The organism is Halobacteriovorax vibrionivorans (genome assembly GCF_003346865.1).
Taxonomy (GTDB): Bacteria; Bdellovibrionota; Bacteriovoracia; order Bacteriovoracales; family Bacteriovoracaceae; genus Halobacteriovorax_A; species Halobacteriovorax_A vibrionivorans.
Genome location: NZ_QDKL01000001.1, coordinates 115,343 through 230,685 on the forward strand (window position 1 = coordinate 115,343; position 115,343 = coordinate 230,685).

A 115,343-nucleotide genomic window follows, 5' to 3' on the forward strand; every position below is an offset into this window, starting at 1 on the left:
ATGATAGATTAGAATATTTCCGTTTTGACTTGTCTTCACATCCCAAGTTAGCGAGTTTGAAATAAGTCTTGGAAGAGCAAGAAATACATCTCGATACATATCAACAAAAACAGGAAATATATCTTCCTCACTATTGAAAGTTAATTTGATATCAAAAGTTGTTCTACCTTTTTTAATAAGCTCAATACTAACAGCATTAGTATAAAATGTTTTAAAGGAATATTTTAAAATGAAATCGCCAACAAAACGAAAGCTAATCATACGTGAGAGAATATCAAGTACATGCTTAACAAACTTATTTGTTAAACCATGCCGAGTCATCCCTTCGTAGAATTTGTCATATTTATCATTGAGTGATTCTGTAATTACTTTGTAGTCATCCCAACTCATATATTTCTTTTCATCACTCATGACTGAGTAGTCATAGCCTAAGTTCTCAAAGAATGACTTTGGATCATCGTTATTTTCAATAATGTAGTTTATATATGCATGGACTGCTTTATTACTAACGTTCAAATTCCCCTCACTCAGTAATTATAGAGACATATGGCATCCTTTTGCAAAAAAGATCAATTTATAATCTTTCTTAACCTCATTTTAATAGAAATATCTCAGTAAAAATTGTAGAAAATGATGATTAAGGAGAACATAATGAATAGCATCATAAAAATAGTCTTAGTAATGACTCTGGGTCTTGCCTCTTCAGCAAGTACAAAAATTGAAAAAATGGAAGAGCTAGTTGGTAAATATGCTCACTATGATGTTGTATCCTATATAGGTGAATTATTCGGCCCAATTAAATTAAAGAATCGTATTATTAGTTTTGGAATCACAGAGTATTATCTTGAAGATGGAAAACTTATGTCTAAAGATCAATTCTGTTTTTCAGAATATAAAGCAAACCTCCCATTCCAAGCAAAGACTTCAGATGAATTCACAAGAGCAATAGAGCCAAAAGTTGTAGAGATGGAAATCATGCAAACAAATGGAGAACTGCTTATTCATCGCCCTGAAACTCCAACCCTTTTAGGAGTTGACCTAAATGATTATCGAGAAGACTTTCCATCCGACCCTAATGATTCTCGCTTTACAGATGATGATGAAGACGGGAAGCCTGGAGTTACAGTCAACTTAACATTTAAACCATTTGTCGATGAAGAGTTATATATCGCTAGAAAAGAGATCTTTTCATACGATATGAAGAAAATGAAAAATGGGATTTTAGCAGGATTTGTAAGAGACCGTTCTCAGCAATATATTATCGGTGCTTCTAAGGATGATCTTGTTATAGAGAGCAACCCTATTCAAAATCCAGACCTTTCAAAAAGTCCAATATACTTAATTCCTTTAAAAGAAGACCTCGACTGTGATCAACTTAAAGAAAAAAGAGATCAGTATTTCCCAAAGAGAGACCGATCTCATAAGGGCTTCTATCGTTGGTATGAGAACTAGTAAATTGATTGCTCAGAATATGTTGTAAAGAGCTCTAAGGCCTTAATACCGGCAAGAGAGTTGCCTGTTTTATCAAGACATGGAGACCATGTTGAAATGGACATCTCATTTGGAATTACACCAACAATTCCACCACCGACTCCCGACTTAGCAGGTATACCAACTCGGTAAGCGAAATCACCGACTGAATTATAAAGGCCACAAGTCATCATTATGGCATTCATGCGCTTATTCTGGCTCTTTGTTAAGATTCTCTTTCCATTCCACGGATTCTCTCCATTTGAGCTAAAAAGTCTAAATGATCTTGCAAGATCAACACATGACATTTCAATTGAGCATATAGAAGTATAGGCTTCGATTACTGTAGAGACATCATTACGAATATTACCAAAGCTTTTCATAAAATAAGTAAGAGCATAATTTCGATTAGCACATTCGAGCTCAGAGTCTCTAACTTTTTCATTAATAAAAATATCTTCATTTCCGCTTAATTCACGCACAAATTTTAAGACTTCATTTATAGGATCTTCGTAGAGATCAAGAAGAATATCTACCACAACAATTGCACCAGCATTGATAAATGGATTACGAGGAATACCTTCTTCATTTTCCAATAACACTAGAGAATCAAATCTAGTTCCAGAAGGCTCTCGGCCAACACGTTCCCACAACTTTCTATCAAGCTTTGAGTAGGCCAAGACTAGAGTAAATACTTTTGAAATAGATTGAATTGAAAAAGACTTTTGAGAATTTCCAATTATATACTCATGTCCACTATTGGTACAAACAGACATTCCAAATTGGTTAGGATCAACTTTACCAAGTTCAGGTATATAGTCGGCAACCTTACCTCTTGTGATTAGTGGAGATATTTCTGAATAAATTCTTTCAAGGATTTGTGTGTATTTTTCTTCCATAGCGCATTCAAATTGAAATGGCCTGCTTAGTCAATTCCAGGGTAAAAACTATATACTATTAAGTAAAAATTAAGCTTAAATTAAAATTATGAATTTGTTTTGGTGCTAAGATATCTTTAGTGCAAGTTCTTGTTGGAGAATGATCACTCTGCGTACAGTACTCCGTTGCGTGTGCGGCTTAACAAAAAGGCCCTCTCTTTTATGACAGGGCCTTTTTTAATTTCTAAGTATTTCTAAATCTCTACGATAATTGGTTTATTCTGATAGATGTATTTCTCATCGAGGCTACAAGCATTGATAAACTTAATCCCATCTTGCTCCAAGACTCCATACTCTTCATGAATGTGCCCAAAGGCATGAATCTTTGGTTTAATTTCTAAGATCTTCTCTAAGAGAATATGACAGCCATCACGCTCACCATTGTAGCAAAGGTCCATAATATTGGCCGGTGGGCCATGAGTTAGAATGATATCCACATCATTTGGAATGAGCTCCCAATGTTTTTGTATTTCTTCTCCACGCTCTCTCATAAAGGCCCAATTATGATACATAGGAGTTATGGGAGAGCCCCATATTTTTAGGCCATCAAGTTCCACTAAAGAATCATTTAAATAAATAATACCATGCTCTTTTAGAATATTTTCTGCTTCTATTTTTCTATCATCTTCAAAAGAAAAATCGTGATTACCAGCAATGACAACTTTATATTTGAAGTCTTGCATTCCAACAAAACGAGCAAAACTTTTAACATCATCAAGACTTCCCTTTCTTGTGAAATCTCCACAATGAAAAAGAATATCCCCACTTTCTAATGGAACTTTGTCATGCTGATTATGAGTATCTGAAAAAAATACGAGTTTCATAAGGTTGAAGTTTCAACTATTGTGAAAGAGCTTTCCCCGTTTTTGGATCAACCTGAACCTCATCGACAACGTGGCCTTTTTCGTAAAAATAGCGAAGAACACCAGTCTCTTTTGTAGAAGGTCGAAAAACACGCCCATCACCTGTTGTACATGCAGATTGTGTTGCATTTGGCTCACAGAATACTTCGTGTTTGATTGAAGCGGTCATATTACCAAATTCACTTTGAACTTCCCTACACTTATCATCTTTTGCTGGAACAAGACTTCCATCTTCATATCGAAAGTTACACTTATTTGAAAAGTCGACTCCATTAATTGATTGTGTGACGCTATTTACTTTTCCTTCGTTATTATAAGTAAAACGAGTTTTAATCTTGCCAACATTCTGCTCTAGAAGATAGTCACCACTTCTCCAGTTAGCAATTCGAAATTTATAATCAGGATGTACCTTGCCAGAGTCAGCAACACAGCTAAACGTGGTTGTCTTATTTGTACTATTTATTTCAGTCAATTTATAGAGGTAGCCACTAGGACATTTTTGTGAATTCTTATGATGATCCACTTCGTTTCTGGCCATGGCCGTCGTTGCACTTATTAGAAGGATAAATATACTGATTCTTTTCATAAGCAGCTTATCGGCTAAATTAACAAAATACCTTAGTAAAAAACTCACACTTTTAAATTGTTGTTATTACGAGGTTTATGAGGTTTAAAAGAGTACTTATTTCAATAATTGTCATCTACTGGCTTTCAGAGCGAAAGGAATCTCTTCCAATTTCTCTTCTTGTAATTCCTGAGTCCTTTATACTTTTTCCCACATGTCTTGAAATATCTGCCAAATCACTATCAACACGTTGATATTCAAAACCGTGACAATTTACATTACGTACACCAACTGCAAACTCAGAACACTCGGTATTGGAAGACTGAGCTTCTCGACTCTTCTTCTGTTCATCTAAATAGAATTTCGCAAATTTTGCACATTCATCTGGAGAAGTATCGTCCATATTTAGACAACGATCGTAAGCTTTCATTCCATCTTCACCTAACTCTTCATGAACTTGGGCCTTAAGTGCAAACTTATGAGAAATATCCTTGCAATACTTATTATTATTTGAAGACTTCAAGCAACGATCCATTCTGAAGTCAAATGCTTCACAAGCATAGTCCGTTGAGTAAGAACACTTACCTTTTCTTGGAAGTGGCCTAGGCTTGCTTAAGACTTCGTTATTAGAAGTAGAAGAAGGAATTTCTGCTCCACACTTTATTTCACCTTCAACGATACTTCCCTCAACTCGTCCATCATTATTTCGTCCACATTTTGATTCAACTAAGTTAACTCGATACTCTAATTGACACCTACTACGATCAATAGAATTGGTCTTAGACTGGCAAGCATGTTGAATCTCTCTGGCCATTTTTATTTGTGCATCAGAGATAGCTTGAACATTTAGCGATTGAAATAGAAAGAAGGCTATGCAAATTAAAAATCGTTTCATAATGTCCCCAATTAAACGCCATTATATAAAGGCTCATCATCATGCATTTTCACCACAATTTTTATTCTAACACTCTCTATCGGTTTTTTATTTAGAAAACATTAAGTATTTAAAATGACTGAGATTCAATAAGACAATAAGACTTATCATACGGGACTATAAATATTTATATGCCAAGTTTTTGGTGGTCTCTATTTGTTTCTAAAGGATACTGTTGTAACATTTTGAATTTATTAAATTGTGGAAAAAACATGGAAGTGCAGCTAGATATACTGCACTCCTTAAGAAATTTATTTTATTAGACTTATAGCTTGAACCAATTGTCTTTACATTCAAGTAGATTTTCATCCTTCAGAATACACTGAGTTGGACGCTCTTCTCCGTAGGCTCCTACGTAGAAATCAACAATAGTATATGATCCAAGTTTTGAGACCTTCGCGATTTCAACATATCCATCAAAGCGTAATGCTGACTCAAGGATCTCAACTAGTTTCACTTCAGATGTTGCTAAAGACATACTTGAAGTAAGTAAACAAATCGCCATAATAATTTTTTTCATAATCTTCTCTCAATCTAATGTTTTGATTTATATAGACCTATAGATAACAGGATCTCAAGACGAAGTACTTAAACATTATGAGTTGTGTAGAATTTATAAGGTTTTGTTATCTTGAAAAGATAAAATGGAAGAATTGAGTAAATTAAATATTAAAATGTGTAATTCCAAAAAAAGCTTCCACGAGTATATGACTTCTTTTCGACAGTAGGTGAATTATAGATTTCATCATCGAAGAGTCTGTAGGAAAAATTTAAGACAAGTGAGTTGTGCTTATCAAGGATATAGGTATTTACAAGTGTTATTGTTTGAATGATGGCCTCCTCAACTTTATAAGCAGAGAAATAACCTACTTCACTATCTCTTACTCCATAGTAGTAATTTGTATAATCTGAGCTAAAGACACCGTAAGTATATGAAGGAACGATAAAGTAATTCTTTGTAATCGGAAAACGCCAAGAAAATTTGAAATTATAATGTGTCCCTTTATAGGTATTAGAGATATCAGCGGCATAACTTGCGCTAAGAAAGAATAAGCGCACCATTGCTCCCACATCGACAGCAGACTTACGAAGTTCTACTTCATGGGCCTTATAACGATCCCCGATCATATTCACTTTTAGTCGCATTTCTGCCAGATGATTTCCTAAGACACGTGCACTAACACTTGGGCCAGCAACTCTTAACCTTGGACTAAAGTAGCCAATCATCGGTACAATATTGAGCCCAAATGGCATAGGACTGACTTCATTTTCAACACGATACTCGCCAGGTTGAAAATATCCAATTCCAGTCACCCATTTTGCGTGAACAGATTGAGATATGAATAGAATTAAGAATATTAAATACTTCAATACCTTACCTTGATACACCTATAATACGAAGTATTCTGGTCAGGTACAAGAGGGCAATATCTTTGTTAAAATAAGTATTGAAATTACATAAAGAGCTGTTTCAAAGTTTTCTTTAGAATGTCCTGGCTCCATGCTTTAAAGTCTGGCCATTGCGGTTGCCAATTTAATGTCTTACGAGTCCATTCATTATTACACATCTTACTATTAGAGTTCTGACTAGAATATTCAACACCCTTTGCCTGTTCACCTAAAACGATTTTTGCAAATTCACTCTTCGTCATAGGACTTCCGTCACATCCTAGGTATCTTGTACCTTTCGATCCACTTTCAAGTGCCTTTACTGATAGCTCAGCGGCATCTTGGGTGTGGATTAAGTTAAGTAGAGAGTCTTTTGATGAGCTAAGTTTCATCTTACTTTTTAAATACAGATGAGGGCCTCTGTGTTTGTCATAGAGTCCGGCCAATCTTAAAACACAGCCACCTTTATCAATAACCATCTCTTCAACTGAAAATAAGCGATGCTCAGGATTTGCCTTTGAGTTTTCATTTACAACTCCTCCATTACTTTCCAAATAAACAGAAGTCGAAGAAATAAATAGAAAATTACCAGACTCATCCCAACACTTAAAAGCTTCCTTTACGAGTTCAGAGTAGTTATCTTTTGGAGGTATTGAAAATAAAATATTTGAAACTTTCGGAAGCTTTTCGCCATAACAAAGAGGAGTGATTTCTTTTGAGCTAAGCTGCGAATGATTTCTAGTTGTATTAGTGACACCAAATACTTCTTCGCTAGGAAATCTGTCTTTCCAAAGAGTTGCAACTTTCTCTCCGAGATTGCCAGCGCCAAATACCAATAAATTATTTTTCATAGAGTCACCTAAGTAAATGAAACAAAATTCTCTGCTTCATTATGCCTTTTCCTTGAGCTTGCGTAAAGAAAAGCACCTAGTCCCCTAATTCTTCTATACCAAAGGCATAAATTTAGTGTAGAAAATGAACTATGAGTTTTAATGATCACCTGGTTCTCGCCCCGATTCGTGGTGTAACCAACTACGTTTATCGCAATGCCTTGGAGCAGACATTTTCTGGCGCTGATAGTGCCATCGCTCCCTATATTGTGACAAAACATACAAATGAACTCAATAAGCGCCAACTTCACGATGTTCTTCCAGAGAAGAACCTTCTTCCGACCACGGCCCAAATTCTCACAAAAGAAGTTGATCAATTCTTATATGTGGCAAATATCTATAAAGACTTTGGTGTTAAGAAGGTTAATTTAAATATGGGCTGCCCTTATCCAATGGTGGCCAATAGGACCAAAGGATCAGGCCTTCTTCTTCATCCAGATAAAGTGGAAAAGCTTTTAACAGGAATCAAAGAAAAGTGTCCCATCGAGTTTTCAGTTAAGATTCGCCTTGGACGTGAGGATGTCTCCGAGATCAAAGAGATCATTCCCATGATCAACAAATTAGAAATCAATGACTTCACAATTCATGCTCGCTACGGAAAACAAATTTATGTTGGTGGCGTGGATCTTGATGCCTTTGAAGAGTGCTTGCCTCTATTAAATACAACTCCCTGCTATAACGGAGATATCAATACAGTAGAAGATTTCAAGGCCTACAAAGCAAGATTTCCACAGATTAATCGCTGGATGGTAGGACGCGCAGGCCTTTCAAACCCGGCCCTTATGGCCCAGATCAAGGGGTCAAAATTTAATGAACAAACCTATCTGGCAAAGTTCATTGAAATGCATAAGCTTATGAGCGAAGAATACCTCTCAATGGACAATGCCAAATCAGACTACCTACAAAAAATGCGAGGTCATTGGCTCTACTTCAAAGATATCTTTGAGAATGAGCACAAGGTTTATAAGAAAGTTAAGAAGGCAAAATCCATCGAGCATTATAATGACGTTGTTGAATGGATCTTTGAGCAGGATTTGAATCCCGACTTCTTAAATTAAAATAGAGTATCCCCAATATAAGTTTCTAAAATCTTTACGTTATAGTAATTCTTATGCTTTCACACTTGCTCAATCTCAACTTGCCCATTAACATAATAAGTAGGTTATTATTCTCGCCTCCCCCCTTCAAAGGGAAAGCACTAGAGTGCAGAATGAATCAAATTTCTACATCTAACCTTTAATAAGGCTAGGACATAAGAAGGGATTGTTTTTACGGCCAAGTTGGAGGTTTCAGATGAAATTATCATCACCTATTTTCGTTTTAAAAAGTCATGCAAAAAAGTTAAAGAAAAACCAAGGCATCACCATGTCCGAGGCCTTAGATCTTGTCGCACGAGCTGAAGGCTTCTCTTCTTGGTCACTGCTAAAGTCCAAATCCCAAGAAGTTTTGCCACAAGAATACAGCGACATCTTAGGCTACTTAAATGACGGCGACCTCGTCCTCATTGGTTCAAGACCAGGTATGGGAAAGACAAGCTTTGCCCTTGGCTTATTCGTTCAGGCCATCAATGCCAATCACGCAAAGAGTTTCTGCTTCACACTAGCGCACACTCACAAGGAGTACGCTGCCCGCATTGGAACTTACGATCAAACTATTGGTCATAATAACGAGCGCTTTGAACTTAACTATTCTGATGATATCAGTGCCGACTACATTATCAAGGCAACAAAGAACGAGGTAGCTCCTGGCTCACTTATCATAGTGGACTACTTACAGCTTCTCGATGAAAAACGCATCAATCCACCACTGCAAACTCAGGTAGAAAAACTCAAAACCTTCGCCAAAGAATCAGGCTGTATTATCATCTTCATCTCCCAAATCGTTCGCGATGTGGAAGACCGCATCGACAAACACCCGACAGTAGATGACATCCGTCTTCCTAATCCGCTGGACTTAAATCTAATGAATAAGATTATTCTGCTCTACCGAGAAAAGCGCGATTCTAAAATTGTGGATGTGACTTTTGCTGGAAAGACTGATCATCGATTTCAAGTTGGTTGGGATGGATCCGAGGTTCGTTTTTTTGATCTGTAATTGAAGTGAAGCCAGGTGTTTTTAATTTGCGTTGTGCTAAGAAAAGACACCTGGAACCTTCTTTTTTGACTTAGCACTATTAATTTTTCTCCTTGCTTTAATCCAATCCTCAGGACTATCGACAGTTCCATAACCAGTTTTAGTATTTTTAAAACTTTGCAAAGATTCATTTAGTAAGTCATAACCATCATAGACTTCAGTTATTGCTTTTAATAATTGCTTATGTGAAGAAAGATATTCTTTAGTCTTTTCTCTTACTTCTAAAGCAGACTGTGTATCACCGAATGAATATTGAGCATTGGTCACAATTAGAAAATTAAATAGCACAAGACGTAATAGTAGATTCATATTATCCCTCTTAAGATATAAATGATTAATAGATAGCTACACTTCGCCACTTCTTAACCTAAACTTAATATATTCACCGAAGACAACCTCTATAATTTCAAACACATACCAACACTGTAACAATGAAGTGAATAACAAAATGAACACCTTACAACGCGAACCTCCACCCACTCTCAAGAGAAAAAAATTCAAAATAGTTTAAAAAACGTTTTGTGCGAATTCGTAATTGCGAACTTCAATGAGGCCATGTAAAATGGCACGCAATTGCAGGCGGAGATGGTCTCCGCCCATGCATCGCAGACGTACAAAGACTTTGACTTGAAGTCTTTTCCCGTCGCGATTGCACAACGGTAAAGCGACCGTCAAAATGCTCACGCATTTTGGACCTGAGCTTTACTCAGGACGTGTCGCATGCCAGAACTACCCGAAGTCGAAACCATCAAATCACAACTCTCTCACGTTCTCCCAATGGAGATCGAGGAAGTCGCATACTCTGATGTGAGTGATTCCATTGTTAAGGATAAGGACTTCAATCCTAAGGGCATGACTCTTGAGCGTGTGGAGCGCCAGGGAAAGGTTCTGCGTTTTTTCTTTGAGGATCAAGATGGGAATGAGTGGCGAGCGATTTCAGGGTTGGGGATGTCGGGCTCGTGGCGAATTGCAACGGAAGAGATTACTGAAAAGCATACTCATGTAAAACTCATTGGGACAAATGCAAAAGGGCCAATTCATCTAGGCTACATTGACCCTCGCCGCTTTGGTGTCTTTCACCTCTACTCTCCACCAAATGAGGCCACATGGCTTACACGCTTAGGCCCTGATGTATCAAAAGAAGAATTCACTCTTGATTATCTTTTGATGCTTAAAAAAGAGCGTCCCAATAAAGTGTTAAAACCATTTCTCTTAGAGCAAAACTTCTTTGCCGGTGTTGGTAATTATATGGCCAGCGAAATTTGCGCAAGAGCAGGAGTTCGTCCAACGCGAAGAATGAAGACCCTAACGAAGCTTGAGCTTGAAAAAGTTTATATGGCCGTAAAGATTGTTCTCGATGATTCCATTAGCACAGGTGGTACAACTTTTTCTGGTGGCTATCAAGATGCCTTTGGTGAAAAGGGTGAAGGTGTAAAAAACCTTGTTGTCTTTTATCAAAAGATCTGTGGCCTATGTAAAGAGACAGAAGTTAAGAAAATCACACTTGCTCAGCGAGGAACTTACTACTGTCCAAAGTGTCAGAAGTAATCAACCTTCTTGTTGCCTCTTTTTATCTAATTCCTCTTTTAATGGACAACGAAAAATCTGTTTAACAATATCACTGTAAGGCTTACTAAAGAAAGCTAAGTAGATTTCTAAAACGACCAAAACGATTGCAATAGGAAGTCCAGATGGATCCAGCACAATATGCACAAGCAATATATTGAGAATAATTGGTGCAAGAACAACAAGGGCCAATGGAACGAAGACTCCAATCATAAGAAGAGCACCACAAGTTATTTCTGTTATTTTTAAAAGCGGAAAGAAATACTTGGCAGCAACAAGACCTCCCATAAAAGTTTGAAGATCCTTAGGCATATTATCTGGCGGTGGAAGGAGATTAAAAAGTCCCGCTATTCCAAAAAATACAAATAAAAAACCAAGAATTAATCGCGCTATAGTTGGTAACTTCGTCTTCATCGGAATCTCCTTATTATAGTTATTAAGGAATTATTTCGGCGAAGGAAGAAAAGTTGTACTTAATTTACTTAAAGATTTACGACTAATGTACTTACTCTTTTATTAGATAAGTAAGTCTTCAGGTATCTCATAACCATTTAATTGGTTTACAAGATAGAAGCGTCTAGATTTTGTAATAATACGAAAGAAGTCATTTCCAATTTCAGGATCACGTAGCTTTTTACGTAAACGACTTAAATTCACATCAATTGTATTTTCACTAGAAGAACCAAAGAGACTTTTTGATATTATTTCTCTTTCTCCATTACCGGCACGATTAATGGCCCTAAAGAGATCCATGTCAGTGCGTCCGATGATAGAGAATAATTTATAGATTTCTAAAGTAACGAGACGATTAAAAAGAACTTCTATAAAGTCTGTGTCATTTAAACTTTTAAAAGTAAAGAGCTCTCCACCCATATGAATAATACGCTTGTTTCGATCCCCAAAGAAGTCCCCTACTAAGTAGACAAAGTTTGCATCAATATATTGAATGTCATCAATTAATTTATCTTTAAACTCTATCGACTCATCATCTAGATCGAGAATAAGTAACTCACCAACGCCATTATACTTAGGAAATTTTTTAATATACTCAATTTTAAGGCCGCTCTTTTCTTCAATCTTATCCTCTAGATATAGTTTGTTTTCATTTGCAGTGTAGGCCATTAATCTCATTGTCATCTCAAATTATTTTTTAGTTTCATTCTTTAATAAGTGTCCTGGAATCTCATAATTAGTCAGACAACTCACAATGTAAAGTCGTCCATTTTTAGTAATGATTCTAAAGAAGTCATTTCCAACATTTGGGTCCCTTAATTTTTTTCTTAAACGACTTAAGTTGACATCAATAGTACTCTCACTTGTGGAGCCAAAAATTAATTCACTTAACTTTGACTTTTCTCCATTACCCGCTCGGTGAATAAATCTAAATAATTCAACATCAGTTGGACTCACCAAGTGTAGTAATTTAAACATTTCCTTTTGATGAATTCGTCTTATGATTTCTGAAATAAAATCTTCTTCACTTAAGCTTTTCATAATAGGGCAATTGCCCCCTAGCGAAATAAATCGGCCGATATTATCCCCCTGCAGCGTGTCAGTTAAGAATAAGAACTTAACTTTTGTGTATTGAACCTCATGCAGAAGCTCATCTGTAACTTCATCGAGCTCAACAAATAGGATTTCACCAGGCCCCAGATCATAAGGAAGCTGATCTAAATACACAAAATTGGCACTACAAATGGATTCTATTGCCGATTCTCTAAAGATTTTCTTTTGGTTTGGCGTGTAAGCCATTAATTTTATTAACATGATAAACCTTACGTATTTGTAAGTAAATAATATTGCCTAAACATAATATCATTATTGAGTACCAAATAACAATTCTTGGTAATCGATAAAACTGGAGGTTAATACAATGAAAGAGAAAAGAGTTTTTGAGAACATTGCAAAATTGATTAAACAAAGAAGACGCAGCTTGTCACCTAAGGTATCTCAACAAGGTTTATCTTATCGACTAGGTTACAAGAACGGTCAATTTATCAGCAATATTGAAAGAGGACTTTGTTCTGTTCCATTAAGATCACTAAATTCTATTTGTGATGTCTTAAAAGTATCAAAAGAAGAACTAAGGGAAACTCTGCTAAAAGATTATGCAGAGACGATTGATAATTACTTCGCAGAAGCTGAGGGCGAGCAGGAAGAAAGTTCTCAGAGAGTTTCTAGCGACAATGGCAAGGAAATTAAAAGAAATTTCGAATTTGCTAGTAATTACGTAGTCTAGGGTCTAGCTAGACTACGCATTTCACCCTCGTCAATCTCTCAAGCACAACGATTCTATACTAATGAGATTGGCGGGGAACTTTTCAAGTATATAAGTTTCAGGCATAATTCGTCCAGTACAGATTTTATGACTAGGAACATATATAATGAATTCACAATCCTCACCTTTACGTAAATTAATTAATCATTTTAACAATAAAAAAGGCCAAATTTATACGGCCTCAACTTTTTCTATTCTCAATAAAATTTTCGATATTGCTCCACCACTATTAATAGGTCTTGCTGTCGATACCGTTGTTAAACAAGAGGAATCTTTTTTAGCAGAGATGGGAATTAGTGATAAGATCCATCAGATCTATATCTTGGCCATTTTAACTTTTATTATTTGGGCACTAGAATCACTCTTTGAATACCTCTTAAAAGTATGGTGGCGAGGTCTGGCGCAAGAAGTTCAACACGACCTTCGAATGGAAGCCTATGATCACCTTCAAAATCTTCATATTTCTTTTTATCAAGAACAGAATTCAGGGAATTTAACGACTGTTTTAAATGATGACATTAATCAGCTAGAGAGATTTCTTGATATTGGTGCAAATGATATTATTCAAACACTAACAACAGTTGTCTCTATTGGTGCAATCTTCTTTTACTTATCACCACAAATTGCCCTACTCTCTCTTACGCCGGTACCTTTCATTTTATGGGGAAGCTTCTACTTCCAAAGAAAAGTTCAGCCACGTTATCAAAATGTAAGAAGTGAAGCGGGCCTTCTAGCAAGTATGTTAGTAAATAATATTGCAGGTATGATGACTATTAAGTCATATGTGGCCCAAAAGTTTGAATACAATCGTCTCGAAAAACAATCAAATCGCTACGCTAGAGCAAATAAAGAGGCCATTAGAGTATCCTCTTCATTTAGCCCTATAATTCGTATGGCCGTTTTATGTGGTTTTCTTTTCACTTTAACAATAGGTGCATCTCAAGTCTTTGATGGATCATTAGAAGTGGGCTCATATTCAGTGTTAATCTTTTTAGTCCAAAGGCTTCTGTGGCCTCTAACTCGCCTGGGTGAAACTTTTGATCTCTACCAACGTTCAATGGCATCCACTTCTCGTGTCATGGACCTACTTGAAACAGAGATTAAAGTCATTGATGGAAAAGAAGAATTGGAAAGCTTTGATGGTGAAGTAAGTTTTGAAAATATCAATTTCAAATATGATGAAGAAGACAACACTGGACTTAAAGATATCACTCTTAAAATTCAAGCAGGACAAACTGTTGCTCTTGTTGGTCCAACAGGCTCGGGAAAAAGTACAATGCTAAAACTTCTTCAGCGCTTCTATGATCCTCAATCAGGCCATGTTAACTTTGATGGTAGAAACCTAAAAGAACTAAAGCAAAACTCTCTTCGCTCTCATATTGGTTTTGTTTCACAAGACACTTACCTCTTTCACGGAACTGTTCTAGACAATATTATTTACGGTTCAAATGAAGCAACGGAAGTCGACGCCATGAAGGCTGCAAAATTAGCGGAGGCCCATGACTTTATCGAACTCCTTCCGCAAGGCTATCAAACAATAGTAGGAGAAAGAGGACAAAAGCTCTCAGGAGGCCAGAGGCAGCGTATTGCAATTGCGAGGGCCATCCTAAAGGATCCAAAGCTCTTTATCTTTGATGAGGCCACAAGCGCTATTGATAACGAGACAGAGGCCGCCATTCAAAGATCACTTAAGACCATCACTCAAGGTCGCACAACAGTTATGGTTGCCCATCGTCTTTCGACAATTATTCATGCAGATCAGATCTGTGTATTAAATGAAGGAAGAATTGAACAACGCGGAACTCATGAGGAGCTCATTAAACAAGATGGACTCTATCGTGCGCTATGGAATGTTCAAACTGGAAATGTTTAAGAATTAAAAAGCAAAACGAAGTGATGAATAGATGGTGTCGTTAGCTCGATAAGCTGACCAATAAGAGTTCTTCTTTGGCGACTTAATAAGCTCGGCACCTAGATTCACACTTGCACTTCCTGCCCAGAAGGCATAAGTTGCTTCGGCCTTTAAAATGATATCTTCTCTTTCAAAGTCATATTTAAGATCACCCATTACATTAATGAAGTCAGTAAAGTAGTAACGTCCTCTCATCCCAAGAGCACTTGCCCACTTTGCTGTATCAGAGAAGAAGTCATCTGAACCGCGCTGATTATTAGTCAGAAGATTAATATAGTTTAAAGAAAACATATAATAACCTTGATTCACATTAAATGAGATTGAGGCATAACTTTCTTTTTCATAGTTTGGCTCAATAACAAAATAGTCAGACTCAAATGTCTTATCTTCTTCACGACTAAAGTCTACAACTTTAAAGTCATTTCCAAATGTTGCCGTAGGATCATTCATATCAATTGAAGCAACCATCTGAACATCGCCTAGTTGTTGCTTATATTGAATTCCATAAAATAAATGGTGGTTTACAAGTGGAGATGCATCAACAGCAACACGATCATTATCTTGATCAAAGCGTGCCTCAGCATTCATCTGAAGACTATTTTGTGGCTTATAGATAAAGAAGGCCGAGATCTCAGCGTTTCTTTCCTCATTTGAACCAGATAACCTAAATCCAAGAGACTTATTTTTAACAACATCATTATAGATATTAGGCATATTAATATTGTAATAAATAGGAAGAAGATTTCCTTCTAGAACTGTATACTTTGGAGGAAGTCTTACCCACTCACTTCGACTCGTAATATTTCCATCTTCAACTTCAAGACTAGGATTTAATCCAGGAACAAAGAAGTAAGAGAAAAATACCGAGAAGTTAATATTCTTATTAAACTTGTGGTCGTATTGTATCCCAACTAGTCCTTCTTTCTTTTCTGATAAGAGATAGAAGCCTTGATTTGGATTTAAGGTATTTAATAACCAATAGTCTTCGTTTTCATTCCATCTTAATAATTGGCGGCCTACACTGATACGATTCTCATCATCTTTAAACTCAACATAAGCTTCAGGAGCAGAGAAATTAAAAGCTGCCTCTTTACTTACATAGGCCCTAGCTGCAAATTCACCATATACTTTTGCATTCCACATCTTTGATTCATAATTCCCTTCAATTTGGGCCCAATCGTCATATTCAGACTTCTTGGCAGGATCATTTAAGCGTTGGAACTTCTCATACGTGATGCTTCCGTCTAGCTGCGCTAGCGTAGACAGGCTTGAAATTGACAAGCAAAGTAATGTAAATCTTTTGATGAAATTATTCATTAAAGATTATTAAATCAGAAAAGGTTCACAAATAGAAGAACTTAAAGCCAACCTAGTAGCCATTACCCTAGGTGTTAACAGTTTGGACACTTATCCGTCAGATTATGTGTACAAACTTAACGCACATTGCAAAAACATTACAAATTATACGGTTATTCCTTTTCATTTAACTAGAAATTTTCTAGAATTTTATCGTGAACAACATGAACAAGTACATTAACACATTGAAATTACGTAATTTCTTTGCTTTTCTAGCAATTTCTTTACTCATTTCCTCATGTGGATTTATTAATGATGACCCAGTCGACGGAGCAGATATCGCTGAGTACGACGGGATTTCAGCTAGTTGTAAAATCGACACCGATAGAATTAAGAAAATATTTGAAGTTAATATTGAAAAAGAGCTTAATTGTGTCCAAGACACCCTAAATAAGTTCAAATATGTTGAAAGTCGTGACAAGCGCTTCTTCTTTAGAGAAGACATCGTACGCTTTGCTAGAAAGTATATGAACAACCCTCCTGGCTCTGCTGACGATATTATCGAAGGGCTTGATCTACTCTTTAAATTAAACTCTCTACTTCAAAGAGATATCCCAGGACAAATGTCTCGTTCAAAAATTGATTCATTCTTTGCTATCTTAAAAGAGATTAATCGCTCTGGTGTAAAGATTGTTGATACAGTTAAAGAGATGCAAAAAGTTGAGACTTTAAAAGAGTACGAAAAACTTTCTGCTCAAATGAGACAACAATCAAATGTTCTTGCAGATAATATCAATGTAATTCTAAGAGATATCCCAGGTCCTGCACAGGCCATCGATATTCAGGATCTAATTTTAGATATCACGAAAGACCTAAAAGACTTTAAACTTGGTAAAGAAGTTATCAACTCTCTTCTATTCGCTAAGAAGCTATTTCTTGGTGGATCGAGAATCTATATTGACTCTGATGAATTCGCCCAATTATTTACTTTTCTTCCAGTGTTCTTAGAAAATATTGCAGATATCTTCTTCCTAAAGAAAGAATACTATAAAGATGGTTCAGCTTACTTTAATGAGCTTGCAAATAATATCGAAGAATTAAAACTCTATGTTTACGAGCACCAAAAAGAAGAGAATATCATCACTATTGATGATATCAATAATATCATCGACGAGTTCTTTACTTCAGATGATATCATCTCAAAAATTCTGGGAACAAATGAAGAGACAAATAGAAAACTAAAAGCGTTACTTCGTTACGCGAAACGAGATCTAATCAGAGGTAATCCAGAAGTATTCTCATATTCTGATGTAGAACTTGCCCTTAGCTTAATTAATGTAGGGATTCGCTCATTTGAGTCGGTAAATATATTAACTGACTTAGTTAAAGAAATCGAAGATAAAGACTTTGACCGCAAGGTTGTAATCAAAAAAGAATTTCGTGCAGAAATTGGAAAGCTTAGTACTAATGCTAAGAAACTTTTAAATGAAGACATTACAATTCCTCGTGATCACCAAATGAATATTCTGCAATTTGCAGATGATATTATTGAGTTATACGAATTAGATATTAGAGATGATTTTACAAACTCTCTTCTTGCTCTAAAAGTACTAACAACAGGTGGAACAAGAGAAGTTTTACAACTACCAGAGCTTTTAACGATTCTAAGTAAGACAGATCCACTCGCTGCCCTATTCTTTGATCTGATGTATCTTTCTAAGGACTATATTGAAAAAACATCTTTAGAAAAGAATAACTTCTTCTTAGCTCAAGTTCGCTCAGTTCAGGATCTTCTGCTTGATGAACTAGATAGCGACAATGTTATTACAGTAACTGATATTAATAATATTATTGAACAATTCTTTAAAAAGCCTGAAGACTTAGAAAAAGGAATCGCTCTTAAAAACCTTGTTGGAAACTACAAAGATAATATCTTACGTCTTCCACCAAGTGTTGAGCACCTTTCTTTTAAAGAGCTTAAATCGACAGTAAATGTTGTGGCCATTGTCTATCGCTACTTAGCATTCCTAGATTTTCATATTGAGAATGTTGAAATCTTTAAAAAGATGAAAGATGGAGAGGAGACGACAAGAAGTCTTGTTTCGAAAAAAGACTATGTAAATCGATTCCTTTCAATTAAGGCAGAGCTATCAAATTACCTACTTAATAAAGACTTTGTTAATCAAGATGGTTTAATCAAGTCACTTATTTTACGCCTAGACGAATCTCAGGCCCTATTTAAGAAAGAATTCAATACAGCACTCTACTCTCAAGCAATGTCTTTAAAAGGGCTTGTACTTGGTGGTAATAACTTAATCATCAATAGAGACGACTTATACCACTTAACTGAAATGTCAGAAGGCCTAGCGGAAGTATTATATGATGCTTTCTTTACAGACTTCTCTATTGAGTCCGATTCAGTTCAAAATACGGCAACTGCTCTAAAGTTAATCCGTAAGGTGAAGTCAATCCTTCACCCTGTAACTGAAAAGAGAGACTTCTTCTCAGCAAAGGATATTCTAAGTTTTGCAAATGAAGTCCTACTAGAAATTAATCGTCGAAAAGATAAGCCTAAAGATGAGGCCGATCTTATCAATATGAATAACTTTAAGAGAACTCTAATTGAGTTCACTCAAAGAGTTTTTGATCCAGTTCCTCGATCAGAGTTAATGTATCCAATTCCATGTAAACCAAACCCTGCATATGATCCAGATAAGCAAGGTAGTTCAAAATGGATTTGTTCTGAACTTGATCCTCCGGGAAGTGAAAACTTTGATCTCATGATCTCAAGTGATGCTATAGATCGTATTTTTGAAATCATCGATGGAGCAATTGAAGCACAACTATTCTCTGATGCGACGTTTAGATTCTTCAGTGATCGTATGCAATCTCCTGACCCAGTTTATATTGATCAGAGAGAGTTCCCAACGGAATTAGAAGTACCTGAGTACAAATTAATTACGAAAAAGTCATACGTTATCCTGACAGAGGAATTTGCAAAGGTAGCAAGGGACTTCCGTTACTTTAGAAATAAAGATGGCTTCCCTACTTATCAAGCGCAAATCGTAAGAAATAAGACAGGTTTTAACTCAATCATGCTCTTTAGGAATGTCCTTCCTTACGTACTTGAAGGGTACGCTGTTGAAGGAGACACGACTAACCCAAGAGTATCGAAAGGCCTAAGAGATAACCAACTCAATAACGCTCTAGTTGGTTTAAAGGCAGCTCTTGAAGAAATGGGACTTTGGACTGATGACTTTAAGACATTTGGTGAAAATATTCTACTTCTATCAGATCTCTTCCAGGCAACTTCTGGTGGTGACCTTTATATCAACCTTGATGAAGTAAGTGAGTTTATTGAACTAATCTTTACAGCAGCAAAGATGACTTCTCTACTTGAGGATAATCTCTACGCTGAAAATGAGTGTTCACATCGTATTGATGAGAACGGGTTCAAAGTTATGGAGTCAAAGTGTATTCGTACGAAATTCTTTGATAAACTATTTGGAGAGAATGAAGAGAACCTTTCAAAATATTTCCCACGTCTAAAGGAATACGTGGATGCAAATAGTAGAGAGCACATCGTTCAATTTATTGAAGGTGTCGAAGTATTCTCAAGAAGTGTAGAAGATATCGATAAGGTATGGTGGAGAACAAAGGACTTCACACTAGTTATCGGTGCAATGTTAAATATCGAATCAACTTATATTAGATTTGATAAAAATGCTGATAATAAGCTCGACCAAGGAGATCTTGATCGTGGTTATGAACAAGCATACAAGAATGCAATTATTAGTATTGCGAAACTTAAAGGAAAATTAAAAACCTTTGGACGTACAGCATTCTTTTATCTACTAAAATACCATAAAGACCCAGGTGCTATTAATGTTGCTTGGACTCATATTTGGTTTAAGAAGTATTTCAAAAAATTCAAGGCCAAAAGGCTTGATATTAGTGAGCTACTGAAATTCCTTGTAGATAAGAGAAAACCTGAAGATCCTTCAATTATGTTTAAAGAAGAGCTAGCAGCTTGTGCGCTCGGAAGAACAGATGTTGATGAGGACGAACTCAATGAGATCTTTAAAGGGATGTCGACTGATATGCTCGTAGAGCAAATCAGACAATGCCATGCTGACTATGTCCAATCAGACGAAAGCGAAGCATTTTATGGAAATTTTTATTAATCAAACTGTTGCTATCTTAATCGACGGTAACAATATTGAAAGAAGCATTCACAGTGTCACAAATAACCAAAATACAATGGTTAACTTCGACACTCTTATCCCAAAGTTACTAGATAACCGCGGTCTTAATCGCCTAATCTATTTTAGAGAAGGTAAGAATATCTCATCAAAGCTGACAGAGAGACTACATAACCACTACTACGGTTCAGTTATTCCTTGTCACAAAAGTGCAGATATCCCACTTACAATTAAAGCAACTCAACTTGCCTCAAAAGTCGATACAATCATCATATTATCTGGTGACTCTGACTATATAGAGCTAGTTCGCCACCTTAGATCTGAAGGTGTGCGTGTTGAGATTGCCTCAATTCCTGAAACAACTTCTGGCCTTCTTGTTGAAGAGGCCGATTACTATCATGAAATCGATGAAAGTGATTGGTTTGAGCTACCTGGACAAAGTCGTCCAAATAGAAATAACAAGAGAAAGCATAAGAAATAGAACTATTTTAAGAGGTACCTGCTAATACATAGCTCACTTAGTGAGTGATCCATGTTTTTAAGGACCTCTTTTAGCTCTGAGACAGGTTTAATCACTAATTCAATATCTTCATCAGGGTCAAAGTTTTGCTCTCCATCAGGGCGGCAATTCTTGGCCAAGAAGAAATGAGCACTATTTGTCATAAAAGCAGGGTTGACGCTAACACGGCCAAGACTCTCCCACTCGTCACTAATATAGCCAGTTTCTTCCTCAAGCTCCCTTTTAGCTGCAACAAGAGGATCTTCCCCTCGATTGATAGCGCCGGCCGGAGTCTCAATAGTGATCTCATCCATGCCAAAGCGATATTGCTCAACAAGAATGATCTTATTATCTTCAGTGATGGCCACTACATTCACCCAGTCAGCAAGGCGAATAATATCATATGGGCCACAAGCGATGGGCTTTGTCGGATGGTGAGCATCAATTGTCTCGTAAAGAAAAATATTTCCACGATGCTCTTGCTTACGTGATTTTATAATCCATTTTTCCAAACTAGAACTCCATAAGAAGAGCAGCATCGTCTTGTTTTGTGCTCTCTAGTATTTTTTCGTTAGTACGATCTCTCAGTTCAAGGTATTTAATAAAAGCTTCTTTACCGATTTTTCTCAAAAGAAGCTCGTCATATTTCTTTTGGATTTCACGATCAAAGGCCATCTCTTCTTCTGTAGGGTTATAAGTATAGTTTTCTCCATACTTCGCCTCAAGCTGATCATGCATATCTTCAAAAGCAGCAATCTTGTCGCTAAAAAGTCCTTCTCTCATATTTAGATAATCTTTGTATTCACGTTCCGTTAACTGAAGCTCATTTAAGAAAAGATCCTTCACGTCACTTAGCCATTGCTCTTCAAGACGATCAAATTCCTCTTCTTTTTCTTCCAGTCTTTTATCAAGCTCTTCATCCGATTGGATCAGAAGGCCCTCTCGAGAGGAACTCACTTCATCTTCCACATCCTCAACTTTTACCGGATCAGAATCTTCATTATCTAATTTTGGTGCGGCACGGTCCTCAAACTCAACGACCATGACTTCACTTTCCTTTACACCAGCAGTGTCACTTCCTGTATTAAATTTTTGAAATAATAGATAGGCCGTAGCGATAATAGCGACGACAATAATAAATGATGCGAACTTCTTCATAAACGACTCAATTAAGGTTTAATATTCTCAAATATTATATTAGCACCTAATCGCTTTGCTGTCCGCATTTGTTCTTTTGTTCTGACAGTCCAAAAGACCAGATGGTTGAAAGTGAAACGTTTGATAATTTGCAGCTGAATTTTTGAATAAGTATCAATATCTAGACCGATGTAATTTGGCCTAATAACTGGAATAAAAGTCATATTGGCCAAGATTCTTTGTTTTAGACGACTAAGCTTTGTATCACTAAAATCTCTTGTAACTAAAAGCCCCAGCGTTAAACTTGGGTAATGCTTGCGAAGCCATTTTAATGTCATTGGATTAAATGACTGAATTGCATAGTCTCCATCATAGTTATGAAGCAACTTCATAACCTCAGCTTCTAAGACACCATCGTGGTCGATGACTTTAATTTCGATAACAAGAGGAACCTTTCCTTGAACAAGATCGAGGACTTCTTTTAAAGTTGGTATTTCCTCATCTCCCTTTGCCAAGCGAAGTTCTTTTAAGCTCTTTAGGGTATATTGAGATACCTTTCCGTTGCTGCCAGTCATTCGCGTAAGGGTCTCGTCATGAAAGACCATAACATGCCCATCACTTGATAAGTGAACATCAAGCTCAATAGCATAGCCGTGGTTAACTGCTTCTTGAAAAGCGGCCAGAGAGTTCTCTGGGCATTCCGGGCATTCGTGGCAGTGAAGCCCTCTGTGAGCAATATAAGTATCGAGATAAAATTCCATTATAATGTCTTTAAAAATACTCTTAAATCGGCCTTCTGCTCTTGAGTTAATAATTCATTCCCATCGCGATCAGTGAAGATACGATAGTAATGTCCAGAGTTAGAAAGACCAGGTCTAGAAGTATCAAAGAAAGCTTCTGGAATACGTCTTTCATCAGGGATATCCATTCCAACAGGAAAACCATTACACTCAAAATTGAAGTCTAAGATAGGATCATCAGATGGTATCTGATAAAACGTTTTCACTCTTTGATCTGGAGGAGTCATTAACTCACATAGATTTGGAATCGAATTATTGTGTAAATATGGATAACGTGACCAAATCCCATCAAGCGGTGGTGGTACATATCCAACTTGTGGTTCAACGACTGTTTTCATCCACTTAGAAATTTTTAATTCATTTAAGTCATCAGCAAAATACTTCATCCCTTCGTAACGAAGAGGATCTGTTCCAACATCCTTTACAGGAGTTTCTTCATGATAAATAACCTTGCGAGTTTTGATCTGCTCACTCTTAGACATTAGACCTGAAAATGGTAGAGACCAATTTTTCTGATATTCACCGTGGCACTTTTGACAACGATCCTTATAGACGTCCTCACCTCTTTTTGCCGCTTTAATATCGATGCGAGAAATATCGAAGAAGTCATCAATACGTGGTGGCTTTGTTGCAAAAGCAGCTGCCGTTAATTCACGAATAATATCAGGATTATCCTGCATCCATTTCTCTAATTCTCTTAAGTCAGTTCCGCGACCTAATTCATTCCACAAGAAATTAGTAAAGATTGGATTTCCAGAAACGATAGAACCATCAGATAACCAACGAGTCTTATATTTTAGGTTCCACCAAACAGCAGGCTTTGAATCAGCAACTGTTGTCTCTAGTGGATTAAAACGTGGAAAGATTTGAGTTAGCTTTGATTTTGTCGCATACTCATCTGTCTTACGACGAGCAAGAGATAAGGCAACTTGAGGAAGTGAAGTATCAAGCCCTAATACCATTGGAGAAGTTGCACCAACAGCACCAATATTCTTACGAGAGCGACGAAGCATTTCAACTTCACCATCAGTTGCATGAGTTACTTTTTGAAACATTTTTGATGGAATTAAAGGAAGAAGCTTTCTTGCCTTAACAAATAACTCGTTGGCCTTAACGGCCTTATTTGTTAGCCCCATTACACTTGTTCCAAATAGGCTTGCAGAGTGGCAAGTAGCACAACTAAAAGTAAGTCCTTTCCCCCACTTTGTATCCACAATACTTGCACCCATATAGTAATCAGGTCTTTCTCCATCTGGATATGGGATACGATAAATGCCAGTTGCATTCTCATCGTTATATGGGTTTAGTCCTAACCATTGAAAAAATGATTCAACACTATCTACTCCAAATTTCTTTTCACCAAGAGTAGTTAGAACAAAGTTTACAAACTTCTCATCTTTTAATTCAAAGAAATTCTCAAAAGCATCATATGGAATATAAAGACCTGTAACATCAACAGGCCATTTAAGAGCATGCTTAATACCGTGCTCTTTTATTTCTTCTAATTCTTCATTTGAAAGTTTATATAGGTTTTCTCTATTTTCGCCTTTTTCTAATCGAACATCTCTTCCCCAGTCTGGAGCGTATGCAAAACTACTGAAACATAATACGAATAATAAAAGTGCTTTCATTCTTTCCCCTAAAATAAGATTAGTTTTTTACGAGTGTAATCTTCCATTGCATAAGCAATTCCCTCGCGACCAAGACCAGAGTCTTTAATTCCACCATATGGCATTGCATCCATACGAAATCCTGGAATATTATTGAAGATTAATCCTCCAACTTTAATTTTTCGACTTGCCTCTTTCATATTTACTAAGCTGTTTGTGAAAACACCAGCTTGTAGGCCATATTTTGAATCATTTACAAGTTCAATTGCCTCAGAAAATGAGTCATAAGGCTCTAGAATCACGACCGGACCAAAGATTTCCTCGCTTACTACCTTCATATCAGGATCAGTATTCGTTAAAACCGTAGGTGCATAGATATTATGCTCTTCATCGATAACATGGCCACCACATAGTAGATCGGCCCCTTTATTGATAGCTTCTTGTACCCAGCTATGGATGCGCTCAAGTGCTGCTGCATTGATAACAGGCCCATTTGTGATGAGCTTATCACTAGGGTCTCCTGAAGCAACCATCTCAACTTCTTCCAAGAATGCTGAAACAAAGTCCTCGTAAATCTCACTTGCAATATAAACTCTTTGAGTAGAGATACAAATTTGGCCAGCATATAAGAATGCACCATTAACAATTTTGGGAATAACTTCATCAAGTTCATCCACATCATTAACGATTACGGCCGCATTGCCACCAAGTTCAAGAAGACACTTCTTCTTTCCACAATTTGCTTTTAATTCCCAACCAACTTTCGCACTTCCTGTAAAAGAGAAAACATTGATTCGATCATCTTCTAAGAATAATTGTGCTACTTCATTTTCACAGACAACGACATTTAAAATACCTTTTGGAAAACCAACTGTTGAAAGGAGCTTGGCAAAAGCTAAAAGAGTAATTGGTGTTGACGGTGAAGGTTTAACGATAACACTGCAACCAACAGCTAGTGCTGGGGCAATTTTATGAAGAGCTAAATTTAGTGGAAAATTAAATGGTGAAACACCAAAGACAATTCCTTCTGGCTCATGTTGAATCATGGCCATCTTATCAGCACCCGGTCCATAACTTAGATCAGGTGTCTCACTAGAATGATGACGTGCTTTTTCAGCAGCTAGTTTTATTGTTTCTAAGCAGCGGCTTATTTCAGCTTGTGCATATTTAATTGGCTTACCTGCTTCTCTACAAATTAAATCAGCAAAGTAATCTGCTTCATCCTCTAGAGCATCTCTTAATTTAAAAAGAAGATTACTTCTTTGTGCACTATCGAATTCTTGATAATTTTTAAAAGCTTTCTTAGACGAATTAACGACATGATCAAATTGCTCTTGAGATAATAAGCCGATCTCCCCTAACGTTTCTTGAGTGTACTTATCTTTAACATGAAGAGAGTCATCTGCGGACAAGAACTCGTTTGCCACAAATGAAGAATGAAATTGTGAGTATTCGCGCATAAAAAAACCACCTTGTCTAAGGTGGTATTCTATCTAGATAAAATTTGATGGGTCAAATAATAAAATCTAAAAATCAAATTCACTTCCAGCATGCTGGTTGCTTAATTCGACATTAAATGAGGGGTTTTCGCGTAAGAATGATTTCTCACCACCAATAAAAAGTTTGATGGAACATAAGTAACATAATTTAACCTTTATCTCTCTTCCGTTAAATGCAGAAAAGATTTTGGCCTTAACTAGCTTACTACGCTGCGGTCCGTTTGCGAGAGACCAATTTCTTCCAGCGGCTGAACATGCATCACACATCTCTTGAATCCTCTTCTCTTAAAGTTAATTTCCATATTAATTATTGATATCTGTCTCCATATATTTTATCGTCATTTCAGAATAAAACTTAAAAAATTTATGTTAGTTATAATTCCAAATACTTAGCGCTGACACTCTGGGCCAATTGTGCCAAAGAAAACTGTCAAAAGCCTTTGACACTGGCCGTCCTAAATAATGACTGGCCAGAAAAATTTCTCTCATGATACCTTTTATAAGTTATTGAAAATCAATGAATTCGGAGACATTAATGACGACTAAGATCAGGCCATTAAACGTTAAAAACAAATTAGCAACAGCACCAACAAAACAACCAATCTATGCAACAACAATCAAAGACCAAAACGGAAAAGAGATTACATTAGCTGATCCAAGAGCAACTCGTGCCCTTGTAGCATTAATGAATCAACATGCTGTTATTGGCGGAGCCGCTTGTCACTGGGGTGGACCAGCAGCATTTGCAGAAATGATGAGTGCCCTTCACTCAATCATGTTCTCAAGTGGAACAAATTGGTTTGAAAATTATAATTTCGTAAACGATGCAGGACATGCTGAAAACGGAATCTATGCTTTAAGAGCAAATCTAGGATTTGATGGATTAAACTTTGAGAGTCTAAGAGGATTTCGTTCAATAAACTCTAAACTAACTGGACACGGTGAAGCTCACCTAAACCCAGAAGGTGTTTTCATTTCTAATGGGCCACTTGGTTCAGGACTTCCTCAAGCACAAGGGCTTGCTCTTGCAGATAAGGCCATTGGTAATGACCGTGCAACAATCTGTGTAATTTCAGATGGTGGATGCATGGAAGGAGAGGCCCGTGAAGCAATGGCAGCAATTCCAGGCCTTGCACAGAAAGGTAAAATGAATCCATTCCTAATGATTATTAGTGATAATGATACAAAGCTTGGTGGAAGAATTACAGAAGATAGCTACGATATGAAAGGTAGCTTCCTTTCACTTCAAGAACAGGGCTGGGATCTAGTACGTGTTGAAGAAGGACACGATCTAGAAAGAGTTTATCAAGCAATTGAAGAAAATATTGCAAAAGCTAAATCAAATGATGCCAAGCCTGTTGCCCTCGTTATTAAAACAATTAAAGGTTACGGTGTTAAATCTACACAAGAAGCAAAGTCAGGTGGTCACGGCTACCCTCTTGGCGCATACGATGAAAAGCTTCCTGCTTTCCTAGAAGAGATTTATAGCGGAGATAAGTGTCCTGAAGAATTTATGAATTGGGCCAATGAAATCTTATCTTCTAAGCCAGAAGCGAAGTCTTCTTCTAATTCAACACCTGTTGATAAAGTTCAACCAGGTCTAGCTAATGCAATGATTAAAGCGACAAAAGAAGGACTACCAGTCTTTTCAGTAACAGCTGACCTTGCAGGCTCTACTGGAGTTGCAGCATTTCAAAAAGAATTTCCAGCAAACTACGTTGATGTAGGTATTGCTGAATCAAATATGGTTTCAACAGCAGTTGGAATGGCAAAACAAGGATTTATTCCTGTTGTTGATACATTTGCACAATTTGGTGTAACAAAAGGAAACCTTCCTTTAATTATGTCTCAACTTTCTCAAGGTGCAGTAATCTGTCTCTTCTCACACACAGGTTTCCAAGATGCTGCTGATGGAGCTTCTCACCAAGCAACAACTTATTTCTCAGCTGTAGCAGGTATTCCAAATACAAGCGTTGTTGCCCTTTCATCAAAAGATGAAGCTGAAAGCCTAATGTATCAAGCGATTAAAAACTATGAAAGTGCCGTTGAAAAAGGTGAAACCCCTGAAACAACAGTATTCTTCTTTGGACGTGAAAAGCATCCAGTTTCATACACTGAAGGTTTAGACTACACTTGGGGTAAAGCTCAAGTTCTTCGCCAAGGTAAAGATGGAATTATTGTTACACACGGCCCTCTTGTTCAAGGTGCCCTCGATGCAGCAGAAGAATTATCAGCTAAAGGAAAAGATGTAACAGTTATCAATAACCCATTCATTAATAAAATTGATCTAGAAACATTCAAGGATCAACTAGCTAAGAATGGTAATAAAATGGTAACAGTAGAAGATCATCAACTGACAGCGGGAGCAGGAGCAATGTTATGCCACGCTCTTAAGCAAGAAGGACTTGAGTTTGAAATCAAGTCTCTTGGTAATGATGGCCACTTTGGTCAGTCTTCTTATACGGCCAAAGAGCTTTATGCAAAGTTTGGTTTTGATAAGGAAGCAATTATCAATCAATTCTCATAATCATCTACATTTGAAGGCTTCAGTAATGAAGCCTTCTCTTTTTCTTTACCTTATTTAACCTTCCTTCTTATCATAAAACGATTCTTCCCAACCGATTATTCTCCTATGAAAAGTTAAAGGAGAATCTATGCAAAAAAGAATTTCAATTCCAACCTTACTTCTTACACTCGTAATAATAGGTTGCTCAAGAGGTGGATCTTACACATTTAATAAAGAATCCAAGTCAGCATCAAATTATACGAAAGAAGCTAATCAAAGACTTTATTCAGAGCTAGACTTTAGTGACAAATCAGACTTTGATAGTGCTAATAAAGGCTTTATAGCAACTATTGAAACCCCCATTATGTCTAAAGATGGAACAAAGGTAGTGTATGAGCCTAAAAAATTCTCCCATCTAACAAAAGGCGACGCCCCTGAAACAGTGAACCCAAGCCTTTGGAGACAATCACAACTTAATTCAATCAATGGCCTATTTAAAGTTAATGAATACATTTACCAAGTTCGAGGAATTGATCTTGCAAACGTATCTTTTGTTAAAGGAAGAAAGGGCTGGATTGTCATTGACCCTCTTACTGCAACAGAGACATCAAGAGCAGCACTTGAGCTCATTAATAAACACGTTGAAAGAAGACCTGTTACGGCCGTTATATTCACACATTCTCATCTTGATCACTTTGGAGGAGTCTATGGTGTGGCCAATAAGAAAGACCTTAACAGTGGAAAAGTAAAAGTATATGCGCCTGTTGGCTTTACTCATGAGTCTGTTAGCGAAAATGTTATTGCTGGAGCGGCCATGAGTAGAAGAGCTGAATACATGTATGCCAGAACACTAGATTTCAATATTCAAGGACCCATAGGAACAGGTCTAGGAAATTTTGTTGCAAACGGTGAATACGCAATAGCTAAACCGACAAAGGTAATTGATAAAGATATGAGATTAGTTGTGGATGGAGTTCCTATTGAATTTATCTACACTCCAGGAGCAGAAGCACCAACAGAGATGATGGCCTACTTCCCAAGAAGTAATGCGCTTTGTGGTGCAGAAATCATCACTCATACAATGCATAATATTCAAACATTAAGAGGCGCACAAGTACGTGATAGTTTAGCGTGGTCAAAACATATTCAACATGCGCTTGAAAAATATGGAAATGCTGACGTTCTCTTTAGCTCACATCATTGGCCAACATTTGGTAATGAGAATGTCGTCTCTTTTATGTCAACTCAAAGAGATTTATATAAATTTATTCACGATCAAACTGTAAATCGACTTAATCAAGGAATGACTGGAACAGAGCTTGCCGATAGTATTAAATTAAATCCTAATATCGCAAAAGAGTTTGGAAATCGTGGCTACTACGGAAGCTTAAGCCATAATACAAGAGCTGTTTATGATAAGTACTTAGGTTTCTTTAATGGTAACCCGGCTGAATTAAATCCCCTTCCACAAGTTGAGTCAGCAAAGAAAACAATTGCCTATATGGGTGGGGATGCCAAAGTACTAGACTTAGCGGTACGAGACTTTAAAAAAGGTGAATATCGATATGTAGCAGAAGTACTAAATAAACTTGTGTATGCACAGCCTGAGAATGTTAAAGCAAAACAACTCTTAGCAGATACATATGAGCAGCTTGCCTATCAGGCGGAGAATGCCACGTGGAGAAACTTTTATGCACAAGGAGCATATGAATTAAGAAATGGCGTTGGAGCTCCTGCTTCGGCCACTGCCTCACCTGCTATTTTAGCTGAAATGGATACGGAATTACTTCTTGATTACTTGGCCGTTCGAGTAAATAGCGAGAAAGCTAAGAATAAAGATATTTCAATCGAATTAAATGTAACAGACAAGAAACAGCGATACTATATTTCCCTTAGAAATAGTGTCTTAACATATTCAAGCAAAGCACCTAGTAAAAAACAGAGAGAGCTTGCTTCTAGTAGTGATAATAAGATTGAAATTAAACATGCTCAACTTGTTGAACTAGCAATGGGTGCAGCTACATTTAAGCAATTAAATAAGAGAGATGACGTATCTTTTAATGGAGATCAAAACGCTTTAAATGAATTAAGTAGTAGTTTAGATATATCCCCTAAAACATTTAATATCGTTACACCATAAAAATAAAAAAAGCCTCTGTTATGATGACAGAGGCTTTACATATTCACTTACCATTTTATCTTCTAAGTCTTTATAGCAGAACTCATCAGGGCCAATTGGCGAAAGAACAATTACTCTCACCTTTCGGCGTTTAAGTAAATTCCATCTGATTCCTTTAAAAACACCTTTACCAGAAAAAGAATAAAAGCTTCCCCATAGACCTTTTATAACAATTGGAACAACCGTAGCATTAGTTTGTTCAACAACTTTCTTAATACCTGGCTGATAACGACGAGGTTTACCATCGCGAGTAATCCATCCCTCAGGAAAGAAGCCAACACAGCGCTCTTCTTGAAGAGTCTTATCGAGCTTAGAATACGCCTTATCTAATAGCTCAGGGTTTTCTTTACGTGTTGCAATTGGAATAAGATGACCCTGCATAAAGAATTGCTTTAGTCCCGGTATGAAATAATATCTGTGATCAATTACCCAACGTATAGGCCTTGGAGAAAGACTCATAACCACTCCCCAATCCACGAATGATGTATGGTTTGCAGCAATGACGACTTTACCATCTTTAGGGATATTTTCTTCACCCTCAACTTCGATGTCATATAAAACATTTGTTAGCATATGAAAGAAGAAGCGCCACATCTCTTCATGAAAGAAGTAATATGTGATAGCCGCATAGATGAGATTAACACCGCCAAGGATAGCAAGATTATCAAGAGCTGTTGCTCCTGATTTCTTCAGTAAAATGATTGATACAGCTGCTACAACCATAAAGATAGCATTCCATATATTATTGGCCGCAATCGTTCTTGCTAAGCGCTCAAGAGGAGCACTATGTTGCATGAATGTTAGTTGAGAAATATAGAAGTTTCCGCCAAAGATCGTAATTAAAAGCAAATCAATTATTGCTCTAATGGCCATTGGCTGCGTAAAGAATTCAGCTGGCGGCATTAATGCGCCAGTAACTGACATTGGCCACTGAGTAGAAATATAATAAAGGTCAAATACAGCTAGTGACATACCAAAGGCTGCGATTGGAACCATTCCAACCTCGATTCTCTTACCAGATAACTTCGAGCATATCCATGAGCCAAGTCCCATCCCGACTGTAAAAGTTGCCATAAAAATAGAAGCAACCATCTCACTACCAAAGAAAACATTTTTAATGATAGCTGGCATTACTGATAGAACGAATGAACCTAAGAACCAAAACCATGAAACTCCCATCATTGCACGAAAAGAGTTCTTATCTTTCATCGAGTCGGCCAGGAGCTTAAAAGTTGGCTTAATAAACGTATAATCGATTTTTACATCTTCATTAATATCATTAATTTTATTTTGAAATCTTGCTGTAATAATCCCCAAGATTGCAAATCCTAGGATTGCTAAAGAAGCGACATTTGTAGCATCAGGAGCGGCAGCTGCAAGTCCCCCAATAATTGTACCGATAAGAATCGCAATAAATGTCCCACCACCAATAAGGGCAGTTCCAGTTGTTAATTCATCGTCTTTTAATATTGTTCTTAACGATGAAAATTTAACGGGAGAAAAGAATGATGATTGAGCACCCATTAAAAAGAGAGTCAACATCAATAGGCCATAACTTTCTGTTATAAAACCAATTGATCCCACAACCATAAACGCTAATTCAGTAAACTTAGTTACTTTAATAACTTGTGCTTTATCGTAATGGTCAGAAATCTGACCTGATGTTGCAGAAAATAAAACATATGGAAGAATAAATGCACCACCAGCAAAAGCAACTAATGACTCGGCACCTAAACCAAATAACGAAACATTCTTATATGTAATTAAAATAATTAACGCATTCTTAAATACATTATCGTTTGCGGCCCCCAGGAACATCGTCCAGAACAAGGGCCAAAACTTTCTCTCTTTATATAGCATTGCTAATGACATGGATTTTTCCTTAAATAATTCTTAACAATATTGTACTATTATTTACTGATACGGCATGACGCAAATACCCGAAAGGAATAAATATGAAATTATATCATTACATCCATTGTCCATTCTGTGTAAGAGTACGTATGGCACTCGGATTCTTCGATCTAGACTATGAGTCGGTGGTTTTAGACTACAATGATGAAGAGACACCACTTAAGCTTACAAATAAAAAGATGCTACCAATAATGGAAATTGATGGCGAAATAATGAACGAATCCTTAGACATAATTAAGGCTTTAGCGCAAAAAAGTGAAAAAGATCTTCATTTAGACAAATTGGATACTGAAAGTTATGAGCAACTTGAGCAATATCTCGATGCGCTTGGAAAAGATGTTCACAACCTCTGCATGCCATATTGGGCGTGGTCAAAAGAGTTCATTCCAGAAGCTCGCGAGTACTTTATAAATAAGAAATCAGCTAAGCGTGGACCTTTTAATACACTTGCTCAAAACAAGCAGCTCTTTCTAAAAGGTTTAGAATTAAATCTCGGACAACTTCCAAGTAAGTTATTACCATTTTATGAAAGTGATAAATTTACTATTCTAGATATCCTACTGGCTTCGCATATATGGGGAATGTATATCTTTCCAGAATATCAATTTCCTCCGCAGATCCATATTTATCTACAAAAGGTAAAGGAGCTAACAAACTTCAACTATCACGAAGACTTTTGGAAATAGACCTAAGATTTATCACCAAGAAATACCCAAATAGGTCCAATAAGAAGGAATTGAAGATCTTCAAAGAATGAAGGCTTCTTTCCTTCAATCTTATGACCGATAAATTGCCCTATCCATGCCACAACAAAAATTAAAACCCAAGTTATTAAGAAGTAGCTTCCTAAGAAACTCTCCAAGTAGAAATGATTTAAGAACATAAAAGGAAGGACAAGACCTAAGGCAACACTAATTGCTTTAAAGCTTTTTAAAGTTAAATAAAAGAAACTTGCCAATATGACAAAGAGCCAGGACCAGTTGAAAGCACCAAAACTTTCAGGAGTAGGAATGGCCCACAACAATCCCAGTAATGACCAAGTGATCAAAGGTACACAGACTTCATGAATTCGTTGGTTAGTACGATTTTGATGGGATTGGCCATATAGTGATAACCAGGTTTCTAAACTCCTCATAACAAAGCTCTCCAATACAAAAAAGGGAGACCTAACGGTCTCCCTATATAATAACATAAGATGATTAAGTTATTTTATGAAGCTGCTTCTTCTTTTTCAGGAGCTTCTTCAGCTGCTGCTTCTGCATCAGCGTGAGTTTCAACAACCATTTCAGTTTCTTCAACTTCTGGCTCAACTTCAACTCTTGGCATTGAACAAGTAACAACTGTATCTGTTACATCGTGTACCCAAGTAAGACCTTTTGGTAGTGTGAAGTGTTCAAGAGTCCAGTTTTCATCAAGCTCAAGTCCTGATAGGTCAAACTCAAGGTACTCTGGCATATCTTTTGGAAGACCTTCAACCTCAACTTCGTGGAAGTTAATGTTAACAAGACCACCCTGCTTGATACCAGCAGCTTCACCAATGAAGTGAATTGGAAGAGAAAGTGAAACTTTATCTTTTGCAGATACTTTATGGAATGAGCAATGAACAAAATCTGTTCCTAGATGCCCTCTTTGTACATGACTAAGAGTTACAAGGTGTTTCTTCCCTGCAAATTCTACTTCAAAAACTTTCCCTGAATTATGAAGAAATTTCGCTAGGTCAACTTTAGGTACTTTAAAGTTAGCACCATCAAAATCTTTTCCAAAGATTACGCCTGGAATATATCCTTCTTTTCTCATTTGAGCTGTTGAAGCTCCTACATCTCTTTTTTCAACTTTTAGAATATCAGTTGTTGACACATTTTCCTCCTGTGTTCCGTGGATTCAGTAGATACTATTCTATCGACCGTTCATAAAAAAAAATTAGAATAAACTTGAATAAAAACGAACAATCTCCTATTTTTTCCCTATGAAAACACTAAAACACACCCCAATACTTGACTCTTTCTATATACCTTCAAGCGATATTGCTCCAACCAGTGCACAAAAAGTAATGATCCTCATGCATGGCCTTGGCGACTCACTTGAGTCTTATAAAATATTTGCTAAAGAAGTGAATGTGACTGGGCTAAGCTATCTTCTATTGAATGCTCCTAAGAAATACTATTTTGGCTACAGTTGGTATGACATTCCACCCAAGGATCCAATCCCTGGAATCGAAAATAGTGTCTCTATTATAAAAAGCCTAATCCATGACTTGGTTAAACAAAATGAACAACTTGATTATGAAGACATTTTCCTTGCTGGTTTTTCACAGGGAGGTTGCGTAAGCCTTGAAACCGCTTACCAGCTTGAGCACAAATTAGGTGGAATAGTTCTTATGTCCCCAAGGATTTATCCCGAAAGACTTCCCCAGGGCCTCAGCAAATGCCTAAGAGAAACTGATATTTTCTGTGCTCATGGTACTAATGATCCAGTCATAGATATCAATCAAACGAAGGCCGGAATTGATCATATCAACAAGCTTGGTGCAAGTTCAGAGTTTTATCAATATGAAATGGAGCATGATATCGACATCGATGAAATCATGCAATTGAGACTCTGGCTCAACGAACGTCTTTAATATTAGCTACTTACCATTGGCCATTTTCAAAGCCACTATTATTAGGTAAGATAGAGAAAATTATAAAAAAAGGAATCTTGTATGAGCGATAACCCATTTAATATCTTAGGAAAAGAATCGACACCAATTAATCAAGGTGAGGCCGTTTCAAATGTAGATAAGAACTCAGAGCTTAATGAGCAAATTAAATCATTAATTAATTCTGCAGATCTATTTCTTTTTATGAAAGGTACTCCTGACATGCCAATGTGTGGTTTCTCTGCAAATACTATTGCAATGCTAAACTCAGTTGGTAAGCCTTATAAGACTTTTAATATTCTAGAAGATATGGATATTAGAGAAGGATTAAAGGCCTATTCAAATTGGCCAACATACCCACAATTATACTACAAGGGTGAATTAGTTGGTGGTAATGACATCATTACAGAAATGTTTCAATCTGGACAACTTCAAGAAGTTTTAAAATAAGAAATTACTCACTAGGCTTAGTTATATCTAAGCCTAGTGTTATTGAAAATGTTGTATAATTAAAGTCTTTTTCAAAATCTAAAATCATTCCATTTTCCAAAGCAAGCTTCTTTGAAATACTCAGGCCAAGCCCTGTTCCACTTCCGACATCTTTAGTGGTAAAAAATGGTGTAAAGATATCTTTTACAACTTCATTCTTTATTCCATTACCACCATCTTGAATATAAATGACATATTGATTTAAAATTGTTTTTTCTATCCAAATTTTTATCCAACAATTTTCTAAAGAGTTGAACTTTTGAACTGCCTGATAAGAGTTCATCAATAAGTTTAAAATAACTTGGTAAAACTCATTCTTCTTACACTCAATTTCAAGTTCTTTATAATTATTTTTATAGTCAATATAGATTTCGCGACCAGTTTGAGCTTGAAAGAGGCCTAGTGTATCGTTAATTAAATCATCAAGATAATGAGTCTGTTTAGAAATAGAATTTGATGAACGAGAATAAATCTTTAAACTATTTGCGATATTTTCGATTCGATCAACTTGCTTAATAATACTATCTAGCTTTTTTAAATGAGAAGGATCGATATCATTTCTTTGACTACCAAGACGATCTAATAATTGTTCAGCTTGAATTCTAATAATACAAAGTGGATTATTTATTTCATGGGCAATCCCAGCAGACATCTGTCCAAGAGAGCGCCATCTTTCAAACTCTTCAAATTGCTTTTCTTGAATCTTGAGTGCTAATCGATTTGAGTGTTCTTGATGAACATCTCGAATCTGTAGCATATAGCGCCCAACGCCCTGAATAATCATATACGTTACACTAATACGACAATAGCGTTTTTGATTTCTATTACTTTTTCGTATTGGATGAGTGACTTTAAGGGCCACTCCATTTAGTCGTTTGGCCTGTTCAAAAGTATTTAGAAAGAAGAGATAATCATCATCTCTTTCCATAATTTCAGAAAAGCTTTTACCGATATCACCATTCTTTGATGATTTATTTATATCTAAAATATATAATTCATCATTTAAGATATAAAGGTCATCATCTGTTGCTGTATAAAAATTCTTGAATAGTGATGAAATAAAGTTTTCTGTTCCTGCATTCAAGTTACGACTAAAAACCTCTATATACTCTATCGAATTACCATCTGCTGAATATGATGGTTGTAGCCACATCTCCCACTTATCAATTTCTTCTAATCGATTTCGCGTTTCAGTGAAAAAGTGCACGATTTCACCTTTGCGTGCTTCGGCTATTTGTTTTTCGAAGAATTTTCGCTTTGCTGGAATGATTGTCTCAAGAATTGAGTCTCCAACAACAATTCCATAGCCCATATAGACTTCACTTAAATGTATATAAGTTCCATCAAAGTCGATGTGGCTGTAGAAAACATCTGAATGGAATAACTCTTTTGATAAGTTATTACTAATCTCTTTCACTTGGCGTCTCGTAAGCTTAAATACTAAATCAACAACTTCAAAAAAACAGGAATTCCCCTATAGTTAAATATAGGAGAATTCACTATTATTATTTATTTTCTGTATTACATAGATGATACAGATGATTGCTCATCACCTGAAGAACTTGCACTATGACTGTCGTCATTACTTGATGCAGATTTTTCATATGTATCAGGTATTAATGACCACTTTCCTCCACCTTCAGAGCGGATAATATAACCATAGTCGTGTAGTTTACGTCTTAAGTTATATAAGTGAACATCAACTGTTTTAGGGTGAACCGTTGTATCTCCCCATACATTATCTAAAATGTCATCACGGCTTACGATGCGATGTGGAGAATTAATAAATAGACCCAGTAGTTGTTTTTGCTTACTTGTTAAATGCTCAACTTCTTTTCCATCAAGAAGCATCGATTTATGTGCAATTGGTTGAACCATGCGACGTGGACTACCGTTAAAGACATTTTCAATCTTCACGATTAGTTCATTCTTTTTAAATGGTTTTGTTAAGTAATCTAGTGCGCCTTCCATAAAGCAGAATCTTAGAGCATCGATATCATCAATACTAGAAACGATGATAAATGGTATTACCATTAAACGTCGATCTTTAGAATGGTTTAAGTAAGTCATAAAGTTCCCATCATCTAACATTAAATCAGCAATGATTAATGCTGGGTTCTTTTCCGTTTCACTTAAAGCCTTTTGAAAATCTTCAATAGAAGTAAAAAACTTTAAGTTGTTGTAGCGATGAACTAAAGTTTGTTCATATACAAAACGACATCCCTCATCATCCTCTAAAATCCAAATTTCCTTGTCTGTTGCCATTGTCATAATTTTAACCTCACCGATAAATTGTTTTCCCCATCGAGCACATCGTATTCCCAACCCTTGGCCACAAAGTTTTCGACACCGATGTATCTTCTCAATGTTTTTTCGTTTTCGTCACCTAAGTTTAAGATGGAATCGAGGTCCTGTCTTAAGTATTTGTTTAAATCTGACTTAAGAAATATTAATTTTCTTAACCCGTCTTTAATTTCTAAGGTGATATGAATCGAATCTCTTCCCTCTTTTTTTGCTAATGTAGAAAATAGGTGGGCAAAAGCGAACAGTCCTTCACTTAAAGTGTTAGCATTCTTTGCTTCAATACTGCCATCACCAACAATAGACCAAGTTAAATCCGCAAAATGCTTCTTTAAATAAATTCGGCCTTGGCCAAATGCACGTGAAGCAATTTTACTTATTTGAACTTCTTCTTCTAAAAAATATGGAGTCGATTGCTTAAGCAAATCGAGATCTGTTTGAAATCTTTCAAGACCTTGATTAAGTCTTTTAACGAATGGATTTTCTGGATCTTGCTTTTGTAAAATCTCATCGATACAAAATCTAATGAGATGCATATGTCCAGAGTAGTCATGGGCCAAAACTCTTAGCGTTTCATTAAAGGCTTCACCTTTACTAATTTCTTTTGTCATAATACCTGCGTTGTTACTGTCTTTAATATATTTTGTTTACATACCAATAAAAATTACTTATTCAAAGTAAAATTTCACGCGGCACAATAACTATATGAAATTACAGTAGATTAGTAGGTATATTTTATAGATAAATTGGACAATGGCCGAAAGTTATTCTAATTTCGGCCCATGACAAACAAATTTATGAACAATGGCGAAGATAAGGTCTTTGCCAATAAAATTGAGAAGATCTCTGATTTTGAATTTAACCAAAATGTTGCATCAGTATTTGATGACATGGTGTCTCGTAGTATTCCAAATTACCATGAAATTCATAAGATCATTATTGATCTGACTCGTCGTTTCTATAAGAGTGGAAAAGTCTTTGACCTAGGATGCTCAACAGGAACAACAATGCTTTTAATGGCAGACCACTTTAGACAAAATGATCGTCCCCTTCCAGAGTTTATCGGGGTTGATACATCTAAGCCAATGCTAGAGAAAGCTTCACAAAAGCTTAATGCCCACGGACTTCAAAATAATGTCGAACTAAAAGAAGAATCTATTACAGAGACAAAGATTGAAGATGCAGGCATGGTTATCATGAATTACACTCTTCAATTTCTTCCAATGGAAGAAAGACTTGAGGTCATAAAAAATATCTATAATGGACTAAATGAGAATGGATGCTTCATTCTGGCAGAGAAAATTATTTGCCAAGATGAGCAGATCGATAATTTACTCATTGACCTCTACTATGACTTCAAAAGAAGAAATGGATATAGTGAAATGGAGATTTCTCAAAAACGAGAGGCCCTTGAAAATGTTTTAAAGCCTTTAACTCCACAACAACAGATGAAGATGTTAAATGATGCTGGCTTTGAGAAGTCTGAGATGATTTTTAGATGGTATAACTTTTCTTGTTATCTTTGTATCAAGTAGAATTAAGTAGAGAAAATGGACAATTTAGAATATTTAGAAAAATTTGGTAATCGTGTTGATATAGAGTCTTTAAGAGAGCTAAAGAAAGCAAAACTTCATGAGTTTCGTACAAAGTACCAAAAAGAATACAAAGCAATTTTTGATCGAATTCCTTCACTCAAGCTTAACTCTACTGAGACAATTGAAACGGCCAAAGAGCTAATTCCTTGGCGCAAAGGACCATTTCAAATTGGTGAATTAGATATTGATGCTGAATGGAGATCTGATAAGAAATGGGAGCGTCTTAAGGAATCTCTTCCTGATTTAAAAGACAAGGTTGTACTCGATGTTGGCTGTAACAATGGCTACTATATGTTTGAGATGGCCAAACAAGATCCAAAACTTGTAATTGGAATCGATCCCGTTATGCATAACCAGGCCCAATTTGATTTTATTAATCACTTTAAAGGGCATGATAATTTAAAATTTGAGTTATTTGGTATTGAAGACCTTCCTAACTTTCGATCTTTCTACGATGTGATCTTTTCCATGGGTGTTCTTTATCATCACCGTCATCCTCTTGAGCAATTAATCTCAATAAGAGAGGCCCTCGTACCTGGTGGCGAAATGATTATGGAGACAATTGGTATACCTGGTGAAGACTCGACTTGCCTCTTTCCTGAAGATCGTTATTCAAAAATGAGAAATGTATGGTTCCTACCAACCCTAACTTGTTTAAAGAATTGGATTAATCGAACAGGCTTTATAGATATTGAAGTCGTATCAGTGTCTACAACTAATTTTGAAGAGCAAAGGAAGACTCCTTGGTGTCCTCCGCCACATCAATCACTTGAAGATTTTTTAGATGATAATGATAAGAGTAAAACAGTAGAAGGATATCCAGCACCAGTGAGGTTCTGTATCAAGGCCAAGAAGAAGCCTACTTCACCTATTAAAACATTTTAATAAAAAGATATGATCAATCAAAGCAAGAGAATTATCTATTTAAGTTTTGGAATTGCATTCGTAGCCTTAGCTATAATTGGAGTCTTTTTACCTTTAATTCCAACAACACCATTCTTGCTACTTAGTGCCTACTGCTTTTCTCGAAGCAGTGAAAAGTACTACCAATGGTTACTTAATCATAAAATATTTGGTGAGATTATTACTGATTGGAATAAGTATGGCGTCGTATCAATTAAGAGTAAGATTATTGCAATCTCAATGATTATTGCACTCTTTAGTTATTCACTTATATATGTTGATGTGGCCCCAACAATAAAAGTCATTATTTCACTTATTGGGCTATCTATCATTACCTTCCTACTTACTAGACCGAGTCATCGTAAATAATCTATAACTTATATTTTTGACCATTTTCAAAGATGTAACATTCTCCGTGAACATATATTTCTTCATCTGTTACAACAAGACCGCTGCCATCTGGACAAGCATATATAGGAAATCGAGATAAAATTGAGTGTCTCTTCAATTCAATATCATATCGTTTAGATTTTCTATAGTGAGGAAAGAACTCGAAGTCCACTAAATTCATGGCCTTAAAGTTTCGTACATTATCTTCATTATCATCACGATCCCACGGAGGAAAGGATGCCGTCATTATATTTGGAGTTGTCATGATTGCACCGGCAGAAAGACCTGTTAGGATACCACCATTATTTGCATATTCAATTAAACGATTAAAAATACCACTTCGTCTAAGATGCTTGATAAAGTAAAAGGTATTACCTCCTCCAAGATGAATGACATCACTTGAAAGAGCTTCTTGCATTAGTGTTGAATCAAATTCGTGGTCAACAGGAAAGTGAATAAACCTTTTAAAACCGATTTTCTTATATGCTTTAATTAAGTCGACGAAATCTAGTTCCGACTCATATGAACCGGCGGGGATAAAAGTAATACTTGGCTCTTCGCTTTCACACATTTCAAAAATATGCTCGTCGATTTCCTCATTATCACAGAAGTCCCCTCCACCATATAAACCAATTTTCATTTCTTAGATGCCTTCTCTATAATCTCTTACAATTTGTAGGAATTCAGTAACGATAGGTTTTAATTCTTTTTTGGTATTAGAGTTACGCTCTTGTTTTGGAACAATATTATCAGGATCAAATGTTTGATGTTCCCTAAAATCAACCATAGCTGAAAACATCGTATTAGGATCAAACTTTTTTTGCTTTTGTACAATTGATTCTACAATACGGGCAATACTATCACCTGTAACTCGATCGAACTTATTAATGATTGAAGAACGCATTAGGACTTCAAGAAGGATATCTTTTTCATCCTTATTCTCTTTTCTCGCAATTGTTTTTATAAGAGACATATAATTCTTTTGGAAGCTATCAATTTTAGCTCCCCTGTATGAATTGATTGCAAGATCTTCTTGAGTCGCATATGTAGATTTGGCAATATCAACAAACTCTTGTCTTCCAATAGTCTCTCCGCGACTTAAAATAATTTGAGGTAACTCCCTTAGAATATCACGCATACAAAAAATTGCATCCCAACAAACGCCATCACTTACTTCATATAGTCCATAAGTTGATTTAGTCCTTTCAAAGTATGAAAAGTCCTTTGAAAAGCTTTCTATTATGTAATTATATTTCTTTATTAAGAAATCATGATACTTAGGAGCAATACCTACTTTGGATAAGAGATTAATCTTTTTTTGTTCGTCAAATAAATTGTCAAAGTTACGAAGAAAAGTTGATTGATAGAAATCACTTATTGGACGTTTTTCTTTATTCTCTAAGTAGTCAACAATTTGAATAAATGTTTGTACGATATACTTTGCTTTATCTTTTTGTTCTTTTATTGTTGTTGAAAACCTCTGAACATCATCAAAGCGATACTCGTGATGAAATAGGCCAAATTGTCTAATTGATCCATAGTCAATAATTCCACCATTCATTAGAATATTGTCACCGTCCCAATCAAGCCAACAGAATATATAATCATCCTCAAAGTTTGCTGCTAGTCTTGCAAAAACTTCAGTCTGTTTTTTTAAAAAGTATTTATATCGCCTACTCTCTGTTTTAGGGACGTTTTTCCAAGTACCATTTGTTTCTTGGCGATCAATATAGTAATTAACAATATCCTTAAGGGCATCATAATTACTTTGTTTTAAGTGATTAAACATATGAGAAGGTCGAATCAAGTTTTGATTTGCCCTTACATTTATTGAAATATTATCTTCAAACTTAATAATGGCCAAGCATCTTTCTGTTTCATAGTTATTCTTATTCATAACTTCTGAAAACATTAAAGTTGCAAGCCCTTCATCAAACTCAGAATATCCACAACCATATGATATTGTTGGATCCCCTGTTTGAAAGAATTTGTTTTGTATATGAGTAGCAGGAGAAAGGCTCGTTGCTCCTGTTCCTTGACTTGAAATATCCCAAACCTTTCCCTTATTTTTTACAACACCATTCCAAACAGACCTTCCATCACCTGATGTTTTCCCCTGTTTATTAGGATGTTGTAATTGTAGGTAGCGTGTTGCCATGTATTTATTTGGCAAAATATCCTCTTCAGGGAACTCTATCTCATTTTCAATATCGTATTCATTAATAATAACGATTGAAAATGTCTCTAAAATCTTCTCTTCTAACTCAGGTGTTACCTCTTCAGGATGAGACATTGGAATTAGGCCCATTTCCTTAGCAAGGTCAAAATTAAAGAAAGCTAGCTTACCGCCGTGTCTGCGTCTTGCTTGATATGTAATAAAAGCGTCCTTACAAGATTTCTGTAAAGGATGCTTCCCATTAATTTGGTTAAATTTAGAATAATTTAATTTTGGTTTACTTTTAAAGTTTAACGAACCCATGGATAAATTATATCTCAGAAAATGAAGCGAATTCTTCAAAACGAAGAATTTGCTATTGCTGAACGTATAATACCCGAGCCCTAAGCTATGAAATAAAGCTTAAGGGAGGACGTAAGCCTTCTTAATCACGATATTTGTGTTTGGTAAATTCTGAAATGGTCCATTCTTTCCAGTTTTTGTCTTCTTGATTCGATTAACCACGGCCATTCCACTTATGACCTTACCAAATACTGCGTATCCATATTGAGAAGGTGATTTTCCTGTATGATCAAGGAAAGTATTGTCTTTAACATTGATAAAGAATTGAGAAGTCGCCGAATTAATTACCGATGTACGTGCCATTGCAATTGTTCCAAGTACATTACTTAGGCCATTAGTCGCTTCATTTTCAATTGGCTTATTTGTTTTCTTCTTTTTAAGATTTGTATCATATCCCCCACCTTGAATCATAAAACCATCAATCACTCGATGAAAGATCGTTTCATTATAGAAGTCAGAGTTTACGTATTCGAGAAAGTTTTTTACAGTTTTTGGAGCTTTCTTATCGTAAAGTTTTAAAGTGATATCTCCAAAATTAGTCTTTAAGATTACTTTTGTATTTGCAAATACAAATGAGCTTAAAAGAAGAATTGTAAATAACTTAATTATGTCTTTCATTTTTCATCCTTAAAAAATTCTTTGAACTTTAAAAATTCTTTGTGTTGATTATAGTCTAAAAATTCTTTTTTTGCGAGGGACTCGAAATTGTGATCACCCCAATAAAAATCATCGTTAACCTCAAATGTAGGAACACCAAAAATTTTTCTTTCATACGCAGAGTTTATTAATTTCTTAAGTTCTTTTTTTAACTCTTTAGAATTTTCTAATTCTTCGTACTCAGCTTCTAGTAAGCAATCTTTAGTTATATATGCTTTAAACCCATCGTAGTCTTCATAATCAAGTCCATCTCTCCAACCATATTGAAAAGTCTTAACTATAAATTCTCTTTGTTTAACTTTATCTTCTTTTAAACCTAATGCCATCCTCAAGTATGGAAGAGAATTAAATGGCAAGGTTCTCGGAGAAGTCAACTCTACTCCTTGTCTATCTGCAGACCTTAAGGCTTCTTTGAAAAGATAAAGTGCTTTATTTTTCACTTGAGCTGGAGCTGATAATTCATTCAAAGCAAATAAACGTCCCACCATAACAGGCATAAACTCGATATCATAACGATCATCTAATTGGCCGTTATCTATTTTCATCATACTCAGGTATGAATATGGTGACGTAAAATCAAAATAAAAATTCAACTTCTTCATAAGTTACTCTCTAAAGCATAAATATATTCAAATTGTACATTTTCAAATTGATTCTATCAAAGAAAGATTAGCTGATTTTTTACAGATAGAACTTAAACAAATTCTTTTCAATAAGTCTTATTAAGCCCTATAATATCTATATGTTTTTTCGCTATCAAAAATTGATTATTCTCTTTAGTTTTCTAATGATAGTTCATTCTATTTGCGCAGCGAATGATTCAATCTATGAAATTACAAATAATACAGCTGACCTTTTAAAAAATGATAAGGTTAATATTACAAAAGCAATCTCAATAAGACGTAGTTCTAATAAAGAATTCCAAAATACTGACTTCCATACTAATAAAGCAAACTCATTTAACATTGAATACACCAAAGACTATATCTGGTTTAAGATAACCCTTAAAAATGACAGTAGTAGTCTATTTAAAGGGGCCGTCCACTTTACATCTAGCTTTATTGATACGAGTAATCTTTTTCTTCTAAATGATGGAGTTTTAACAAAAACTCAAACATGGGAAGAATCCACATTTCGCTTATTCAATTCTTTCTACGTAAATATTCCTAGTGGAGAACAAAAGTCTTACGTTGTTAAACTAAAATCTATTCATCGATTAGACTCTGAAGTAAACCTATACAGTTTAAATAATTTCTTTAAAACAGAATATGCCCATATCATATTAAATACACTCTACTTTGGGATAATCCTATCCTTACTAATTTATAACTTTGTACTATTTTTTCTTGTACGCGAAACGGCCTATTTCATATACTCAAGTTTCTTATTCTTTGTATGCTTAACAGTAATGACACTTACGGGATATCTTCAAAATATTCTAGGTTTATATCTTCTAAAAAGTATTCTCGGTGTATTTAGTACATCTGCCGCATTTTTTACTTTCACCTTCGCTTATAAGCTTTTAGATTTTGAAAAAATAAATCAAAAACTTTTTCGATGCTTAAAGATCATCTCTACAATAATATGGATTATATGCTGCACACTCATTAGCCTTAATGAAGTATGGATAGGAACGATTCCAGTTGGAACAGTCATTGACTTATACATTCTGTATGTCTGTATAACTGTTCTTGGAACAACAATTTTTATTAACTTTAAAAATCCAAGCTCAGAGTCAAAGGTTTATTTACTTTCATGGCTTATTTTATATGCAAGTGCATTTGCTTATTTTGCATCCTCATATGGACTCATTGAATATAACTTCTATACACAACACTCTATTCTTTTTGGAAATGTTATCGAGACCTTTGTGCTATCTATTGCACTAGGGTTAAAAATTAATCGAATCAAAAAAGAAAATGAAATTAATAAGATCAAAAATCTTGATCAACAAAAGTATATTCGACTGCTCAGAGTACTTTCTCATGATATTGCCAACTCACTATTTGTGATCTCTGGTTATGCTAGTCGATACTTAAGAAGAGGCCATGTCGATGATAAAAAAGCTTGGCCAAAGATCTATTCAGCGACAAACCATATAAAAGATATTCTCGATAATGTTAAGTCAGAACAAGCCTTAATAAATAACAAACCAGAGATGAAGGCTTTTGCGCTCAAAGACTTAATAAATAATATTGAGACAATATTTCGACCTCAATGTGATAGAAAAAATATAAAGCTTAAAATTAACCAAGATAATATAAATCAGGTTATCGTTTCTAATCTTCCAATTCTCACTCATCAAATTATTGGAAACGTCATCTCTAATGCAATTAAGTTCACACCAGAAGGTGGTTTCATAAAAATAGATTCAAAACTTAAGAACGATCACTTAGTCATTGATATTATTGACAATGGTATTGGTATCAAAAAAGAAAAAATTCAAAAAATAAAAAACCATCATGATACAGGTATAAGTATTGGTACACTTGGAGAGAAAGGATCAGGGTTTGGATACTTTATTATTCGCTCTTATTCTGAACTCTTAAACATAACCTTCATCATTGAAAACCAAAATCCTGGAACTCTTGTCTCTTTTAAAATTCCTATTAAAGAAGAATAATTCTCCTCTATTATTGTAATAAACACGTTTTAGAAATACACTAATAGTATAGATATAATTTAATGAGAAGAGATGAAGTTTATACCATTACAAATTACAACTATTAGTCCATCCAAGACGATCACTTTTGATCTCTATATTTATTTTAAAGAGACTTACTTAAAGTATCAGGAAGCCGGAACTCTGATTCCAACAGATAAATTAGAAAAGTTAACGAAACAGAAAGTGGCTAAATTCTATATCGATGATAAAGATATCCATATGTATCAAACATATATTCAAGAACTCATGAATGAAAAACTTGAAGATCAAGACCTTGATTTAGAGCAAAAAGTTGCTGTGGTTGAAGGAGCATGTCTAACCGCCGTAGAGCAATCATTTCAAAACCCAGATAGTGAAAAAAGTTATGAAATGACTGAAGTGGCAGCACAAAAACTTAAGAAAGTTTTAGAAACTGGTCCAGATGCTTTAAAAGAATTTTTTGAGAAGAAAACAATTGATACAGATCTTGTAATCGCACACTCTATGAATGTTGCAAGCTTGGCAACGAGATTAGCAATTCGAGTGGGATGTAGTGACAAAGAAATTTCTAATATCTCGACTGCCGCTCTTTTACACGATGTAGGTTTAACAAGACTAAACAAACAAGATCAAGAGTTGTTCAAAAAACATAAAGAAGATATGAATGATGATGAGCAAAGAATATATGGCCTACATGTAAAGGACGCCATTAGTGCTTTAAAAGATCGACCTTGGATTAAAAAAGGTGTTCTTGAGCTAATCGTCAATCACGAAGAAGTATTAACAGGGAAAGGGCCAAATAAGCTTAAGAATTTAACTTTACCGATTATGATTCTATCCCTAGTTAATACATATGATAAGCATGTAACAATATCTGGAATGAATCCAAGAGATGCACTCATGGAAATAACAGTGAAACATATTGATGATTTCGAACATGATATTATTAATAAATTTAAGGACATTCTCATTGATGAAGGCGTTATTTAATATTTTTTTTCTTCTTAGCTTTACTGCCCTATTCTTTTCATGTGATGGAAAGAAAGTAAGCGAAGAAAGTTGCGATATCGAATCGATGAAGTGCTATCGAGGCTACCCTCAGTCTTGTAAGTTTATTGAAAAGTGTAGCGAAGTTGATCATAAGTTTACAAAGAAACTATGTTCCAAGGCCTTCAATGAATTCTTTAAAGGTGGAAATCAAAAAGTACTTTTAAAGAAATATTCAAATAAAATTCTCCATTGCTTTAATGATCGAGAATTTGAGAATTTTAAAATTGATAAGAGTCTAAGACCTAAAGAGTGAATCTCTTAATCTTTTTAGAAAAGATCGATGTGTATGGATTCTCTTTCTTGATTTATTTAGATCACGTGAATTATCCATATTAAGAAATTCTTTTTCACGATTTTCAATATACATTTCAAGCTCTAGCTCTTTTTGAGCACTAGTAAAGCTCTTTCTAAGTTCACGGGCCATAGCTTCATTTTTCATAGCAACTTCACTTGCCTTTTTAACAGCAAGAGATGCTACCGTACTCTTTTGGGCCTGAGACTTTGCCTCCCATGGCCTTAATTGATTCTGACGATTATTTTTTTCAGTGGCTTCATTATGATTCTTCAGAAGATCATTATTAATAGGAGAAGTCTTTCTTACCTCTCCTACTTTTTGAGTTGCTACTTTATTTTTAGCGGCTAAATCGCCTAGGCCAATTGCCATAATTTAAACCCCATGTCCAAGTGACGCCCCAAGGTTGCCAAGATTGCTATTTGCAATCCCACCCATTACACGCGCTTGATGCTTCAATGATTCAGACTGATTTGATCGACGTGAATGCGACTCTTCAATTGCTTTATGAATTTGCTTAAATAACTCAATCGTATCTTTTGCAATCGGTTTTCCACTTGCGTGTTCTGCAATTGAAAGGTTTAAGGCCATTGCTTCTTCTGCGCTAACTGATTCCTTGATTCCAATTGTCGTACAGCCTTCAACATTGGCGTAGTACCAATTAAGAATATCGTTACTTAATTTTTTATTAGAAGAATATTTTGTTGGAACAAAAATAGATTCAAAATCTAATCTCATTTCATCTTTAAATTCTTTTAAGAAGTGTGAGAAAACTCTAAAGTTTCTAAAGTTATTAATCTTACACTCCAGAGGAGAAATTAGCGCATCACATGCTACAAGAGCATTTGTAGTTAACTTATTCCAATTTGGAGAACAGTCCATAATCACAAGGTCAAAGTGTTCCTTTAAAGGATCAATAACACGTTCTTTTAACCAAAACTCACGTCGGTTAATATTATTTAAAGAATCATTTAAAGCAACTAACTCAGGTGTTTCTGGAATGATAAAGAGATTTGGTAGACCAACCTGAACAATCACATCTTCTAAAGTGGCTTCACCACTAAAGTAATCACAAAGTCCCTTTGTTTGGTCTAAACGCTGAATCAGTTCACCAAGGTCTTCACCATCATCAACTTCAGAGTCATAACCTAGAGACGTTGTGACATCTCCCTGAATATCAAGACCGACAACACAAACTCTTTGTCCGTGTAATGCAGCTGTACGAGCAAGGTTTAAAGCAAGAGTTGATTTTAAAACTCCACCCTTTGTCGTAAAAACGCAAACTGAAGTCGACTTTTCAAACTTTTTGAAATATCCAACCTCTTCACCTATTTGTGGAAGTAAACCAGTCGGCCAACCTTTTCTAAAGATTGCGCCACTACGGTACTTGCGGGAGCTTGGAATTTTGTTTTGCGATTCTAAGTCTTGAATCGTAAATTTTAAATTTGGGTCACCATATATATCGGCCACTTTTTTAAGTGGGTAGAAATTATCCATTATTAAGTCTCCTCCATAAGTACTTTACTATTAATTTTACGCATTTACGGTATCTCATGTCAAAATATTCCGCTTTATAAGTACTAGCTCTATACTTGAAAAGAGAAGCTGTGCTATGATTTCAATGTGGAAGCAGTATCGTTAGAACATATTTACGATTTTAAAGGACACAAGGCCCTAATTCGTGAAGTTTCGGCTTCTGACAAGAAACTCATCCTTGAAGGCATCAAGGAAATGCAACCTAAATCTATTTACCATCGCTTTTTTGCTGCTAAGAAAGGCTTAACAGGCAAAGAACTTATAAGCCTAACTGAATATGATAAGAGGTTTCACTACGCAATTGGTGCAATCACAGCAACATCACCTATTCATCCTATGGGAATCGCTCGCTTTGATATTTTCCGAGAAAATCACGAAGAAGCTGAATTCGCTATAACTATTATTGATAAATTTCAAGGAATGGGAGTTGGAAAAGAACTTCTTTCTCTACTTATAGTTGAAGCTAAAAAACGTGGCGTTAAGATTCTTAAGGGCGAGATGTTAACGACAAATAGTAATATGATTGGGCTTGCTCAATCCATGACAAAGTCTCATGGTTGTGAACTAAAACTTTCAAGTGCACATCAAGGGATTCAAACGCTAAGCCTTATCCTCCCTTAATATCTATTATTTATTACTTCTACCTTTTAGGAACTCTTTCCCACCCATATACATACGAAGTTTTTCTGGAATATAAACAGATCCATCTTCTTGTTGGTGGTTTTCAATAAATGGTACCAAGATTCTTGGAGTCGCAACCATTGTATTATTTAGAGTATAAACATGCTTTACGTTTCCATCAGCATCTCTATAACGAGTATTTGTTCTTCTTGATTGCCAGTCGTGAAGTGCAGAACATGAGTGAGTCTCACGATACTTCTCTTCACTTGGTACCCAGCATTCAATATCGAACATACGATACTTCCCTGCTCCCATATCTCCAGTACAAACTTCGAGAATTTGGTAAGGTAGCTCTAGATGTTTACAAAATTCTTCAGCTGTTTCAAGAAGGGCGTTGTGCCATTTTTCAGACTCAGCCTCTTCTCCTTTACAGATAATAAATTGTTCTGTTTTTTGGAATTGGTGAACACGGATTAGACCTTTTACATCCTTTCCATAACTTCCGGCCTCACCTCTAAAGCATGGCGAGAATCCAGCATAGAGAATTGGTAGGTCTGCTTCGCTTAGGATTTCTCCACCGTGAAGACTATTTAGTTGAACTTCAGCAGTTCCCGATAAGTAAATATCATGATCTGGAATATAGTAAGCGTCTTCTCTTCCTGTTGGAAAGTGACCTGTTCCATAGAGAGCATCTTCCCTTGCCATTGAAGGTGAAGACACAAGAGTGAATCCCTTCTCAATTAGCATATCAAGAGCCATACGGTGCATGGCCATCTCTAGAAGAACCATATCATTTCTTAAAGAGTAAGAGCGAGACCCGCAAACTTTTGCGATATTTTTAAACTCTGCCCATTCGTTCATCTCTAAAATATCAACGTGGTGTCTTGGTGTGAATGAGAAGTTTGGCTTCTCTCCTTCAACTCGAGAAATAACATTTTCAGTATCGTCTTTTCCAATTGGCGCATCTTTAGATGGAGGCATTGGAGTTAAGTACATTAACGTCTTAAATTTTTCTTCAAGTTCACTTATTTCAGGATTCATTTCCTTAAGCTGAGCGGCGATTTCTTTACCTTCAGCAATAAGTTTTGGTCTGTCTTCATTGGATGCTTTAGGAATTAGCTTTGAGTGAGCATTTCTCTTCTCTTGCAATTCTTGTTGTTTAGTTTTTAGTTCAGAGAGTTTTCCATCAATTGTTAATAATTCATCAAGATCAAGGCCAACACCTTTATTAGCAATAACCTCTTTTACTAGATCAACGTTTTCTCTGATAAATTTTATATCTAACACTATGCACTCCGGATGTTTTTTATGGTTGTTAGAATAACCCAAAAAGACTAAAATTAACACTCTAAATTGCTTTATAATCAGGGAGTTACTCATGGCATCATGTCGTTATTGTGGAAAAGAAATTACATGGATGAAAGATGGACGTAAAAACGTTCCAGTTGAGGGGGACGGTGCCGTTCACAGGTGTGATAATATGATTAATGCTCGTAAGAGTTTTAGAAAAATTACACCAACAGAAGTTGACCCTGAACTTCTAAAGCAATATGAAAATGCTATTAACGAGAAGGCAAAGAAATAATTCCTATTCCAATTAGGATCATCACTGCACAATAGAATTGCCCTACTGAGAATAAATCGAAGAAGAGACCAATTTGAGGGTCCGGTGTTCGAAAGAACTCAACGATAAAACGAGAAATTCCATAGATAATCAGAAATAGGCCAGAGTTTAGTCCTGGCCTTTTTAAATTCTTCTTACAAACAAAGAGAATAATAAATAGGACAAGACCTTCTAGGAGAGCTTCATAAAGTTGTGAAGGATGGCGTGGACTCATATCATAGAGCTTTGGAAATATCACCGCCCAAGAAACATCAGTAACTCTCCCGGCCAGTTCTCCATTAATGAAATTTGCAATACGGCCAAGCATAATTCCAATACCGACACCAGTTACTACAATGTCTGTTAACTCTAGAAACTTTAAGCCGTGTTTCTTAGCGTAATAGAAAGTCCATAGAGCAGCACCTATCAAGGCTCCATGAAAGCTCATTCCTCCCTGCCAAAAATAAAAAACTCTTTTTAAGTCAGCTGCATAATAGGAGAAATTATAAAAGAGAATATAGAATATCTTCCCTCCGGCCAGCATGACGAAGAAGCCTACAAAGAGATAGTTTAAGTAATGAGTAAAACTAATATTGAGTTTTTCTTTTGTGATTAAATATTTTCCAAAATAGAGTGTCCAGAAGTAGCCAAGGAAATAGGCCAGCCAATACCATGCAATTTTTATTCCTAGAAAATCAATAGCGATTGGATTCAGATTGTGGACGTAATATTGCATTAATTGGCCGATAAATTAGTTATTAACTTTTCACATTCAATAACTAAATTATCCATATGTTTGTCTTCAATGGCAAATCGCTGTTTATCTTGGTTGAAACGCTCTTGTTTTGAAAGGTCTTTTCTTGCTTGATGAGTATCAAAGTGTTTGATCTCTTCATACATTGAAAAGATAACTGGAAAGTCTGTGTTTTCAACGAAGTCAACGCGATCAATTAGCATTCTAATTCTGATACAAGCCTCACTGGCCTCACACTGCTTTTGCACAAAGGCACGTGCAATTGTAATAAGGCTATCGCGAACAAAAGCCTGACGTTCTTTTTCTCTTGCTTCCATCTTATCGTGTTCAGCAATTCTCTTTCGAGTTTCCTCTTTTAATTTTATATAAAAGAAGCCCACTCCAATCGAAAGTATAAAGATCAGAACAGATAGAATAATAAAAGCGATAGTGAATTGGTCTTGAGTCATTTCAAACATGAGCTTTTTATACTGCGAATTCCTACATATGTGAAGGTTTTGGTGGATAAGTTCCCACAGGAGCTTCATCGTACCACTGCTTAACTTGTTGAATTATCGTTGCCTGGTCTTGTGGCAGGCTTCCTCCAATAGGATACATATTAGAAACATGGTTAATTCGAAGTAAAATCTCACGACTTGCCTGAATTCCACTTAAAATATCGTGCATTTCACCGAGAATTTCTTTTGTCGTAAGCATCTCAAAGCCTCGTGTCACCATTCGATGATATGGCGTTCCTTCAACGGCCATAGTTGTGAGAAACGAGAGATAATCAGGAGAAATTTTAGACAGAACCTTAGCCGTCTCTACCACATGCGTTTGGGTATGCTTCTTTCCACCAAGCCCTAGCATGGCAATAACTGATAACTTCATACCAGCGGCCATTAATTTCAATGAGCCATCAATCATATCTTGGGCCGTATTGCCTTTTACGGTCATATGAAGAACTTTATCGCACCCACTCTCCATTCCGAGGTAGCAGATCCCAAGTCCAGCTTCCTTAAGAAAACGTAGCTCCTCATCTGTTTTATCCAGCATATTTTGAGCTGTGGCATAAACGCCCACTCGTATATCCCCAAATTCTTCCCTAATTGCCAGTAAACTCTTATAGATATCCTCTGTAGGAGCACCAAGAGCGTCGCCATCACATAAAAATACTTTAGATGGACGCATTTCAAAGCGGCGATAATAGGCACCGGCCTTGCGAATATCCTCCACGACCTCGGACGGGTTTCGCTCTTTATAGGTTTTTGAACGGTACATATTGCAATAAGTACATTTATTATTGGAGCAGCCAATGGTTTGTTGTATAAGAAGGGAGCGACCTTCAGAAGGTGGCCTAAAAACAGGTTCATCATATTGAATTGGAAAGTCGTAGTACATAAGATTAAATTACAATATTTGGCCATCAATTGGAAGCTAATGAAAGAATATATCATCGACTCCTATAGTGAAAAATTCATCGTGACTCTAAATGAAGAGAGTTCAGCGCAGTTTAATATCCTTTGTGATACGCGCTCAATTGCTCATCACCTTGCCCTTTCACTAAATCTTGGAACAATGCAAACTCCCCTCGAAAATCCAGACCTCTTTACTTTCATCGGTATGGTAAGAGGACTAAAAACCTATAGTCTTTCACTCGTCTCACCTAATTTGAGAGTCGATGAAGATGCGGATATTAACGATTGTTGCCAAAGTGGATGCAGCGGCTGCCCTTTTTATAATGGATAAGAAATAGATATGACTAATAAATTTACCGTAACGGCCAAGGCCCATACAGATATGAGTGCAGTTGATCTTCTCGCATCAAAATGTGAAAAATCAAATATTGAATTATCAAAGATAAAAATTAAAAATCTTATGAAACAAGGTGCTTGTTGGACAAAGTCAGCAAAGCCAGAGCGTATTCGCAAGGCCAAGTATGAAGTAAAGCGTGGTCAAACCATCAAACTCTTTGTTGATCTCAATATTCAAGAACAAGATATGAGTGAGCTTAAATGCCTTCACGAAACTCATCACTATGGTGTTTACTACAAACCTGTTGGCGTTTTATGCCAAGGGACGAAGTATGGTGATAGCTACACAATTTTAAGAGAGCTTCATAAGCGTATGGGACGCGAGCCTTTTCTCATTCACCGCCTCGATAAAGAAACTTCAGGTGTCATGATTATTGCTTACACAAAGAAAGGAGCAAGAGCATTTTCTCAACAAATTAAAGATCATAAGATTGAAAAGACTTATCAAGCTGAAGTAAAAGGCCATCCTCCAGAGTCAAAGAGACTTGAAAGTGTTATCGATGGAAAAGAGGCCATCTTAGAATATACTGTTAAAAAGAAGCTAGAGAAAACTTCCATTGTTGAAGTTAAACTTATTACGGGACGCAAGCACCAGATTCGTATTCAATTTACAGAACTTGGTTTTCCAGTCATGGGAGATCCACGCTACGGAAAAGGAAACGGAAACGATATCGGACTGCAATTAGTTGCTAGTAAGTTAAGTTTTGATGATCCGTGGAGAAGTGGAAACTTTGTGACAGTTGAAATACCTAAGGAGAAGCAATTATTTTAGCTTCTTGTCACCTTTTTCAATCATTGACTTAGAGCTAATATGCTTCACCTTGAGATTTAATTCATTCTCAATTGATTTTTCAACTAACTCTTTCTTATAGTCAGCAATAGGATTCTTACTTCTTCTCGTAATGGGAATTAAGTAGTGATCCTTTTCAAAAAATGCATATTTTATAGTTCCAGCCTTCATATGAGGCTAAACTAACATAGATCCCAGACCCATGCACACTTTTATTACGATAACTGCGTCAAGTTTATGTAAAGTCGTTATTGAACCTTAAACTCTAAATCAACCTTATCGTGAATGACCTTGTCACCTAACGTGCCGAGTAAAGTTGAACGGTACATAATTCCAAACTTTGTTCGATCAAAGCTGAAACTTCCACTGGCAAGCTTACCATTATAGGTCATATCAAAAGTTATAGGCTGAATCTTATTCTTGATTTTGAAATTTCCCTTCACACGATATTTATTATCTCCAATCTTTTTTATATTTGAAGTCTCCATTGTCGCTGTTGGATATTTTGAAATCTCAAAGAAGTCGCCTGTTCTTAAGTGATTTTCTAATTTTTCTTTCCACTCACCCTCTAAATCACGTACATCGATTGTACTCATATCAACAGTAAAGGAAGCTTTTATCGGCTCTCCTTTATCATTCGTTTGGATATTACCATCCTTAAATTTGATATGGCCCCAATGCTCTCCACCGACTTTAGTAGCGTGCCACTTAATGAAGCTCTTTTTAGTATTAATATCCCCTGCAAATGCAAGTATCGAGAGAATAATACAAAAGCCTATAATTAAGAATTTCATGATCCGCTCCCAAGAGAAATATATTCACAATATTTTATGGGAGCTTTTAATTGCAGCGAAGACAAGATTTGGTTAAGTTTTTCCTAAACTGGTAAAAGGAAAGAATTGGCCACATCAATTGATAGGGATAGTTGCTGTCCTACTTGGAAGCTACTTGCATCATCAACTTGTACACGTAGAATTTTAGAATTTGTCGATGCCACTTCTAAAATATCAATTTCACCGAAACGGCGAATGACTTTAATACGTCCCTTTATGTCACCATCATGAGTTACTTTCAAATGTTTAGGACGAAAAGCAAGGTAAGCAAATTGATTAGAAATACCAATATCATCAATGACCTCAAATTGACCGAAGTCATTTTTAAGAGTTAAACTCTTATCCGCTCGCCCAGTAACAGGCCCAGCAACGAGATTGACGAGCCCGCCAAAACGAGCAGCATCGATAGTAAGAGGTCTTCGGTAAAAATCGTAAGGATTATTATATACTTGAAGTTTAGCTCCACTTAAGTACATCAAACGATCACTTAAAGAGTAAGCTTCTTTCAAATTATGGGTAATGAAGATTAAGGAAATCTCATTTTCTTTAAATATTTCAAATATTTCATGACATAAAGTCGCTTTTAAAAACTCATCAATATTTGAAAATGGCTCATCTAAGAGAAGTACATCTGGCGAGATAACCATTGAACGAGCAAATAAAAGCCTTTGTAGTTGTCCCGCAGATAATTCATCTAAACGTTTATGGTCCTTATATTCAAGGCCAAAAATCTCAATCATATCTCTAACTCGATTAGAGTCCGCTTCAGGATTATCTAATAAGAGATGATCTTCAATATTTTCGAATACTGTCTTATCCCAATTAAGGCCATCAACACCAGAAACAATCTCAATTTTTAGGTCATGATTTTTTTTTACCTCTCCAGAAAGCGGAGTTAGCCTATCGCAGAGGATATTAAATAAAGTAGTCTTTCCTGTCCCCGAAGGACCTAAAAGAGTTAAAACCTCTCCTTTATGTAAATCAAAAGAGATTTTATCAAATTGGCAGATCGACTTACGATCAAAATTATATGTTAAATCATTAACTTCTAGTATTTTCATGATGTCCTATGCTTAGCTTAGATTCTCGTATCTCATACAATCTGTAAATAATAGACTCAACTCAATCTTAAGAAAAATTAAATCATGATCATTTACTAGAGATACGATGCGCTAGCTAGATAGTAACAACAAATGGGAATTGAAAATGGTCATAAATTATCGATTTGACACACAAGCAATTAAAGAGTCCTTTTATCGTATCGAGCCTAACCTAACGAATTTCTGGCGTACATTCTTTGATAATGTCTTCATTATCGAGCCAGATATGCAAAAGCTTTTTCGTCATGTTGATTTTGAAAACCTCAATGCCCTTGCATCTCGTGCCATGACTATTGCGGTGAAAAATCTGAACCAGCCTAGTTATTTGAAATACTATCTGCGAGGTCTTGGAGAATACCAATTTAAAGTTGATATTTCAGAAGTCTATTTTCCTGTTTTTGAGCAAGCTTTTCTCGAAGCTCTAGAGACATATCATTTAAATAATTGGAATCAAGAATTAGAAAATAACTGGAGAGAGTTCTTTCACTTTGCCTTTGACTTAATTTCAGACGGAATGACTGATGCAACTCTACGCAGAGAATTTGAAGAATTTATGGAGGCCCAAGAAAAACTCGATAATTATAAAAAAGCAGCTTAACTTACTTAATCTTTTTATAGTTTCGAAACTCACCTATCATATGGCCGGTATATTCTTCTACCATTAAACGAATCCAATTCTTAAAATTAGCAAAGATACGTGGATCATTTAATTGTTCAAATGTTACATCATTATGATTTTTTTCAATCCAAGACTTGAGCAATGCAGGGTGTGTTCCTTCAAATTTTCTAAGCCCAAAGATTCGATCATATGTATACTCTTCAGATTCATGATCTTTTCCAAAATAAAGCTTTTCAAATGCACGCTTTTTATCAGACATCGCATTCTCTCTTCTGGCCCATCCATAGTGGAAAATACGAGCACCAGTCTCTATAGCACTCGGCTTTCTGCCATCTGAAAAACGAAACCCTTGAGCATCAAGATAGCTCTCAAGCCCTATTCCAAGCCTAACAGTTCTCACTTCTTTACGATATGAATGAGGATCAAATTTATAAAGATCAGTATTTCCAAAAAAATGAGTATAATTGTAAAGAAGTCCTTCGATTTCTTTACGATCAACCATTTTTTTAATTCCTTCTTCAATTAAAGGAAGGTCATCTTCATGAATGGCCTCATCACCTTGGATATATTGGCCGATTGAGCCCTTACAAGCTTCCATTGCAATATTAGTTTGTTGAGAAAGAATAAGTCCACGACTCATTATTGATGGGTCCCACCATGACTTAATAAACTTATATCGCTCTCCTGTAAGATTATCTCTAAGGTATTCATAAGTTCCGTCATCTTTGTCACACTCAGGAGTTTCAAAACCAACATTAATAACCACCTCATCACAGAGTGGATCTATACTTTGAACACTTTCTAAAATTGGATATTCAAGAGTGAGCCCGTGCTTGATAAAGCTAAAGCCAGAAACCATATTATTTTTAATCACAAAACCTTCTTATTTAATTAATTCTAAAGATGAATTGATTACGAGAAAATCATCACCATCTTGCCATCTTTCCTCTACTTTAATTGTTTGATTATCAATTTTTGTAAAAAGTAATTGAAAGCCATCTTCTATTGAAAATATTTCTATCTCATTATCACTAATGCGACCAGAGATTTCACCTTTATAAATTAGGTCGCTTCCTTGAATCGTAAAGACAGAATATGGATACTCAGCACTTAATCCACTACAGTTATATCCACCATCTTGAATTTTAAATTTTTCTTGAGAAAGAGAAAGTCGAAAATACACATTTTCACATGGGCTTGAAGCAGAGGCTGTCTTTGCAAAGCCTTCACCACTCCAACGGCCGTTAAAGTCGGCGTAAGATGTTGTTATCAATAAAGTACAAATAATTATCTTTTGAATCATTTCCATTCCTTAATTATGGGCCGACTAACTTCTATAGTCAAAGCGGGAAATATTAAATACAATTTATCCATGGCAAAATACTTTCAATTATTTCTATTCACCACCCTTCTTGGTTGCTCAAGCCCAGGACTCTATCTAGGAAAAGAAGAAGGGAGTATTTATAAAACTAGTGAACTTCGTCGATCACCAAGTGACAAAAAAAATGTTCGTATTCAAGGTACAATATTTAAATCTCTAAAAAATGACTTCTATTTAATACAAGATAGCTTCGGATTATTACTAGTAAAAATGAACCCAAGCTTACTTGGGGAAGATACTAGCTATAATCGCGACACAATCTTTTTAATAAGTGGTGAAACAGAGACAGAAACATCCCACTTTCATATAAAAGTTGAAGAAATAAAAAGAGTTAAATAACGGTACTATTTCTTATTATTGTTCTGAACGGCAGATATCATCGCCATATCTCATACAATCACCACTTGTATCACGTCTTTCACAACGCTTAATACAAGTCGCATCATAACCACAATAATCCTGTCCGTAACGCATGCAATCCCCATCAAAGCTTCTTCTAGTACAATGAGGGACACATCTCCATTCACGATCTTGTGGTGGCCTTCCATCTACAGAGCAAAAGTATCTCTGGCCATCAATAGTTACAGTTACTTCTGCAAAGACGAAGCCTGCAGAAAGAATAAAAAATAGAGCTAGTATTAGTTTTTTCATATCTCTATTTGAGCGCATTAGAAACAATATGTTTAGACGGGCCGCATATAAAGTTATGAATGACACTTTAACTCAGTCATTTTATATTGAGCAAAAAGGAGATCAAAATGGTTTCAGATATTTTTGACGCAAGTGCTTGGAAAGAAGTTGAAGGTTTCGACTTCAAAGATATTACTTATCATCGTGCTGTCGACCAAGGGACAGTGAGAATTGCTTTCAATCGCCCAGAATGCCGCAACGCATTTAGACCACAAACAGTGGATGAGCTCTATCGAGCTCTTGATCACGCAAGAATGTGGAGTGATGTAGGTGTTGTACTGATTACTGGAAACGGACCTTCACCAAAAGATGGTGGATGGGCGTTCTGCTCAGGTGGAGACCAGAGAATCAGAGGTAAAGATGGTTATAAATATGTTGATGGTGATGGAACTCCTGATCCGGCCAAATTAGGTAGACTTCACATCCTTGAAGTACAAAGACTCATCCGTTTTATGCCTAAGGTTGTAGTGGCCGTAGTCCCTGGCTGGGCAGTAGGTGGTGGACACTCACTTCATGTTGTTTGTGATATGACAATTGCTTCTAAAGAGCATGCAATCTTTAAACAAACTGATCCAGATGTTGCTTCTTTTGATTCAGGTTATGGATCTGCTTATCTTGCACGTCAGTGTGGACAAAAGCGTGCACGAGAAATTTTCTTCTGTGGATTTAACTACAGTGCTGAAGAAGCATTCCAAATGGGAATGGTAAATAAAGTTGTTCCACATGCTGAACTTGAAAAAGTTTCACTTGAGTGGGCAAAAGAAATGAATTCGAAATCTCCAACAGCAATGCGTATGCTTAAATTTGGATTCAATCTTCTTGATGATGGTTTAGTTGGTCAGCAACTCTTTGCCGGTGAGGCAACAAGACTTGCCTACGGAACAGAAGAGGCAAAAGAAGGCCGCGATGCTTTCGTTGAAAAACGTGATCAGGATTTCTCTCAATTTCCTTGGCATTATTAAGTTATATAAAACGAGGGCCTCCGTGCCCTCTTATTTCTCTAATTCCATGAGAACATAATTGAACGATATTCTTTAGAACGATTTAGGCCCATATCAACAGCGACAATCCCAATTTGATAAACACCTTTTAAATCAAAAACTCTTTGTGCTTTATTAATATCGGATAATTCAAACAGAAACATTTCATCAATTAAATCAATATTACTTTTAATAAGATCAATTTTATAAAGTCTTACTTCATACCATTGAATGCCTTTTAACCAATCATTTTTAATATAATCACTACAATTGTCATCGACTTCAGAAATTTTAAATTCCGGTAACATTTTTTTAAATAAAGGTGAATAGTCGACATCTAAAACCTCAATCGGTTGCGGTGGGGTAAAGTCAAAATAAAATCCTTTCGACTCAACAATGACAGCACGATCTTTATTACGATTTTGCACTTTTAAAAATAACTGGACTTGACTACACTCTTCATAACCTAGCTTAACTAAATCGCGTCCTCTTATAACAATATTTCTCGTTCCCCTTGGAATTGCTTTCCACTGAGCTTGTATATAACTATCTCTAGAATAAATACCATAATCAGTCTCACCACCGACATCACCAGGCTCATAATTCCAATATAAAATTACGTCATGATAAAGAGAACCCCATAGAGGAGATGGTGCTTCAATATATAATCGAGAAGGATAATTTGGGAAAATATTATAATTGATCGTAAAGAGTTGTTTCTCACTCTTTAAGTCTTCAAAAACATCTTCTTCGTATACTTCAAATACATCCTTCCCCCATAAGCGACTAGATTCAAAAATAAATTGGACCTCTCCTCCAACACAGTCACTCTTCATGGTCTTACCATCTCTTGTATTGGTAATAACGACTCGTCCTTTTCTCAAACAATTACCAGTAAGTGAGATCGTAGGAGTCTCAAAGAATAAGTCTTTTTTAAATCGATTAATATCTGAAGTATCCACAAAGTTAAAATCAGTATAGAAATTATTAGTCTTGTATTTTATATAAAAGTCTCTGCATTCAGCATATATCCTCTCCTCTCCTTTTAAACTGAACTCATTACTTTTAACATAAAAACTCCCATCAAAATTCAATGGAATTGTTTCACCACTGTTTAATATATTTGGATTTTTCGCTGTATAAAGCCTAACACTTCCTTTGAAATAGGTTTTCCCACAAGTCCCACTTACAACCAGTTTTTTACGTTCACGTATATCGTAAGTTCCCGTGGGAGAATAAAATCTCGGATTAGTTTCAAATAATTGATTATAGACAATGGCAATTTTTGCATTTGAGCGGGCCCCGTTAGTTTTAAGTCCCTCAACGACAACTATTCTAAACGACCTATTCTTCCCCTGCCCTACCAAGTACTTATCAAAGACGTATTTAAATCTTTTATTATCACAAGCAACTTGCTCTCCTTCGATACTTATAAAATCAAATTCACCACAGCTACCACTTATCGATGCTTCTTCATCACTAAGTGGTATCATTTGTTCATCTAAAGTAATCGAATTCATAATATTTTGGTATTCAACATTTATTCTTATTGGCGAGGAACTATTTCCGTAAGGATCCACTTGATACAGAGAGAAAATGATCTGACTTTCATCTGCAATACTATCTTTTAAATACACTGAAGAAATAAACACACCATTAGCACAACCAACAGTTCGAAGAACACTATCAAGATAAGAGCTTCTTATAAAAACTTTTGCACCTGGCTCGCATCGACCTGAAAAGAAGATACTATTTCCATAACGATAGCCAGGAACAGGAGATGTTAAAATGACACGACTTGGATTTTTTGTATCAACAAAAGGGACAAGTACATCAATACTTTGATTTAAATGCCTAACCTGAACCCACATCCGTCCTTCAATATCATCCTGAAAGAAGAGCTTCTTCTCATAAAGCCCATCTTCACAATCTACTGTTTTTGAATCTCCTCTTACTAAGAACTCTGAAGAGAAAGAGACTTTTGCACCGTTTTCACACCCTCCTGAAATAGTGATTCGCTTACCATTATTTCTAAGAGTTGTGATCTTTGCACTAAAGGTATGCGCTTCTCCAAGAAAGAGCTCATCAATTGAGCTTATATCTCGACGAACATCACGACAGGAGTGAATTAATAGGCTTACAAATAATAATATGAATAGCGTCAAAGACAGTTTCACAATAACTGTTTCGACGCTCTATCTAAATATTATAAGTTAAAATTGGTTAAACAATGCAGTAAGGATAAGAAGGAGGATTAAGTTGCCAAAGAATATTGCGTCTCTAAAACTCATCGTCATATTTAATGCTTTAACGATTTCACTTTTTGAAGGAGATTTTTTAAACTTTGATTGGAGCTGTTTAAATAGGCCTCCTTCAACGCGCTTTTTAAAATAATCATCTTTAAAGAATGCAATCCTTAACCCGATAATTAAGCAAATAAAATAAAGCCATAAATTTGAAATACCTAGCTCATCAGCAAAGTAATAAACGATAAGCATCGGTATTTGAACAACAATTAAATAGACAAGTATTGTCGTTAAGTTATTTTTTAAAGCGATAGCAACCATCAGATAAGCCTCTTAATTACTTCTAGGAAAAGTACCCAAGTTTTTTCAACTGAAGAAATTGAAACTTGCTCATCAGGTGAATGTGCACCTGTAATATTAGGTCCAAAACTAATCATATCCACATCAGGCATTGCTTTTGATAAAATACCACATTCTAGCCCAGCATGGATTGAAGAGATTTTTGGCTCACTTCCTCTTAAATCTTTATATACTTCATTTGTAATGGTTAGAATTTTTGAGTCTGGATTAGGTTTCCAACCAGGATAAGCTCCTTCAAGCTTTGCTTTTGCTTGAAGATCTTTTTGTGCATCAATCATTTCTTGAGCAAATGCATCTCTTGCACTTTCATTAGAGCTTCTAATTAGATTTGCCATCGCAAAGTTTCCATCTTCTAGCGTAATCACCCCAAGATTTGTTGATGTTTCAACAACACCCTTAAAGTTTTGATCCCAGGCCTTCACGCCATGGAAACAATTCTTTATTGCTGCGACAATTTTATTTGAATCTTCTATCGATAGGCCTTTTTTACTTTCAGCTTCAATTTTATTAACTTCAAAATTTATATTTGCTTCAATGCTAGAGTGTTTAAGATATAACTCTTCAAGTTTACCTCTTAACTTAGCGACTTCTTCTTCAGTGGCACTAAACTCAATAAATGCCTCACGAGCAATTGCATTTCGAAGTGTTCCACCTTTTATTGAAATAAGATTTAACTCAACGCCTTCCAAGGCCTGAGGAATTAATTTATTGGCACTTAATCTTTCAGTATGAATATCAATTCCAGAGTGTCCACCTTTAAGACCTTTTATAACCAATTGGTAAAGCTCAGTCTTTACTTCTTGTGTAGAGAATTCTTTTTCAAAGATAAGATCAACTCCACCAGCACAACCGATGATTAGCTCATCTTCTTCCTCAGTATCAAGGTTTAGCATCACTTTACCTTCAAAGTGGTGCCCTTTTAGTCCGATCGCTCCGTGCATTCCTGCTTCTTCACAAGCCGTAAAGACACATTCTAAAGGAGGGTGTGGAAGATCTTTACTCTCAAGTAATCCCATAGCAAAAGCACAACCAATACCATTGTCAGCACCTAAAGTTGTTCCATTTGCATGTATCCAATCTCCATCGATAATTGTTGTAATTGGATCATTTTTAAAATCATGTGGGTTCCCCTCATTTTTTTGAGCAACCATATCAAGATGTCCCTGAAGAATAACAGGAGCTGATTTCTCTCCTCCATGTTGTCCAGGTTTTTTGATAATTACATTATTTACATCGTCGCGGTATGTTTCTAGCCCAAGGCTTTTTCCAAAGAGCATAAGAAGAGTTTGAACAGCTTCTTCATGATAACTTGGTCTTGGAGTATCTAATAATTTTTGAAAATTTGACCAAACTAATTTTGGCTCAATATGATCGACACGTGATTGATTCATAAACCTTCCTCATTCAAGTTTTGTTCAATCTACTATGAAGTTCAATTTTAGAAAAGTAGAATCTAGCTTAAGCGGCCTCTTCCCCATCTCCACTTTCTTGATCTTGCCTAATATCCTCTCCAAGTTGAGGGAAACGAGGATGTTTTTGTGCTTCTTCTAATAGATAGACATCAATAATATGAGGTTTCCAACTTAGATAAATACCATCTAAGGGATCTAGGCCCATGTTGTCATTGAATAATGGACTTCCTTTCACATCTAAATGAAAGATATCCAATGAGCCCTCTTTTTCAAAGTAATCACTGAGATTTGAGCCACGGGATAAATAAATCTTTCGAACTGTTGCATCTTTTCCCGTACCTTCTGTATTTAGGATCATATTATAATGATGGTATTCAATGGCCAAGCTTATCAAGTTGTATTTGAGATCGGGCTTGTCTTCAAAAGACTTTGTATTACCAGTACTTAAATTATGGATTAATTTAACATTCTCAAGGATCGTACCACCATATTCTTGGGCGGCCCGCGATCGAGATTTGGAAATTGTAATAGAAGATCTCTTCTTATAACGAAGAAAATCAAATTCAATACCGGCCAAAAAGCCAGTGCTCATAACATCATTAAGAAGTAAGCTATAGCCAGAGTCTGAAGACATATTGACCATATTAGATAATTTAGATGCACTAATCGTTAGGTACCTCTTGTGTCCAAAAACGTTCTTTATTTCAATTAAGGCCTTTGTTCCCGCATAGATTTCAATCCAATTGATATTCTTTAGAGTATGCATATGGAGGCTTCCAAAAATTCCCGTATCAGGACCCCCTCTTATGACTTCACAATCTAAAGACTGCCTTAATGCCTTTGCAAATTGTAAGATGTAAGAGTTGTGAACATTTATAAACTCTAATAATTTTTCGTTAAAGAAGATTTGTTCACACAACTTTTCAATTTCTAATTCAAACTCTTGTTTTTTCATAATGAAATTATCGACCATGAAAAGATATGCAATGAGTTAAAAAAACTTAATTTACGCAACACACCGTAACCTTCTGAAGCCACTAGCAATATGCCCATAAAAGTGATAAAAAACATTAATAATTCATATAATGTTTAAGAAAGAATTTAACTCTAAATTAAAAAAGTCGAGGATCTATGTCTAATTTTCTAGAAGAGTATCACGCACATGTTGAGGAAAGGGCCAAAGAAGGTATTCCTCCATTAGCACTTACTAAAGAACAAGCAACAGAAGTTGTAAAACTTCTTGAAACTGAGCCAACACAAGAGCTTTTAGATCTATTAAAAGATCGTATCAACCCAGGTGTTGATCCAGCAGCTCAAGTAAAAGCAAGTTTCCTTATTGGAATTACAAAGGGTGCACATACATGTTCACTTATTTCAAAAGAATATGCTGTTGAATTACTAGGAACGATGGTTGGTGGCTTCAACCTTCAAGGTCTAGTTGATATTGTTGCAGGCAGTGACGAAGCGCTTGCAAAACTTGCAGCAAAAGAACTTAAAAACCTTCCACTTGCTGTAAACGTATTTGAAGATGTTAAGAAATTAGCAGATGGTGGCAATGCAATTGCTAAAGAAGTTATTGAATCTTGGGCAAATGCTGAGTGGTTCACTAATAAGCCACAAATTGAAGAATCAATTAAAACTGTCGTTTATAAAGTAGATGGTGAAATTAATACAGATGACTTCTCACCTGCTCCATTTGCATTCACTAGAGCGGATATCCCTCTTCACGCAAATGTTATGGGTGGCTCTCTTTTCCCTGAAGGGCCAAAGCAAATTGCAGACCTTAAAGAAAAGTTTAAGCTTCCTGTTACTTTCGTAGGTGACGTTGTTGGAACTGGTTCTTCAAGAAAATCTGCTTGTAACTCACTTATCTGGTGTATTGGTGAAGATATTCCATACGTTCCAAATAAGAGACGTGGTGGTGTAATTATCGGTTCAACAATTGCTCCAATCTTCTTTAACACTGCTGAAGATTCAGGTGCTCTTCCAATTCAAGGAATTGATGTATCGGCACTTACTACAGGAACAATTATTGAAGTTCGCCCACTAGAAGGAAGAATTCTAGATGAAAAAGGTGAAGAGCTAGCAAAATACGATATCAGCCCTGAGACAATTCTTGATGAATATAGAGCTGGTGGACGTGTTCCATTAATCATCGGTAAAATGCTAACTGATCAAGCAAGAGCGGCCCTAGGTCAAAATACTGCTAATGAATCAGGAATTTTTGCAAAACCGCATACAACTGAAGCTAAAGATGGACAAGGCTATACTCTTGCTCAAAAAATGGTTGGTAAAGCATGTGGAGTTGAAGGAATCCTTCCAGGAACTTCATGTCTTCCAAAAATGACAACTGTTGGTTCACAAGATACAACAGGGCCAATGACAAGAGATGAGATGACTGAACTTGCATGTCTTAAATTCAATGCAGACCTAGTTATGCAATCTTTCTGTCACACAGCTGCTTACCCAAAACCAAGTGATGTTATTACTCATGCTACTCTTCCGACTTATATTCAAGACAGAGAAGGTGTTGCACTTAGACCGGGTGATGGAATTATTCACTCTTGGCTAAACCGTCTTCTTATCCCAGACACAGTTGGTACTGGTGGTGACTCACATACAAGATTCCCTCTTGGGATTTCGTTCCCTGCTGGTTCAGGGCTTGTAGCATTTGCTGCTGCTCTTGGTGTTATGCCACTTGATATGCCAGAGTCTGTTTTAGTTAAATTCAAAGGAAAGTTGCAACCAGGTATCACTCTACGTGACGTTGTAAATATGATTCCTTATCAAGCAATTCAAGATGGTCTACTTACAGTAGAAAAGAAGAATAAGAAAAATATCTTTGCTGGACGTATCCTTGAAATGGAAGGTCTTCCAGATCTAAAACTTGAGCAAGCATTCGAGCTTACAGATGCAACTGCAGAAAGAAGTGCTGCTGGTTCAACGATCAAGCTAGGTCGTGAAACAGTTGTTGAATACCTAAGATCAAACGTTGCTCTTATGGAATCAATGATTGCAAATGGTTTTGGACACAAAGGTACAATCGAGAGAAGAATCAAAGAAGTTAATGATTGGATTGAAAATGGTGAGCTAATGGAAGCGGATGCAAACGCTGAATACGCTGCTGTTATTGAAATCGATCTTGATGAAATGAAAGAGCCAATCGTTGCTTGTCCAAATGACCCAGATGACGTTAAGAAAATGAGTGACGTTGCAGGTGATAAAATTGATGAAGTTTTCATCGGTTCTTGTATGACAAATATTGGACACTTTAGAGCTGCTGCAACAGTTCTTGATGGCCAAGGTCAAGCTGATGCAAGACTATGGGTGTGTCCACCAACGAAAATGGATAAAGACCAACTTACTAAAGAAGGTTACTACTCAAAATTTGCTGCTGCTGGTGCAAGACTTGAAATGCCAGGTTGTTCACTATGTATGGGTAACCAAGCACGAGTTAAAGATGGTGTAACAGTATTCTCTACTTCAACACGTAACTTTAACAACAGACTTGGTAAAGGTGCTCAGGTTTATCTAGGTTCAGCAGAACTTGCTGCAATCTGTGCAAAACTTGGATACATTCCAAAGCAAGATGAGTATCTCTCAATGATGGAACCACTTCAAGGTAAGGACGATTCAATTTATCGTTACCTAAACTTTGATCAAATGGAAGGTTTCTCAATTGATGCTGACGCTTAATCTCATATTAAATTAGAGATATAAAAGGAAGGGAGCTTTTTAGCTCCCTTTTTTTATTTCGTATTTTCTTTTAGACAGATTTTTGCTTTTGGATTCATTTCACAAAGAGCTTCTCTTAACATCCGATTTTCTTCTTCAAGCTTCTTTGTGCGCGCTTCAATTGAAGCAATATCTCTTTTATTTGTATCAGTAATACCAACTAACTCTTTTACTGCTTCAATAAGTGGTGCAACTAATTTAGCGTAAGCAACACTTAAGAAACCATTCTCATCTTCAGTCACGGCTTCTGGAAATACTTTTCTAATATCTTGAGCAATGACACCAATATCACGACCTTCTTTAAAATTCTTTTCTGGATATTCTTTCTGTCTCCAATCAAAGTAGACACCTTCGATTAAAGAAAACTTATCCAAGATAGAAACTTCACTTGAGATATTCTTTATATTTTTTTTGTATCTTCTATCTGAAGATGTATCGACAGTAGTTGTTGTTCGTATCTGTCCATTAACATCAAGAGCAAAAGCAGCACCTGGAGATGTTGTTAAGATACCAACATTTGTATTTGTTGCATTGACATGCATAATATCAGTAAAGACAGCATCACCTACTGAAAAATTAATATTTCCAGCAAATGGGTGAAATCTCATACCATTAGAACTTGATGGCCCCGTATAAAAGAGGAACATATCTGACCAAGATGAATCAGGAAATCCCTCACCGGACCAATCATAATTAGTATTTAATAGAGACATTCCCGCTTCTCCACCATCTACAAAAAAGTTAAATTGAGCTTCCGATGAAATACCAACATTTGAATCTCTTACCTTAACTTCAACATTTGCTTCATAAATATCTAAGTCTGACTGAGGTAAATTTGTACCAATCCCCACATTCCCACCAAGATTAACAAAGAGGCCTTCATCTAAACCTGAATACGAAATATAGTTATTTCCCATTGCTAAATTACTTGTTGCTGTATGGTCACCAAGATTATCTCCAGCAGCAGTTACATCACTTGGGATCCATTGTGAACTGATTGAATCCCACAAAAGAGCCTGACCGTCAGTAGGAGCTGCAGCATTTACATTTCTTCCCTGTATTGTCGTATCATCAGTTGGAATATTGAATAAGTTTGCAGCACTTAATGCAGGAAGAGACCCATCGGCTTCAAGTCTTACTAGCTCATTAGCTCCATTTGCAGTATTAATATCGACGCTGTAAGAAGTTGAATTATCAACAACCGCAAAGTCACTTGTAAAGTTAAGACCTTTAAGCTGAAGATCAACTCCATTTTTTTGATAAAATAATGAATAAGTACCACCAGCTGAACTTAACGTATTTGCTTCACCAGTACCGGTGATTCCTGTTAACTGAGAACCATCAATAGCAGGTAAACGTCCAAGTCCATCAAGTCTTACTAAGTCATTTGCAGAGTTTGAAGTATTAACGCCAATTTGCACATCATTTGCATTACTCGTTAAGCTAATATCAGCGCTTCCGGTTAAACCTTTAAACTCTAGATCACTTCCGGTCTTTTGTTTAAAAATTGCTGTTCCACCGACACTTGATGCTGTATTTGTTTCACCTGAGCCACCAGCAGAAACTGTTTGAGGCTCCCATTGTGTCGCTGTATTATTCCAAGTTAGAACTTGCCCATCAGTTGGTGCCGTCGAGGCAACATTGCGAGATTGCAGGGTTGTATCAGAAGTTGTGATTCCTGTTAATTGTGATCCATCGATTGCAGGAAGTCTTCCAAAGCCATCAAGGCGTAAAATTTCATTGGCCCCATTTGCCGTTGTTAAACCAATTTGAACATCGTTTGTATTTCCTGTTAGTGAAATATCACCCGTACTTGTTAATCCTTTAAAAACTAAATTCGATGATACCTTTGACTGAAATAAAGATTCACCACCAGCACTTGAAGCTGTATTGGCCTCTCCGCCTCCTCCGCCGGTTACAATAGTTGTTGGCTCCCAACGAGAATTAGAGTCATTCCAAAGTAAGGCCTGACCATTTGCTGGAGTGGCACTTGAAACAGAAAAGGATTGGATAGTTGTTGCATTACCACTTCCACCAGGAAGATTTGTCAGCAGTGAACCATCTAAAGCAGGTAGTCTTCCCGAAGCATCAAGACGTAAGAGTTGGTTAGCTCCATTTGACGTATTAATAGATAGGTCCACAGTATTTGTACTTGAAGTAATATTGAAATCACTTGAACCAAGTAACCCTTTTAGAACAAGATCAATTCCTGATTTCTGTTTAAAGATTGATGCTCCACCAGCACTTGAAACAGTATTTGCCTCTCCTGAACCGCCACCGACAAGTGGAGTTTGAGGCTCCCATCGCGTGGTCGAATTATTCCAAGTAAGAACCTGGCCATCAGTAGGAGCTGTCGTAGCAATATCTCGAGACTGTAAGGTTAAAGCATCGCCAGATCCACCAGAAACACCAACTAGTTGAGATCCATCAATTGCAGGTAATCTTCCAAAAGCATCTAGTCTTAGTAATTGACCTGCACCATTTGAAGTATTTACACCTATCTCAATATCATTTGCATTTGAAGTTAATTGGATATCTGTTGTATTTGTTAGACCTTTAAAGATTAGATCAGTACCAATTTTATTTTGAAAGATCGATTCACCACCGGCACTCGTCGCTGTATTGACTTCACCACCTGCACCGCCTGAGGTAATCGTTGTTGGCTCCCATTGTGAACTTACTGAGTTCCATAAAAGGGCTTGCCCATTTGAAGGTGCCGTAGCTGAAACATTTCGTGACTGTATCGTATTGTCACTTCCACCTGATGCGACAATTCCAGTAAGTTGAGAACCATCAATAGCAGGAAGACGACCTGACGAATCAAGTCTTAATAATTGGTTTGCACCATTGCTAGTATTTATTTGAAAGTCTACAGTATTAGTACTGCCGTTAATTGCAAAATCAGATGATCCTTGCAACCCTTTAAGTTCTAAGTTTTCACCAGACTTCTGTTTAAAAATTGAGACTCCACCTGCACTTGAAATAGTATTTGTTTCACCACTTCCACCGCTAGCGATTCCAGTAAGCTGGGAACCATCGATGGCCGGTAGTCTTCCAAATGAATCTAATCTTAAAAGCTGATTAGCACCATTGGCCGTACTTATTTGTAAATCAAGACTATTAGTTTGATTATCGACAACAATATCATTTGAGCCATTTAAACCTTTAAATTGTAGCTGGCTTCCTACTTTTTGCTTAAAGATCGAAGTACCACCTGTAGAATAAACAGTATTGGACTCTCCAGAACCTCCAGAGCCACCTGATACAGTAGTTGGGACCCATGAAGAATTAGCAGAACTCCAAACGAGGGCCTGACCATCTGTTGGAGTGATATCTAAAATTGTGCGATTATGAATTGAAGTTGCATTAGCTGATGAGCCACCATTATCTGTACCGACGACCCAATTGACACCATTGAACTTTAGAACGGAACCTGTCACGGCACCACTTGTATCGGTATCACTTAGATTATCAATACCTAATGATACAGCTCCTAATTTACCATTAACAGAAGTAACACTTGAGGTCGGCTGATTAGCAGGAACCCACTGACCTGTAATTGCATTATACTGAAGAGTTTGACCATGAGATGCACCCATATCAGGAAGAGAAGCACTTATACTGTAAGTACTTGCACCATGAGCTCCTTCTAAAGTCATGGTCAAAATTTGATTTAATGGAATGAGTGTATTTGATAATGCTTCTGCTATTAACTCTTTATTAGACTTTACACCAATTTCAAAGCTTGAAACATTTCCATCTTTATCTGTAATACGAACGTGACTAACATCGTCTAAGTTCTGGCCATCAATTCTCAATTGAGAACCGTTTATTTGAATATTTTGTACGAAGAGATTATCACGATTATTATCGCGACTTTGAATCTTTGGTACACACGATACCAAAGTAAATGTGACAATGAGTCCAAGAATGTGAAATTGCTTAAGTAAGTTCATCATTTCAGTTCTTTATCGAATGGTTCACTTAATAATCTTAATTGATTTTCACGAGAGGCAGATTATTCCTGTCACTTATTTAATAAGCTATTGAATACACAAGCGTACTAGTCAGAATTCTCAATAGTTAAGAGACTCAAATGCCAATAAAAGAAGGCTTTTGGTAACTACTTATCAAATGATTGACGAAAGTATGAACGTGGGAACTTGAGTAGTTCTAATTTAGGGATATTAAAGTCGCCTATTTTAGTGTCGGAAAGAGTTACGGCGTAGAATTCATTCTTTCCTTCTTTGCCAATTACAAATACATCAACATCTTGTCCATTCATTGAAAGCTTATGTTCACCAAATTTTCGATACTCTCCAAAATTAGTTTTTTGGTCTTCAAAAGGAATTGTCTCTGGACCAAGTGGAAGACGAAAGCGATAGCTAGAAACAAGGTTTCCGGCAACAATCATGGCATTACCACGATTTAGCTTTGTGGTGGCCTTATTTAAAAAGTAATCCATAATATATGCAATAAGATCAACATCTTTTAAATTTAAGTCATAAATCTTCTGCTCATTTCCTTCTAGTCGTGACTGCCTATTTAGGATAACTTGTGAAACAAAGACGTTCCCAGAAGGATGAAGGATGCGAACAGTATCTCCGGACTTTTTAGAGATATCCCAGGCCCACTCAGTTGTAGGAAATAATGGAGTTAAAGTAATCTTCTTATTCATAAGTGCATCCTAGTCACAATCTTCAAGATAGTAAAGATCTTCAAACGTTTCTCTCTTCCTAATTACCCTTGCATTATCATCTTCAACTAAAATCTCACATGCTCTTGGCCTTGAATTATAATTACTAGACATCGTGAATCCATAAGCACCACAAGATCGAATGGCCAAAAGCTCTCCTTCCTTAAGATCAAGTTCGCGATCTTTTGCAAGATAATCTCCAGTCTCACAAACAGGGCCAACGATATCATATTGATGGGCCTCTCCTTTAATATCTAAATTGACTTTGATAACCTCTTGCCAAGCCTGATATAGAGCAGGTCTCATAAGATCATTCATTGCCGCATCAATAATGGCAAAATGCTTACCTTCATTTTCCTTTATATACTCAAGTCTAGAAACGAGAATCCCTGCGTTTGCAGCAATTGCTCGACCTGGTTCAAAGATCAGTTCAAGCTCTGGGTAGTCTTCCAAACTCTTAATGACTTCACCAAGATACTCAGAAGGATGAGGAGGAAGTTCATCTTTATATTTAACACCTAAGCCACCTCCTAGATCGAGATGCTTAAGTGAGATCCCTTTGTCCTTTAAATTATTAATTAACTCTTTTAAACGCTCTAATGCTTCTAAGAATGGTACCAGTGAAGTCAGCTGTGAGCCGATATGACAGTCTATCCCCTCAACTGAAATATTATTCATCTCATTTGCCATCTCATAAACCTGCGGTGCCTTTTGAAAAGAGATTCCAAATTTATTTTCTTTTAATCCTGTTGCAATATACGGATGCGTCTTGGCATCAACATCTGGATTAACACGAATCGATACTGGAGCAATAACATTTAGCTCCCCTGCCACTTCATTAATTCGTTTAAGTTCAGAAATCGATTCAACATTAAAACATTTAATTTTCTTATTTAAAGCATAGATTATTTCATCTCGGCTTTTTCCAACTCCTGAAAAAACTGTCTTTGAAGCATCTCCACCGGCCCTAAGAACTCTTTCTAACTCACCTCTTGAAACGATATCAAAACCGCTACCAAGAGCGGCTAATTCTTTTAAAATATTTATATTTGAATTTGCCTTAACCGCATAACAGACCAAATGTTTGTGATCCTTTAAAGGGCCACTAAAGGCATTAAAATGTCTTTTAAAAGTTTTTAAAGAATAGATATAAAGAGGTGTTCCATACTCTTGGACAAGTTCTTCGACTCTTATATCTTCGACGTATAATTCACTACCCTTATAATTGAAAAAATCCATTCTAATCCTTATTATTTAAATTACATTCGAATAATATTCCTAAACCATTGTTAAAGCAGATTTTAAGAAACCCTGCTCCTCGCTCTTTTTCCTTGAAGCCAAATTTTTCATGCATTCTTATTGAAGTTTTATTATTTGCATTGGCCACATAATAAGCTTTCGATGCGACTTGGTTTATATGATCTAAGCGTTTTCTTGTTAAAAGAGCACCAATATTTTGACCTCTGTATTGTGGGTCTATTGTTACTCCCATTAGATACCAACCGACAGGTGAAGGATAAGAATAGTTTTTAATCATTAATTCACTATAATATATCGATCGTCCGTAGCCTACGATCTGATCACCTACTTGCGCGACTATAATATGAAAACCAGAACGATTTCCACCGTGTGCAAGCTCTGAGCGAGTGCGTTTTAGAAAGTAGTTATAATCAAGACTTGGGTCATTATTATTCTCATTGATTATCCTCGCAATAGAAGCGGCATCTTCACTTCTCGCATAACGAGTTGTTACATCATTTGATAAAGGACGTGACTTATAATCCACAACAAATGGAGTATAAGAGTTATACTCTTTTTGTTGCATCTTCTGTGCTTTAATTGTTTTTGAAATAAAGTTCTTAAGCATATTACTTATCATTATAACGCATTAAGAAAGTTGCTGGTAACTTTAAAACAATTAACCAAGTTTTTATTCCCCTTGAATTTTAAGTGTGATTAAATGAACCAAACTATTTGTATTTACGATTAACCGACTAAAAAACTCATGAAAAAAAAAGTCCTTATTGGTTTTCTCCTATTCATTACATCCCTTTTTCTCATTGTAGGAGTCTTACTCTTTCGAATTGACTGGACGACAAAAATTGCAATTAAACTAGCAGGTGGAGAGGTCGAAAAAGTTGAAAAAATTAGAATTGGGCATTGGGAAATTACCAATCTCTCCTTTCCAATCGATAAAGATAATAAACTTATCATTGCCCATACGGAAATTGACTTACTAGCTGTAAAAGAATCATCTTCAATTTTTCAACGCTATACTCAAGCCTTAAACTCTAAAATCAATATAAAAAGTAAGGGTGTCGAAGTCAGTGGTTTCAAGTTAAATCAGATTCAATTCTCAATAGAAAAGAAGTTTGGCGATACTTTAAAAATTGAAAATATTCATATAAGCGATTTTGGAAAACAAAACAAAGGTGAAGTCGCCATAAATCTTGTCAATTATGAAGACATAAAAATTAACTATAATAAGTTGAATCTTGACCACCTCATTAAATTCTTCGATGCCTCACTAGGACTGTCTGGATATATTAATATCGATGCAAAAATAGTGGGTGAGAATATAGATGCTCGAGTTTATGGATCAAATTTAAATCTAAAAGGATTTCGAGTGGATGATGTCATCTCAAACTTTCTCGATACTAGAAGCATTGGCCTTATTGATGCGGCAGCCTTTGTGGCCCTCGGCCCTATTGGCCTACTTTATACTAGTGCGGCCAGCCTAGGGCAAACACTGGGAGGTTTTCGTGGCGGAGATACACCTTTAAAGCAAATTAATGTGGATGTTAAACTTAGAGGCGATGTGGCCACAATGAATGATGTGGCAGTTGCCACAGCTGAAAATCTCATTGTTGTTGAAGGTGGAGCAGATTTAAAAGCAGAAGTATTTAAAGAGCTGGTTATCTCAATATTGGATGAAGACTATTGTCCAGAGCTTCAACAAGCAATCGGTGGTACATTTAGTAAGCCTGAAATATCCAAAACAAAGGCCTTTCTTGATACTGCATCAGCTCCAGTTGAAAGCTTAACAAGCTCAACGTTTCAAGTGGTAGGTGTAGACACCTGCAAAAGAACATATCAAGGTCTCGTCAAGCATCCCGATGATAATTAAAAACAATTGGAGACAATTGAACATAATCATTTAATAAAAGCGTAGCTAATAATCTTTATATGACGAATTGCACATAATGAGAAAAATCATGGATGAAAAAGCTCCTCTAAGGTATATTACATAGATAAGTATCAACCTTAAACAGGACAAAGACTATTAGCGTTATATCGGTTCTTATATTCTTATTTCTCTTTGGCATTGCCTCAATGGGATATGTGTACGCTTATCGCGGAAGCGAAAGGTATGAAAGTTTAACTTTTTATCTAAGAAAGGGATGGCCTATTTTTGCTCCCCTAAATTGCTTGCTCTATATGTTTACTAAAAAGAAAGCAGCTAAGCCTATTATGGACCTTGCTGACTTTCCTGAATTAAAACAAGTTCAAGATAATTGGGAGACAATTCGCAAAGAAGCAGTTGCCCTTCGTGAAAATGGCTATTTTGATAAGGTAAAAGATCCTACATCAGATGGACATTACGATATTGGATTTCGTACTTTTTACAAGTATGGATGGTCAAAATTTTATCTCACTTGGTATGGAACAACACTTAACTCAGCAAAGAACCTATGTCCTCAAACAGTTGAACTTGTTTCTAAAGTGCCAGGAGTTAATGGTGCAATGTTTTCAATCCTACCAGTAGGTTCAAAGCTAACCAAACACCTCGATCCCGTTGCAACATCACTGCGCTATCACCTTGGACTCAAGACTCCAAATGATGATAAGTGCTATATCAATATTGATGGTACAGATTATTCATGGAGAGACGGAGAGGCCCTGTTATTTGATGAAACTTATCTTCACTTTGCTTTTAATAACTCTGAAGATGAAAGAATCATTCTTATGCTTGAAGTCGATCGTCCAACTCACATATTTGGAAAGATTATAAACTTTGTCTTTAAACAGATTATGAGAATTACACTTGTGCCAAATATCCCAGGTGACCAAAGAGGATTAGTTAATCGTATCTTTGGTGCTGTCACGCCAGCTCTTTTAAAAGTAAGAACATTAAAACAAACAAATATCGTCTTATATAAAGTGATAAAACATACAGTAAACTTAACACTTGTGGCCTTGGCCTTTGGACTCGTTTACTTAATTCTTAATTTTATACAGTCTCTTTTTTAGAAAAACTCGATTCAACATAAGCGGCGACGTAATCTTCAAATTCTACGTCGTCGAGTTTTTCAAACTCAACTTGCCTTTGAACAGAAGCACTCTTTTCTTCCTCTAGCTTGCCTTGAAAGATACTTTCATTACAACTTTCAAAGAGTCCACGACGATGTGAGATCGATAGCTCACGCATTGAAGAAATAAATCCCTTCTCACATGCAAGATCATACACTCTTTGAGATAGTGTATTTCTAGGATTTAACATTGAACGGTGAAAATCAATGGATTTAATAAGATCTTCTTTACGATGGCCATCATCAATGGAGTTCATTGTCTCTTCCATCATACTAAAGAATTCTTCAAGATAGTTACGGTAACTAACTTCTTGTCCATTATTTAGAATCGTCAGATTATCCTTACGGCCTTCTTTTATAATTCTTTGATTATTGTCTTCAATTTCATTATAGATTTCACGTGTACACTTTTGCGATTCAGAGAATAGGCATGTCAGAAGAAATGCATCTAAGAAGTTTGCCTGCTCTTCAGAAATTCCATTTTCCGCAAAGGGATTGATATCCAAAAGTCTAACTTCAATATATTCAATTCCTTCACTTCTTAAAGAGGCCAGGGCACTTTTTCCAGGAGGAGCAATTCTCTTTGGACGAATAATTGAATAAAACTCATTTTCAATTTGGAGAATATTTGTACTAATTTGTTGAAGTTCTCCACTCTCATTTCTTAAACCAATTTCTTCAAATGGTTTATAACTTACCTTCAGTGCATTTTCTAAACTATCACAATAGCTATCAAGCCCATTGTAGCAGATACGAATTCCATCTTGCGAAGATCCTGTATAACCAAGCCCTCCCATTCTTAGGCAGGTACCAAACTCAGTAGCATATGTTTTTCCGAAAGCTTCATCTTCATGTATAACTTTTAGATTGTGTTTCTTTCCCTTTAGAAAAGATTCATGTACTGCTACAGAGTTGCCAAATAAATAGAGTAGTACATTGGAGTACTTTCTAAAGTTACGGCACAAATTTAGGTATTCTTTATTAATAAACTTTTGTAGAGGCAGCTTACTTCCAAGAAGCTCATGCCAATTCTTCCAAAATTCATCAGTCATTGAAAAGTTATAATGAACGCCTGCAATTGATTGCATCGATCTTCCATAACGTAAAGAAAGGCCAGAGCGATAAAGAGTTTTTAAACGTCCCGAATTACTCTCACCATAATATGCAAGTTTAATATCCTTATCATCAGGCAGGATACAAGGCATCGAAGATGGCCAGATCCCTTCTTTATCATCTTGTTTTAAAACATAAGTTTGTAGATTTCCAAGAGTTTTAATTGTTTCTTGTGAGCTATGGGAAACAGGTGTGATGAATTCTAATAAACTTTCTGCAAAGTCTGTCGTAATCCACTTATGAAGTAATTTAGATCCAAACTTAGGGTCATGGTCAGTTTTTGCAAGTTTTGCATCCGCAAGATTTACTCTTAGACCTTCTTTTTCAATTCCTTTATTAACACTTAGAATTGACTGACTTCCATATTTTTTTTGATACTTCTGTAAGGTATCAATATTACTTCTAACCATAACGTTTCCTTGTAACGAATATACTACGCTTAGATAAGAAAGCTTTCAAGTCAAGCTTGTGTCAATTTAAGTATCCAATACTTACAGGCAGCTCATAGTTGATTCCAAAAGCAAAATCCTCATTCTTTGTTTGCCCAAGCATCAGAGCGAAGTTGCGCACAGTTCCAGAGTAATGTTTAAATAGTGCTGGATAAAGGTTTAGTCGTACACGAAAGTCTTCAGAGCCATTGAGAAGAAGTGACGCAGCCTGTTGTCCGAGAGTCTCTAAATAATAACCATAAACGAAGCGTCCTTTTCTCTCTAGAGGATTCGTTAAAGCAAGTCCTGCAACAACTGAATGGGAAAGATCACCAACATCAAAAGTAATTCCCCCCATATTCATCATTCCTAGATATAGAAGAGGTCTCATATTTTTATAATGAAGTATTTTTGGTCGAAACACATAATTTAGGCCAACATTGAAAAAGTCTTCATGCTCGATATCGTAAACGGGCATAAAGTGCCAAGTACTCATACCTGCTTCATTGATCATAAAGTTCATAAAATCATCATTTAGCCCAAGAAAGAAACCTGCGACATCAAAGAAATAGAGATCTGCGATATGATCATAAGCAGAGACTTCAGGTTGATCTGTTTCGTTTGCTTCATTACCAAAGTGCATCGCATAGGTTACGAAGAATGAAAAAGTTTTTGCCCACTTTATTTCGTAATAATCAGCGTATTCAAGAAGCTTCTTGGTTTCGTAGGCACCACCAAAAGTATGCAAGAATATATTTGGAAGTACCCTATCGCTTAAAAATTCTTCTTTGAAGAACTCACCGAAGCTTCCCTCTTTTCTAATCTCATGAAAGGGATCCTTTACTTCATTCCATACTTCTTTGTGCTTTTTCCAATAGTTTTCTTGGTTAAACCAATATGGGTTTTGAATAACGTCGAAGGAACCATTGATATACAGCTGAACCGGAGACCATATCGTATCCACGTCTTTATTAAATATCAGATACTTAGAATTTTGAGCAAATGTATTTAAGAAAACAAACGTAAGAAAAATATATTTAAAAACCTTAATCATTTAAAAACCTTAGCTCGTATTTGTGGCCAGAATGAGTATAAATTTATATAAGAAGTCATCGTGAAAAGACTATTTATATACCTTCTCCCATTTCTACTACTTCTAGGAAGTAATTCTTTAGCACAAGAAAGTTACTTCTACAAAGATCGTGAACACACCAAACAAGAAGTTTTTGAAGACCTCAGTTTTGTTTTTGGACTTTCATTAATCGCCTACCCTTTAACACAATGGGATACTGTAAAAAATGAAGGTTCTTTAGAAGTTTATCGTAAGAACTTTGGTCGCATCGTCTTTGATCGAGATGAACCTTTTTGGAACTATATGGTTCACCCTTATACTGGTTCACAAATGTTCCTATACTACCGAGCAAGAAGCTATAGCTACTCCGACTCTCTGGCGTTAACTTTTGTCTCTAGTACCGTTTTTGAATTCTTCATTGAAGTGTATACAGAGCCAGCTTCTGTGCAGGATCTATATCAAACACCTGTACTTGGAGCCGTTATGGGATATGGTTTTGAAAAGCTTTCCATGGAACTGCTAAATAACGGTGGAAGTGTCTCAAAATTCTTTGGTCACTTAATTAATCCAATGACCCTTTTCTCTTCAATATTTGAAGGACGTGGAATAAAAGCTTCAGCAATGTTTGCTCCAAGCTTTGATAAGAAATCCATAGGATATTTTATACATGCAAGTTTTTAAGAGACTTCTTATATTTCTTTTAATCATCTCAGGCATAACAATATCTGCTAAGCCTTATGAGTACTATTTAAGAACAGGTTTAACACTTGAGAAAATGCTATTTAACGAGCTTGATGATGACCAGTTTGAAAATCGTTACGATATCGAAGATCGTGATGAGTCGACTGCTTTTGGAATATATACCCAATTTTCATATCGTTATGAAAGAGTTGAAATTGGTATTGAGTCCCATACAACATTTGGTCGCGCAAAAGATCTTCAATTTGGTTACGAAGGAAATATTCTAAGTGGTTCGGGAAATTTTCGTTCTTTTACAATTACACCAACATTAAGATTTAATACTCCTGATCTAGAAATTGAATATCTAAACTTTATCGGCTTTAGAAAGTTTAAAGCATACGTTAAATTTGGACCTAGCTGGCAATTAAGTTCACTAAGCCTCGATGGTTTTAATATAGACTCAAATGATAGAGACCTTAAGCTAAACTATGACTCATTTGGTGGTGCACTAGCTGTAGGAATTGAGCAAATTAAAGAAATTGGTCACTACCCATTCTTTCTTGAAGTCTCTGTAGCTGGCCATAGATCATATAAAGTGACACTAATAGATCGAACTGATCCGACAAAAGTAGAAATCGTCAAAGAAAGTAGTGCTCGAAACGATATTAACTCCTTTTCAATCTTCTATAAGGTTGGAGTAACTTTATTCTAATTATGAAACTTGATGCGACTAAAGAAGACATCGAAAAAATTGAAAGCTTTTTAAAACGACAAGCCCGTGGAGTGCTTGAAATATCAGCTCGAACCAAAGAAGGTGCTCCAGCATCTCTAAAAGTTTCCCCTGTCGTAGACAAAGTCCCATTTCCAACAATTTATTGGCTTGTTGACCCTATTGTTTACAAGAAGATAAGTCATCTAGAGGGACAAGGATTTACAAAAGAGCTACAAAATAAAATCAATAATAGTGAAGAGCTACAAGAGAAAGTGAAGTCTATTCATGAGTTTTATCGAGATGAAAGAATTGAATTATTCAAAGAATTAAATCTTGAACTACCAGAAAATATGATGCCAATGATTACTGAAAATGGGATCGGTGGACTTAGAGACTTTCATCATTTGAGATGCCTCCATATGTTCTATGCATATCACTTAGTAAGGCCACATATTATTGGCGATATGATTGATGAAAAGCTACGCTCTTTTGCGATTTGAAGAAATGTGATGATAAGAGAAGACCACACTCCAAATAATAGAAACAGCGATATGTAGATAAGCTGAATACTCTCTAAAGACTTGTCCATCAACAACCTGAATTAAATATCCAGTTAAGCTCATCAAAACAAGAAGAACCAAAAGAAAAATTCCAGAAGTTCGAGATTTCTTATATCCACTTTCAATACGCTTCCAAACATGATTAGAGAAAATCATTCCAACTGCAAAGATAAGAAAAGGAACTGTTAAAACATGAACTTTTTGGAAAATAATTGTAAGAGGGTGCGTTTCTGGTCCCCATTCCCCTTCAATTGCTAAAAAATACTTTGCAATGAAGTAGATAATACTTGTTATGAGAACAAGATAATTGATTGTGAATATTGTATTTCTTTCTGCTCTGGTCATGATTACTTACTTAAGTATATCACCTTGTAAGTATAGTGATAACCACACTAGAAATTTTGTACTCTTAGACGAGAGAGTTGCTCCCGATACAATATCAATACTGTCCGGAAGAGTTGACTTAAATTTCTTAAGCCAGCTGTCTTTTACTCGATACTCTGAAGGCTCTTCAAATTTAACAACCTTTAAACTCTCTAGCTTCTTATCTTCAATATGAATATGAACAAGCTGTCTCTTTGTTCTCACAATATCTGAGAATACGAAATCAAAAGAACTCTTCTGATTGCATACTCTTTGATAAAATGAATAGAATTTCCTCACATCTCTAGTGGGAAACTTTGACTTAATCATCTTATATTCTTTCTCAGTTAAGAACTTCGATTTTTCAACAAAATGACATTTGGGAAATTTACGTGCAAGGGTGTCTTTTAGGCCGGCCTCGGCGCTATAGGAAAAAAATAAAGTGAGGAGAAGAACTCTCCCCACTTCAAAAAATATAGAATTATTTAGTATTCCCATCCAATTCCAAAATTGAAAGCCTCAGACTCACCAACATTTGAAGCATTCTCATACTTTGTGTAGTCAGCTTTGAATGATACTTTATCAAGTGGCTTATACATAACACCTGCTGTTAGGTTTGTTCTATCATTGGCCTTATCAGCAACACCTACAGTAGCGTCAACATCATCTTGAGTATTATAACTCTCATATCTTACATATGGCATAATTGTATAAGTTTTACTATGTGTAATATTGTATCCAAGATCTACATAATAACCTTGCATTACGTCAGCAACAACATTTCCTGACTTAGCAGAGAATTCTTTACCATCAAGTGTTGAATAAACATATAATGCTTTCACCATTAGGCCTTTGTAGTTATAAGCTAAGTGAACATCATAAATATTGTGTTCACCTTGAGCGTCACCATTAGTTGTCCCTACATATACAGAAGTACCTAGATCAAGACCAAAATCAAATCCATAATCTAGTCTTAAAATATGTGACCAGTGACCAGCAACTGCCTTAGCACCTTTTTGACGTCCATCACGAACACCATCAGCATCAAAACCTGAAGCATCAGCGTTACTCCACCCTTCTAAAGAGTTCATAATATAGTATTTATAGTCTAAGTTCTTCCAAGTACCATAAACACCAAAACCATTTTCACGCATTGTTGTTGGGATAATATTTTTTTCAATCTCTGGACGATTAACACCAATAAAACGAGTTGGCTCGTGCTCTAAGTTAACAAGACCAAGTGGTGATAGAAGTAGACCGGCCTTGAAGTTTAATAGTTCAGAATGTGCATAACGAATCTCTGCGAATTCAGTATAGATTTCATCAGCGTGCTCAATTTCAATCTCAGTCATGAATGACCACTTGTCGCTAAACTTATACCCTACGTATAGAACATTTCTTAGAGTGTCCCATTGAGCATTTGAGTCTGAGTTATCTTTGAAAACGATTTCCCCATAACCACCAAGGCTTACTCTTGATGAAAGACCTTGAGACTGAATGTCTTGTACTTCTTTCGTTAAAATATTAATTTTTCTTTCTAGCTCTTGAGTTGTTGCTGCATTTGCAAACGACGCACCAAGCAAAAGAGTTACTAAAAACTTCTTCATTGTTTCTCCTGTGTTTGATTTACCAAACAGATATTAAGGATAGTTAACAAAAAGTCAAGACACTCAACAAGACAATAATATTTATGGCTTAGAAGCTCCGCGCTCTAAAAAGAGAACAAAGAAGAAACCAAAAAGAATGAGACCAATTGCAATGAAGTCCTCTACACCAAGAGTTGTTGGAAAGAAGGCACGTTCGGCCAAAATCTTAGTTTTTCCACGAATGACAACTGATTGAGTAACTTCTCGCCAAGGCCATACTTTAGATAGAGTTCCAAAAAGTATTCCTACTAAAAATGCCATGGTACGTTCACGAAAGTTATTCATAAAGTAATTTAGGACTTTAGAGAAGCTTAGAAGCCCCGTTAAACAGCCAATGGCAAAAACACCAATAATAACAAAAGCTCCATCAGCAAAAGGATTCTTCAAAGCACCAGTAACGTATTCATACTTACCTAAGATGAGCAGAATAAAAGAGCCAGAGATACCAGGAAGGATCATGGCCGTAATTCCAATAAGTCCGCAAAGAAAGATAAACCAATGATCTGTAGGAGTTGTGACAGGAACAAGCTGAGTAATAAAGAAGCCAAGCATGCCTCCCAATAAAACCATTAAGAGATTCATTGGATTCTTTCGATCTTTTAGATCTCTAGCAATAACAATTATCGAAGATGAAATAAGACCTAGAAATAAGCCCCAAGTTGGAACTGGATGGTGATTAATAAGATAGTGCATTAGTCTCGCAAGCGAGAACATGGCTCCAAGAATACCAACTGCAAGTGGAATCAAGAACCTTAGATCAATTCTTTGGGAAACACTTTTAAAATTTAGAGTAAGAGCATCTTTAATAAGGTCTTTATTTATCGCTGCTATTGTTGAAAGCAACTTATCATAGATTCCCGTAATAAATGCAATTGTTCCCCCAGAAACACCTGGGATTAAGTCGGCAATGCCCATAAGAAAGCCCTTGCAAAAAACAAGGGCCATATCTTTATTTATCATTTTGTTACTCGTTGTTAGATTCTTCGTCTTCTTTAGCAAATGGAGTCGTATCCCAATCTACTGAGTGCTTACATTCAGGACATTGAAGTTGTTTCCCCCAACGCTTTGTTTCCTTCACACCCATGACACCAAATCCACATGCTGGACAGTCATAAACTTTTGGCTCATTCCATAATGCAGTTTCACAGTCTGGATAATTCGTACAACCATAGAAGATTTTCCCATAACGAGACTTCTTCTCTGCAAATTTTCCAACCTTACACTTTGGACAAGTTACATCAATAGTATATGGAAGTGTTGTTTCACATTTTGGATATTCTTCACATCTAACAAAACGGCCGTACTTACCTTTTTTAACTTCAAGGCGCTTTCCACACTCAGGGCATGGATCACGGAACCAATCTTTTGGAAGAATTTCAATAGTTCCATCAAGGTGCTTTTTAAAGTCAAAAGTTGAAGTACAATCTGGGTAGTTTCGACAAGCTAAGAACTGACCATTACGTCCCCATTTAATAAGATACTCACCATCTTCACATTTCTTGCAGTGAATTCCAGTTGGGATCTCTTGCTTTTTAAGGTTCTTCATTTCTTCTTTGGCTTTTTCAAGAGTCTTTTCAAACCCTTGCCAGAATTCTTTTAGAACCTTCTTCCACTTAATCTCACCTTCTTCAATCTTATCCAGAAGCTTTTCAACGTTTGCCGTGAAAGCAACGTCCATAACATCTGGGAAGGATTCAATAAGCATTTTACATACAACTGTTCCAAGCTCTGTTGACATGAAACGGTTTTCCACCTTTTCCACGTAACCACGATCTTGAATATTTGAAATAATCGAAGCATAAGTCGATGGACGACCAATACCTTTTTCTTCTAGTGTCTTAACAAGTGAGGCTTCATTATATCTTGGAGGTGGAGAAGTCCAATGTTCAACTTCATTAGGTCCATTCTTGGCCTTCATCTTCTCACCAACATCAATTAATGGAAGTTCACCTGTTGCTTTTGCTGTATCATCTTCATCGTCATTTCCACCGCGACGTGATGCCTTCTCAGCCGCTGCTTCCATATAAACAGTTCTAAAACCAGCAAATTTAATAATTGAACCATTGGCCTTAAAGAAGTGACCTTCACATTCATAAGTTACAGCGGTCTGATCGATGATGGCCTGACTCATTTGAGATGAAATAAATTTATTCCAAATAAGCTCATAAAGCTTCTGCTCATCTGGCTCAAGATCTCCTCTAAGTTGATTAGGAGTATATTCTAAAGAAGTAGGTCTTATGGCCTCGTGGGCATCTTGAACCTTGCTACTTCCCTTTTTCTTATATTCAATAGGCTCTGGTGATAAATACTTTTCACCGTATTGATCCTTAACATATTCACGTAAGGCGTTTAATGATTCAGGCTCAGTTCTAACAGAGTCCGTTCTCATATATGTAATAAGACCGACAGTTCCAAAGTCCGTTGTTGCAATCCCTTCATAAAGTCTTTGCGCAACCATCATTGTTCTCTTGGCCGTAAAACCTAATTTATTGGCCGCTTCCTGTTGAAGCTTAGAAGTTGTAAACGGTGGAGTTGGATTCTGTTTTCTTTCACGTTTTTTAACGTCAATTACTTCAAATTCCTTACCTTTTACATCTGATACAATCTTCTTTGTGAATTCTTCATCAGTAAGTTCAGTCTTCTTCTTTGCTGTCTCACCATAGTATTTAATTTCAAAAAGCTTTCCATCTTTTTCCATATCACCGTGGATTGAAAACCACTGCTCAGGAATAAAGGCTTTTATTTCATCTTCTCTTTCGACAATAATTCTTAGAGCAACAGATTGAACTCGACCAGCTGAAATCCCTCGCTGAACCTTGTCCCAAAGAATCGGAGAAATTTTATATCCCACTAGACGATCAAGAACACGACGAGTTTTTTGAGCATCGTACATATTGACGTTTAGCTCTGTCGGGTTTTCTACCGCTTCAGTTACCGCTTTCTTAGTTACGGCATTGAAGATAACTCTTCTTATCTTTTTTCGCTTTCCAATTTCTTCTGAAAGGTGGAATGCAATGGCCTCTCCCTCACGGTCCAAGTCGGGTGCGAGAAAGATTTCATTAGCGTATTTGGCAAGTTCTTGGATTCTTTCAATCTTTGCTTGTTTCCCACTAATTGGAACAAGATCAATTTGAAAGTTATCCTTGATATCAACACCTAGTTTTGACTTAGGAAGGTCTTTGATATGTCCATTTGACGCAACGACTTGAAACCCTCGTCCTAGATATTTTTTGATTGTTTTAGCTTTAGATGGTGACTCCACTATAACCAGTTTATAGTCTTTGTCCTTTAAAGATGATCCAGAAGTTTTCTTTTTCGCTTTCTTAGCAGTTTTTTTGGCCGTTTTCTTCTTTGCAGTTTTTTTGGCCGTCTTCTTCTTTGCAGTCTTTTTCTTAGCTGTTTTCTTTTTGCTTGTTGCTTTTTTTGCTGCTTTTTTCGAGGCCTTCTTAGAGGCAGCTTTTGTTGCAGCTTCACTCACAACGTCTGTTTGTGACATGTTCACTTACTCCTAGTAATAAAAACAAGGCGCGTTATTAAAACGCGCCTCAAATATCTTAACATATTTTTTGCTAGCATAGATTAATTTGAATCACTATTCAATAGTTCTTCAATTTCTTCGATGTCGTATGGAGTCAATCCATAAGGATTTTCCTTACTGTTCAGATCTTCATCCATATACTTGCGTCCCTCTTTAGCTTCGATCTCATTCATTGATTCGAGTGCATTAGGATCTTTTGTCTTAACACCTTTTTCAATTAAGTTAAGATCTTGACGCTCTAGGTAAGTATCTTCATCAATCTTTTGTTCATTCAATTTAGTCTCTGCATCAATTAATTCTTGTTCAAGCTTTTCTAATTCCTTTAGATCACGCGCCTGTTCTTTAATAATTGATTTCTCTCTTTCTTGGCGCTCTAGTTCTTCAAGCTCATCTTCTTCAATACGAATTTCATCAACTTGTTTTAATAAGTCTTCACCAAGATTATCTAAATTTAATTCAACATCAAGCTCCTCAAGAGCAAGGTTCTCTTTTTCACCTAAGGCCTTTTCACGTGAACTAGTTCTAAGCTGATCTGCCATTTTTGCAGTTGCTTCAGATTTAGTCAGGGCAATATTACCAAGTCCCATTTCATCATTTGAATATGAAATGACTGCAGTTGCAAAATTATCCGTTACAGTAATAATTGTTGCCTCACCTTTTACATAAGTTGGTTGAGAACTAATTTTCTTTCCTGTTCCCTGATCTCTAAAAGAATATATCTCAAAGATATTTCCTAGCTCCACACCATCAACACGACCACGATCGAGATAAATGACATCTCCTAGAGCTAAGCCTCTTTCTTGAACCTTAAATGCTCCAATAATTGCTGCTTCAATACGACGTGAATTATATGTTTGAAAGATTTTTGCAATTTTTGGCGTATAAACAGTGATTCGTGCTCCACGTTCAATAACATCCACAATTTGGAAAGTATCAACTTCCCACTTATTATCTTCAAGTTCTCTTGTAGCCTTCACTTGTCCAACAATAGAATAACGAAGCCCTTCTCGATCAGAGATTTCATGAGAAACTTTCCCTTGTGGTTGATAAATCGAAAATTGATCTCCAGGTCTTACTTGGACTGACTTATCAAATTGTACATAAGCTTTACCATTATTATGAATTAAGACAGCTTCATCTTTCTTATCTGATATATAACCTAGATCTTGAATATGATTTGTTGAAAGAAAAGTATTTAAATAGAACCCTTGCGAGACATTAATTTCTTGCCTTTCAATAGATGAGATTCCATTCTCATCATATTCCTCAGTTGGCTCTTCTATAAGAACTTTTGTAACAGGAGGAGCATACTTTTTATAATCAGTATTAAGCTCAATCTCAGTCATCGAAAGAACATCTTGATATGTCGACTCAGTTAATGACTGAAAGAATGCACCCTTATCGATTAACTTTCTTCTCTCAACTAACCAGTCAGACTTTATATCCTCACCATAATTTGAAAAGGCCCCAGAGCTTGCAACCTTTACACCTGCAACCTTAGTATCCTCAGGTGTTTGAGAATCAAAACTACCAAAAGAAACTTTTGGAAATGATTCTTCACTACCTGTTGAGAAAACAAGGATTTGTCCTGGTTCAATTTCATGAGGGTTTGTAATCTGTGGGTTCATTGACCAAATTTTAGAATAATAGAATCCTGATCCAAAAAGGTTCTTTGAAATTTTCCAAAGCCAATCACCTTCTTGGACAACATACTTATCTACTTTTGCGGCCGTCGCTAACTCATTCCACTCATCTGCTGGAATTTTCTTCTCAACAAATTTAGCTAGCTCAAGAAGTTCTTTTTCTTCTTTACCAACATTAAATAAGTTCTTATCTAGAGAGACTTTTTTATCAGAGGTATTTATCTTATTGGCCTTACTAGGCTCTACAACCTCAACATCTGACTTTACATCTTCGGCCAAAATATCAATTTCATCAATTGAATCAGCTCCTGATGCATTATTCTCATTAATTTTCTTTTTATTTTCTTCTGTTAAGACTTCCTCACCTGGAAGATTAACTTTTTGATTATTTTTCAAAGACTTTAATTCATCTTCTAAGACTTCATCTGAAACATCTGTTTGCTGAGGTTGATCGGCCTCTTCTTCAAGTAGCATTAGAAGATCTTTGTCATCTAATAATTCGAGATCTTGAAGATCGTCTTGAGCATATGAAAGATTCACTTTCAATATGATAGCTACGATACAAAATAGAAATTTTAGATTTCTCTTTTTCAAATCTACCCTTATGCTTCGCCAAAGAAGTCATGAAGAATTGAATGATATTTTTCATTCTTCTTTTTTAACTTTAATTTATCAGTACATGCAATTAAGCGACCTAAACTTTTAATAACAAGACCAGAAAAAGCATGTTGCCTTAAAATCTCTTCATATAGCTGCATTGCTAAATCGAATTCATTTTGAGAAAAAAGCATCTCTGCTAAATAAAATTTTGCTCTTACTTTTATTTGGCCATGTTTTGAACTTTCTAAATCCTTTAGGATAGTAAGTGCTTGATCTAATCGATTCTGGGCCAAAAGACCTTCGGCTTGCTTTAATAAATTTAATTCTTTTTGTAATTGAAGATCATCATTTTGTTGGTTTTGCTTCTTTGCTGCAACTTCATTTGCAAAAACATCAACCGTTTCTGCTAACTCGTTTCGACGTGCTTTTTCAAGATCATCAATCATCTCAAGTTGCACCTCTTCTTGCGAAGCTGATGGTTTAGAACTCGATTTGTATTGCTCGGCCAAACTTGGAGCTTTAGTTTCTTTTAATAGCTTGTCATACTTTTCAAGAAGTTGATCATACTGAGCCTTTGGCACCATCTGACTCTTTGCTTGTTGAGTATCAGCTGTCCCCTCTTCCTCAAACAATGTTTTTCTCTTTCCCATCCATGAACAAGATGTAGTTGAAAGAGATAAAATAAAAATAGAAACTAGTGGCAATCTCATCCTGAAATCTTTCACTATGTGTCCTCCATGACTTGATAAAAGAGTGGCCTTTAATAATATTTTAGGTTACAAAGCGTTTAAGTCAATGAAATTTCGTGGATAGGCAAAGTCTTCCAACGATAAAAACAAAGTAGTCGAGTATTTTATGAGTGAAATATTTAAAACAATAGTAAGAGTTCCAAAGAAAGAATCAGCCTATTTTTATTTTCAACTAGAGGCCAACGAAGGACTATGTTTTTACTCAACTATTGAAGGCGATAAACACGAAGGTCACCGTGATATTATTGTTCAAGCACACCCTAGCCTTAAAGAAGAAGTTGTCCAACTACTTAATAAACTTGGAAAAGAAATCGAGCTCGAGTTTATTGACTAAAATCTGAACAGCTTTAACAAATTTTCAAGTATTCTAATAAAATTTAATGAAAGTGATATAACTCGCAAAGCTTTATAAATATAAAGGAGAGATTATGTCCCCATCCCCTAAACTAAAGAAGGCCATTAGTACTTCTTTATGTATTCTGGCCTGCCTACAGATGGCATCATGTAAGGTTGTTACAAACAAAGGTATAAACAATCATTTTGAAGATTTTAAAGCAACACTTCAAGTTGCACCTAAATCATCACTAAATGATGGAAAATTAGTCATGGCAAATGATCTTCAGTTTAAAGCTGAAAGAATTGCTCATCTTATCAATAAAGCTCCAAAACTTGAAACATGGACAGATTCGAAACGCACTTTTGGCGCAAATGATCGCACTCGTCGAGTAAGAACCGTTGAAAAATACGAAGAAAGCAAGGCCAAGATCAAAAAGTGGATGTCTGATGTTAAGAAGCTTACGATGGATATTCATGCTATTACCTATGAAGCAGGAAAGAATTCATACAAAAAAAATCAATTTAACAGACTTGAGAATTCTCCTGAGCAGATTGCACAAAATGAAGTCCTTGCTCTTTATTCTCTAACATACCTAAGAAACCTAAGTGAAGGCTATGCTAAGCGATCTATTAACTATATCGAAAAACTTTCAAGTAAAAATATGAAGCGATTTAGTGAAAATGATGAAGAATTCAAGCTAGAAGTTCTTCAGCAACATATGGCCTATATCGGTATGATGAAAATTATTGATAAAGATGCTGAGAAAACACTAAAGAAACTTAAGGCCATGAGAGATCATAATATTCTTCCAGAGGCAATTAGTGAAAATATTAATAATCTCTTAAATTCTGGAAAACAAGAAAACTCTGAAAAGATACAGAAATTCAATGAGTATAAAAAAGAAGCCTTAACAAAAGAGCAGCAAGAAGAGTTTGATAAGGCCCTAGCTTCTTTTGATTCAACATTTGGTAAGAAGTCATTACTCTTTGATCCGGCAAATCCAGATCACCCACTAATGCACTTATTTGTTATTGCTTCAAATCTGTCATGGGGTCTGATCAATACGATGATTGGTGGAGCATTTGTTGCAACGAAAGTTCTACTTGTTCCAGTTAGCCGTGGTGTAAACCTTTTCCTAAGTTTCTTAGAAACAGTAACACCATATCGCTACATGAGAATGATTAACTTCGATCTTCCACGCTTAGCAATTTCAGCCTCTAAAATGCAAATCTATGCTGATGTTTGTGGGCTTGGATATATACCAAGTAAGATGTCTGCTGGTCTTTTTGAGTTAGACTTCTGTACTGGTCATAGGTTCGCTTCAGGACATGAAGCAGGTCATGCCAAACAATCAGCTTTACTTGGACCTTTTTACTTCCCTGCTGCAATCCTATCATATGCACTTGTTGGTGGTCATGGTGGATTTATTGAAGCTTGGGCAGATATTTGGGCAGCTCACTATCACTAGGATATAAAGGGCATAAATGAAGATTAAAAAATCACTAAATTATAAGAAGACTCCATTAAGGTATATAAACTATGCCTTAATGAGTTTTTTTATATTTATTGCATCCTCTAATTATTCAATTGCACTTGATTCTTTTGATAGAATCTCTAAAGAAGTTTATAAAAATATTAACTTAAGACTAAAATATAAAATAGACTCAAAAATACTTGAGATGGAAGTAGTAAGAAATAACGACTTCTTCCTTTTCCTTGATCAAGACTTAGATGGTACTCCAGATAGTATTGACAATGATATTGATGGAGACGGTGTCGATAATATTGCTGATGAGTTTCCAACATTATCAACTGAACAAGGTGAAGACCAAGATAAAGATGGAATTGCAGACTTCATAGACTTTAACTACAGTTTAAATATTGACGAGCAAGAAAGAGGTTATGCAGCAATTATTCAACGAGATGTATTTGTTACTTATAATATATTGATCATTCCCGCTGCCAAGACAAACCTGAAAGAATTGACGGCCATAAAAGAGTTGCTTCAACTAGAGCTAACTCCGACTACTGATAATCTGAAATTCATTGTGCTTGAAACACAAAGTAAAGATCAATTTATGACCCGTGGCCTTTATGAAAAAGAATGGAAACAATTGATTCTCTACAAGAACCATTTAAAAGATTTTAATGAATTTAGTCTAACTCTTACACATGAGTACTTCCACTTTATCGCTCAAGAAATGCCTGAGCTCTACAATCACTTTGTAAATGAGGTCGGATGGAATAATAAAGATGGCGAACTAACTTATCAGCATAATTGTGATCAACAAGAAACTTCATATAATCTAGTTGAAGCAACTCTTATTAATACAGATAAAAATCCATTGATGAAGTACGATAACTTTCCTTCTGACTACTCCACAGTCTCTCCTACTGAAATGTTTGCCGAAGTTGGTACAGCTGTTCTACTAGAAAGAAAAAGACATGAGAGAAGCTTTCAGAAGAGATTTTATAAATTTGACCGCTTCAAGTCTGCGCAAGCTTATTATGAAATGGCACGTCTTCTAAACATCCCATAACCTACTGAAATCACGGATTAAATAAAATCGTCTAAAAATTAACTATAGGTAGAAATACTACATACTAAACAGTTTAATACTTAGTTTAGGTCTATACTCATTTTATATTAAGCCTATTACTGGAGAGAGAGAATGAGTATTAAGTCGATACTAAAGGCCATCACCTGCCTTTCAATTTTAATGAATTCCTATGCAACATGTACTGTTGAAGAGTTTCTTAGAGATGGAATCTGTCCAGGAATGGGTAAAGATAGTGTCATTCAACCACGATATGAAGAAGATGGAGTTATAAACCGATATGGTGAGTTTACTTTCCGTCCCGAATATCAAACGTTACCGGTAGGTCTCACAAATTCAGAATTATTAACAATTGGTGCTGCTGCAAGTACAGCTATCTTACTTTTTAATAATGATGAAGAACTAATCCAATTTGCTCAAGACAATCGCACAGAAATCACTGAAGAGATTGCCTTTTGGGGAGAAAAAGCTGGAAGTATGCCAATTGGTATCTCTGCTGCTGGATATGTATTAGGTGTAGTAATTGATAATGATGAAGTAACTCGAGTTGCAAAAGTAGCACTTAAGGCAACTGCAATATCTGGCCTAATTACCAGAGCAGGGAAAATGACTTTTAGTCGTAAACGCCCTAATAAAACTGATGACCATACAGATTTCACAGGATTTAATTGGGATAATGATAATGTTTCATTTCCTTCAGGTCACACGACAACGGCCTTTGCCTTTGCAACTGTAATTGCTGAACACTACAAAGATAAATCAACGATTATTCCTGTACTAGCCTACACTGCGGCAGCTGTTGGGGGTTGGTCGAGAGTTCACGACAAGGCTCACTGGGCAAGTGATGTTGCCATTGGAGCCCTAGTAGGACATTTAACAGGTAAGATATTTTACGCTGAAGAATTTGAAATAAATAGAAACGAAAAGTGGGATATGTCGATTCATCCAATTGTTACTCCAAATTATGCTGGGTTTCAATTTGAGTTTCGTGGAAAAAGAAAAGAAGATAATTCTGCTCGTAACTTCATGAAAAAATGTAGAGATCACTATGAAGATCAATACACTAAAAACGGTGTAACAAGAGAATGTACATATCAATATTTCTTAAGTGTTTATGGTAAATAAAATAAGAAAGGGCCGATCATGGCCCTTTTTTTTATTCTAATATTTTAATTCAAATACAATTGGGAAGTGATCTGAGAACCCTGCTTTTTGTTTTTTCTTAGCAAGGTGATCATAACGATTTGGAGGCGTTTCAATTTTCTTTTGTTCATAAAGCTTAAATCCACGATCTCTCATTTCTTCAATATCTTCCTCTACTACAGTTGCAGGTTGAGGCTCTCTGATAAAGTCAGGTGCATAAATCTGATAAGATCCTAGAACTAAACTAATAGGGGCCTTCTCATCTAACATCGTTTTTGGAACGAAGACTCTATCAAGGTGATTCCACTGCCCACCTCTTTTATAAAAATATGTCCCCGGAGGAAGCTTTTTCTTACTACTAAGTGATTTATCAGCTCTGAAAGTCTTTTCGACATCAACGATTGTCTTATCTTTTAAAAGAACATCCCTCATTGGGTGCTTATTATCAGCAGCTTTTAACTCTGGAATTGTATTGAAGTCACCCACAGCAACAACAGAAGCCTTAGTATTCTTCTTTAGGATTTCATCAATACGAGTCTTCAATGTCTTAGCAGCTACAACTCTAGCGTGATCAGGATTACCTAAACTTGGCCAGTGATTAGCAAAGATATAAAGATCCTTTCCCTTTAGTTTAAATTGAGTTTCAAAAATATTTCTAGAAGGTCTCTTCTTAAAATATTCATCTTTTAAAACATGCTCTTTACTTCCAACATATTTTAAATCCGATGATTCATTAAAAAGAACAGCAAGATCAACTCCACGGTAATCAGGAGAATTCGATGTGTAGTACTTCTTATATCCTAAGACCTTTGCAAGTTGGCCAATAACATTTGCATTTTCAATTTCCGAAAGAACAAGAATTCCTGGAAGTTTCTTTCTCTCTTTTAAGATAACATCTTTAATTTGAGAGAGTTTCATATCAACTTTTTCCTGAGTCCAGTCAGCATCAAAACATTCATTACGGCGATATTTTGATTTAACTTTTGCACAGGCTTCTTTCTTCCCTTTTGTATTCTTTGGAAGATAGGCCCAGTCGTTCTTGCCTTCATCTTTTTGAGCATCAAAAAGATTCTCAACGTTATAAGACATAATCTCTATTGTTGAAGCGAAGCTTGAGCTTACAAGTAAGAATAAAATTAAAATTTTCATACAATTCCCAGGGTCTATAGATTTTCTTTAATCCAATCAAGGACATCGTCATGATGTGACTTTGTTTTAACTTTATCCATTACATATTTCAGACGACCGTCTTTGCCAATGATAAAAGTTGTTCTCATCACACCCATGTATTCTTTACCCATAAATTTCTTAAGGCCCCAAACACCATACTTATCCATAATCTTGTGATCAGGATCTGAAAGAAGGTCAAAATTAAGTTTTTGCTTTTCTATAAAGCGTACAAGCCTTTTAGGCTCATCTGGAGATACTCCTAGAACCACAGTATCAGCATTTGCAAATTTCTTCTTATAATCTCTAATTCCACAAGCCTGAGTCGTACAACCAGGAGTCATGGCCTTTGGGTAGAAGTAAAGAACAACATTTTTCTCACCCTTAAAGTCTTTTAAGCTTACTTTTTCTTCGTCTTGATTTTTAAGTGTAAATGCTGGCGCCATATTTCCAATTTTTGGAAAACTCATATCAACTCTCCTATTTAATTTTTACCATTTATCTCGTTTGTTTCTCAATTTCTTAATCTCTTCTACATCTTTCGTCATCAAAAACAAATTCACTTTCCGCTCAGTTGCAAAATTTGTTCGAAACTTAACACTTCCTTCTTTGTGAACTTGTTCAAGAAGCTCTTTTGCATCTTCATTTTCAGGTTCAATGCTAAGAGTGAAGCGTAAGTTATTTTCGATATAGTCATGACCAGGCCATAGAATCACTTGATCTTCAACCTTCTCATTCAAATCTAAGATTGTTTCTACAAATACATCGAGGTTTCCACCATTTTTACAATTTCCAATTCCGGCATTGAAAACAGTATCCATTGTGATTATTTCAACCTGCTTACCCGATTCATAAAATAGAAAACATAGATGATCCATCGTATGGCCAGGAGTTTCGATAACTTCCATCTCTCCAAGTGCAGTGGATATCTTCTCACCGTCTTCTAGAATGCGATCTATTTTCTTGTAGCTATCTTTATGTCCCCAGATTTGAGCACCATGTTGTTGAACTAACTCATCAACACCAGCAACATGATCATGATGGCCATGGGACAAAAGAACGACAGCTAAAACGCGGTTGTTCTCAACCAACCACTCATTTACTAACTTTGGATAAATTGGATCCACAACAGCAACTTCCCCATTGCCAAGCTCGACAATGTAATTGTAGTTTCGAAGCGGAGAATCCGTATAAATTTGATGAACATTCATAGGCAAATACCTTTTTTTTTGTCATGATATATAGGTCATAACAATTATAGAAGTTAAAAAAAAGGAAGCATATGGTCAATCTTTCGATGGCATCAAAAATATTCATTTCTGCAGTATGTCTAAAAGGACTTGTTGAAGCATATCTTGATAAAAGAAATATTAAGCATATTGGTAAAAACTTTAATCAGGTACCAGAAGAGTTTGCAGATAAGATCACTTTAGAAGATCACCAAAAAGCTGCCCGCTATTCAATGGAGAAGTTAAACAAAGGTCAATTATTTAATTTTATTGGCTATATTATCCTTATCGGTTGGACATTACTTGGTGGATTAGATGCACTTAATAAAACGATTACGTCATTTGAATTATCTCCCCTACTAACCGGAACGGTTTTTTTATTGGCCTTTAGTTTCATTAATTCGATCCTGTCACTGCCAGAATCTCTTTATACGACTTTTGTCATTGAAGAGAAGTATGGGTTTAATAAGACGACAATAAAGACATTCATCACAGATATGCTAAAAGGATCAATTCTTGGCCTCATTATAGGAACTCCACTTATCTATGGGATCCTATGGATTATGGAATCTCTTGGTGAGTATTGGTGGGCCTATGCTTGGGCATTCCTATCAATTTTTCAACTTCTACTAATGTGGATCTACCCAACCTTTATTGCTCCAATTTTTAATAAATTTACTGAACTAGAAGATGGTGAAATAAAAGATAGAATTCTTGCACTACTAAAAAGAGTCGACTTTGAAAGTAAGGGACTATTTGTTATGGATGCTTCACGTAGAAGTGGCCATGGAAATGCATACTTCACAGGCTTTGGTAAGAACAAGAGAATTGTCTTCTTTGATACTTTAATTAATAGCTTAAATGCTACTGAAGTTGAGGCAGTATTGGCCCACGAGCTAGGCCACTTTAAGCGTAAGCACATACTAAAAATGATGATTAAAGCATTTGTCTTCAGCTTTATTGGCCTCTTTATACTAGGTCAACTTATGCAAACAACTTGGTTTTTTGAAATGCATGGAGTTCACTCAAGTGAAACTTACATGGCACTAACTCTATTTATACTTGTTAGTGGTGTTTACACTTTCTTTATTACTCCAATCTCTTCTTGGGCATCAAGAAAATATGAATTTGAAGCAGATGAGTTTGCTTCTCAGAATTCGAACCCTCAAGAGCTTATTAATGCTCTTGTAAAGATGTATAAGGACAATGCTAGTACATTAACACCAGATCCTCTCTACAGTGCTTTCTATCACTCTCACCCACCAGCACTAACTAGAGTTAAGTTCTTAGAAACTTTTATTAAATAAGTATTTTATAAAGGGGGTAAGTTTGACACCAATCAGGCTTACCTCACTTCAATTTAAATCTAGTTTCCTGTAAGATTCCCTCTGTTTTCTGACATATACAAAATTAAATTACTCATTGCATTTAACTATTTGTCTTTATTTTATAAGCCAAATATTCTTAAGATAATTATTTTATTCATTGAGGTTTAATATGAAGATTTTTATTGCTCTTACAGTGCTCTCTTGCCTAGTTTTTTCAACGACGACTTATGCAAGTCAGTTAAAGAGTATTCCAGTTGAGGACCAAGGCCCAGGTAAAGATGGAAAGGGTTCAAAGCAAAATGATGGTAAAGATAAGAAAGAGACTTCAAAGAAAGTAAACTAATCTATTTTTAGATTACTTAACTGATTTTGCCTTATCCAAGATCTTTTCAATATTTGAAAAGTCCTTCACAACCTTTTTCATCTGAAGAAGATACTTCTTTGATTGTGGGCTTTGTTTATGGATAGCATGAATATACTTATTTAATTCAGCTTCTAGAATACGGGCCTCTGAAACAAAGAGTGCAATAAGTTTAACTTGTGCCTCTAAAACATCCACCTCGTTATTTGCTTTTGCTAAATTTAGAATTTGAGTATGAGTAACCTCTCCAACAGGTTGAGCTCCACTATTAATATTGGTAAGACTTCCCGTCGAGTCCTCAGGACTCTCACCTAACTTTGAAAGATCAACATCTTGAATCTGTCTAGTAATTGAAAACTCAAGAACATTTGCCGCAGCTTCTTCGGCCACGTTATTTGTTTCTTCTTGTATTTCAGAATCTAATTTCTTTGCTGTAGACAAAATTTACCTCACAAAAATCCTTATTTAATTATCGGGTTAATTTTAGCAGAACTTTAACTTGATTTTAGTTAGAATCCACCTAAAATTAATGACTTAACTCAAGTTTTCAAAGATTATTTAACTTAATGTCAAAATGGATATTGAAATGCTTGAAATCACATAAGCACAAAAAATTAAGTTAACCATATAAACTAAGGCCTTTTCAATAAAACGAATCGAGTTTAGTTTCTTATGATTGATAAAATCGCCAAAATTACGGGCCTGTTTAGTTTTTACAATAATTAAACTTTCAATTTTCGCTGACACTTAATAATTTTGACCATACAATCCTGTAAGTTAAAACCATAGGAAATTGATAAAAATGAAATCGCCAATTGCTATTATCGACTGCTCTATTGAGAATCCTTCATACAATTGTATGAACCAAATAATACAAAACTTTAATAGGCCCTTTACTTACCACTGGGTTTCAAAATTTGGGTGTGAATCTCTTGATAAGATAAAAGAAGCAAGTGGATATATCATCTTTGGTTCTGATTCAAATGTATATCAACGACTTGAGTGGCAGATTGATCTTGCTAAAAGAATGAAATCAAAAATGGAAAATGGAATTCCTGTTTTAGGGATTTGCTTCGGCCACCAACTTATTGCAGACATATTTGGAGCACAGGTTGATATGGTAACACCAGATAATAAATTATTTGAAGGAACAAGAGAGCTTGAAATACTTGAAGATCAATTTGGATTTGTTAAAGGTGAGAAATTTGAATTATTTATTACACATCATTACGAAGTAAAAGAGCTTCCTGAAAACTTTGTTCACTTGGCCCAGTCTAAAGATTGTTTTTATGATGGCATTGCACATAAGGATCTGCCCTTCTTTAGTTTTCAAGGACATCCTGAAGCTTCTCAAGACTTTATTAATCATCATATTGAGCAAGAACTCTCTAATGAGAAATTAAAAGCTGGTTTTGATGGTGGTCATAAAGTATTTAAAAATTTTATTGAATATATCGACAAGCTTTAAAAAATTAAACTTTTAACCAAGTCCCTTAAGTAATTAAAGTATGGAACTCGATACTTTTCGATTTCTTGATATTGTTCGTGACGAGCGCCTTCAATTGTTCTTACTGTAAAGCTAGGATCTACTTCTTTTAAATATTTTTCAAGTTCTGGCACACTGATAAGAGTATCACCCGTTCCATATGAAATATACTTCTCAACTTTATCGTTAATACGTCTTGAAAAGACTTTCTTACTACTAGCGACCATTTCTAGTAATAATTTCGTATGGAGCTTCTTATGATTTAAAGGGTCATTATTAAACTCTTCAATAACTTGATTTCGATGAGATAAAGTATTGAGATCAACTAGTCCACCAAGTGGTACTGACATTTTGATATTAGCTAATTTATTAAAAAACCCAGATTTCACTTTATTGACAAATTTTCCAAGTGGGCCACCAACTCCCACAGGTGGTGCATTAACGATCATCGCCCTAAGGTTTTCAATATCATCACCCAAATAGTTTTGAACAAAGCCGCAAGTAATAAGGGCCCCCATCGAATGCCCATAAAGAATATAGCCTTCCATTTTATAATTTGTTTTTAAGTATTGAATAATGTCTTTAAGATCTTCCATGAACTGATCAAAAGGATCAATATAGGCTTTTTCACCACCACTACGGCCATGCCCCCTTAGGTCATATTGGAAAACATTGACATCAAAACCAAAGACTTCTTGAAGGTATTTATGACGACCTAAGTGCTCACCTATCCCATGACTAGCAATCAACCAATACTTAGCACCGTGCTCGACAACTTCCGTATAGATTTTGACACCATCACGCATTGGAATAGCTCTTTTGATCGGTTCCATATTTTACCCTTTATTATTTTTTATTTAGCTCTTATAATTATACTTAAATTTAAGGAAAAGTAATGTTTTGTCCAAAGTGTTTAAGCAATAGTGTACATTTAAAAGAAAAAGGCGTCATGAATATTTTAGTTAACGGCCGCCAAAAAGATACAGGTCGTTTTCTATTTAATCTTGATAGAAAAGATGAGATCTTACAAAATATCTCAGATAAGATTCATGAGCATTTTCAATGGATGGCCAGTTTCAATAATAAAAAGCCTGTCCAAACTGTTCACGTTGTAACGACTGATGCAAAATGTGATAACGGCTGTGCAATACCTCTTTCGCATAAGTTTTCACTAACAGACCATATTATTTCTACGAAAGGCTTAAAAGACCTTATAATCAAACACGCAAAAGAGTCTGAATTAGAATTAGAACTTGATATTTAATACTCAAGATTTAAAAAGTATCCACCATGCTTTCGCATGTTTACACAACCTGTATCTAAAATTAGATATTGTCCTTTAATCCCCATTAAAGTTCCTTCAATGACAGGATTTTTATCAAAACCAAGAGACTTAACTTTAGTTGGATATTCCACAACAGGATAATTTATATGTGTTACTTCTTCTTCTAAATCATCAAGACCAAAATCATCGATTAAATCCGCAAAGTCATCATAGATTTGATCTCTAATCATTTCTAAGTCTTCGTCTGCAACCTCATTCATTAGCATCTTTCGCCAATTTGTTTTATCAGAAAAACTTTTTGCAATTTCGACTTCAATTTCACCTGATGTCTTTCGGTCTGGAACCTGTAAAATCGGTAGAGCATAACTAGCTCCTTGATCTATCCAACGAGTAGGAATTTGAGTGTGTCGAGTTATACCGACTTTGACATGACTAGATACGGCCAGATAAACATAGTGTGGGATCATACAATGCTTTTCCCCCCATTCTGGTTCACGACATGTTCCTCTGTGATAATGACACTTTTCAGGCTTCACAATACATGAGTCACATTGAGCAAGAGTGATCATTTCTTTATAAGAATAACCTTGAGAATATGACTTCTTTATTAATTCACCAGAGTAAATTGAATTAATCTGACCATCAAAACTTAGTTTGATTTTCTTTTCAATTAGAGCATTCATATCAACAAGCTCATCTCCCATTGGTAGATGGTATTGAACGACATCCCCTAGCTCTGATTTCATTTTTCTAATATTTCCACTAATCATATTATTCTCTTCCTTCTTCTAAGAAGCGTTGCAATTTATTTAAAATAGGCATCGGAATTTCATGGCCACCTTCAAAATGATGAAATTCATATTGATCAACTTTTTCCAAATAGGTTTTTAGCTTTTCACTTAAAAAATACGGTAAAACAGGATCACCTGTACCATGAGATTGGAAAATAGGAATATGTCTTATATGTTTAGTATTTTCAGCGATATGTGTTTCATCAAATAATGTAGAAGAAAGTAAAAAGAGGCGGTCCACAAGAGCTGGCTCTTTGTATGCAATAGCTAAGCTCATCATTGAGCCTTGTGAGAATCCACCTAAGTATAATTCTTCACTATTCTTTTTAATTTCTTTTATAAGATGGATTAATCGGTCTCGCATATCTTCAATTCCATCTGGTACCACTTGAGAGAAGAAGTCCTCTACTCTTTGGGCCATCATTGCCTGTTGCAGTCCCATCATATCAATTGGAAACCATGCACTTCCTTTCATCCCCATACCAATATCAACTTTTAAAGGCCCATCAACAAAGTACCAGTTTAGCTCTTCTTTTGGATCTAGGTATTGATATAAAGGAGCGAGGTCCTGAAAGCTAGCACCGTAACCATGCAGTACAACTACAGACTTCTTTGTGCTTCCTTCATGTAATAGAATATCAAAATCATTAATTCGAGTTACTCTCATTTCTTTGTCTCTACTTTTGATTTACGGTTTGGATATACGTGACGACAGATTGGGCACTCTAGGCCAAAACATGACCTTGCTTTACAATACTCTCGGCCATAGAAAATAATTTGAAGATGAAGTTTATTCCAAAGCTTTCGAGGAAAAAGCTTCTTACAATCTTCTTCTGTTTGAACGACATTCTTTCCTTTTGTTAGACCCCATCTTTGAGCTAGTCTATGAATATGAGTATCAACAGGAAAAGCTGGGACATCAAAAGCTTGTGCCATAACAACAGATGCAGTTTTATGACCTACTCCAGGTAGCTTTTCAAGCTCTTCAAAACTAGCAGGTACTTCGCCTCCATGCTCACTTACAAGAATTCTTGAAAGGTCGTAAATCGCCTTAGATTTTCTCGGTGAAAGTCCACAAGGCTTGATGATCTCTTTAATTTCATCTTGAGATAATTTCATCATATCTCGAGCATTATCAGCTTTAGCAAACAGGGCCGGAGTCACTTGATTAACTCTTTCATCAGTACATTGCGCAGATAAAAGAACTGCAATGAGCAAAGTGAACTCATTCGTATGGTCAAGTGGTACAGGTGTCTCAGGATAAAGCTCTTCTAAGGCCTCTACAATATAGTCTGCTCTTTCTTGTTTTAACATTTTCTATTCCTATTAATTTGATCACAAAAATTTAGCAAATTATGAATGAAAATGCTAAAATAACGCATAATGAGATACGTATTCATCAAATTAATCCGTTTTTATCAAATGGCAATCTCTCCATTTCTCGGTAGTAATTGTCGCTATACACCGACATGTTCACAATATGGAATAGAGGCTTTTCAAAAACTACCACTCCATATCGCAACTTGGAAGACAATAAAGCGTATCGCAACTTGTCATCCATGGTCAAAGGGAGGTTACGATCCCGTACTTCCAGAATGCAGTCACAAGGATAAACATTAATGATCAAGATATTACTTCTGGCCTTGGCCCTTAATACTAGTGCAAACACAATCAAAGATTTAGAAAAAGAATTTCTACAAAAAGGCGACACGCTGAGCTATTACATTGCAGATGAAAATGGAAAAGTAATTTCATCTAATGAAAATCAAAATTTAATACCAGCCTCTATTTTTAAGATTTTCTCGGCATATTATATTCTCGATAAACTTGGAACAAATTTTCATTTTAGTACGTCGATTAGCTATCGTGGCGATATTGAAAATGGCACTTTAAAGGGTGATCTCATTTTGAATACTTCTGGAGACCCATACCTATTAACACCACAAATCTTTGACTTGATTGAATCTGTTGCACAAGAAGGAATAAAAAAAGTAGATGGTAACCTTGTGGTGGTTAACAATTTCGTTAATATTGAACGTATTGGAACCGTAGGTCTAGATGATCAACCATACAATCAAAGTATTTCAGGCTTTAATCTAAATTTTAATCGTTTTAAATCAATTGGACGCTCAACACAGAAATCAATTTTCCCAAAACATGATGGCTTTCAAACAATAAGTTCACAGAAATCACTTGGCCCAGGTGTTGGCTTTAAAAATCAGAATAAGAACAATCAAGATATTGAAAAGTGGCAATATACGAATACAAAAGATTACTTTGTTGAAGTACCCATAAGAAACTCTTTAGCATTTAATGCTTACTATTTTAAAAAGCAACTTGAGCAAAGAGGTATAAGCACTTCAGGAATTAAGATTACAAATAAAGAACAAAGCGAGACAAAAAGACTTAATACAATAAAGTCACCATCTTCTCTTGATCTTGTTAAGTTGGCCATGGAGTACTCTAATAACCTTTTCATTGAGACTTTAACTTTGAAGGCAACAAATAAAGAAAACTTAGCAGATGCTGCAAAGAAAATGATTAAAGATCTTAAAATTAAAACAAAAGGTAAAATCGAAAACAGTTCAGGACTGACAACAGAAACAAGAATAACACCAAAAGAAATCGTAAACTTTATCCAAGAGAATGCAAATCAAAAATTTGGTAGTCATTACTTCATCAACTTACTTTCAATCACAGGGCATAGCGGTTCTCTCCATCGTAAATATCTTAACGATGATGGCTTTGAGAAATTCCGCTATAAAACAGGCAGCATCGATTATGTCTATAATATCTGTGGCCAAAGTTTTGAAAAAACAAAGAGAACATTTTGTATAATGATTAATAATTTGCAAAAAAGAAAGTTAGTCGATGGTAAGAATACCAATAGGACAGAAAGACTCAGAGAAGAAGCTAAAGGTTGGCGTAGAGCTAAAGAACGATTTAGCGAGCTCCTCTTACTTCAAATGTAGAACTTCTCTTAAGTATGTACTGTTTTTCAATAATGGAAATAATTTTTCGATCTCATCTATTGAAATAGGACTATTGGGACGTGCCAGAACTTTAAAGTTATGAACTTGATCTATTTTTTCACTAACCACAAGTTTATCTTTATCTTTTGGATGTGTCTTTAAATACATTTTTAGAAATGAGTCGTTAATGACTGTAATATCTCCCTTACCTCTAAGAATATTCTTTATATTTCCTTCAAGAGAGTTTGTGTAAATGAGATTCTTATCCTTAACATCATATGATTTAAACTTCAGAAAACCATAATGGAATCCACTCTTTAGTAGAATAACTTTTTCACGAAGATTAGCGAATATTACTTGTTGATTTTTTAGCCTTGGATCTTTTTTAGCGATATAGTAGTCCTTACCGGTAGCAAAAACTTTTGTTTCATTTAACTTTATATTTCTATTGCTCCATCCCCAGATCGAATTTTCGAAAAATATAATATCATAAATACCATTTTCAAGATCTCGATACCTTCTTCGAGGAGATGTTTCAACGATCTTAAATTGAAACTTATTTTGATTTTCATTGAGGTACTTAATTAAATCCACAAGAATTCCTGACGCAACTTGATCTGTACGAGAATAAAAAGGTGGAATAATATACATTCCTACTTTTACCTCAGTTTTCGATGCTTCAAGATTCAAGCTTGAAAATGACAATATAAGAATAAGAATTAAACTCTTAATCGATCTCATTTACTTAATTCACTCCTGTGGAAAGAGGAAGAGTTAAGGTAAAAGTTGTTTTCTTTGAAGAGTCGTCATAGATAAGCTCTCCACCATTTTTAACCATCATCTCATGAGATAAACTGAGTCCAAGTCCTGTTCCCTTATTTACATCTTTAGTAGTAAAGAATGGATCCATTATACGATGAACGATCTCTTGTGGAATACCATCTCCACTATCAACAACTTCAACAATCTGCTTACTTTCAGTATTAAAAAACTTAACGTGAATAAATCTTTCATCTAGATTTTCAACTGCATCAATAGAGTTATTTATTAGATTCACAAGAACTTGATATAATTGTGTTTTATTAGCGTAAACTCGATGGCCATCTTCATAATGAAATGACATTTCAATATTCTTTTCTGTAAGTCGACTGTTACAAATCGTACCAACAATCGACTCTAATTCTTTTACTTCAACAAACTCTTTTTCATTCAATGAATCAGATCGAGAAAGAGTTTTCATACTCGTTACAATCTCGCTTATTCGTGTCGTAGCATTATCAATTTTACTTAAAAAATCATTCGCTTTGCTACTGTCATCACCTAATTGTCTTTTAAGCCTTGCAATATTCCCGGAGATTATAAAAAGTGGATTATTGATTTCATGAGCAATCCCTGCGGCCATTTGTCCAAGACTTGCTAACCTTTCTGAAACGAGACTTCTCTCTTTTTGAATATAAAGCTCTCTCGACTTCTCAGCGATTCTTTCACCTAATTCATCATTATATTGCTGTAATTTCTCATCTCTAAATTTGATCTCTTTTGTGGCGTAATTAAGAGTTTTTGCAAGTATCGATAATTCAGAAAGATAAAAGTCTTCCTTTACAATTCCATACTCTCCATTAGCATTTCTCTTTAGAGTTGAAACAAAGTAATTTAGTGGTTTGATTAGTAAGTAATAACAAACGATTGCAACAATAAGCAAAGTGAAAAAAAGAGTTAAACTAAACCATAGTCCTAAAAATGAAAATATCTTTCCACTATCACGAACAATTGAGATATTGCTAAAATCGATAATGGCCTTTCCTATAAGTCGATCTCGATAAATAATATCAAACTCTTCAGTCATAATTTGATGAGGTAAAACTCCATTGCCAACTGGGTGCTCCCTATTGACTTCAGATAGCAAGTTACCTTCTTCATCTTCTATTTTAATAGAAACAACTGATTCCTCATCATCATAAATAAATGCTTGAGAGATATTACCTATATACTGAGAATTCAAGTTCCATACTGGAACTTTAAGAGATTCAACAATCTGCTTTGAGATCGACTTACGGTGTTCTTTAAAGTCTATATCATTTTGTTTGATGTACCTGTCGAAAACAATAAAAGCTAAACCTGAAAAACAAAGACAAAGGACAACTCCAACAATCATTGGGATTAAATAAGAAGAGCGTTTAATGGTTGGCTTCATGTGAGATAATTTACTAGGAGAAAAGCACGATTACAATATCTTAAATAAACAATTGATATTTTAACTCAATGAGAAAATATAACTATATGAATTTATTTGAAACTAGAAGATACCATCCAAATTCCAACACCAATCAGAAGGAAACCAAAGAAGTATTGCGCTGTTTTGCCACCTAAAATATGTGATAAACGATTACCTAAAAAGAACCACGCCAAGTGTGCACTGGCCCCGCCTATAAATAAAATCACACTAAACAATGAAAGGAAAAGTGTTCCTTCATCTATGAAGGGTGAATATACACTTATCGTAAATACTAAAAATTTAGGATTTAAGGCCTGAAAGATAACACCTTCAATAAATGATGGACCTTTTAAACTTTCATCTTCTTCTTGATTATCTTCAATTGAAATTTTTTTAATACTCGTTAGGCTCTTATAGGCCATATAGAATAAATAGAGAGCTCCAAATATTGGAAGATATGTCATGAGCGTCTTATGCTTCATGATAAAGTCAGTCGCTCCATATAGACAAATTAGTAGTCCAGAGATCGTTGAAAGCCATAGTCCTAAGATGAAAGGTAGCGTCTTTTTGAAACTAAAGGTGCCGCCAAGTCCAGCAAGGGTTATGTTGGCAGGCCCCGGTGAGTACACAAGAGGTGCAACAATAAAAATAAAACTAGTGAGAATTTTGGTTATCATAAGACTTACGTATCCATTGGGTCGACATCAATTTTAACTGAAAAAGAATAATCGATTTTATTTTGAGACCTAAAAACTTGCAACACTTGGTTTAACTCTCCCCCATTTTTACACATAAGAGTCATACTCCAAGTAAATAAATTTGCACGTCGTTCAATCATTGCTGGAGTCGGTCCCCAAACCTGCGCATCGATTCCCATCTTATCTATTAGCATACGTAGTCTATTAATTTCATGAGTTAGATCAGAAATAATCTTTTCACGATTTCGACCTGAAACATGGATATTTGCCATTTTCGTATATGGTGGAAAGAGACCAAATTCTCTCGTATTTAATTCATAATCATAAAAGCCATTGAAGCTATGTGACTTAATAAAATCAAACATTGTATTATCAGGAAGCATCGTTTGAATCGCAACCTTAGCATGATTTGAATAACGTCCTGCTCTTCCAAGAATTTGAACAATCATTTGATATGCTTTTTCCATGGCCCTAAAGTCTGGAAAGTTTAACATTGAATCTGTTCCAAGTATTAGAACGAGATTTACTTTTTTAAAATTGTGACCTTTCGATAGCATCTGTGTACCGACAAAGATGTCAATTTCGCCTTTATGAAAACGGTCCAATTTATCTTCTAGCTTTTCAAGATTTGTGATTTCGTCACGATCAAAGCGTTCTATCTTCTTTTGAGGATAAAAGTCTTGAAGAACTTCTTGCAACCTCTCTGTTCCAAAGCCTTTTTGGAGAAGGTTCATATTTCCACACTCTGGACAAATTTCAGGACGAGGAATCTGATAATCAGAATGGGAGCTAGAAAGAATATTTTTATTTTTAAAGTATCTAAGCGGAACCCCTGTATTTGGATCTTCGAATTTATAACCACAACTACGACATTGGAGGTAATTTGAAAAACCAAGGCGATTAACAAAGACAAGGACTTGTTCATCACGATCTAAAGCTTCGCTAATCATATCCATCGACTTCTTCTCAAAAGGCCAAATCGATAGAGCATCCATATCTTTTTTCTGCCCGTGAGAGCGTGAATCTAATAATTCGATTTCAGGGAAACCGCCAGCGACCCTCTTTTCCAACTTAAAATAATTATCGGGCTTAAGTTGGGTGAACGTAAAATAATTTTCTAAGCTTGGAGTGGCACTACCAAGAACAACTGGTGCATTAAATAGCTGGGCCTTTTTAATGGCCACATCTCTTCCGTTATAAGGACAACGATCTGTTTGTTTAAATGAGCTGTCATGCTCTTCATCAACAATAACAAGACCTAAATTTTCAACAGGAAGAAAAACACTTGAGCGTACCCCCATTAGAAGAACAGGACGATCGGACTTCTTTAAAAACTTCCAAATTGAATTCTTATGTGAAGGAGTTACTCCTGAATGATATGGAAGTACAGGGCAGTCTAGATACTTTTTAAAAGTCTCCATAAACTGAGGAGTTAAATTAATTTCAGGAAGAAGAAAGAGAACACTCTTTCCTTTCTTTAATACTTCTTTAATTAGATGAAGATAAATAAGCGTCTTACCAGAGCCCGTTACTCCATGAATAAGGAAACGATCAAAGCCAGATTCAAGCCTTGCACTTATATTTTCATAAATTGGTTTCTGGTCAGGACTTAATTCATGTTCAAAGTCTTGATTAAGTCCAAACTCTGTCTCTACTTCTCGTGGTCTCTTTAAAATCTTAGGTAAACAATCCCAAACAAGCTGTCCAAGATTATAGTGATAATAGCGAGACATCCAAGAATAAAGCTTCATTTCACTTTTTGATAAGCTAAACTCTGGAGCTAATACTTCATTAACAGGTTTTAGTTTATACTTTGCAAGAGTTGCTTCAAGATCTTCATTAGAGATATTAAATTCTGTCACGACACCTTTGGCCTTTCGTCTCCCCAAAGGTACTTCCACAAGAGAGCCGACAGGAATCTCCTCTCCTAAGGTTTTATAGGTTAAGATACTTGGAAGCTTTGGATAGTTGACCGCGACTTGGCAATAATGTTGAGCGTTCAGCTTGTTAACGTCTTGCATAAGAATAATTTTTAAAAAGTAAGTGTAAAAGCTACACTAAAACCATACAATAAGTATATGATTACATGGAATGTTGATCCAGAAATATTTAGGATTGGACCTGTCGCGGTTCGTTATTACTCACTTATGTTTATCCTTGGCTTCTTTATTGGCGAGCGATACTGTCGTCGCTATCTAATTAAAGAGAAAGGGTTTACAACAGATCAAGTTAGCTCCCTCTTAAATTATATGATAGCTGGTTGTATTATCGGGGCCAGACTAGGCCACTGCTTATTCTATGAGCCCGGCTACTACTTAAGTAACCCTCTCGAGATCCTCTATGTTTGGAAAGGTGGACTTGCCAGCCACGGTGGTTTCCTAGGTGTTATTATCTCTATCTATATCTTTAAGAAAAGAGTAAAGGATGTTCCACTACTTTGGCTTCTTGATCTTGTCGCTGCACCTTCATTAATGACAGGTGGTTTTATTCGCCTTGGAAATCTCTTTAACTCAGAAATCCTTGGCCATCCATCTAATCTTCCATGGGCATTTAAATTTGTCCGTGCCGATAATATTGCACGCCATCCAGCTCAATTATACGAGGCCTTAGGCTTCTTTGCTATCTCAGGTGTTATTTACTTTCTCTATTCAAAGTTTCATAAGAAATGGCAAGCGGGACGCTTTCTTGGACTTATTTTTATTGGTGGGTTCACTTGGCGATTTATTGTTGAATTCTTTAAAGAGAATCAAGTTGCCTTTGAACAAGGGATGATTCTAAATATGGGACAACTTTTGAGTATACCTCTAATTATTGCAGGTATAATTCTTGTCTTCTATAAACCAGTTGAAAAAAAATAAAAAAGGAAGCTTAAAGCTTCCTTTTCTTATATTCTTATTATTTGCAATAAGATAAATCTAATTCATCTAGCGTGTCATATATTCTAGACTTACCAAAGAATGATCCCCAAAGATCAATTCCAGTCATTCTATCAAGAGCAGCATCTGCTAAATCGAGATTCTTATTATAAGCAAATGAATTTGCGATTGCTCCTACTAATGAACCTTTTTGACCTTCAAGAGGAAGACCGTAGCAGTCCATATCATTTTTAATATAATCGTAAATATCAATCATTCGCTCTTGGCCCATTGAGTTTGCAGAGTAATACTTTAATACCCCACCTTCAACAACCGTAAACTTTTCAATTAATCGATCAACTGTTTCTTGAGAAAGCTCCTCACAAAGTCTCTTCTTCTTACTTTTTGAATCTCCATTTTGAAGTTCAACAATCACTTCATTTGTTGCCTTAACAAAGCAATTAACAAATTCTTTTGAATTAATTTGTGCAAATGATGAAGCTGAAACAATCATCAAAGTAGCTGAAATTATTAGTTTTTTCATGGGTTCTCTCCTCTTGTCATATGTATGTATATTTAAAAAATATCACAAGAAGAGAGTCTAGATTAAAGATTTGGAAGTATTACATACGGTGTTCAAGCTTTAAACACGAACAGACCAAGTGACCTCGTCACCACTTTCTTGGAAATCAATTCCAAGAGCATTTAACTCATCACGAGCAGAATCAGCGGCATCCCAGTCCTTAGCAGCACGAGCATCAGCACGTTTAGCAAGAAGCTCTTCAACCTTTTCTAGGGCAATCCCCTTTCTTCTGATTTGAACTTCTTTAATCTCATTTAAGAACTGCTCAGGGTCCATTGCAAATAAAGCACTCATACGGCCATACTTTGCTATCCATTCAGAAAAGGCAATTGCAGTTGGAGCAGAATTTACATCCTTTGCCTTCTTTTCAAGATTAAGGGCATTGAAAGTTTTAACGGCTTCATAAATTGCTGACATCATCTCACTAGTATTGAAATCATCATTACAAGCCTTTTCAATTTTCTTATCAAGACGTGACAATTCTTCTGCTAACTTCTTATTAACTTTAGCTGAATCATTTGTCGCAAAAGTTGCTGCATGCTTTGCAACTTGAAGTGCACGATAAACTCTAATTGATCCGCTAAAGGCTTGATCAATCTTCTCATCAGTCACATCAAGCATTGAGCGATAGTGAGTTGAAAGCATAATATATTTTAAAACTTCTGGATGATACTCATCCATGAATGCGCGAGCAGTGATGATATTCCCAAGGGACTTACTCATCTTCTCTCCACTCATATTGATGAAGTTATTATGCATCCAATAATTTACATACTTACATGAATTACATCCAACACCTTGAGCAATCTCGTTTTCATGGTGTGGGAAAATTAAATCGATTCCACCACCGTGGATATCAATTGATTTACCAAGGATAGATTTGATCATGGCAGAACATTCAATGTGCCAACCTGGACGACCTTTGCCCCATGGAGAATCCCATGATGGTTCACCTTCTTTGGCAGGCTTCCAAAGAACAAAATCCTTTGGATCTTTTTTGCGCTCGTCGACTTCGACTCGCTCTCCCGAATTTAATTCGTCTAGATTTACGCCCGATAACTCTCCATATGAATCTAGCTTTGTTGTCTCGTAGAAAACTTCTCCGTCAACAACATAGGCCATACCATTATCGATTATGCCTTGAACGTACTCAATAATTTGAGGAATATAATCTGTAACCTTCGGGTTATGAGTATGAGGACGTAGTCCTAGACGGCCAAAGTCTTCTTGGAAATATTTAATATAGCGCTCTGAGATCTCAAGTGAATCAACGCCTTCTTCATTTGCCTTATTAATGATCTTGTCATCAACATCAGTGTAATTATAAACGAAGTTTACATCGTAACCGATATGCTCCATCCAATTGCGGGCAAAATTAAAGAAGATTGGCCCTCTAAAGTTTCCAATATGAAGCGGCCCGTAAACCGTTGGACCACAAAGGTAGAGCTTAACTTTGCCTTCTTCTAACGGCTTAAAAGTTTCTTTCTTCTTTGTTAAAGTATTGTAAACTACTAGTGACACTATCAACTCCTCTATTTTTATGCAGATAGAATAACCGAAAAAGGGAAAACTGTCATGGAATTCGACTTAATCATCAAAAACGGAACTCTACACTCATCACAAAAAAGCTGGCAAGAAGATATCGGAATAAAGGACGCCAAGATAGTTAAATTAGCTAAATTTAGTGATGAAGAGCTTTCAAAAGCAGATAAAGTCATTGACGCGCAGGGACTCGATATCCTACCAGGACTTATCGACTCACAGGTCCACTTTCGCGAACCTGGTCTCACTCACAAAGAAGATATCGTTCACGGCTCAAAAGCTGCTGTCTTAGGTGGTATTTGTACCTTCTTTGAAATGCCAAATACAAAGCCGGCAACAACAACAGTTGAAGCAACGCAGGTCAAAGTTGATATCGCCCGCGAGACTTCATATGCCAACTTCGGCTTCTTCATTGGAGCAAGTGGAAAGAACCTTGATGAGCTTATCAAATCACAAGACATGGTTGGGTGCTCTGGGGTAAAGATCTTCCTAGGAAGCTCAACTGGGGACCTACTCCTTTATGATACAGATAAATTAGTTGAGATCTTTAAAACTCTTGATTGTCATATTTCAGTTCATAGTGAAAGTGAAGAAAGACTTCACGCTAACGTTGCCATTCGTGACAATGCCAATGGAGATGTTCACGCACATTATAAGTGGCGTGATGCCCAGACTGCTTTAGAGTCAACAAAAATGATTATCGAGGTGGCCAAGAAAGCTGGTCGCAAGGTTCATATTCTCCACCTCACAACAAAAGATGAAATTGAATTTTTAAAAGATCAAAAAGAGCATTGTACAATTGAGGTCACTCCTCAACACCTGACTCTCTTTGCACCAGATATTTATGACAAGATTGGAACGCTTGCTCAAATGAATCCACCAATTCGCACAAAGGACCATACAGATGGCCTATGGGAAGGTTTAAAAAATGGTGTGATTGATGTCTTTGGAAGTGATCACGCTCCTCACACTCTTGAAGAAAAAGATCAGCCATATCCTAAATCACCTTCAGGAATGCCAGGTGTGCAAACGATGCTACCAGTGATGCTAACTCATGTTCAAGCTGGACGACTTAAACTTGAAGATATCATCACTTACCTAGCAGAAAATCCAGCAAAACTCTTTAAGCTCAATAAGGGCTTTATCAAAGAAGGGATGGATGGAGATCTCACAATTCTTGATATGAAGAAGAAGTTCACAATTAAGAATGAGGATCAGGCTTCTAAAGTTGGTTGGACACCATTTGATGGAATGGAAGTTCAAGGAACGCCAACATACACGATTGTAAGCGGACAAGTTGCCATGGATCACGGCAAGGCCATTAAAGTTCAGGCCCAGCCGATCGTTCGAGGGAAGTAGGATGCGCTATCGAAGCAAGCTCGACCCTATTGTTTCCATCGTTCTTCTGCTGCCAATAGCTAATGCGATATTTAGACTAGTGTCGTTCTATCTTGCTAGTTCAATAATAGATCAAGGTTCTTTAATTTTTATTTTTATCTATGGAATCGTTTTAAGTTTAATATATTTTGGAATAATTTATGAAATTAAAGATGATGAGCTAATTGTTTCAAATCTTTTTATCAAGACTCGAATGCCAATTGCTTCAATTAAATTAATTAAGAAGTCTAAGAACTTTTTAGCTGCTCCCGCACTTTCACTTGATCGCATAAAGATTGTAAGTGATGAAAAATGGGTTTTAATTTCGCCAGTAAAAAAAGAAGAACTCATAAAACAACTCAAAAGAATCAATCCATTGATTGATCTTCAATTATGAAATAAATTTTTAAAAGTTAAATCTAAATTATTCAGAATTAAATTAATAATTTAAAAGAATGAAGTCCACCTTTATTTCTCTACCTCCAGTAAAGGAGGCTATAGCAATATAGGAGAAGTTATGGAGGACTTCATAAGGGTGATTTCTTTAATCATACTTATTTTAGAGTTTGTAATTCTAATTTTAAGTTGGTCAAAGTAATCTTTGGGGGTGAAGTTACTGCTTCGCCCCACCTTATGAATTTTAGCATAATTTAAGACCCGAATTCATCTATTTTTTCTGAATTATTTCCACACCAACCAAATCTTAACAATTTAGAACTACTATAATTACAATTGAATTTGTAATATTAAGTTCACTTTATTTGATTTATAAAAGGTATGTAATGAAAAAGAATA

At 35.8% G+C, this 115,343-nt stretch carries 118 protein-coding genes (2 of these 118 running past the window's edge); 46 read left to right on the top strand and 72 right to left on the bottom strand.

All coding sequences use genetic code 11. The features are described 5' to 3' along the window. Positions 1–516, bottom strand: the beginning of a protein-coding gene (locus DAY19_RS00580; protein WP_114705240.1) for a sensor histidine kinase. 846 nt of this gene lie to the left of the window's left edge; only the first 516 of its 1,362 coding nucleotides appear in the window; its start codon is at positions 514–516; the stop codon falls past the left edge of the window. Between the two features lie 135 nt (positions 517–651). On the opposite strand from DAY19_RS00580, the gene DAY19_RS00585 reads away from it, so the two are divergent. Continuing rightward, the gene (locus tag DAY19_RS00585) at positions 652–1,452 is read left to right on the top strand and encodes a hypothetical protein (RefSeq protein ID WP_114705241.1); all 801 of its coding nucleotides are present in this window, start codon (positions 652–654) and stop codon (positions 1,450–1,452) included. On the opposite strand, the gene DAY19_RS00590 is transcribed toward DAY19_RS00585, so the two are convergent. The 7 genes from DAY19_RS00590 to DAY19_RS00620 all read right to left on the bottom strand — a co-directional run bounded on the left by DAY19_RS00590 (position 1,449) and on the right by DAY19_RS00620 (position 7,010). Continuing rightward, positions 1,449–2,369, bottom strand: a complete 921-nt coding sequence (locus DAY19_RS00590; protein ID WP_114705242.1) for a glutaminase — start codon at positions 2,367–2,369, stop codon at positions 1,449–1,451. The two genes, DAY19_RS00585 and DAY19_RS00590, sit on opposite strands and share 4 nt — an antisense overlap. A 233-nt stretch (positions 2,370–2,602) precedes the next feature. Next, positions 2,603–3,232 (bottom strand): metallophosphatase domain-containing protein, encoded by a 630-nt coding sequence (locus DAY19_RS00595; protein ID WP_114705243.1) that lies wholly within the window; start codon positions 3,230–3,232, stop codon positions 2,603–2,605. A gap of 16 nt (positions 3,233–3,248) precedes the next feature. After that, entirely contained in the window at positions 3,249–3,857 is a 609-nt protein-coding gene (locus DAY19_RS00600) for a hypothetical protein (RefSeq protein WP_114705244.1), read from the bottom strand. A 115-nt stretch (positions 3,858–3,972) separates the two neighbouring features. Further along, on the bottom strand, positions 3,973–4,731 hold the full coding sequence (locus tag DAY19_RS00605; RefSeq protein ID WP_114705245.1) for a hypothetical protein: 759 nt from the start codon (positions 4,729–4,731) through the stop codon (positions 3,973–3,975). A 304-nt stretch (positions 4,732–5,035) separates the two neighbouring features. Next, on the bottom strand, positions 5,036–5,290 hold the full coding sequence (locus DAY19_RS00610; RefSeq protein ID WP_114705246.1) for a hypothetical protein: 255 nt from the start codon (positions 5,288–5,290) through the stop codon (positions 5,036–5,038). A gap of 149 nt (positions 5,291–5,439) precedes the next feature. Beyond that, on the bottom strand, positions 5,440–6,141 hold the full coding sequence (locus tag DAY19_RS00615) for a MipA/OmpV family protein (RefSeq protein ID WP_114705247.1): 702 nt from the start codon (positions 6,139–6,141) through the stop codon (positions 5,440–5,442). 83 nt (positions 6,142–6,224) lie between these two features. Beyond that, complete coding sequence (locus tag DAY19_RS00620) at positions 6,225–7,010, bottom strand: Rossmann-fold NAD(P)-binding domain-containing protein (RefSeq protein ID WP_114705248.1); 786 nt, start codon at positions 7,008–7,010, stop codon at positions 6,225–6,227. 131 nt (positions 7,011–7,141) lie between these two features. On the opposite strand from DAY19_RS00620, the gene DAY19_RS00625 reads away from it, so the two are divergent. Together DAY19_RS00625 and DAY19_RS00630 are read left to right on the top strand one after the other, a co-directional pair. Next, a complete protein-coding gene (locus DAY19_RS00625) occupies positions 7,142–8,107 on the top strand; it encodes a tRNA-dihydrouridine synthase family protein (protein WP_114705249.1) in 966 nt (321 codons plus the stop codon). A gap of 235 nt (positions 8,108–8,342) precedes the next feature. Continuing rightward, entirely contained in the window at positions 8,343–9,143 is an 801-nt protein-coding gene (locus DAY19_RS00630; protein ID WP_114705250.1) for a DNA helicase, read from the top strand. 36 nt (positions 9,144–9,179) lie between these two features. Here DAY19_RS00630 and DAY19_RS00635 read toward each other — a convergent pair whose 3' ends face one another. Continuing rightward, positions 9,180–9,491, bottom strand: coding sequence for a hypothetical protein (locus tag DAY19_RS00635; RefSeq protein WP_114705251.1), 312 nt, complete (start codon positions 9,489–9,491; stop codon positions 9,180–9,182). 411 nt (positions 9,492–9,902) lie between these two features. On the opposite strand from DAY19_RS00635, the gene DAY19_RS00640 reads away from it, so the two are divergent. Beyond that, on the top strand, positions 9,903–10,730 hold the full coding sequence (locus tag DAY19_RS00640) for an Fpg/Nei family DNA glycosylase (protein WP_114705252.1): 828 nt from the start codon (positions 9,903–9,905) through the stop codon (positions 10,728–10,730). Here the strand turns inward: DAY19_RS00640 and DAY19_RS00645 are convergent, their stop codons facing one another. From DAY19_RS00645 to DAY19_RS00655, 3 genes are all read right to left on the bottom strand, one after another. After that, positions 10,731–11,162, bottom strand: coding sequence for a DoxX family protein (locus tag DAY19_RS00645; RefSeq protein ID WP_114705253.1), 432 nt, complete (start codon positions 11,160–11,162; stop codon positions 10,731–10,733). A 102-nt stretch (positions 11,163–11,264) separates the two neighbouring features. After that, positions 11,265–11,879, bottom strand: coding sequence for a helix-turn-helix domain-containing protein (locus DAY19_RS00650; protein ID WP_114705254.1), 615 nt, complete (start codon positions 11,877–11,879; stop codon positions 11,265–11,267). 12 nt (positions 11,880–11,891) lie between these two features. After that, positions 11,892–12,500: a helix-turn-helix domain-containing protein gene (locus tag DAY19_RS00655; RefSeq protein ID WP_133296844.1), complete on the bottom strand. Its 609-nt coding sequence runs from the start codon at positions 12,498–12,500 to the stop codon at positions 11,892–11,894. Between the two features lie 121 nt (positions 12,501–12,621). Here DAY19_RS00655 and DAY19_RS00660 point away from each other — a divergent pair, with 121 nt between their 5' ends. After that, positions 12,622–12,987, top strand: coding sequence for a helix-turn-helix domain-containing protein (locus DAY19_RS00660; RefSeq protein WP_114705256.1), 366 nt, complete (start codon positions 12,622–12,624; stop codon positions 12,985–12,987). A gap of 145 nt (positions 12,988–13,132) precedes the next feature. Beyond that, positions 13,133–14,899 (top strand): ABC transporter ATP-binding protein, encoded by a 1,767-nt coding sequence (locus DAY19_RS00665; RefSeq protein ID WP_114705257.1) that lies wholly within the window; start codon positions 13,133–13,135, stop codon positions 14,897–14,899. Positions 14,900–14,902: 3 nt separating this feature from the next. On the opposite strand, the gene DAY19_RS00670 is transcribed toward DAY19_RS00665, so the two are convergent. Further along, a complete protein-coding gene (locus DAY19_RS00670) occupies positions 14,903–16,255 on the bottom strand; it encodes a hypothetical protein (RefSeq protein WP_133296845.1) in 1,353 nt (450 codons plus the stop codon). Between the two features lie 224 nt (positions 16,256–16,479). Between DAY19_RS00670 and DAY19_RS00675 the strand changes: the two genes are divergently transcribed. Together DAY19_RS00675 and DAY19_RS00680 are read left to right on the top strand one after the other, a co-directional pair. Then, a complete protein-coding gene (locus DAY19_RS00675) occupies positions 16,480–20,418 on the top strand; it encodes a hypothetical protein (protein WP_133296846.1) in 3,939 nt (1,312 codons plus the stop codon). After that, positions 20,402–20,917 carry an NYN domain-containing protein gene (locus tag DAY19_RS00680; RefSeq protein WP_158536717.1) on the top strand — a complete coding sequence of 172 codons (516 nt, stop codon included), beginning with the start codon at positions 20,402–20,404 and terminating at the stop codon, positions 20,915–20,917. The genes DAY19_RS00675 and DAY19_RS00680 overlap by 17 nt, the downstream gene beginning before the upstream one ends. Positions 20,918–20,919: 2 nt before the next feature. On the opposite strand, the gene DAY19_RS00685 is transcribed toward DAY19_RS00680, so the two are convergent. From DAY19_RS00685 to DAY19_RS00710, 6 genes are all read right to left on the bottom strand, one after another. Further along, positions 20,920–21,447 (bottom strand): NUDIX hydrolase, encoded by a 528-nt coding sequence (locus DAY19_RS00685; protein WP_158536719.1) that lies wholly within the window; start codon positions 21,445–21,447, stop codon positions 20,920–20,922. A gap of 1 nt (position 21,448) precedes the next feature. After that, positions 21,449–22,093 (bottom strand): hypothetical protein, encoded by a 645-nt coding sequence (locus DAY19_RS00690; protein WP_114705262.1) that lies wholly within the window; start codon positions 22,091–22,093, stop codon positions 21,449–21,451. Positions 22,094–22,104: 11 nt separating this feature from the next. Then, a complete protein-coding gene (locus tag DAY19_RS00695; RefSeq protein WP_114705263.1) occupies positions 22,105–22,833 on the bottom strand; it encodes a glycerophosphodiester phosphodiesterase family protein in 729 nt (242 codons plus the stop codon). Further along, on the bottom strand, positions 22,833–24,503 hold the full coding sequence (locus DAY19_RS00700; RefSeq protein WP_114705264.1) for a c-type cytochrome: 1,671 nt from the start codon (positions 24,501–24,503) through the stop codon (positions 22,833–22,835). Before DAY19_RS00700 ends, DAY19_RS00695 begins: the two co-directional genes overlap by 1 nt. Positions 24,504–24,511: 8 nt before the next feature. Continuing rightward, complete coding sequence (locus DAY19_RS00705) at positions 24,512–25,942, bottom strand: aldehyde dehydrogenase family protein (RefSeq protein WP_114705265.1); 1,431 nt, start codon at positions 25,940–25,942, stop codon at positions 24,512–24,514. A gap of 66 nt (positions 25,943–26,008) precedes the next feature. After that, positions 26,009–26,248: a hypothetical protein gene (locus tag DAY19_RS00710; protein WP_114705266.1), complete on the bottom strand. Its 240-nt coding sequence runs from the start codon at positions 26,246–26,248 to the stop codon at positions 26,009–26,011. 268 nt (positions 26,249–26,516) lie between these two features. Here DAY19_RS00710 and DAY19_RS00715 point away from each other — a divergent pair, with 268 nt between their 5' ends. Next, entirely contained in the window at positions 26,517–28,508 is a 1,992-nt protein-coding gene (locus tag DAY19_RS00715; RefSeq protein ID WP_167849470.1) for a transketolase C-terminal domain-containing protein, read from the top strand. A gap of 127 nt (positions 28,509–28,635) precedes the next feature. Then, positions 28,636–30,627 (top strand): alkyl/aryl-sulfatase, encoded by a 1,992-nt coding sequence (locus DAY19_RS00720; RefSeq protein ID WP_114705267.1) that lies wholly within the window; start codon positions 28,636–28,638, stop codon positions 30,625–30,627. Positions 30,628–30,645: 18 nt separating this feature from the next. On the opposite strand, the gene DAY19_RS00725 is transcribed toward DAY19_RS00720, so the two are convergent. Further along, entirely contained in the window at positions 30,646–32,538 is a 1,893-nt protein-coding gene (locus DAY19_RS00725) for an MFS transporter (RefSeq protein WP_114705268.1), read from the bottom strand. A gap of 83 nt (positions 32,539–32,621) precedes the next feature. Here DAY19_RS00725 and grxB point away from each other — a divergent pair, with 83 nt between their 5' ends. After that, entirely contained in the window at positions 32,622–33,266 is a 645-nt protein-coding gene (gene grxB, locus DAY19_RS00730; RefSeq protein WP_114705269.1) for a glutaredoxin 2, read from the top strand. 2 nt (positions 33,267–33,268) lie between these two features. Here the strand turns inward: grxB and DAY19_RS00735 are convergent, their stop codons facing one another. Together DAY19_RS00735 and DAY19_RS00740 are read right to left on the bottom strand one after the other, a co-directional pair. Further along, complete coding sequence (locus DAY19_RS00735; RefSeq protein WP_114705270.1) at positions 33,269–33,715, bottom strand: Mpo1 family 2-hydroxy fatty acid dioxygenase; 447 nt, start codon at positions 33,713–33,715, stop codon at positions 33,269–33,271. A gap of 74 nt (positions 33,716–33,789) precedes the next feature. Then, positions 33,790–34,437 (bottom strand): 50S ribosomal protein L25, encoded by a 648-nt coding sequence (locus DAY19_RS00740; protein WP_114705271.1) that lies wholly within the window; start codon positions 34,435–34,437, stop codon positions 33,790–33,792. A gap of 109 nt (positions 34,438–34,546) precedes the next feature. Between DAY19_RS00740 and DAY19_RS00745 the strand changes: the two genes are divergently transcribed. Beyond that, on the top strand, positions 34,547–35,200 hold the full coding sequence (locus tag DAY19_RS00745; protein WP_114705272.1) for an alpha/beta hydrolase: 654 nt from the start codon (positions 34,547–34,549) through the stop codon (positions 35,198–35,200). A gap of 81 nt (positions 35,201–35,281) precedes the next feature. Then, positions 35,282–35,668, top strand: a complete 387-nt coding sequence (gene grxD / locus DAY19_RS00750; protein ID WP_114705273.1) for a Grx4 family monothiol glutaredoxin — start codon at positions 35,282–35,284, stop codon at positions 35,666–35,668. A 4-nt stretch (positions 35,669–35,672) separates the two neighbouring features. Here the strand turns inward: grxD and DAY19_RS00755 are convergent, their stop codons facing one another. The 3 genes from DAY19_RS00755 to DAY19_RS00765 all read right to left on the bottom strand — a co-directional run bounded on the left by DAY19_RS00755 (position 35,673) and on the right by DAY19_RS00765 (position 38,619). Then, entirely contained in the window at positions 35,673–37,124 is a 1,452-nt protein-coding gene (locus tag DAY19_RS00755; protein ID WP_114705274.1) for a sensor histidine kinase, read from the bottom strand. A 104-nt stretch (positions 37,125–37,228) separates the two neighbouring features. Then, positions 37,229–37,972, bottom strand: coding sequence for a response regulator transcription factor (locus tag DAY19_RS00760; protein WP_158536721.1), 744 nt, complete (start codon positions 37,970–37,972; stop codon positions 37,229–37,231). Positions 37,973–37,974: 2 nt separating this feature from the next. After that, the gene (locus DAY19_RS00765; RefSeq protein ID WP_114705276.1) at positions 37,975–38,619 is read right to left on the bottom strand and encodes a hypothetical protein; all 645 of its coding nucleotides are present in this window, start codon (positions 38,617–38,619) and stop codon (positions 37,975–37,977) included. A 171-nt stretch (positions 38,620–38,790) separates the two neighbouring features. Between DAY19_RS00765 and cmoA the strand changes: the two genes are divergently transcribed. Genes cmoA through DAY19_RS00780 form a run of 3 tightly spaced genes read left to right on the top strand, consistent with a single transcriptional unit; the run spans position 38,791 to position 40,875 of the window. Then, positions 38,791–39,543, top strand: coding sequence for a carboxy-S-adenosyl-L-methionine synthase CmoA (gene cmoA / locus DAY19_RS00770; protein WP_114705277.1), 753 nt, complete (start codon positions 38,791–38,793; stop codon positions 39,541–39,543). Positions 39,544–39,558: 15 nt separating this feature from the next. Continuing rightward, on the top strand, positions 39,559–40,488 hold the full coding sequence (gene cmoB / locus DAY19_RS00775; RefSeq protein WP_114705278.1) for a tRNA 5-methoxyuridine(34)/uridine 5-oxyacetic acid(34) synthase CmoB: 930 nt from the start codon (positions 39,559–39,561) through the stop codon (positions 40,486–40,488). A 9-nt stretch (positions 40,489–40,497) separates the two neighbouring features. Then, positions 40,498–40,875 (top strand): YbaN family protein, encoded by a 378-nt coding sequence (locus tag DAY19_RS00780; RefSeq protein WP_114705279.1) that lies wholly within the window; start codon positions 40,498–40,500, stop codon positions 40,873–40,875. 1 nt (position 40,876) lies between these two features. Here DAY19_RS00780 and DAY19_RS00785 read toward each other — a convergent pair whose 3' ends face one another. The 4 genes from DAY19_RS00785 to DAY19_RS00800 all read right to left on the bottom strand — a co-directional run bounded on the left by DAY19_RS00785 (position 40,877) and on the right by DAY19_RS00800 (position 44,673). After that, positions 40,877–41,536: a Type 1 glutamine amidotransferase-like domain-containing protein gene (locus DAY19_RS00785; protein ID WP_114705280.1), complete on the bottom strand. Its 660-nt coding sequence runs from the start codon at positions 41,534–41,536 to the stop codon at positions 40,877–40,879. A 3-nt stretch (positions 41,537–41,539) separates the two neighbouring features. Then, positions 41,540–43,375 (bottom strand): hypothetical protein, encoded by a 1,836-nt coding sequence (locus tag DAY19_RS00790; RefSeq protein ID WP_114705281.1) that lies wholly within the window; start codon positions 43,373–43,375, stop codon positions 41,540–41,542. 99 nt (positions 43,376–43,474) lie between these two features. After that, positions 43,475–44,032: a peptidylprolyl isomerase gene (locus tag DAY19_RS00795; RefSeq protein WP_114705282.1), complete on the bottom strand. Its 558-nt coding sequence runs from the start codon at positions 44,030–44,032 to the stop codon at positions 43,475–43,477. Further along, on the bottom strand, positions 44,029–44,673 hold the full coding sequence (locus DAY19_RS00800) for a DsbA family protein (RefSeq protein ID WP_114705283.1): 645 nt from the start codon (positions 44,671–44,673) through the stop codon (positions 44,029–44,031). Before DAY19_RS00800 ends, DAY19_RS00795 begins: the two co-directional genes overlap by 4 nt. Positions 44,674–44,813: 140 nt before the next feature. Here DAY19_RS00800 and DAY19_RS00805 point away from each other — a divergent pair, with 140 nt between their 5' ends. From DAY19_RS00805 to DAY19_RS00815, 3 genes are all read left to right on the top strand, one after another. Beyond that, positions 44,814–46,694 (top strand): sensor histidine kinase, encoded by a 1,881-nt coding sequence (locus DAY19_RS00805; protein WP_114705284.1) that lies wholly within the window; start codon positions 44,814–44,816, stop codon positions 46,692–46,694. Between the two features lie 72 nt (positions 46,695–46,766). Next, positions 46,767–47,705 (top strand): HD-GYP domain-containing protein, encoded by a 939-nt coding sequence (locus DAY19_RS00810; protein ID WP_114705285.1) that lies wholly within the window; start codon positions 46,767–46,769, stop codon positions 47,703–47,705. Then, a complete protein-coding gene (locus DAY19_RS00815; RefSeq protein WP_114705286.1) occupies positions 47,689–48,018 on the top strand; it encodes a hypothetical protein in 330 nt (109 codons plus the stop codon). The genes DAY19_RS00810 and DAY19_RS00815 overlap by 17 nt, the downstream gene beginning before the upstream one ends. On the opposite strand, the gene DAY19_RS00820 is transcribed toward DAY19_RS00815, so the two are convergent. Both DAY19_RS00820 and DAY19_RS00825 read right to left on the bottom strand, forming a co-directional pair. Further along, positions 48,001–48,429: a hypothetical protein gene (locus tag DAY19_RS00820; protein WP_114705287.1), complete on the bottom strand. Its 429-nt coding sequence runs from the start codon at positions 48,427–48,429 to the stop codon at positions 48,001–48,003. The two genes, DAY19_RS00815 and DAY19_RS00820, sit on opposite strands and share 18 nt — an antisense overlap. A 3-nt stretch (positions 48,430–48,432) precedes the next feature. Continuing rightward, a complete protein-coding gene (locus tag DAY19_RS00825) occupies positions 48,433–49,554 on the bottom strand; it encodes a ParA family protein (RefSeq protein WP_114705288.1) in 1,122 nt (373 codons plus the stop codon). A 126-nt stretch (positions 49,555–49,680) separates the two neighbouring features. On the opposite strand from DAY19_RS00825, the gene DAY19_RS00830 reads away from it, so the two are divergent. Beyond that, positions 49,681–50,214 carry a GNAT family N-acetyltransferase gene (locus DAY19_RS00830; RefSeq protein ID WP_114705289.1) on the top strand — a complete coding sequence of 178 codons (534 nt, stop codon included), beginning with the start codon at positions 49,681–49,683 and terminating at the stop codon, positions 50,212–50,214. A 6-nt stretch (positions 50,215–50,220) separates the two neighbouring features. On the opposite strand, the gene serS is transcribed toward DAY19_RS00830, so the two are convergent. Further along, entirely contained in the window at positions 50,221–51,501 is a 1,281-nt protein-coding gene (serS, locus tag DAY19_RS00835) for a serine--tRNA ligase (RefSeq protein ID WP_114705290.1), read from the bottom strand. Between the two features lie 91 nt (positions 51,502–51,592). On the opposite strand from serS, the gene DAY19_RS00840 reads away from it, so the two are divergent. Beyond that, positions 51,593–51,799: a hypothetical protein gene (locus DAY19_RS00840; protein WP_114705291.1), complete on the top strand. Its 207-nt coding sequence runs from the start codon at positions 51,593–51,595 to the stop codon at positions 51,797–51,799. On the opposite strand, the gene lgt (DAY19_RS00845) is transcribed toward DAY19_RS00840, so the two are convergent. The 3 genes from lgt (DAY19_RS00845) to DAY19_RS00855 are packed head-to-tail and all read right to left on the bottom strand — an operon-like array spanning position 51,777 to position 53,951. Then, entirely contained in the window at positions 51,777–52,553 is a 777-nt protein-coding gene (lgt, locus tag DAY19_RS00845; protein WP_114705292.1) for a prolipoprotein diacylglyceryl transferase, read from the bottom strand. The genes DAY19_RS00840 and lgt (DAY19_RS00845) overlap by 23 nt on opposite strands. Continuing rightward, on the bottom strand, positions 52,553–53,029 hold the full coding sequence (locus DAY19_RS00850) for a DUF2489 domain-containing protein (protein ID WP_158536723.1): 477 nt from the start codon (positions 53,027–53,029) through the stop codon (positions 52,553–52,555). Before DAY19_RS00850 ends, lgt (DAY19_RS00845) begins: the two co-directional genes overlap by 1 nt. Positions 53,030–53,051: 22 nt before the next feature. Beyond that, positions 53,052–53,951, bottom strand: a complete 900-nt coding sequence (locus tag DAY19_RS00855) for a radical SAM protein (RefSeq protein WP_114705294.1) — start codon at positions 53,949–53,951, stop codon at positions 53,052–53,054. A gap of 39 nt (positions 53,952–53,990) precedes the next feature. Here DAY19_RS00855 and DAY19_RS00860 point away from each other — a divergent pair, with 39 nt between their 5' ends. Beyond that, positions 53,991–54,299, top strand: a complete 309-nt coding sequence (locus DAY19_RS00860; RefSeq protein WP_114705295.1) for a hypothetical protein — start codon at positions 53,991–53,993, stop codon at positions 54,297–54,299. Between the two features lie 9 nt (positions 54,300–54,308). Then, complete coding sequence (locus tag DAY19_RS00865; protein WP_114705296.1) at positions 54,309–55,136, top strand: RluA family pseudouridine synthase; 828 nt, start codon at positions 54,309–54,311, stop codon at positions 55,134–55,136. Here the strand turns inward: DAY19_RS00865 and DAY19_RS00870 are convergent. The 3 genes from DAY19_RS00870 to DAY19_RS00880 form a co-directional block, all read right to left on the bottom strand. Then, the gene (locus tag DAY19_RS00870) at positions 55,128–55,325 is read right to left on the bottom strand and encodes a hypothetical protein (RefSeq protein WP_114705297.1); all 198 of its coding nucleotides are present in this window, start codon (positions 55,323–55,325) and stop codon (positions 55,128–55,130) included. The two genes, DAY19_RS00865 and DAY19_RS00870, sit on opposite strands and share 9 nt — an antisense overlap. A 77-nt stretch (positions 55,326–55,402) precedes the next feature. Next, entirely contained in the window at positions 55,403–55,948 is a 546-nt protein-coding gene (locus DAY19_RS00875; RefSeq protein WP_114705298.1) for a YceI family protein, read from the bottom strand. An 83-nt stretch (positions 55,949–56,031) separates the two neighbouring features. Further along, entirely contained in the window at positions 56,032–57,048 is a 1,017-nt protein-coding gene (locus tag DAY19_RS00880) for an ABC transporter ATP-binding protein (RefSeq protein WP_114705299.1), read from the bottom strand. Positions 57,049–57,193: 145 nt separating this feature from the next. Between DAY19_RS00880 and DAY19_RS00885 the strand changes: the two genes are divergently transcribed. Beyond that, positions 57,194–57,685, top strand: a complete 492-nt coding sequence (locus tag DAY19_RS00885) for a globin domain-containing protein (protein ID WP_114705300.1) — start codon at positions 57,194–57,196, stop codon at positions 57,683–57,685. A 1-nt stretch (position 57,686) separates the two neighbouring features. Here DAY19_RS00885 and DAY19_RS00890 read toward each other — a convergent pair whose 3' ends face one another. Further along, positions 57,687–58,580, bottom strand: a complete 894-nt coding sequence (locus DAY19_RS00890; protein WP_114705301.1) for a hypothetical protein — start codon at positions 58,578–58,580, stop codon at positions 57,687–57,689. Positions 58,581–58,589: 9 nt separating this feature from the next. Next, entirely contained in the window at positions 58,590–59,009 is a 420-nt protein-coding gene (locus DAY19_RS00895; RefSeq protein WP_114705302.1) for a hypothetical protein, read from the bottom strand. A gap of 69 nt (positions 59,010–59,078) precedes the next feature. Between DAY19_RS00895 and DAY19_RS00900 the strand changes: the two genes are divergently transcribed. Next, positions 59,079–59,426: a hypothetical protein gene (locus DAY19_RS00900; protein ID WP_114705303.1), complete on the top strand. Its 348-nt coding sequence runs from the start codon at positions 59,079–59,081 to the stop codon at positions 59,424–59,426. Between the two features lie 15 nt (positions 59,427–59,441). Here the strand turns inward: DAY19_RS00900 and DAY19_RS00905 are convergent, their stop codons facing one another. Next, complete coding sequence (locus tag DAY19_RS00905) at positions 59,442–59,738, bottom strand: hypothetical protein (RefSeq protein ID WP_133296847.1); 297 nt, start codon at positions 59,736–59,738, stop codon at positions 59,442–59,444. Positions 59,739–59,845: 107 nt separating this feature from the next. Between DAY19_RS00905 and DAY19_RS00910 the strand changes: the two genes are divergently transcribed. Beyond that, entirely contained in the window at positions 59,846–60,739 is an 894-nt protein-coding gene (locus tag DAY19_RS00910) for a 1,4-dihydroxy-2-naphthoyl-CoA synthase (RefSeq protein WP_114705305.1), read from the top strand. Between the two features lie 38 nt (positions 60,740–60,777). Here the strand turns inward: DAY19_RS00910 and DAY19_RS00915 are convergent, their stop codons facing one another. The 4 genes from DAY19_RS00915 to DAY19_RS00930 form a co-directional block, all read right to left on the bottom strand. Then, entirely contained in the window at positions 60,778–62,922 is a 2,145-nt protein-coding gene (locus DAY19_RS00915; protein WP_114705306.1) for a hypothetical protein, read from the bottom strand. 48 nt (positions 62,923–62,970) lie between these two features. Then, positions 62,971–63,324: a hypothetical protein gene (locus tag DAY19_RS00920; protein WP_114705307.1), complete on the bottom strand. Its 354-nt coding sequence runs from the start codon at positions 63,322–63,324 to the stop codon at positions 62,971–62,973. Then, positions 63,324–64,754 (bottom strand): aminoacyl-histidine dipeptidase, encoded by a 1,431-nt coding sequence (locus DAY19_RS00925; RefSeq protein WP_114705308.1) that lies wholly within the window; start codon positions 64,752–64,754, stop codon positions 63,324–63,326. The genes DAY19_RS00920 and DAY19_RS00925 overlap by 1 nt, the downstream gene beginning before the upstream one ends. A 67-nt stretch (positions 64,755–64,821) precedes the next feature. Beyond that, positions 64,822–65,730: a hypothetical protein gene (locus tag DAY19_RS00930; protein WP_120405231.1), complete on the bottom strand. Its 909-nt coding sequence runs from the start codon at positions 65,728–65,730 to the stop codon at positions 64,822–64,824. Between the two features lie 176 nt (positions 65,731–65,906). Here DAY19_RS00930 and acnB point away from each other — a divergent pair, with 176 nt between their 5' ends. Beyond that, the gene (acnB, locus tag DAY19_RS00935) at positions 65,907–68,471 is read left to right on the top strand and encodes a bifunctional aconitate hydratase 2/2-methylisocitrate dehydratase (protein ID WP_114705310.1); all 2,565 of its coding nucleotides are present in this window, start codon (positions 65,907–65,909) and stop codon (positions 68,469–68,471) included. A 53-nt stretch (positions 68,472–68,524) separates the two neighbouring features. Here the strand turns inward: acnB and DAY19_RS00940 are convergent, their stop codons facing one another. From DAY19_RS00940 to DAY19_RS00955, 4 genes are all read right to left on the bottom strand, one after another. Next, entirely contained in the window at positions 68,525–72,469 is a 3,945-nt protein-coding gene (locus tag DAY19_RS00940) for a tail fiber domain-containing protein (RefSeq protein WP_114705311.1), read from the bottom strand. A gap of 164 nt (positions 72,470–72,633) precedes the next feature. Then, on the bottom strand, positions 72,634–73,188 hold the full coding sequence (locus DAY19_RS00945; RefSeq protein WP_114705312.1) for a hypothetical protein: 555 nt from the start codon (positions 73,186–73,188) through the stop codon (positions 72,634–72,636). Positions 73,189–73,197: 9 nt separating this feature from the next. Next, positions 73,198–74,445, bottom strand: coding sequence for a diaminopimelate decarboxylase (gene lysA, locus DAY19_RS00950; RefSeq protein WP_114705313.1), 1,248 nt, complete (start codon positions 74,443–74,445; stop codon positions 73,198–73,200). Between the two features lies 1 nt (position 74,446). Beyond that, positions 74,447–75,073 carry a GNAT family N-acetyltransferase gene (locus DAY19_RS00955; protein ID WP_158536725.1) on the bottom strand — a complete coding sequence of 209 codons (627 nt, stop codon included), beginning with the start codon at positions 75,071–75,073 and terminating at the stop codon, positions 74,447–74,449. Between the two features lie 138 nt (positions 75,074–75,211). Between DAY19_RS00955 and DAY19_RS00960 the strand changes: the two genes are divergently transcribed. Then, complete coding sequence (locus tag DAY19_RS00960) at positions 75,212–76,333, top strand: hypothetical protein (RefSeq protein WP_114705315.1); 1,122 nt, start codon at positions 75,212–75,214, stop codon at positions 76,331–76,333. A 311-nt stretch (positions 76,334–76,644) separates the two neighbouring features. Then, positions 76,645–77,457, top strand: coding sequence for an aspartyl/asparaginyl beta-hydroxylase domain-containing protein (locus tag DAY19_RS00965; protein ID WP_199506596.1), 813 nt, complete (start codon positions 76,645–76,647; stop codon positions 77,455–77,457). On the opposite strand, the gene gshA is transcribed toward DAY19_RS00965, so the two are convergent. Beyond that, positions 77,438–79,039, bottom strand: coding sequence for a glutamate--cysteine ligase (gene gshA, locus DAY19_RS00970; RefSeq protein ID WP_114705317.1), 1,602 nt, complete (start codon positions 79,037–79,039; stop codon positions 77,438–77,440). The two genes, DAY19_RS00965 and gshA, sit on opposite strands and share 20 nt — an antisense overlap. A gap of 61 nt (positions 79,040–79,100) precedes the next feature. Then, positions 79,101–80,111, bottom strand: coding sequence for a hypothetical protein (locus DAY19_RS00975; protein WP_114705318.1), 1,011 nt, complete (start codon positions 80,109–80,111; stop codon positions 79,101–79,103). Between the two features lie 60 nt (positions 80,112–80,171). Between DAY19_RS00975 and DAY19_RS00980 the strand changes: the two genes are divergently transcribed. The 3 genes from DAY19_RS00980 to DAY19_RS00990 are packed head-to-tail and all read left to right on the top strand — an operon-like array spanning position 80,172 to position 82,022. Continuing rightward, on the top strand, positions 80,172–80,810 hold the full coding sequence (locus DAY19_RS00980; protein ID WP_114705319.1) for a DUF3943 domain-containing protein: 639 nt from the start codon (positions 80,172–80,174) through the stop codon (positions 80,808–80,810). Further along, positions 80,797–81,522 (top strand): hypothetical protein, encoded by a 726-nt coding sequence (locus tag DAY19_RS00985; RefSeq protein ID WP_114705320.1) that lies wholly within the window; start codon positions 80,797–80,799, stop codon positions 81,520–81,522. Before DAY19_RS00980 ends, DAY19_RS00985 begins: the two co-directional genes overlap by 14 nt. 2 nt (positions 81,523–81,524) lie before the next feature. Then, entirely contained in the window at positions 81,525–82,022 is a 498-nt protein-coding gene (locus DAY19_RS00990; RefSeq protein ID WP_114705321.1) for a DUF501 domain-containing protein, read from the top strand. On the opposite strand, the gene DAY19_RS00995 is transcribed toward DAY19_RS00990, so the two are convergent. The 7 genes from DAY19_RS00995 to DAY19_RS01025 form a co-directional block, all read right to left on the bottom strand. Beyond that, a complete protein-coding gene (locus DAY19_RS00995; RefSeq protein ID WP_114705322.1) occupies positions 82,002–82,427 on the bottom strand; it encodes a hypothetical protein in 426 nt (141 codons plus the stop codon). The genes DAY19_RS00990 and DAY19_RS00995 overlap by 21 nt on opposite strands. Positions 82,428–82,433: 6 nt before the next feature. Further along, positions 82,434–82,775: an FMN-binding protein gene (locus tag DAY19_RS01000; RefSeq protein ID WP_133296848.1), complete on the bottom strand. Its 342-nt coding sequence runs from the start codon at positions 82,773–82,775 to the stop codon at positions 82,434–82,436. 155 nt (positions 82,776–82,930) lie between these two features. Further along, a complete protein-coding gene (locus DAY19_RS01005) occupies positions 82,931–84,052 on the bottom strand; it encodes a hypothetical protein (RefSeq protein WP_114705324.1) in 1,122 nt (373 codons plus the stop codon). Between the two features lie 81 nt (positions 84,053–84,133). Further along, positions 84,134–85,051, bottom strand: coding sequence for a DUF368 domain-containing protein (locus DAY19_RS01010; protein ID WP_114705325.1), 918 nt, complete (start codon positions 85,049–85,051; stop codon positions 84,134–84,136). 4 nt (positions 85,052–85,055) lie between these two features. Beyond that, the gene (gene topA / locus DAY19_RS01015; protein ID WP_133296849.1) at positions 85,056–87,587 is read right to left on the bottom strand and encodes a type I DNA topoisomerase; all 2,532 of its coding nucleotides are present in this window, start codon (positions 87,585–87,587) and stop codon (positions 85,056–85,058) included. An 83-nt stretch (positions 87,588–87,670) separates the two neighbouring features. Next, positions 87,671–89,866: a LysM peptidoglycan-binding domain-containing protein gene (locus tag DAY19_RS01020; RefSeq protein ID WP_114705327.1), complete on the bottom strand. Its 2,196-nt coding sequence runs from the start codon at positions 89,864–89,866 to the stop codon at positions 87,671–87,673. 8 nt (positions 89,867–89,874) lie between these two features. Beyond that, positions 89,875–90,597 carry a tetratricopeptide repeat protein gene (locus DAY19_RS01025; protein ID WP_158536727.1) on the bottom strand — a complete coding sequence of 241 codons (723 nt, stop codon included), beginning with the start codon at positions 90,595–90,597 and terminating at the stop codon, positions 89,875–89,877. 130 nt (positions 90,598–90,727) lie between these two features. On the opposite strand from DAY19_RS01025, the gene DAY19_RS01030 reads away from it, so the two are divergent. The 4 genes from DAY19_RS01030 (at position 90,728) to DAY19_RS01045 (ending at position 94,641) form a co-directional block, all read left to right on the top strand. Beyond that, on the top strand, positions 90,728–90,955 hold the full coding sequence (locus DAY19_RS01030; RefSeq protein ID WP_114705329.1) for a DUF4911 domain-containing protein: 228 nt from the start codon (positions 90,728–90,730) through the stop codon (positions 90,953–90,955). Between the two features lie 94 nt (positions 90,956–91,049). Then, on the top strand, positions 91,050–92,426 hold the full coding sequence (locus DAY19_RS01035; RefSeq protein ID WP_114705330.1) for a hypothetical protein: 1,377 nt from the start codon (positions 91,050–91,052) through the stop codon (positions 92,424–92,426). Positions 92,427–92,442: 16 nt separating this feature from the next. Beyond that, positions 92,443–93,498, top strand: coding sequence for a thrombospondin type 3 repeat-containing protein (locus DAY19_RS01040; protein WP_114705331.1), 1,056 nt, complete (start codon positions 92,443–92,445; stop codon positions 93,496–93,498). A gap of 132 nt (positions 93,499–93,630) precedes the next feature. After that, on the top strand, positions 93,631–94,641 hold the full coding sequence (locus DAY19_RS01045) for a phosphatase PAP2 family protein (RefSeq protein ID WP_114705332.1): 1,011 nt from the start codon (positions 93,631–93,633) through the stop codon (positions 94,639–94,641). A 36-nt stretch (positions 94,642–94,677) separates the two neighbouring features. Here the strand turns inward: DAY19_RS01045 and DAY19_RS01050 are convergent, their stop codons facing one another. Genes DAY19_RS01050 through DAY19_RS01060 form a run of 3 tightly spaced genes read right to left on the bottom strand, consistent with a single transcriptional unit; the run spans position 94,678 to position 97,037 of the window. Next, positions 94,678–95,808 carry an endonuclease/exonuclease/phosphatase family protein gene (locus DAY19_RS01050; protein ID WP_114705333.1) on the bottom strand — a complete coding sequence of 377 codons (1,131 nt, stop codon included), beginning with the start codon at positions 95,806–95,808 and terminating at the stop codon, positions 94,678–94,680. 14 nt (positions 95,809–95,822) lie between these two features. Beyond that, positions 95,823–96,296 (bottom strand): thioredoxin-dependent thiol peroxidase, encoded by a 474-nt coding sequence (gene bcp / locus DAY19_RS01055; RefSeq protein WP_114705334.1) that lies wholly within the window; start codon positions 96,294–96,296, stop codon positions 95,823–95,825. Between the two features lie 21 nt (positions 96,297–96,317). Continuing rightward, positions 96,318–97,037, bottom strand: coding sequence for a hydroxyacylglutathione hydrolase C-terminal domain-containing protein (locus DAY19_RS01060; RefSeq protein ID WP_114705335.1), 720 nt, complete (start codon positions 97,035–97,037; stop codon positions 96,318–96,320). Positions 97,038–97,108: 71 nt separating this feature from the next. On the opposite strand from DAY19_RS01060, the gene DAY19_RS01065 reads away from it, so the two are divergent. Together DAY19_RS01065 and DAY19_RS15175 are read left to right on the top strand one after the other, a co-directional pair. Further along, positions 97,109–98,362 carry a M48 family metallopeptidase gene (locus DAY19_RS01065; RefSeq protein WP_114705336.1) on the top strand — a complete coding sequence of 418 codons (1,254 nt, stop codon included), beginning with the start codon at positions 97,109–97,111 and terminating at the stop codon, positions 98,360–98,362. A 190-nt stretch (positions 98,363–98,552) separates the two neighbouring features. Continuing rightward, a complete protein-coding gene (locus DAY19_RS15175; RefSeq protein ID WP_158536729.1) occupies positions 98,553–98,726 on the top strand; it encodes a hypothetical protein in 174 nt (57 codons plus the stop codon). Positions 98,727–98,738: 12 nt separating this feature from the next. Here the strand turns inward: DAY19_RS15175 and DAY19_RS01070 are convergent, their stop codons facing one another. Further along, positions 98,739–99,185: a hypothetical protein gene (locus DAY19_RS01070; protein WP_114705337.1), complete on the bottom strand. Its 447-nt coding sequence runs from the start codon at positions 99,183–99,185 to the stop codon at positions 98,739–98,741. Positions 99,186–99,546: 361 nt separating this feature from the next. Between DAY19_RS01070 and DAY19_RS01075 the strand changes: the two genes are divergently transcribed. Further along, positions 99,547–100,212 carry a type 1 glutamine amidotransferase gene (locus tag DAY19_RS01075; protein WP_114705338.1) on the top strand — a complete coding sequence of 222 codons (666 nt, stop codon included), beginning with the start codon at positions 99,547–99,549 and terminating at the stop codon, positions 100,210–100,212. Here DAY19_RS01075 and DAY19_RS01080 read toward each other — a convergent pair. Then, the gene (locus DAY19_RS01080) at positions 100,209–101,063 is read right to left on the bottom strand and encodes an alpha/beta fold hydrolase (protein ID WP_114705339.1); all 855 of its coding nucleotides are present in this window, start codon (positions 101,061–101,063) and stop codon (positions 100,209–100,211) included. The two genes, DAY19_RS01075 and DAY19_RS01080, sit on opposite strands and share 4 nt — an antisense overlap. A 116-nt stretch (positions 101,064–101,179) precedes the next feature. Here DAY19_RS01080 and DAY19_RS01085 point away from each other — a divergent pair, with 116 nt between their 5' ends. Then, complete coding sequence (locus tag DAY19_RS01085) at positions 101,180–101,494, top strand: hypothetical protein (protein ID WP_133296851.1); 315 nt, start codon at positions 101,180–101,182, stop codon at positions 101,492–101,494. On the opposite strand, the gene DAY19_RS01090 is transcribed toward DAY19_RS01085, so the two are convergent. Genes DAY19_RS01090 through nth form a run of 3 tightly spaced genes read right to left on the bottom strand, consistent with a single transcriptional unit; the run spans position 101,491 to position 103,620 of the window. After that, positions 101,491–102,282: a DUF2797 domain-containing protein gene (locus DAY19_RS01090; RefSeq protein ID WP_114706225.1), complete on the bottom strand. Its 792-nt coding sequence runs from the start codon at positions 102,280–102,282 to the stop codon at positions 101,491–101,493. The two genes, DAY19_RS01085 and DAY19_RS01090, sit on opposite strands and share 4 nt — an antisense overlap. 4 nt (positions 102,283–102,286) lie before the next feature. Beyond that, positions 102,287–102,973 carry an alpha/beta hydrolase gene (locus DAY19_RS01095; protein ID WP_114705341.1) on the bottom strand — a complete coding sequence of 229 codons (687 nt, stop codon included), beginning with the start codon at positions 102,971–102,973 and terminating at the stop codon, positions 102,287–102,289. Further along, on the bottom strand, positions 102,970–103,620 hold the full coding sequence (nth, locus tag DAY19_RS01100; protein ID WP_114705342.1) for an endonuclease III: 651 nt from the start codon (positions 103,618–103,620) through the stop codon (positions 102,970–102,972). Before nth ends, DAY19_RS01095 begins: the two co-directional genes overlap by 4 nt. Before the next feature lie 66 nt (positions 103,621–103,686). Between nth and yidD the strand changes: the two genes are divergently transcribed. Then, positions 103,687–103,926, top strand: a complete 240-nt coding sequence (gene yidD / locus DAY19_RS01105; RefSeq protein ID WP_370454608.1) for a membrane protein insertion efficiency factor YidD — start codon at positions 103,687–103,689, stop codon at positions 103,924–103,926. Continuing rightward, a complete protein-coding gene (locus DAY19_RS01110) occupies positions 103,926–105,278 on the top strand; it encodes a D-alanyl-D-alanine carboxypeptidase (RefSeq protein ID WP_114705344.1) in 1,353 nt (450 codons plus the stop codon). The genes yidD and DAY19_RS01110 overlap by 1 nt, the downstream gene beginning before the upstream one ends. On the opposite strand, the gene DAY19_RS01115 is transcribed toward DAY19_RS01110, so the two are convergent. From DAY19_RS01115 to priA, 4 genes are all read right to left on the bottom strand, one after another. Next, the gene (locus tag DAY19_RS01115; protein ID WP_114705345.1) at positions 105,264–106,019 is read right to left on the bottom strand and encodes a PhnD/SsuA/transferrin family substrate-binding protein; all 756 of its coding nucleotides are present in this window, start codon (positions 106,017–106,019) and stop codon (positions 105,264–105,266) included. The genes DAY19_RS01110 and DAY19_RS01115 overlap by 15 nt on opposite strands. A 4-nt stretch (positions 106,020–106,023) precedes the next feature. Then, positions 106,024–107,472 (bottom strand): sensor histidine kinase, encoded by a 1,449-nt coding sequence (locus DAY19_RS01120; protein ID WP_114705346.1) that lies wholly within the window; start codon positions 107,470–107,472, stop codon positions 106,024–106,026. Between the two features lie 92 nt (positions 107,473–107,564). After that, positions 107,565–108,170 (bottom strand): LysE family translocator, encoded by a 606-nt coding sequence (locus DAY19_RS01125; protein WP_114705347.1) that lies wholly within the window; start codon positions 108,168–108,170, stop codon positions 107,565–107,567. Between the two features lie 5 nt (positions 108,171–108,175). Further along, positions 108,176–110,212 carry a replication restart helicase PriA gene (priA, locus tag DAY19_RS01130; protein ID WP_114705348.1) on the bottom strand — a complete coding sequence of 679 codons (2,037 nt, stop codon included), beginning with the start codon at positions 110,210–110,212 and terminating at the stop codon, positions 108,176–108,178. A 57-nt stretch (positions 110,213–110,269) separates the two neighbouring features. Between priA and lgt (DAY19_RS01135) the strand changes: the two genes are divergently transcribed. Next, entirely contained in the window at positions 110,270–111,049 is a 780-nt protein-coding gene (gene lgt, locus DAY19_RS01135) for a prolipoprotein diacylglyceryl transferase (RefSeq protein WP_114705349.1), read from the top strand. A 37-nt stretch (positions 111,050–111,086) separates the two neighbouring features. Here the strand turns inward: lgt (DAY19_RS01135) and DAY19_RS01140 are convergent, their stop codons facing one another. Both DAY19_RS01140 and cysS read right to left on the bottom strand, forming a co-directional pair. Further along, positions 111,087–111,590, bottom strand: a complete 504-nt coding sequence (locus tag DAY19_RS01140; RefSeq protein ID WP_114705350.1) for a hypothetical protein — start codon at positions 111,588–111,590, stop codon at positions 111,087–111,089. A 99-nt stretch (positions 111,591–111,689) separates the two neighbouring features. Beyond that, entirely contained in the window at positions 111,690–113,150 is a 1,461-nt protein-coding gene (cysS, locus tag DAY19_RS01145) for a cysteine--tRNA ligase (protein WP_114705351.1), read from the bottom strand. 54 nt (positions 113,151–113,204) lie between these two features. On the opposite strand from cysS, the gene DAY19_RS01150 reads away from it, so the two are divergent. The 3 genes from DAY19_RS01150 to DAY19_RS01160 form a co-directional block, all read left to right on the top strand. Further along, positions 113,205–114,530 (top strand): dihydroorotase, encoded by a 1,326-nt coding sequence (locus DAY19_RS01150; RefSeq protein ID WP_114705352.1) that lies wholly within the window; start codon positions 113,205–113,207, stop codon positions 114,528–114,530. A gap of 1 nt (position 114,531) precedes the next feature. Beyond that, complete coding sequence (locus DAY19_RS01155) at positions 114,532–114,945, top strand: PH domain-containing protein (RefSeq protein WP_114705353.1); 414 nt, start codon at positions 114,532–114,534, stop codon at positions 114,943–114,945. A gap of 385 nt (positions 114,946–115,330) precedes the next feature. After that, a protein-coding gene (locus tag DAY19_RS01160; protein ID WP_114705354.1) for an arsenate reductase ArsC crosses the window boundary here: on the top strand, positions 115,331–115,343 show its 5' end (the start). Its footprint extends 404 nt past the window's final position; only the first 13 of its 417 coding nucleotides appear in the window; the start codon lies at positions 115,331–115,333; the stop codon falls past the right edge of the window.

What these genes read in the sequence shown, in the direction of transcription:
- DAY19_RS01080 (WP_114705339.1), bottom strand. Translation starts at nt 101,063, where the DNA reads ATGGAACCGATCAAAAGAGCTATTCCAATGCGTGATGGTGTCAAAATC.
- topA (WP_133296849.1), bottom strand. Translation starts at nt 87,587, where the DNA reads ATGTCACAAACAGACGTTGTGAGTGAAGCTGCAACAAAAGCTGCCTCT.
- DAY19_RS00610 (WP_114705246.1), bottom strand. Translation starts at nt 5,290, where the DNA reads ATGAAAAAAATTATTATGGCGATTTGTTTACTTACTTCAAGTATGTCT.
- DAY19_RS00995 (WP_114705322.1), bottom strand. Translation starts at nt 82,427, where the DNA reads ATGACCAGAGCAGAAAGAAATACAATATTCACAATCAATTATCTTGTT.
- DAY19_RS00595 (WP_114705243.1), bottom strand. Translation starts at nt 3,232, where the DNA reads ATGAAACTCGTATTTTTTTCAGATACTCATAATCAGCATGACAAAGTT.
- acnB (WP_114705310.1), top strand. Translation starts at nt 65,907, where the DNA reads ATGTCTAATTTTCTAGAAGAGTATCACGCACATGTTGAGGAAAGGGCC.
- DAY19_RS00900 (WP_114705303.1), top strand. Translation starts at nt 59,079, where the DNA reads ATGGCAAAATACTTTCAATTATTTCTATTCACCACCCTTCTTGGTTGC.
- DAY19_RS00670 (WP_133296845.1), bottom strand. Translation starts at nt 16,255, where the DNA reads ATGAATAATTTCATCAAAAGATTTACATTACTTTGCTTGTCAATTTCA.
- DAY19_RS00815 (WP_114705286.1), top strand. Translation starts at nt 47,689, where the DNA reads ATGAAGGCGTTATTTAATATTTTTTTTCTTCTTAGCTTTACTGCCCTA.
- DAY19_RS01040 (WP_114705331.1), top strand. Translation starts at nt 92,443, where the DNA reads ATGAAGATTAAAAAATCACTAAATTATAAGAAGACTCCATTAAGGTAT.
- DAY19_RS00895 (WP_114705302.1), bottom strand. Translation starts at nt 59,009, where the DNA reads ATGATTCAAAAGATAATTATTTGTACTTTATTGATAACAACATCTTAC.
- DAY19_RS00585 (WP_114705241.1), top strand. Translation starts at nt 652, where the DNA reads ATGAATAGCATCATAAAAATAGTCTTAGTAATGACTCTGGGTCTTGCC.
- gshA (WP_114705317.1), bottom strand. Translation starts at nt 79,039, where the DNA reads ATGGTTAGAAGTAATATTGATACCTTACAGAAGTATCAAAAAAAATAT.
- lgt (WP_114705349.1), top strand. Translation starts at nt 110,270, where the DNA reads ATGATTACATGGAATGTTGATCCAGAAATATTTAGGATTGGACCTGTC.
- DAY19_RS00605 (WP_114705245.1), bottom strand. Translation starts at nt 4,731, where the DNA reads ATGAAACGATTTTTAATTTGCATAGCCTTCTTTCTATTTCAATCGCTA.
- cmoB (WP_114705278.1), top strand. Translation starts at nt 39,559, where the DNA reads ATGGACAATTTAGAATATTTAGAAAAATTTGGTAATCGTGTTGATATA.
- priA (WP_114705348.1), bottom strand. Translation starts at nt 110,212, where the DNA reads ATGCAAGACGTTAACAAGCTGAACGCTCAACATTATTGCCAAGTCGCG.
- DAY19_RS01005 (WP_114705324.1), bottom strand. Translation starts at nt 84,052, where the DNA reads ATGAAGAAGTTTTTAGTAACTCTTTTGCTTGGTGCGTCGTTTGCAAAT.
- DAY19_RS00990 (WP_114705321.1), top strand. Translation starts at nt 81,525, where the DNA reads ATGAAACTTGATGCGACTAAAGAAGACATCGAAAAAATTGAAAGCTTT.
- DAY19_RS00695 (WP_114705263.1), bottom strand. Translation starts at nt 22,833, where the DNA reads ATGGAATTTTATCTCGATACTTATATTGCTCACAGAGGGCTTCACTGC.
- DAY19_RS01060 (WP_114705335.1), bottom strand. Translation starts at nt 97,037, where the DNA reads ATGAATGTTCATCAAATTTATACGGATTCTCCGCTTCGAAACTACAAT.
- DAY19_RS00800 (WP_114705283.1), bottom strand. Translation starts at nt 44,673, where the DNA reads ATGAAGAAGTTGAATTTTTATTTTGATTTTACGTCACCATATTCATAC.
- DAY19_RS00625 (WP_114705249.1), top strand. Translation starts at nt 7,142, where the DNA reads ATGAGTTTTAATGATCACCTGGTTCTCGCCCCGATTCGTGGTGTAACC.
- DAY19_RS01010 (WP_114705325.1), bottom strand. Translation starts at nt 85,051, where the DNA reads ATGATAAATAAAGATATGGCCCTTGTTTTTTGCAAGGGCTTTCTTATG.
- DAY19_RS00705 (WP_114705265.1), bottom strand. Translation starts at nt 25,942, where the DNA reads ATGCGCGAATACTCACAATTTCATTCTTCATTTGTGGCAAACGAGTTC.
- DAY19_RS01125 (WP_114705347.1), bottom strand. Translation starts at nt 108,170, where the DNA reads ATGATAACCAAAATTCTCACTAGTTTTATTTTTATTGTTGCACCTCTT.
- DAY19_RS01065 (WP_114705336.1), top strand. Translation starts at nt 97,109, where the DNA reads ATGGTCAATCTTTCGATGGCATCAAAAATATTCATTTCTGCAGTATGT.
- DAY19_RS00650 (WP_114705254.1), bottom strand. Translation starts at nt 11,879, where the DNA reads ATGAGATTAATGGCCTACACTGCAAATGAAAACAAACTATATCTAGAG.
- DAY19_RS00930 (WP_120405231.1), bottom strand. Translation starts at nt 65,730, where the DNA reads ATGAAAAAACAAGAGTTTGAATTAGAAATTGAAAAGTTGTGTGAACAA.
- DAY19_RS01045 (WP_114705332.1), top strand. Translation starts at nt 93,631, where the DNA reads ATGAGTATTAAGTCGATACTAAAGGCCATCACCTGCCTTTCAATTTTA.
- bcp (WP_114705334.1), bottom strand. Translation starts at nt 96,296, where the DNA reads ATGAGTTTTCCAAAAATTGGAAATATGGCGCCAGCATTTACACTTAAA.
- DAY19_RS00860 (WP_114705295.1), top strand. Translation starts at nt 53,991, where the DNA reads ATGAAAGAATATATCATCGACTCCTATAGTGAAAAATTCATCGTGACT.
- DAY19_RS00910 (WP_114705305.1), top strand. Translation starts at nt 59,846, where the DNA reads ATGGTTTCAGATATTTTTGACGCAAGTGCTTGGAAAGAAGTTGAAGGT.
- DAY19_RS00780 (WP_114705279.1), top strand. Translation starts at nt 40,498, where the DNA reads ATGATCAATCAAAGCAAGAGAATTATCTATTTAAGTTTTGGAATTGCA.
- DAY19_RS01030 (WP_114705329.1), top strand. Translation starts at nt 90,728, where the DNA reads ATGAGTGAAATATTTAAAACAATAGTAAGAGTTCCAAAGAAAGAATCA.
- DAY19_RS00785 (WP_114705280.1), bottom strand. Translation starts at nt 41,536, where the DNA reads ATGAAAATTGGTTTATATGGTGGAGGGGACTTCTGTGATAATGAGGAA.
- DAY19_RS00985 (WP_114705320.1), top strand. Translation starts at nt 80,797, where the DNA reads ATGCAAGTTTTTAAGAGACTTCTTATATTTCTTTTAATCATCTCAGGC.
- DAY19_RS01120 (WP_114705346.1), bottom strand. Translation starts at nt 107,472, where the DNA reads ATGAAGCCAACCATTAAACGCTCTTCTTATTTAATCCCAATGATTGTT.
- DAY19_RS00645 (WP_114705253.1), bottom strand. Translation starts at nt 11,162, where the DNA reads ATGAAGACGAAGTTACCAACTATAGCGCGATTAATTCTTGGTTTTTTA.
- DAY19_RS00590 (WP_114705242.1), bottom strand. Translation starts at nt 2,369, where the DNA reads ATGGAAGAAAAATACACACAAATCCTTGAAAGAATTTATTCAGAAATA.
- DAY19_RS00715 (WP_167849470.1), top strand. Translation starts at nt 26,517, where the DNA reads ATGACGACTAAGATCAGGCCATTAAACGTTAAAAACAAATTAGCAACA.
- DAY19_RS01155 (WP_114705353.1), top strand. Translation starts at nt 114,532, where the DNA reads ATGCGCTATCGAAGCAAGCTCGACCCTATTGTTTCCATCGTTCTTCTG.
- DAY19_RS00700 (WP_114705264.1), bottom strand. Translation starts at nt 24,503, where the DNA reads ATGAAAGCACTTTTATTATTCGTATTATGTTTCAGTAGTTTTGCATAC.
- DAY19_RS00875 (WP_114705298.1), bottom strand. Translation starts at nt 55,948, where the DNA reads ATGAAATTCTTAATTATAGGCTTTTGTATTATTCTCTCGATACTTGCA.
- DAY19_RS01085 (WP_133296851.1), top strand. Translation starts at nt 101,180, where the DNA reads ATGAATATTTTAGTTAACGGCCGCCAAAAAGATACAGGTCGTTTTCTA.
- DAY19_RS00765 (WP_114705276.1), bottom strand. Translation starts at nt 38,619, where the DNA reads ATGACAAAAGAAATTAGTAAAGGTGAAGCCTTTAATGAAACGCTAAGA.
- DAY19_RS01095 (WP_114705341.1), bottom strand. Translation starts at nt 102,973, where the DNA reads ATGAGAGTAACTCGAATTAATGATTTTGATATTCTATTACATGAAGGA.
- DAY19_RS00855 (WP_114705294.1), bottom strand. Translation starts at nt 53,951, where the DNA reads ATGTACTACGACTTTCCAATTCAATATGATGAACCTGTTTTTAGGCCA.
- DAY19_RS00735 (WP_114705270.1), bottom strand. Translation starts at nt 33,715, where the DNA reads ATGAGGAGTTTAGAAACCTGGTTATCACTATATGGCCAATCCCATCAA.
- DAY19_RS00975 (WP_114705318.1), bottom strand. Translation starts at nt 80,111, where the DNA reads ATGATTAAGGTTTTTAAATATATTTTTCTTACGTTTGTTTTCTTAAAT.
- DAY19_RS00805 (WP_114705284.1), top strand. Translation starts at nt 44,814, where the DNA reads ATGTTTTTTCGCTATCAAAAATTGATTATTCTCTTTAGTTTTCTAATG.
- DAY19_RS00680 (WP_158536717.1), top strand. Translation starts at nt 20,402, where the DNA reads ATGGAAATTTTTATTAATCAAACTGTTGCTATCTTAATCGACGGTAAC.
- DAY19_RS00665 (WP_114705257.1), top strand. Translation starts at nt 13,133, where the DNA reads ATGAATTCACAATCCTCACCTTTACGTAAATTAATTAATCATTTTAAC.
- DAY19_RS01035 (WP_114705330.1), top strand. Translation starts at nt 91,050, where the DNA reads ATGTCCCCATCCCCTAAACTAAAGAAGGCCATTAGTACTTCTTTATGT.
- DAY19_RS00955 (WP_158536725.1), bottom strand. Translation starts at nt 75,073, where the DNA reads ATGCTTAAGAACTTTATTTCAAAAACAATTAAAGCACAGAAGATGCAA.
- DAY19_RS00870 (WP_114705297.1), bottom strand. Translation starts at nt 55,325, where the DNA reads ATGAAGGCTGGAACTATAAAATATGCATTTTTTGAAAAGGATCACTAC.
- DAY19_RS00865 (WP_114705296.1), top strand. Translation starts at nt 54,309, where the DNA reads ATGACTAATAAATTTACCGTAACGGCCAAGGCCCATACAGATATGAGT.
- DAY19_RS00690 (WP_114705262.1), bottom strand. Translation starts at nt 22,093, where the DNA reads ATGAAGAAGTTCGCATCATTTATTATTGTCGTCGCTATTATCGCTACG.
- DAY19_RS00635 (WP_114705251.1), bottom strand. Translation starts at nt 9,491, where the DNA reads ATGAATCTACTATTACGTCTTGTGCTATTTAATTTTCTAATTGTGACC.
- DAY19_RS00885 (WP_114705300.1), top strand. Translation starts at nt 57,194, where the DNA reads ATGGTCATAAATTATCGATTTGACACACAAGCAATTAAAGAGTCCTTT.
- DAY19_RS01110 (WP_114705344.1), top strand. Translation starts at nt 103,926, where the DNA reads ATGATCAAGATATTACTTCTGGCCTTGGCCCTTAATACTAGTGCAAAC.
- lgt (WP_114705292.1), bottom strand. Translation starts at nt 52,553, where the DNA reads ATGCAATATTACGTCCACAATCTGAATCCAATCGCTATTGATTTTCTA.
- DAY19_RS00710 (WP_114705266.1), bottom strand. Translation starts at nt 26,248, where the DNA reads ATGTGTGATGCATGTTCAGCCGCTGGAAGAAATTGGTCTCTCGCAAAC.
- DAY19_RS00960 (WP_114705315.1), top strand. Translation starts at nt 75,212, where the DNA reads ATGAAAAAAAAAGTCCTTATTGGTTTTCTCCTATTCATTACATCCCTT.
- DAY19_RS00945 (WP_114705312.1), bottom strand. Translation starts at nt 73,188, where the DNA reads ATGAATAAGAAGATTACTTTAACTCCATTATTTCCTACAACTGAGTGG.
- DAY19_RS15175 (WP_158536729.1), top strand. Translation starts at nt 98,553, where the DNA reads ATGAAGATTTTTATTGCTCTTACAGTGCTCTCTTGCCTAGTTTTTTCA.
- DAY19_RS01000 (WP_133296848.1), bottom strand. Translation starts at nt 82,775, where the DNA reads ATGATTAAGTCAAAGTTTCCCACTAGAGATGTGAGGAAATTCTATTCA.
- DAY19_RS00850 (WP_158536723.1), bottom strand. Translation starts at nt 53,029, where the DNA reads ATGTTTGAAATGACTCAAGACCAATTCACTATCGCTTTTATTATTCTA.
- DAY19_RS00725 (WP_114705268.1), bottom strand. Translation starts at nt 32,538, where the DNA reads ATGTCATTAGCAATGCTATATAAAGAGAGAAAGTTTTGGCCCTTGTTC.
- DAY19_RS00825 (WP_114705288.1), bottom strand. Translation starts at nt 49,554, where the DNA reads ATGGATAATTTCTACCCACTTAAAAAAGTGGCCGATATATATGGTGAC.
- DAY19_RS00720 (WP_114705267.1), top strand. Translation starts at nt 28,636, where the DNA reads ATGCAAAAAAGAATTTCAATTCCAACCTTACTTCTTACACTCGTAATA.
- grxD (WP_114705273.1), top strand. Translation starts at nt 35,282, where the DNA reads ATGAGCGATAACCCATTTAATATCTTAGGAAAAGAATCGACACCAATT.
- DAY19_RS00760 (WP_158536721.1), bottom strand. Translation starts at nt 37,972, where the DNA reads ATGGCAACAGACAAGGAAATTTGGATTTTAGAGGATGATGAGGGATGT.
- DAY19_RS00630 (WP_114705250.1), top strand. Translation starts at nt 8,343, where the DNA reads ATGAAATTATCATCACCTATTTTCGTTTTAAAAAGTCATGCAAAAAAG.
- DAY19_RS00795 (WP_114705282.1), bottom strand. Translation starts at nt 44,032, where the DNA reads ATGAAAGACATAATTAAGTTATTTACAATTCTTCTTTTAAGCTCATTT.
- DAY19_RS00790 (WP_114705281.1), bottom strand. Translation starts at nt 43,375, where the DNA reads ATGGGTTCGTTAAACTTTAAAAGTAAACCAAAATTAAATTATTCTAAA.
- DAY19_RS00655 (WP_133296844.1), bottom strand. Translation starts at nt 12,500, where the DNA reads ATGGCTTACACGCCAAACCAAAAGAAAATCTTTAGAGAATCGGCAATA.
- DAY19_RS00920 (WP_114705307.1), bottom strand. Translation starts at nt 63,324, where the DNA reads ATGGTTGCTATCGCTTTAAAAAATAACTTAACGACAATACTTGTCTAT.
- DAY19_RS01115 (WP_114705345.1), bottom strand. Translation starts at nt 106,019, where the DNA reads ATGAGATCGATTAAGAGTTTAATTCTTATTCTTATATTGTCATTTTCA.
- DAY19_RS00905 (WP_133296847.1), bottom strand. Translation starts at nt 59,738, where the DNA reads ATGAAAAAACTAATACTAGCTCTATTTTTTATTCTTTCTGCAGGCTTC.
- DAY19_RS00965 (WP_199506596.1), top strand. Translation starts at nt 76,645, where the DNA reads ATGTTTACTAAAAAGAAAGCAGCTAAGCCTATTATGGACCTTGCTGAC.
- DAY19_RS00940 (WP_114705311.1), bottom strand. Translation starts at nt 72,469, where the DNA reads ATGATGAACTTACTTAAGCAATTTCACATTCTTGGACTCATTGTCACA.
- DAY19_RS00840 (WP_114705291.1), top strand. Translation starts at nt 51,593, where the DNA reads ATGGCATCATGTCGTTATTGTGGAAAAGAAATTACATGGATGAAAGAT.
- DAY19_RS01140 (WP_114705350.1), bottom strand. Translation starts at nt 111,590, where the DNA reads ATGAAAAAACTAATAATTTCAGCTACTTTGATGATTGTTTCAGCTTCA.
- DAY19_RS00660 (WP_114705256.1), top strand. Translation starts at nt 12,622, where the DNA reads ATGAAAGAGAAAAGAGTTTTTGAGAACATTGCAAAATTGATTAAACAA.
- DAY19_RS01150 (WP_114705352.1), top strand. Translation starts at nt 113,205, where the DNA reads ATGGAATTCGACTTAATCATCAAAAACGGAACTCTACACTCATCACAA.
- nth (WP_114705342.1), bottom strand. Translation starts at nt 103,620, where the DNA reads ATGTTAAAACAAGAAAGAGCAGACTATATTGTAGAGGCCTTAGAAGAG.
- DAY19_RS00925 (WP_114705308.1), bottom strand. Translation starts at nt 64,754, where the DNA reads ATGAATCAATCACGTGTCGATCATATTGAGCCAAAATTAGTTTGGTCA.
- DAY19_RS00745 (WP_114705272.1), top strand. Translation starts at nt 34,547, where the DNA reads ATGAAAACACTAAAACACACCCCAATACTTGACTCTTTCTATATACCT.
- DAY19_RS00620 (WP_114705248.1), bottom strand. Translation starts at nt 7,010, where the DNA reads ATGAAAAATAATTTATTGGTATTTGGCGCTGGCAATCTCGGAGAGAAA.
- DAY19_RS01050 (WP_114705333.1), bottom strand. Translation starts at nt 95,808, where the DNA reads ATGAAAATTTTAATTTTATTCTTACTTGTAAGCTCAAGCTTCGCTTCA.
- DAY19_RS00640 (WP_114705252.1), top strand. Translation starts at nt 9,903, where the DNA reads ATGCCAGAACTACCCGAAGTCGAAACCATCAAATCACAACTCTCTCAC.
- DAY19_RS00880 (WP_114705299.1), bottom strand. Translation starts at nt 57,048, where the DNA reads ATGAAAATACTAGAAGTTAATGATTTAACATATAATTTTGATCGTAAG.
- grxB (WP_114705269.1), top strand. Translation starts at nt 32,622, where the DNA reads ATGAAATTATATCATTACATCCATTGTCCATTCTGTGTAAGAGTACGT.
- DAY19_RS00600 (WP_114705244.1), bottom strand. Translation starts at nt 3,857, where the DNA reads ATGAAAAGAATCAGTATATTTATCCTTCTAATAAGTGCAACGACGGCC.
- DAY19_RS01075 (WP_114705338.1), top strand. Translation starts at nt 99,547, where the DNA reads ATGAAATCGCCAATTGCTATTATCGACTGCTCTATTGAGAATCCTTCA.
- lysA (WP_114705313.1), bottom strand. Translation starts at nt 74,445, where the DNA reads ATGGATTTTTTCAATTATAAGGGTAGTGAATTATACGTCGAAGATATA.
- DAY19_RS00810 (WP_114705285.1), top strand. Translation starts at nt 46,767, where the DNA reads ATGAAGTTTATACCATTACAAATTACAACTATTAGTCCATCCAAGACG.
- DAY19_RS00820 (WP_114705287.1), bottom strand. Translation starts at nt 48,429, where the DNA reads ATGGCAATTGGCCTAGGCGATTTAGCCGCTAAAAATAAAGTAGCAACT.
- cmoA (WP_114705277.1), top strand. Translation starts at nt 38,791, where the DNA reads ATGACAAACAAATTTATGAACAATGGCGAAGATAAGGTCTTTGCCAAT.